88 protein-coding genes, 2 tRNA genes and 2 pseudogenes are annotated in these 95,331 nt (G+C 44.6%); 35 read left to right on the top strand and 57 right to left on the bottom strand.

Annotation, left to right across the window (positions count from 1 at the left end):
* Positions 1-123: pseudogene (locus tag BMZ28_RS13555) on the top strand (formate dehydrogenase accessory protein FdhE domain-containing protein); the annotation flags it as partial.
* Between the two features lie 253 nt (positions 124-376).
* On the opposite strand, the gene BMZ28_RS13560 reads toward BMZ28_RS13555, so the two are convergent.
* Positions 377-2,464, bottom strand: a complete 2,088-nt coding sequence (locus BMZ28_RS13560) for a GmrSD restriction endonuclease domain-containing protein (RefSeq protein WP_074823993.1) — start codon at positions 2,462-2,464, stop codon at positions 377-379.
* 313 nt (positions 2,465-2,777) lie between these two features.
* Here BMZ28_RS13560 and BMZ28_RS13565 point away from each other — a divergent pair, with 313 nt between their 5' ends.
* From BMZ28_RS13565 to BMZ28_RS13585, 5 genes are all read left to right on the top strand, one after another.
* The gene (locus BMZ28_RS13565) at positions 2,778-4,397 is read left to right on the top strand and encodes a type I restriction-modification system subunit M (RefSeq protein WP_074823996.1); all 1,620 of its coding nucleotides are present in this window, start codon (positions 2,778-2,780) and stop codon (positions 4,395-4,397) included.
* On the top strand, positions 4,387-5,769 hold the full coding sequence (locus BMZ28_RS13570) for a restriction endonuclease subunit S (protein ID WP_074823999.1): 1,383 nt from the start codon (positions 4,387-4,389) through the stop codon (positions 5,767-5,769). Before BMZ28_RS13565 ends, BMZ28_RS13570 begins: the two co-directional genes overlap by 11 nt.
* 111 nt (positions 5,770-5,880) lie before the next feature.
* Entirely contained in the window at positions 5,881-9,153 is a 3,273-nt protein-coding gene (locus tag BMZ28_RS13575) for a type I restriction endonuclease subunit R (RefSeq protein WP_074824002.1), read from the top strand.
* 463 nt (positions 9,154-9,616) lie between these two features.
* Positions 9,617-9,901 carry a damage-inducible protein J gene (locus BMZ28_RS13580; RefSeq protein ID WP_047782325.1) on the top strand — a complete coding sequence of 95 codons (285 nt, stop codon included), beginning with the start codon at positions 9,617-9,619 and terminating at the stop codon, positions 9,899-9,901.
* Entirely contained in the window at positions 9,898-10,197 is a 300-nt protein-coding gene (locus BMZ28_RS13585) for a type II toxin-antitoxin system RelE/ParE family toxin (protein WP_047782324.1), read from the top strand. Before BMZ28_RS13580 ends, BMZ28_RS13585 begins: the two co-directional genes overlap by 4 nt.
* Before the next feature lie 47 nt (positions 10,198-10,244).
* On the opposite strand, the gene fdhD is transcribed toward BMZ28_RS13585, so the two are convergent.
* Entirely contained in the window at positions 10,245-11,075 is an 831-nt protein-coding gene (gene fdhD / locus BMZ28_RS13590) for a formate dehydrogenase accessory sulfurtransferase FdhD (protein ID WP_074824005.1), read from the bottom strand.
* 356 nt (positions 11,076-11,431) lie between these two features.
* Here fdhD and fdnG point away from each other — a divergent pair, with 356 nt between their 5' ends.
* Genes fdnG through fdhE form a run of 4 tightly spaced genes read left to right on the top strand, consistent with a single transcriptional unit; the run spans position 11,432 to position 16,938 of the window.
* On the top strand, positions 11,432-14,485 hold the full coding sequence (fdnG, locus tag BMZ28_RS13600; protein WP_136655903.1) for a formate dehydrogenase-N subunit alpha: 3,054 nt from the start codon (positions 11,432-11,434) through the stop codon (positions 14,483-14,485).
* 12 nt (positions 14,486-14,497) lie between these two features.
* Complete coding sequence (gene fdxH / locus BMZ28_RS13605) at positions 14,498-15,397, top strand: formate dehydrogenase subunit beta (RefSeq protein WP_047782320.1); 900 nt, start codon at positions 14,498-14,500, stop codon at positions 15,395-15,397.
* Positions 15,384-16,028, top strand: coding sequence for a formate dehydrogenase-N subunit gamma (gene fdnI / locus BMZ28_RS13610; RefSeq protein WP_047782319.1), 645 nt, complete (start codon positions 15,384-15,386; stop codon positions 16,026-16,028). The genes fdxH and fdnI overlap by 14 nt, the downstream gene beginning before the upstream one ends.
* Complete coding sequence (gene fdhE, locus BMZ28_RS13615; RefSeq protein WP_074824007.1) at positions 16,021-16,938, top strand: formate dehydrogenase accessory protein FdhE; 918 nt, start codon at positions 16,021-16,023, stop codon at positions 16,936-16,938. The genes fdnI and fdhE overlap by 8 nt, the downstream gene beginning before the upstream one ends.
* Before the next feature lie 620 nt (positions 16,939-17,558).
* Here fdhE and BMZ28_RS13620 read toward each other — a convergent pair.
* From BMZ28_RS13620 to BMZ28_RS13630, 3 genes are all read right to left on the bottom strand, one after another.
* A complete protein-coding gene (locus BMZ28_RS13620) occupies positions 17,559-18,632 on the bottom strand; it encodes an ABC transporter ATP-binding protein (RefSeq protein WP_047782317.1) in 1,074 nt (357 codons plus the stop codon).
* On the bottom strand, positions 18,625-20,394 hold the full coding sequence (locus tag BMZ28_RS13625; RefSeq protein WP_047782316.1) for an ABC transporter permease: 1,770 nt from the start codon (positions 20,392-20,394) through the stop codon (positions 18,625-18,627). Before BMZ28_RS13625 ends, BMZ28_RS13620 begins: the two co-directional genes overlap by 8 nt.
* Positions 20,395-20,471: 77 nt before the next feature.
* Positions 20,472-21,545 carry an ABC transporter substrate-binding protein gene (locus tag BMZ28_RS13630; RefSeq protein ID WP_373994792.1) on the bottom strand — a complete coding sequence of 358 codons (1,074 nt, stop codon included), beginning with the start codon at positions 21,543-21,545 and terminating at the stop codon, positions 20,472-20,474.
* A 107-nt stretch (positions 21,546-21,652) separates the two neighbouring features.
* Between BMZ28_RS13630 and BMZ28_RS17520 the strand changes: the two genes are divergently transcribed.
* The gene (locus BMZ28_RS17520) at positions 21,653-21,802 is read left to right on the top strand and encodes a hypothetical protein (protein ID WP_169052214.1); all 150 of its coding nucleotides are present in this window, start codon (positions 21,653-21,655) and stop codon (positions 21,800-21,802) included.
* Here the strand turns inward: BMZ28_RS17520 and BMZ28_RS13635 are convergent.
* The 21 genes from BMZ28_RS13635 to BMZ28_RS13735 all read right to left on the bottom strand — a co-directional run bounded on the left by BMZ28_RS13635 (position 21,793) and on the right by BMZ28_RS13735 (position 42,209).
* Positions 21,793-22,362 (bottom strand): fimbrial protein, encoded by a 570-nt coding sequence (locus tag BMZ28_RS13635; protein ID WP_071845526.1) that lies wholly within the window; start codon positions 22,360-22,362, stop codon positions 21,793-21,795. The genes BMZ28_RS17520 and BMZ28_RS13635 overlap by 10 nt on opposite strands.
* 14 nt (positions 22,363-22,376) lie before the next feature.
* The gene (locus tag BMZ28_RS13640; protein WP_047782314.1) at positions 22,377-22,925 is read right to left on the bottom strand and encodes a fimbrial protein; all 549 of its coding nucleotides are present in this window, start codon (positions 22,923-22,925) and stop codon (positions 22,377-22,379) included.
* 13 nt (positions 22,926-22,938) lie between these two features.
* Positions 22,939-23,469 (bottom strand): fimbrial protein, encoded by a 531-nt coding sequence (locus BMZ28_RS13645; RefSeq protein WP_074824013.1) that lies wholly within the window; start codon positions 23,467-23,469, stop codon positions 22,939-22,941.
* A gap of 12 nt (positions 23,470-23,481) precedes the next feature.
* Positions 23,482-24,498, bottom strand: coding sequence for a hypothetical protein (locus BMZ28_RS13650; RefSeq protein WP_074824015.1), 1,017 nt, complete (start codon positions 24,496-24,498; stop codon positions 23,482-23,484).
* A 9-nt stretch (positions 24,499-24,507) separates the two neighbouring features.
* A complete protein-coding gene (locus BMZ28_RS13655) occupies positions 24,508-25,179 on the bottom strand; it encodes a fimbrial chaperone (protein WP_047782306.1) in 672 nt (223 codons plus the stop codon).
* Positions 25,172-27,559 carry a PefC/AfrB family outer membrane usher protein gene (gene pefC, locus BMZ28_RS13660; protein WP_074824134.1) on the bottom strand — a complete coding sequence of 796 codons (2,388 nt, stop codon included), beginning with the start codon at positions 27,557-27,559 and terminating at the stop codon, positions 25,172-25,174. Before pefC (BMZ28_RS13660) ends, BMZ28_RS13655 begins: the two co-directional genes overlap by 8 nt.
* A gap of 78 nt (positions 27,560-27,637) precedes the next feature.
* Positions 27,638-28,180 (bottom strand): fimbrial protein, encoded by a 543-nt coding sequence (locus tag BMZ28_RS13665; RefSeq protein ID WP_074824017.1) that lies wholly within the window; start codon positions 28,178-28,180, stop codon positions 27,638-27,640.
* 800 nt (positions 28,181-28,980) lie between these two features.
* Positions 28,981-29,526: a fimbrial protein gene (locus BMZ28_RS13670; RefSeq protein ID WP_074824136.1), complete on the bottom strand. Its 546-nt coding sequence runs from the start codon at positions 29,524-29,526 to the stop codon at positions 28,981-28,983.
* 14 nt (positions 29,527-29,540) lie between these two features.
* Positions 29,541-30,089, bottom strand: a complete 549-nt coding sequence (locus BMZ28_RS13675; protein WP_074824020.1) for a type 1 fimbrial protein — start codon at positions 30,087-30,089, stop codon at positions 29,541-29,543.
* Between the two features lie 13 nt (positions 30,090-30,102).
* Entirely contained in the window at positions 30,103-30,636 is a 534-nt protein-coding gene (locus tag BMZ28_RS13680) for a spore coat protein U domain-containing protein (RefSeq protein WP_074824023.1), read from the bottom strand.
* A gap of 17 nt (positions 30,637-30,653) precedes the next feature.
* On the bottom strand, positions 30,654-31,652 hold the full coding sequence (locus BMZ28_RS13685) for a fimbrial protein (protein ID WP_074824027.1): 999 nt from the start codon (positions 31,650-31,652) through the stop codon (positions 30,654-30,656).
* Between the two features lie 9 nt (positions 31,653-31,661).
* A complete protein-coding gene (locus BMZ28_RS13690) occupies positions 31,662-32,333 on the bottom strand; it encodes a fimbrial chaperone (RefSeq protein ID WP_074824033.1) in 672 nt (223 codons plus the stop codon).
* Positions 32,326-34,713, bottom strand: a complete 2,388-nt coding sequence (pefC, locus tag BMZ28_RS13695; protein ID WP_074824041.1) for a PefC/AfrB family outer membrane usher protein — start codon at positions 34,711-34,713, stop codon at positions 32,326-32,328. Before pefC (BMZ28_RS13695) ends, BMZ28_RS13690 begins: the two co-directional genes overlap by 8 nt.
* 73 nt (positions 34,714-34,786) lie before the next feature.
* Positions 34,787-35,305: a fimbrial protein gene (locus tag BMZ28_RS13700; protein ID WP_074824045.1), complete on the bottom strand. Its 519-nt coding sequence runs from the start codon at positions 35,303-35,305 to the stop codon at positions 34,787-34,789.
* Between the two features lie 602 nt (positions 35,306-35,907).
* Positions 35,908-36,441 (bottom strand): fimbrial protein, encoded by a 534-nt coding sequence (locus tag BMZ28_RS13705; protein ID WP_074824139.1) that lies wholly within the window; start codon positions 36,439-36,441, stop codon positions 35,908-35,910.
* 14 nt (positions 36,442-36,455) lie between these two features.
* Positions 36,456-37,004, bottom strand: a complete 549-nt coding sequence (locus BMZ28_RS13710) for a type 1 fimbrial protein (protein WP_074824049.1) — start codon at positions 37,002-37,004, stop codon at positions 36,456-36,458.
* Positions 37,005-37,017: 13 nt separating this feature from the next.
* Positions 37,018-37,551 carry a spore coat protein U domain-containing protein gene (locus BMZ28_RS13715; RefSeq protein ID WP_074824052.1) on the bottom strand — a complete coding sequence of 178 codons (534 nt, stop codon included), beginning with the start codon at positions 37,549-37,551 and terminating at the stop codon, positions 37,018-37,020.
* Between the two features lie 12 nt (positions 37,552-37,563).
* On the bottom strand, positions 37,564-38,577 hold the full coding sequence (locus tag BMZ28_RS13720; protein ID WP_074824054.1) for a fimbrial protein: 1,014 nt from the start codon (positions 38,575-38,577) through the stop codon (positions 37,564-37,566).
* Between the two features lie 10 nt (positions 38,578-38,587).
* A complete protein-coding gene (locus BMZ28_RS13725) occupies positions 38,588-39,259 on the bottom strand; it encodes a fimbrial chaperone (RefSeq protein ID WP_074824057.1) in 672 nt (223 codons plus the stop codon).
* Positions 39,252-41,627: a PefC/AfrB family outer membrane usher protein gene (gene pefC, locus BMZ28_RS13730; protein WP_074824061.1), complete on the bottom strand. Its 2,376-nt coding sequence runs from the start codon at positions 41,625-41,627 to the stop codon at positions 39,252-39,254. The genes BMZ28_RS13725 and pefC (BMZ28_RS13730) overlap by 8 nt, the downstream gene beginning before the upstream one ends.
* Positions 41,628-41,690: 63 nt before the next feature.
* Complete coding sequence (locus BMZ28_RS13735) at positions 41,691-42,209, bottom strand: fimbrial protein (RefSeq protein ID WP_074824064.1); 519 nt, start codon at positions 42,207-42,209, stop codon at positions 41,691-41,693.
* An 882-nt stretch (positions 42,210-43,091) separates the two neighbouring features.
* Here BMZ28_RS13735 and selA point away from each other — a divergent pair.
* Both selA and selB read left to right on the top strand, forming a co-directional pair.
* Positions 43,092-44,483, top strand: coding sequence for an L-seryl-tRNA(Sec) selenium transferase (gene selA, locus BMZ28_RS13740; RefSeq protein ID WP_074824067.1), 1,392 nt, complete (start codon positions 43,092-43,094; stop codon positions 44,481-44,483).
* Entirely contained in the window at positions 44,480-46,360 is a 1,881-nt protein-coding gene (selB, locus tag BMZ28_RS13745) for a selenocysteine-specific translation elongation factor (protein ID WP_074824070.1), read from the top strand. The genes selA and selB overlap by 4 nt, the downstream gene beginning before the upstream one ends.
* A 248-nt stretch (positions 46,361-46,608) precedes the next feature.
* Here the strand turns inward: selB and ykgO are convergent, their stop codons facing one another.
* The 3 genes and pseudogenes from ykgO to BMZ28_RS17530 form a co-directional block, all read right to left on the bottom strand.
* Positions 46,609-46,752 (bottom strand): type B 50S ribosomal protein L36, encoded by a 144-nt coding sequence (gene ykgO, locus BMZ28_RS13750; protein ID WP_047782296.1) that lies wholly within the window; start codon positions 46,750-46,752, stop codon positions 46,609-46,611.
* A 174-nt stretch (positions 46,753-46,926) separates the two neighbouring features.
* The gene (locus BMZ28_RS17525) at positions 46,927-47,250 is read right to left on the bottom strand and encodes a PsiF family protein (protein WP_047782820.1); all 324 of its coding nucleotides are present in this window, start codon (positions 47,248-47,250) and stop codon (positions 46,927-46,929) included.
* A pseudogene (locus BMZ28_RS17530) lies at positions 47,236-47,559 on the bottom strand (PsiF family protein); the annotation flags it as partial. The gene BMZ28_RS17525 and the pseudogene BMZ28_RS17530, both read right to left, overlap by 15 nt.
* A gap of 273 nt (positions 47,560-47,832) precedes the next feature.
* On the opposite strand from BMZ28_RS17530, the gene BMZ28_RS17535 reads away from it, so the two are divergent.
* The 4 genes from BMZ28_RS17535 to BMZ28_RS13775 all read left to right on the top strand — a co-directional run bounded on the left by BMZ28_RS17535 (position 47,833) and on the right by BMZ28_RS13775 (position 51,661).
* Positions 47,833-47,927: transfer RNA gene (locus tag BMZ28_RS17535), tRNA-Sec, on the top strand.
* A gap of 202 nt (positions 47,928-48,129) precedes the next feature.
* On the top strand, positions 48,130-48,648 hold the full coding sequence (locus BMZ28_RS13765; protein WP_047782295.1) for a sugar dehydrogenase complex small subunit: 519 nt from the start codon (positions 48,130-48,132) through the stop codon (positions 48,646-48,648).
* 26 nt (positions 48,649-48,674) lie between these two features.
* Positions 48,675-50,264 carry a GMC family oxidoreductase gene (locus BMZ28_RS13770; RefSeq protein WP_074824073.1) on the top strand — a complete coding sequence of 530 codons (1,590 nt, stop codon included), beginning with the start codon at positions 48,675-48,677 and terminating at the stop codon, positions 50,262-50,264.
* A gap of 2 nt (positions 50,265-50,266) precedes the next feature.
* A complete protein-coding gene (locus BMZ28_RS13775; protein WP_074824078.1) occupies positions 50,267-51,661 on the top strand; it encodes a c-type cytochrome in 1,395 nt (464 codons plus the stop codon).
* Positions 51,662-51,846: 185 nt separating this feature from the next.
* On the opposite strand, the gene BMZ28_RS13780 is transcribed toward BMZ28_RS13775, so the two are convergent.
* From BMZ28_RS13780 to BMZ28_RS13795, 4 genes are all read right to left on the bottom strand, one after another.
* The gene (locus tag BMZ28_RS13780) at positions 51,847-52,074 is read right to left on the bottom strand and encodes a sulfurtransferase TusA family protein (RefSeq protein ID WP_047782292.1); all 228 of its coding nucleotides are present in this window, start codon (positions 52,072-52,074) and stop codon (positions 51,847-51,849) included.
* Between the two features lie 4 nt (positions 52,075-52,078).
* Entirely contained in the window at positions 52,079-53,113 is a 1,035-nt protein-coding gene (locus BMZ28_RS13785; RefSeq protein ID WP_074824079.1) for a YeeE/YedE family protein, read from the bottom strand.
* Between the two features lie 504 nt (positions 53,114-53,617).
* Positions 53,618-54,037 carry a hypothetical protein gene (locus BMZ28_RS13790; protein WP_074824082.1) on the bottom strand — a complete coding sequence of 140 codons (420 nt, stop codon included), beginning with the start codon at positions 54,035-54,037 and terminating at the stop codon, positions 53,618-53,620.
* Between the two features lie 47 nt (positions 54,038-54,084).
* On the bottom strand, positions 54,085-54,759 hold the full coding sequence (locus BMZ28_RS13795) for an SMI1/KNR4 family protein (RefSeq protein ID WP_074824084.1): 675 nt from the start codon (positions 54,757-54,759) through the stop codon (positions 54,085-54,087).
* A 302-nt stretch (positions 54,760-55,061) separates the two neighbouring features.
* Here BMZ28_RS13795 and BMZ28_RS13800 point away from each other — a divergent pair, with 302 nt between their 5' ends.
* The 5 genes from BMZ28_RS13800 (at position 55,062) to BMZ28_RS13815 (ending at position 60,543) form a co-directional block, all read left to right on the top strand.
* Positions 55,062-55,895 carry an MBL fold metallo-hydrolase gene (locus tag BMZ28_RS13800; protein WP_047782289.1) on the top strand — a complete coding sequence of 278 codons (834 nt, stop codon included), beginning with the start codon at positions 55,062-55,064 and terminating at the stop codon, positions 55,893-55,895.
* Positions 55,896-55,940: 45 nt separating this feature from the next.
* Entirely contained in the window at positions 55,941-56,432 is a 492-nt protein-coding gene (locus tag BMZ28_RS13805; protein WP_074824087.1) for a GNAT family N-acetyltransferase, read from the top strand.
* 128 nt (positions 56,433-56,560) lie between these two features.
* The gene (locus BMZ28_RS17640) at positions 56,561-56,692 is read left to right on the top strand and encodes a hypothetical protein (protein ID WP_258554920.1); all 132 of its coding nucleotides are present in this window, start codon (positions 56,561-56,563) and stop codon (positions 56,690-56,692) included.
* A gap of 601 nt (positions 56,693-57,293) precedes the next feature.
* Positions 57,294-58,634, top strand: coding sequence for an anaerobic C4-dicarboxylate transporter (locus BMZ28_RS13810; RefSeq protein ID WP_074824090.1), 1,341 nt, complete (start codon positions 57,294-57,296; stop codon positions 58,632-58,634).
* Positions 58,635-58,923: 289 nt separating this feature from the next.
* Entirely contained in the window at positions 58,924-60,543 is a 1,620-nt protein-coding gene (locus BMZ28_RS13815) for a fumarate hydratase (RefSeq protein WP_047782286.1), read from the top strand.
* Between the two features lie 108 nt (positions 60,544-60,651).
* On the opposite strand, the gene slmA is transcribed toward BMZ28_RS13815, so the two are convergent.
* The 3 genes from slmA to coaBC all read right to left on the bottom strand — a co-directional run bounded on the left by slmA (position 60,652) and on the right by coaBC (position 62,996).
* Entirely contained in the window at positions 60,652-61,245 is a 594-nt protein-coding gene (gene slmA, locus BMZ28_RS13820) for a nucleoid occlusion factor SlmA (protein ID WP_047782285.1), read from the bottom strand.
* Positions 61,246-61,345: 100 nt separating this feature from the next.
* Positions 61,346-61,804 carry a dUTP diphosphatase gene (gene dut / locus BMZ28_RS13825; protein WP_047782284.1) on the bottom strand — a complete coding sequence of 153 codons (459 nt, stop codon included), beginning with the start codon at positions 61,802-61,804 and terminating at the stop codon, positions 61,346-61,348.
* Positions 61,788-62,996, bottom strand: coding sequence for a bifunctional phosphopantothenoylcysteine decarboxylase/phosphopantothenate--cysteine ligase CoaBC (coaBC, locus tag BMZ28_RS13830; RefSeq protein WP_074824093.1), 1,209 nt, complete (start codon positions 62,994-62,996; stop codon positions 61,788-61,790). The genes dut and coaBC overlap by 17 nt, the downstream gene beginning before the upstream one ends.
* A gap of 416 nt (positions 62,997-63,412) precedes the next feature.
* Here coaBC and radC point away from each other — a divergent pair, with 416 nt between their 5' ends.
* From radC to mutM, 4 genes are all read left to right on the top strand, one after another.
* A complete protein-coding gene (gene radC, locus BMZ28_RS13835; protein ID WP_074824096.1) occupies positions 63,413-64,096 on the top strand; it encodes a RadC family protein in 684 nt (227 codons plus the stop codon).
* Positions 64,097-64,337: 241 nt separating this feature from the next.
* The gene (gene rpmB, locus BMZ28_RS13840; protein WP_029093262.1) at positions 64,338-64,574 is read left to right on the top strand and encodes a 50S ribosomal protein L28; all 237 of its coding nucleotides are present in this window, start codon (positions 64,338-64,340) and stop codon (positions 64,572-64,574) included.
* An 11-nt stretch (positions 64,575-64,585) separates the two neighbouring features.
* Positions 64,586-64,753: a 50S ribosomal protein L33 gene (gene rpmG / locus BMZ28_RS13845; protein WP_029093261.1), complete on the top strand. Its 168-nt coding sequence runs from the start codon at positions 64,586-64,588 to the stop codon at positions 64,751-64,753.
* A gap of 164 nt (positions 64,754-64,917) precedes the next feature.
* Positions 64,918-65,727 carry a bifunctional DNA-formamidopyrimidine glycosylase/DNA-(apurinic or apyrimidinic site) lyase gene (gene mutM / locus BMZ28_RS13850; RefSeq protein WP_074824097.1) on the top strand — a complete coding sequence of 270 codons (810 nt, stop codon included), beginning with the start codon at positions 64,918-64,920 and terminating at the stop codon, positions 65,725-65,727.
* A 1-nt stretch (position 65,728) separates the two neighbouring features.
* On the opposite strand, the gene coaD is transcribed toward mutM, so the two are convergent.
* From coaD to BMZ28_RS13875, 5 genes are read right to left on the bottom strand one after another with little or no spacing between them, the layout of a single operon-like run.
* Positions 65,729-66,232 carry a pantetheine-phosphate adenylyltransferase gene (coaD, locus tag BMZ28_RS13855; RefSeq protein WP_047782280.1) on the bottom strand — a complete coding sequence of 168 codons (504 nt, stop codon included), beginning with the start codon at positions 66,230-66,232 and terminating at the stop codon, positions 65,729-65,731.
* Positions 66,229-67,005, bottom strand: coding sequence for a glycosyltransferase family 2 protein (locus BMZ28_RS13860; protein ID WP_074824100.1), 777 nt, complete (start codon positions 67,003-67,005; stop codon positions 66,229-66,231). The genes coaD and BMZ28_RS13860 overlap by 4 nt, the downstream gene beginning before the upstream one ends.
* Positions 67,006-67,008: 3 nt before the next feature.
* Entirely contained in the window at positions 67,009-68,286 is a 1,278-nt protein-coding gene (gene waaA, locus BMZ28_RS13865) for a lipid IV(A) 3-deoxy-D-manno-octulosonic acid transferase (RefSeq protein ID WP_074824103.1), read from the bottom strand.
* 54 nt (positions 68,287-68,340) lie between these two features.
* On the bottom strand, positions 68,341-69,438 hold the full coding sequence (locus BMZ28_RS13870; RefSeq protein ID WP_074824104.1) for a glycosyltransferase: 1,098 nt from the start codon (positions 69,436-69,438) through the stop codon (positions 68,341-68,343).
* Positions 69,439-70,569, bottom strand: coding sequence for a glycosyltransferase family 4 protein (locus BMZ28_RS13875; protein WP_047782276.1), 1,131 nt, complete (start codon positions 70,567-70,569; stop codon positions 69,439-69,441).
* A 199-nt stretch (positions 70,570-70,768) separates the two neighbouring features.
* On the opposite strand from BMZ28_RS13875, the gene BMZ28_RS13880 reads away from it, so the two are divergent.
* Positions 70,769-71,725: a polysaccharide deacetylase family protein gene (locus BMZ28_RS13880; protein ID WP_074824140.1), complete on the top strand. Its 957-nt coding sequence runs from the start codon at positions 70,769-70,771 to the stop codon at positions 71,723-71,725.
* A 61-nt stretch (positions 71,726-71,786) separates the two neighbouring features.
* Here the strand turns inward: BMZ28_RS13880 and BMZ28_RS13885 are convergent, their stop codons facing one another.
* The 10 genes from BMZ28_RS13885 to gpmM form a co-directional block, all read right to left on the bottom strand.
* Positions 71,787-73,019, bottom strand: a complete 1,233-nt coding sequence (locus tag BMZ28_RS13885; RefSeq protein ID WP_074824106.1) for an O-antigen ligase family protein — start codon at positions 73,017-73,019, stop codon at positions 71,787-71,789.
* A 38-nt stretch (positions 73,020-73,057) separates the two neighbouring features.
* Entirely contained in the window at positions 73,058-74,224 is a 1,167-nt protein-coding gene (locus BMZ28_RS13890; RefSeq protein ID WP_074824108.1) for a glycosyltransferase, read from the bottom strand.
* Positions 74,225-74,339: 115 nt separating this feature from the next.
* Positions 74,340-75,515: a glycosyltransferase gene (locus BMZ28_RS13895; RefSeq protein WP_074824111.1), complete on the bottom strand. Its 1,176-nt coding sequence runs from the start codon at positions 75,513-75,515 to the stop codon at positions 74,340-74,342.
* Positions 75,515-76,477 carry a lipopolysaccharide heptosyltransferase RfaC gene (gene rfaC, locus BMZ28_RS13900; protein WP_074824113.1) on the bottom strand — a complete coding sequence of 321 codons (963 nt, stop codon included), beginning with the start codon at positions 76,475-76,477 and terminating at the stop codon, positions 75,515-75,517. The genes BMZ28_RS13895 and rfaC overlap by 1 nt, the downstream gene beginning before the upstream one ends.
* Positions 76,477-77,526 carry an ADP-heptose--LPS heptosyltransferase RfaF gene (rfaF, locus tag BMZ28_RS13905; protein ID WP_074824116.1) on the bottom strand — a complete coding sequence of 350 codons (1,050 nt, stop codon included), beginning with the start codon at positions 77,524-77,526 and terminating at the stop codon, positions 76,477-76,479. The genes rfaC and rfaF overlap by 1 nt, the downstream gene beginning before the upstream one ends.
* Before the next feature lie 108 nt (positions 77,527-77,634).
* Positions 77,635-78,570, bottom strand: coding sequence for an ADP-glyceromanno-heptose 6-epimerase (gene rfaD, locus BMZ28_RS13910; RefSeq protein ID WP_074824144.1), 936 nt, complete (start codon positions 78,568-78,570; stop codon positions 77,635-77,637).
* A gap of 132 nt (positions 78,571-78,702) precedes the next feature.
* On the bottom strand, positions 78,703-79,467 hold the full coding sequence (locus BMZ28_RS13915) for a glycosyltransferase family 2 protein (RefSeq protein WP_074824117.1): 765 nt from the start codon (positions 79,465-79,467) through the stop codon (positions 78,703-78,705).
* Between the two features lie 93 nt (positions 79,468-79,560).
* Positions 79,561-80,544 (bottom strand): divergent polysaccharide deacetylase family protein, encoded by a 984-nt coding sequence (locus tag BMZ28_RS13920; RefSeq protein WP_373876099.1) that lies wholly within the window; start codon positions 80,542-80,544, stop codon positions 79,561-79,563.
* Between the two features lie 2 nt (positions 80,545-80,546).
* Entirely contained in the window at positions 80,547-81,878 is a 1,332-nt protein-coding gene (gene envC / locus BMZ28_RS13925) for a murein hydrolase activator EnvC (RefSeq protein ID WP_047782269.1), read from the bottom strand.
* A 9-nt stretch (positions 81,879-81,887) separates the two neighbouring features.
* A complete protein-coding gene (gpmM, locus tag BMZ28_RS13930) occupies positions 81,888-83,432 on the bottom strand; it encodes a 2,3-bisphosphoglycerate-independent phosphoglycerate mutase (RefSeq protein WP_074824120.1) in 1,545 nt (514 codons plus the stop codon).
* Positions 83,433-83,765: 333 nt separating this feature from the next.
* On the opposite strand from gpmM, the gene BMZ28_RS13935 reads away from it, so the two are divergent.
* From BMZ28_RS13935 to cysE, 4 genes are all read left to right on the top strand, one after another.
* Positions 83,766-84,197, top strand: a complete 432-nt coding sequence (locus BMZ28_RS13935; RefSeq protein ID WP_047782267.1) for a rhodanese-like domain-containing protein — start codon at positions 83,766-83,768, stop codon at positions 84,195-84,197.
* Positions 84,198-84,306: 109 nt separating this feature from the next.
* Entirely contained in the window at positions 84,307-84,783 is a 477-nt protein-coding gene (gene secB / locus BMZ28_RS13940; protein ID WP_047782266.1) for a protein-export chaperone SecB, read from the top strand.
* Positions 84,783-85,796: an NAD(P)H-dependent glycerol-3-phosphate dehydrogenase gene (gene gpsA / locus BMZ28_RS13945; RefSeq protein WP_074824121.1), complete on the top strand. Its 1,014-nt coding sequence runs from the start codon at positions 84,783-84,785 to the stop codon at positions 85,794-85,796. Before secB ends, gpsA begins: the two co-directional genes overlap by 1 nt.
* A gap of 58 nt (positions 85,797-85,854) precedes the next feature.
* The gene (gene cysE / locus BMZ28_RS13950) at positions 85,855-86,673 is read left to right on the top strand and encodes a serine O-acetyltransferase (protein WP_047782264.1); all 819 of its coding nucleotides are present in this window, start codon (positions 85,855-85,857) and stop codon (positions 86,671-86,673) included.
* A 53-nt stretch (positions 86,674-86,726) separates the two neighbouring features.
* Here cysE and trmL read toward each other — a convergent pair whose 3' ends face one another.
* The 3 genes from trmL to cpxR are packed head-to-tail and all read right to left on the bottom strand — an operon-like array spanning position 86,727 to position 89,327.
* Positions 86,727-87,200, bottom strand: coding sequence for a tRNA (uridine(34)/cytosine(34)/5-carboxymethylaminomethyluridine(34)-2'-O)-methyltransferase TrmL (trmL, locus tag BMZ28_RS13955; protein WP_074824123.1), 474 nt, complete (start codon positions 87,198-87,200; stop codon positions 86,727-86,729).
* 52 nt (positions 87,201-87,252) lie between these two features.
* Positions 87,253-88,632, bottom strand: a complete 1,380-nt coding sequence (gene cpxA, locus BMZ28_RS13960) for an envelope stress sensor histidine kinase CpxA (RefSeq protein ID WP_047782262.1) — start codon at positions 88,630-88,632, stop codon at positions 87,253-87,255.
* Entirely contained in the window at positions 88,629-89,327 is a 699-nt protein-coding gene (gene cpxR, locus BMZ28_RS13965) for an envelope stress response regulator transcription factor CpxR (RefSeq protein ID WP_047782261.1), read from the bottom strand. The genes cpxA and cpxR overlap by 4 nt, the downstream gene beginning before the upstream one ends.
* Before the next feature lie 146 nt (positions 89,328-89,473).
* Here cpxR and cpxP point away from each other — a divergent pair, with 146 nt between their 5' ends.
* The 3 genes from cpxP to pfkA all read left to right on the top strand — a co-directional run bounded on the left by cpxP (position 89,474) and on the right by pfkA (position 92,341).
* Positions 89,474-90,007 (top strand): cell-envelope stress modulator CpxP, encoded by a 534-nt coding sequence (gene cpxP / locus BMZ28_RS13970; protein WP_074824125.1) that lies wholly within the window; start codon positions 89,474-89,476, stop codon positions 90,005-90,007.
* A gap of 148 nt (positions 90,008-90,155) precedes the next feature.
* On the top strand, positions 90,156-91,034 hold the full coding sequence (gene fieF / locus BMZ28_RS13975; protein ID WP_047782259.1) for a CDF family cation-efflux transporter FieF: 879 nt from the start codon (positions 90,156-90,158) through the stop codon (positions 91,032-91,034).
* Between the two features lie 344 nt (positions 91,035-91,378).
* On the top strand, positions 91,379-92,341 hold the full coding sequence (gene pfkA, locus BMZ28_RS13980; RefSeq protein WP_047782258.1) for a 6-phosphofructokinase: 963 nt from the start codon (positions 91,379-91,381) through the stop codon (positions 92,339-92,341).
* Between the two features lie 73 nt (positions 92,342-92,414).
* Here the strand turns inward: pfkA and tpiA are convergent, their stop codons facing one another.
* From tpiA to fpr, 3 genes are all read right to left on the bottom strand, one after another.
* Positions 92,415-93,185 (bottom strand): triose-phosphate isomerase, encoded by a 771-nt coding sequence (gene tpiA, locus BMZ28_RS13985; RefSeq protein ID WP_074824127.1) that lies wholly within the window; start codon positions 93,183-93,185, stop codon positions 92,415-92,417.
* A 165-nt stretch (positions 93,186-93,350) separates the two neighbouring features.
* Positions 93,351-94,016 carry a DUF1454 family protein gene (locus tag BMZ28_RS13990; protein WP_232036575.1) on the bottom strand — a complete coding sequence of 222 codons (666 nt, stop codon included), beginning with the start codon at positions 94,014-94,016 and terminating at the stop codon, positions 93,351-93,353.
* Between the two features lie 160 nt (positions 94,017-94,176).
* Positions 94,177-94,923 carry a ferredoxin--NADP(+) reductase gene (gene fpr / locus BMZ28_RS13995; protein ID WP_074824131.1) on the bottom strand — a complete coding sequence of 249 codons (747 nt, stop codon included), beginning with the start codon at positions 94,921-94,923 and terminating at the stop codon, positions 94,177-94,179.
* A gap of 256 nt (positions 94,924-95,179) precedes the next feature.
* Between fpr and BMZ28_RS14000 the strand changes: the two genes are divergently transcribed.
* Positions 95,180-95,256 (top strand) — tRNA-Pro (locus BMZ28_RS14000).
* The last annotated feature ends 75 nt before the right edge of the window (positions 95,257-95,331 follow it).

Consider the following 95,331-nt stretch of genomic DNA (forward strand, 5'->3'; position numbering starts at 1 on the left):
AAAGATCAAAACGTTGAGCCGGTGGCGGACGATTTGGCCTCGCTGGTGCTGGATGCCAAGGTAGAAGAAGAAGGTTTTGCTCGCAGTGGAGTGAACCCGTTCTTGTTCCCTTCGGGGGAGTAGATTGTTGTTGTGATTAAATACTGGATATGAACGGTTTCGCTGTTAATAGTCCGGTGCTTAATTCAACAATTTAGCAGGCGGCGATCAGGGGGGCGTTAGGGCAAATGCTCCCTTGTCTCTCGCCATATCCTTGCAGCTCGTGCAGCCTTATTGCTAGCTTTGGCTAAATTCAGTGCTCCTTTAAGGTTAGATTAAGGATACCCGAACTTTGTAGTTGGCGCGGCTGGACGTCAGTTCCGCGCCTTTGGGAATATTAATTATCCATTTGCCGTTCGAAAGCCTGAGTCACTAACGCCATTACGTGCGGAAGATCTTCCAGATTTTCAAATCCAACCTCTACATCGCCATTACCCCAGCGGCCAAGGCTGGTGACGTCTTTGCATAATCCTTGTGGATCGTTTATTTCAGCAAAAGGAATATTCAGTGAAAGTCGTAGTCGTTTTGCCTGTGGTACTACATCCACAAAATTTACCTCGGCTTTATAGGCGATATACAGTTTGAGAAATACTTCGGTTACGCAGGGGTCAAGTGCCAAGACCGCTTTGCGGAACGCTTCAAATAAGGTATTCACACATTCTTTGGCTAAATAGGGATGATCGTCAAAACCATAAACAGCATTGGTTGTATTCTGTGGTTTATAAGCGTTAATCACCTCGATAGGAAGATGAGCGCTAGGCCAAATGTTACTGGCTCGTTCTGCCATCCTTTTCGCCCTAGCTAAAATTGTCGATTCATTCCAATTATCTAGCTCGACAAGCTCATTATTCAAAATGTAATGGCTGTACTTAAAACCTTTTTCAATATCACGTTTTTCGGCAAATGATTTATTACTGTATTCAGAGTTATAGCCGGTTAGAGTAAGGTTTCCCAATGTATTACGCCATGTCTCCCACACGCGTTGCCATTCATCGCCTAAAGCCTGTCGCCAAACTTGCGGAACTTTATCTGCATTATTATCGCACTGCGGCATGATATGTTCGATTGTCGCGCTATCAATCAACGTTGGTTCTTTATGGTTATGGTTTTCAAACTTCTTCAACCAATAACTTCGGCTTCTGAAGTTATATAAATCGCGAATTTGGATCTCACGTTTAAACTCCTCGTCATTAGGGAAGCGACGATACGAAGGTAGCAGCATAAGCGCCGCTTTAAAACTTTCCAGATAACGTTGTTTATTAAAGTTTTTGCTGAGTCCAGCAAACGTTTTGTTCATTGAGTTGGTTGGAATAGCACAGACCGCGCGGCGGAAGACATAGCTTTCCATTAAGCGTAGTGCCTCAATAAATTCGTCCAGTTGCAACACATCGTTTTGATAATCGTTATAAAGCTCTAATATCAGTGGATAGGCAACATCCATTCTTAACTCGCGGATATTTTGGAATGTTTCTTTTAGCGTCTTATTTTTCTCCGCACCTAAGGTAATGGCGCAGTAATAAATAGCATATTGATGGATATCGGCTACGGCAGACTCAACTGACTGACGGCTAAGGCGGAAATATTGTTTGAACGCCTCATAAACATCGTCAATTTTAGGAATGTCGCCGGTTTTCACCGTTAAATAATGACGCATAAAAGAGTCGAATTGCTCCGAATACGCCTCCTGTCCAAACAGCAGCTCCATTTTGCGCCAGTGATCGTTATACAACGTAGTTTGGTGCTCGTTCTCCAATCCCATCAGAATATAGTTACGGATAAGATCGGCCTGGCTGAGTTTTTTACCGGTGGAGTTCATGCTTTCGAAGATAAGCTGTGGATTATCATTATCGCGCTGTAAAGAAATATCGACCACAATCAGCTTGCTCAGTCCTTTGCAAACCGTTTCCAGTATGGTTTTATCTTTTAGTTTATCTTGGAAAAACTCGAAGTTTTCTTGCACACGCAGAGAATAACATTCTGGTTGCGCTTTACCGTCAATAATGGCACGCAGTGTTTCGTTATCGGTTTGCGATAGAATCAGTTTGTAACGCTTTTCACCGGATAATAATGGGTTGGTTAAATAAAAACCGCGTAGCTGTGCTTGATTAAACCCTTCAATAAATTCTTCTTCACCAACGGCTTCCGATAATGCGGCGATCAGCAGTGAAGCAGTTGTGATGCGTTGTTGCCCATCGATTATCAGCAAAGGGGATTGAGAGGTGACAGAATATAAACCGTGTTCGATATAAACCACCGAGCCGATAAAATGGCCGTGGTTATCTTCGTCCTGGCCGCAGCGAATAATATCTTCCCACAGCTGTTCGCACTCTCTAAGCCCCCAGGAATAAAGACGCTGATAGATAGGAATCACTAGTTGCGGAGCGGTTTGCAGAAAATTGAGTAGCTTGGCTTCTTTGGCTTTCATTCTGATAAATCCCTGTTAAATATCCTGAATAAGATTTTACTGGGATATAATCTACGCCAGTTATGGTGTTTTGGCGAAAGATGATAGTGAGAAGGTCTGGTGGATCACGGAAAATAACGGATTCAGTTTTTAGATGCGCAATGAATGACTGGTAGGAGTTACAGTGTCCATTTAGTCTGTACATAAGCGCACTTGTACCGAATGGGGCTACAATCAAGCGCAGACATCGCGTTGAATCATCCGATTAAGGGCAGCATTTCCACGCTATTGTCAGTACAATAGCCGCTTCAATTTGTATTTATTGGGAATAATCATGGCCAAAGCACCCGCTAACAAAAACAAAGCTAAAAAAGGTTTTGAGGAAACATTATGGGATACTGCAAACCAGCTTCGCGGTAGCGTTGAGTCTTCTGAGTACAAACATGTGGTGCTTAGTCTGGTATTCCTGAAATTTATCAGTGATAAGTTTGAAGCCCGTCGAAAGGAGATGTTGGACGAAGGACGAGAAGCCTTTGTGGAGATGGAAGAGTTCTACCAGCAAGACAATATTTTCTATCTGCCAGAAGAGGCACGCTGGTCGTTTATTAAGCAACGCGCTAAGCAAGATAATATTGCGGTGCTTATTGATACCGCCCTGTCCACCGTTGAAAAACGCAATCCTTCACTAAAAGGCGCGTTGCCGGATAACTATTTCAGCCGCCAGAATTTAGAAACCAAGAAACTGGCCTCGTTGATTGATACCATCGACAACATCGAAACGTTGGCGCATGGAACCGATGTTGATGCACTTTCCAAAGAAGATTTGGTGGGGCGGGTATATGAATATTTCCTCGGTAAATTTGCCGCGACCGAAGGTAAAGGCGGTGGTGAATTCTATACGCCAAAATGCGTGGTTACCCTGCTAACTGAAATGCTTGAACCTTTTCAGGGTAAAATTTACGACCCGTGCTGTGGTTCCGGTGGGATGTTTGTACAATCAGTAAAATTTGTGGAAAGCCATCAGGGCAAGAGCCTGGATATCGCTATTTATGGTCAGGAACTGACGGCCACCACCTATAAGCTGGCTAAGATGAACCTCGCCATTCGTGGGTTATCTGGCAACTTAGGCGAACGCCCAGCGGATACCTTCTTTAACGATCAGCATCCGGACCTGAAAGCTGACTATATTTTGGCAAACCCACCGTTTAACCTGAAAGACTGGCGTAACGAAGCTGAATTGACAGATGATCCACGTTTCTCCGGCTATCGCACGCCGCCAACCGGCAACGCCAACTACGGTTGGATTTTGCATATGATTTCTAAGCTGTCTACTAACGGCAGCGCTGGTTTCGTGTTGGCCAATGGCTCAATGAGCTCCAACACTAGCGGCGAAGGTGAGATTCGCGCACAGATGATCGAAAATGACCTAGTAGAGTGCATGATTGCCTTGCCAGGGCAGCTATTCTTCACGACGCAAATTCCGGTGTGCCTGTGGTTTGTCACCAAAAATAAAGATGTGGATGTGGCGAAGGGGTATCGCAATCGCCAAGGTGAAACATTGTTTATCGATGCTCGTAACCTTGGCACGATGATCAACCGTACTATTAAAGAGCTAACCGCAGAAGATATTGCCACCATCGCCGATACTTTCCATGCCTGGCGCAGTACGCCTGAAGAATTAGCGGGGCGCATTAAGCGTAGCGATAGCCAATTAGCAAAATATGAGGATATTGCTGGTTTCTGCAAAGTTGCCTCTATCGAAGACATGAAAGGCAATGATTATGTGCTTACCCCTGGGCGTTATGTTGGTGCGGCTGAGCTAGAAGATGATGGCATTCCTTTTGAAACCAAAATGCGTGAACTGTCGCAGACCTTATTGAATCAGATGAAGCAGGCTGAAGAACTGGATAAGGCGATTCGCCATAATTTGGAGGCGTTGGGTTATGGGGAATAAGTGGGATATAGTTAAATTAGATGAAATTGCAAAAAATGCATCTAGAGCTTTTAATTTCAAAAATAAAAATGGTGTTATTTTTATAAACACTGGTGATGTTCTTGACGGGAAGTTTCTCCATAAAAATATATCAAAAATTAATGAGTTACCTGGACAAGCAAAAAAAGCAATTAAGATAAATGATATTCTATTTTCTGAGATTCGTCCTGGTAATAGTAGATTTGCGTTGGTTAACTTTGAGAATACTCACAATTATGTTGTATCAACAAAGTTTATGATTTTAGAAGTTAATCAAGATGTTATGAATCTCGAGTTTTTTTATCTGCAGTTAACATGCAAGCAAACACTTTCTGATTTTCAACATATTGCTGAATCACGGTCAGGCACGTTCCCTCAAATAACCTTCGATTCAATTAGTCATTATCCCTTTTATTGTCCTGACAAAGTGGCTCAGGTAAAGATAAAAAATTTTTTAGGTTTGATAACAAAAAATTTGGAAACTTGTTATCAAATCAACCAAACCCTAGAACAAATATCCCAAACCCTATTTAAATCATGGTTTGTTGATTTTGATCCGGTGATTGATAATGCATTAGATGGAGGTAACACCATTCCTGAACCTTTTCAGGCACGGGCAGAATTACGTAAAAAAGTGCGTAATAGTGCAGATTTCAAGCCATTAGCGGCTGATGTTCGCGCGTTGTTTCCGGCCGAGTTTGAGGAGATTGAGCTGGGTTGGGTGCCGAAGGGGTGGCAACTATCCATGGCTGGTGATGAGTTTGTTATTAGAGGTGGTTCAACTCCAAGTACCGCAAATGCTGATTTTTGGGACAATGGAGAAATTCATTGGACATCACCAAAAGATCTTGCAGGAAATACCAGTAAGATACTTATTGATACTAGTAAAAAAATTACAACAGCAGGTTTGAATAAAATATCCTCAGGGTTATTACCTGAAAATACTGTGCTCATGTCTTCTCGCGCACCAATAGGTTATTTAGCATTGACCAAAATACCATTAGCTATTAATCAGGGCTACATAGCAATACCTTCGGCGAAATCACTTAGCTCGGAATATATTATCTATTGGCTAGAAAATATAATGGATGATATTAAAGGAATCGCTGGAGGAACTACATTTGCTGAAATTAGTAAATCAGCCTTCAAAACTATTAACTTGATAATTCCATCTCAAAAAGCAATCGAAGTGTTTACTCACATTGCTAAAGATAATTTTGATAAAATTGTTGAGAATTCAAAGCAAACCACTGTTCTGAAAAACCTCCGTGACACCCTACTCCCCAAACTCATCTCCGGTGAACTTTCGCTAGACGATATTCCTGAGCTCTATCAAGAAACTGAAACTATCTAACGTTTGCCCCTGTTATTTTAGGGGCTTTCTGGTAAGGTTTTCATATTACTGAAACGCTTAACAGAAACCAAGGGAGAGGGGGCGATTAAATCGTGCCCGGAGTGAAGCGTAATGAGCCTGAAATTTAACGAAGCTAAGTTAGAACGCGCCATTATTCAGCTGTTAGGGGAACAAGGTTACCCGCACGTTATTGGTGAAAATGTTAAGCGAATTAGCCAAGATCAGGTCCTGATTGAGGACGATCTGCGTCATTATCTTTATGCCCGCTATCATGCTGATGGCCTAACGTCGGATGAAACCGACCGTCTGATTCGCCAACTAACCGCTCTGCCCGCTTCCGATCTTTATGAAAGTAATAAGACCTTTTGTTTATGGCTTGCCAATGGTTTTCTGTTTAAGCGCGACGATCGCAGCCAGAAAGATCTCTATATTGAATTAGTCGACACTCGCCATTTGCCTGTGGCATTGAGTGCGTTATTCGACGGCGAAGACATGCCATTACAGCAGGCGGCGGAACCTGCCGCTCATTACCGGTCAGACTCCTTTAATCGCTACACCATTGTTAATCAACTGGAGATTAGCGGCAAAGACCAGCAGGTACGCATTCCCGACGCTATTATTTATATTAACGGCCTACCGTTGGTGGTGTTTGAATTTAAAAGTGCGATCCGTGAAGAAGCCACCACCGGAGACGCTTGGAAACAACTGTGTATTCGCTATCGCCGCGATATTCCCCAGCTATTTGTTTATAACTCTTTGTGCATCATTAGTGATGGCGCAAATAATTTGATGGGTAACCTATTTGCGCCTTATGAATATTTTTATTCATGGCGTAAAGTTACCGGTGATGAAAACCGAGAGCACAATGGAATATCTTCCCTGCACTCCATGATTCAGGGATTGTTTCACCCGGTGCGTTTGCTGGATGTGGTAAAAAACTTTATCTGTTTCCCAGATAAAGCTAAAAGAGAGGTTAAAGTTTGCTGTCGTTATCCACAATATTATGCGGCGCGCAAACTCTACTACAGCATTAAACGCGCGCGAAAACCTCAGGGTAACGGTAAAGGTGGTACTTACTTTGGCGCAACCGGCTGCGGTAAAAGCTATACCATGCAGTTTTTAACCCGTTTGTTGATGAAAAGCGTTGATTTCGCCAGCCCAACGATTGTACTGATTACTGATCGCACCGATCTCGACGATCAACTTTCGAGCCAGTTTTGTAATGCGACAGCATACATTGGCGATGATACGGTTGTTCCCGTAGAAAGCCGTGAAGATTTACGCAATCAACTGGCCGGGCGCAACAGTGGTGGCGTATTCCTTACCACTATCCACAAATTTACCGAAGATACCGAACTGCTTTCAACGCGTAATAATATCATCTGTATTTCTGACGAAGCGCATCGCAGTCAGGTTAATCTTGATCAGAAAGTCGTGGTAGATGAAAAAACCGGTACCGTGCGTAAAACCTACGGTTTTGCTAAATACCTGCACGATTCCCTCCCGCAGGCCACCTACGTTGGTTTCACCGGTACGCCAATTGACGCCACGCTGGACGTTTTCGGTGATGTGGCGGATAGCTATACCATGACTGAATCTGTTCAGGATGGCATCACCGTGCGTATCGTTTATGAAGGGCGTGCGGCAAAAGTTATTCTCGACAGTAGCAAACTCGATGAAATCGAAAAATACTATGAAGACTGCGAGGCGGCTGGTGCCAACGAATACCAGATTGATGAGAGTAAAAAAGCATCTGCCAATATGAACGCTGTTTTGGGCGACGAAGATCGATTGGAAGCGCTAGCGGAAGATTTTGCTAAACACTATGAAGAACGGGTGTCTGAAGGTTCAACGGTAAAAGGCAAGGCGATGTTTGTTTGTGCCAGTCGTGAAATTGCCTGGAATTTCTACCAGCAGTTAAAAGATTGTCGACCAGACTGGTTTGTGGTTAAGCAAGCACCGGATGGCGTGGTGCTTACGCCTGAAGAGCAAAAAGAGCTGCCACCTTCTGCAATGGTGAATATGGTGATGACGCGTGGCAAAGATGATGAAGCACAGCTTTATGATCTGCTTGGCAACAAAGAGTACCGTAAAGAGCTGGATAAACAGTTTAAAAATGCTAAATCGAACTTCAAAATCGCCATTGTGGTGGATATGTGGCTGACCGGTTTCGATGTACCTGAACTGGACGCCATTTACATCGATAAACCACTGCAAAAACATAGCCTGATTCAGACGATTTCGCGGGTAAACCGTAAGTTTGAAGGTAAAAGCAAAGGTCTGGCCGTGGACTATATCGGCATTAAAAAGCAGATGGGACTAGCTTTAGCGATGTATTCCAAGATTGACTCCAGCAATTTTGAAGATATTCAACAGTCTGTGGTTGAGGTGAGAAATCATCTCGAATTACTTGCTCACGTATTGCACCGTTTTGACAGCCGAGGCTATTTTAGTGGCGAGCCACAGGCGCAGCTTTCTTGCCTGAATCAGGCTGCTGAGTTTGTGCTGAGTACCCAAAAAACGGAAAAACGCTTTATGGCGTTAGTAAAAAGGCTAAAGGCCGCTTATGACATCTGTTGCGGCAGCGAGGAACTAAACCAGCAGGAACGCGACTATATTCACTTTTATCTCGCCGTCCGCTCAATTGTTTTCAAACTCACTAAAGGTGATGCACCAGACATCACGCAGATGAATAACCGTGTACGTGAAATGATCGCTGAAGCGTTGAAAGCTGATGGAGTAGAAGAGCTGTTTACGTTGGGTGAAAATAAAGCTGAGTCGATAGATATTTTCGATGAAGATTACTTAGCGCGTATCAATAAAATTAAATTACCTAATACCAAAATTCAGCTGCTGCAAAAATTGCTGGAAAAAGCGATTGGTGAGTTTAAAAAGGTAAATCAGCTACAGGGGATTAACTTCTCCCGACGTTTTCAGGCCGTGGTAGATCGCTATAACGAACGTCGTGAAGATGACATTCTCAATGGTGAAGAATTTGATACATTCAGTCAGGAAATGGTGGATATTATCTACGATATTAAGACTGAGATGGGGACTTATATCGATTTGGGCATTGATATTGAAGAGAAAGCGTTTTATGACATCTTGGTGCATATGCGTGATAAATATCAGTTCACCTACGAAGATGAGCAAATGTTAGCGCTGGCTAAGGAAATGAAAGAAGTCGTTGATAATAATGCCCAGTATCCAGACTGGAGTAAGCGCGACGATATCAAAGCCAAGTTGAAAGTCGATTTAATCCTGCTATTGCATAAATTCCGTTTCCCTCCGGTGGCAAACGATGATGTGTATATGGGCGTGTTGGCACAGGCAGAGAACTTTAAAATGAATTACTCAAGCGAAAGCTTATCCAGCATATATTGATAGACTCAGGAGTGGTAGGGGGGAGATTAGTCTTCCCCAATTCTTGCGACATTGATTCCATACCTGAATACAACTCCATGTAAATCACCCAAACTTATTTCATTGTCCAAAACTCAGGCAAATAATCATTTATTTCAGATGTAAAATGTCAACTGTGATCACGAGATAAAAGGATAACTATTGCTATCTCTGATTGATGACAATGTGATTCATAGTTAATCGACAGGAGAGATGGGCGTGGGGGGCGTAGTAGCTTTAGCTACCGGAGTGCCAGTATCGCGGCTAGGCCAGATGCACACCTAAACTCAAGACGAGCACCCTTCCGGCTGAGTACATAGTTTTTATGGCTGGAATACTCTCTGACGCTAATTAATCAGGTTGATAAAAGCCGTCATAAAACTGACATATGTACGCTAACAATCTATACTGACAACACAAATGACACCACAGAAGAGCGTGTATTATGAGCACAATTCATTTTCGTATAGATGAAGAAACCAAACGTTTGGCCATGAAAGCCGCAGAGCGTCATAAGCAGAGCCTGACAGAACTAATGCGCCAACGGGCAGAGGAGTTGGCGGCGGAAGAAAGAGCATATCAAAATAGCGCGAATGATGAATGGTTAGAACAACAGATAAATCAGGCATTCAGCCGCTACGATGAGGGGAAGGGGGAGTTTATCAGCAATGATGAGATGACTCGGCAGATGGATGATCTGAAAAAGCTGGCAGCGCAAGGTAAGCTATGATCAACGTGTTGTGGGAAAAACAGGCGCAGGCGGACAGGAAGAATATTTTTCTTTATTTGTACCGAGAAGCAGGACTGCCAGTAGCCAGCGCGACAGATGAGAAGTTTATGATGCTGGCAGGGTTATTGGAAGATAATCCACAAGCTGGCGTGGTGGTGGGAAAGTCTGGTAAGCAGCGTAAACTCACGGTTGCCCGTTTCCCCTTCATTATGGTGTATGTGGTAGAGCCTAACGAAGTTCGGATACTTCGAGTTTTGCACACCTCAAGAAAGATAGCGGGCCGATATCAGCAATAGCCACGGCAAACGTCATTGGCTTCATATGGATAAATGCCCACTAATCCCTATGCCCCAATAATCCGCTGCGCATGGGTATACACCGTCGCGCGACCCGGTTTACTAAACCCAACCAGCGTCAGATTACACTGCTCGGCCACCTGCACCGCCAGCGTGGTAGTGGCAGACACCGCAAACAGAATCTCTACGCCGCACATGGCTGCTTTTTGCACCATCTCATAGCTGGCACGGCTGGAGACTAGCACCGCTCCCTGTTGCCAACCTTGCTTAGCCCTAACTCCCAGCAGTTTATCCAGCGCAACGTGGCGGCCAACGTCTTCGCAGCCTCCCAGCATCTGTCCTTCAGGGGAAATCCAACCGGCAGCGTGAGTACAGCCGGTTAGTTGACCGACAGTTTGCACCTGATTAAGCTGCGGTAGCGCCCCATCTAATAGACGCAAATCGAATTGCTGGGTAAACGGTAATGGTTTTACCGGGCGCAGGACTTCACCCAACTGTTCAACCCCACATACGCCACAGCCGGTGCGTCCGGCCATCGCTCGTCGACGCTCTTTTAAACCGACAAATCGACGGGTCGCCAATTCGATTTCTACTTCAATACCGTTACAACCGTTATGAACGTCGATACCGTAAATTTCCTGCGGTGATTCAATAATGCCTTCCGCTAATGAGAAACCAATCGCAAATTCTTCTAATTCTTTTGGCGTCGCCATCATCACTACGTGGGCAATCCCGTTATAGCTCAGGGCAACCGGCACTTCCTCTGCGACCCAATCTTTTTCCGGAGTATTCAAAGCGTTGTGTCGGAGAACGGTAAGCTGTTGCACGCCGATCGCTGACTGACTGCTGCTATTTTGTAGGGAGACGTCTGTTTTCACGTATAGGCCTTTAAGCAATAGGGACTTGATGAATATTATTTTCGGGTTAACATTAGAGGTACAAATGAGACGAAAATAGCCAACAATAAGTTAATTTTTGTAACATTTAAGATATAGATCAACTTCTTAGCCATTCTATATCCGTACAATCACAATGTCTTTAATTTGACCACTGAAATATCTGACCTGTTGGGCGTAAGAAGTAGTGCGTTTTTATACGTTTCGATTTTTGGTTCTGTTTGCTGCTTAAGGTGAAAAGTAGCAAATAATAATTAAGCAAGTAAAGGCCTGGTGATCATCCGTACGCGTATTGATACAGAGCAATGTGACAGCAAATAAGAAAAAAGGAGAAAACCATGCAGGTCAGCAGAAGGCAGTTTTTTAAAATCTGCGCTGGCGGTATGGCAGGTACAACGGCAGCCGCGCTGGGATTTGCTCCCGCTATAGCGCTGGCGGAGACGCGTAGTTATAAACTGTTACGCGCTCAGGAAACCCGTAATACCTGTACCTACTGTTCGGTAGGATGTGGGCTGTTAATGTACAGCATGGGCGATGGTGCCAAAAATGCCAGAGCCAGTATTTTCCATATCGAAGGGGATCCGGATCATCCGGTAAACCGTGGCGCGCTTTGTCCTAAAGGGGCAGGGCTGATCGATTATGTGAATAGTGAAAGTCGTCTGAAATATCCGGAGTATCGTGCACCGGGTTCGGATAAATGGCAGAGAATCACTTGGGATGACGCTTTTAATCGCATCGCCAAACTGATGAAAGATGACCGCGATGCTAACTTCCAGAAAACCAATGAAAATGGCGTAACCGTCAACCGTTGGTTAACAAGTGGGTTACTCGCCGCTTCTGCTTCCAGTAATGAAAATGGTTTACTGACTCAAAAATTTTCGCGCGCGCTCGGTATGCTCGCGGTAGACAACCAAGCACGCGTTTGACACGGACCAACGGTAGCAAGTCTTGCTCCAACATTTGGTCGCGGTGCGATGACCAACCACTGGGTTGATATCAAAAACGCTAACTTAGTTGTGGTTATGGGCGGTAACGCAGCCGAAGCGCATCCGGTGGGATTCCGCTGGGCGATGGAAGCTAAAATCCATAATAACGCTAAGCTGATCGTTATCGATCCACGCTTTACCCGTACGGCTTCAGTTGCCGATTTTTATACGCCGATTCGTTCCGGTACTGATATTGCTTTCCTGTCAGGGGTTATTCTTTACCTGATGGAAAACAACAAGATCAATACTGAGTATGTTAACGCTTACACCAACGCTAATCTGCTGGTGCGCGAAGACTTCACTTTTGAAGACGGTTTATTTAGCGGTTATGACGCAGAGAAGCGTCAATATGATAAAACCACCTGGAACTATCAGGTTGGTGAAGACGGCTTTGCTAAACGCGATCCAACGCTAACGGATCCGCGTTGCGTATGGAACCTGCTGAAAAATCACGTCAGTCGTTATACCCCTGATGTGGTGAGCAATATCTGTGGTACGCCGAAGGATGACTTCCTGAAAGTATGCGAATTGATCGCAGAAACCAGTGCTGCCGATAAAACCGCCTCGTTCCTGTATGCCCTCGGCTGGACCCAACATACCGTTGGTGCTCAGAATATCCGTACTATGGCCATGATCCAGCTACTGCTGGGTAATATGGGTATGGCTGGCGGCGGCGTTAACGCCCTGCGTGGTCACTCCAATATTCAGGGACTGACCGACCTTGGTCTGCTGTCTCAGTCACTGCCGGGCTATCTGACTTTACCTTCAGAGAAACAGCCAAACCTGCAAACCTATCTGGATGCCAACACGCCGAAAAAAGCGCTGGCGGATCAGGTTAACTACTGGGGTAACTATCCTAAATTCTTTATCAGCATGATGAAGAGCTTCTACGGTGATAAAGCCCAGAAAGAGAATGATTGGGGTTATGACTGGTTACCGAAGTGGGATCAGGGCTACGACGTTCTGAAGTACTTTGAAATGATGGATCAGGGCAAAGTGAATGGCTATATCTGCCAGGGCTTTAACCCGGTTGCGTCATTCCCGGACAAAAATAAAGTTGTCCGTTCGCTCTCTAAACTGAAGTATTTGGTCACCATCGATCCGTTAAGCACCGAGACCGCCGAGTTCTGGCAGAATCACGGTAAACAGAATGATGTTGATCCATCGTCGATTCAAACCGAAGTGTTCCGTCTGCCTTGTACTTGTTTCGCAGAAGAAGATGGTTCTATCGTTAACTCCGGTCGCTGGCTACAGTGGCACTGGAAAGGCGGCGAGCCACCGGGAGAAGCGATAACCGACGGTGAAATTCTGGCCGGGTTGCTGTTTAAAATTCGTGAGCTGTATGCACAAGATGGCGATAAAGCCGTTGCCGTAGAGCCGCTGATGAATATGACCTGGGACTATCTGGAGCCAATGCGTCCGTCAGCGGAAGAAATGGCAAAAGAGTCCAACGGTCGTGCGCTGGTGGATATCACTGACGCGACCGGCAAAGTCATTCTGAAGAAGGGCCAACTGCTGGACAGCTTTGCTCAACTGAAAGATGACGGTACCACTTCCAGCGCCTGTTGGATCTTCAGTGGTAGCTGGACCGAAGCCGGTAACCAAATGGCTCGCCGTGATAACTCTGACCCGTCTGGGCTGGGGAATACGCTGGCGTGGGCATGGGCATGGCCGCTTAACCGCCGCATTCTGTATAACCGTGCGTCAGCCGATCCACAGGGTAAACCGTGGGATCCAAAACGTAAGTTGATTGAATGGGATGGCAGCAAGTGGACTGGTATCGATGTGCCTGACTTTGGTGCGGCTCCTCCGGGCAGCGATGTGAATCCGTTTATCATGCAAAACGAAGGTCTTGGCCGTCTGTTTGCTACCGATAAAATGGCGGAAGGTCCGTTCCCTGAACACTATGAACCGTTTGAAACACCAATCAGCACTAACCCGTTGCATAAGAATGTGATCTCTAACCCAGCGGCTCGGGTATTTAAATCCGATCTGGAAAATATGGGGGATGCGAAAGACTTCCCATATGTCGGGACCACTTACCGTTTAACCGAGCATTTCCACTTCTGGACGAAACACTCGGTGCTGAACGCGATTACCCAGCCGGAGCAGTTTATTGAAATCGGTGAAGGTTTAGCGCAGCAAAAAGGTATCCAGCATGGCGATACGGTGAAAGTGACCTCAAAGCGTGGCTATATTGAAGCTAAAGCGGTGGTAACTAAACGTATTCGTACTCTGCAAGTTAACGGACAGAACGTGGATACCATTGGTATTCCTATTCACTGGGGATTTGTCGGCGCGGCTCGTAAAGGCTATTTGGCCAATACGCTGACACCGTTTATCGGTGACGCCAATACCCAAACGCCAGAGTTCAAGGCGTTCCTGGTTAACGTGGAAAAGGTGTAACGGAGAGAAAATATGTCAATGCAATCTCAAGACATTATCAAGCGTTCCGCCACCAATGCGTTGACGCCACCGCCTCAGGTGCGTCATCACCAGGAAGAAGTGGCGAAGCTGATTGACGTGACCACCTGTATCGGCTGTAAAGCCTGTCAGGTGGCCTGTTCCGAGTGGAACGATATTCGTGATGAAATCGGTCATAACGTCGGGGTTTATGATAACCCGGCGGATCTGAGCGCCAAGTCATGGACCGTGATGCGTTATTCGGAAGTGGAAGAAAACGGTAAGCTGGAATGGCTGATCCGTAAAGATGGCTGTATGCATTGTAGCGACCCGGGCTGTTTGAAGGCGTGTCCTTCTGCCGGAGCGATTATTCAGTATGCTAACGGTATCGTCGATTTCCAGTCTGAACACTGTATCGGCTGTGGTTACTGTATCGCTGGCTGTCCGTTCGACGTTCCTCGTATGAATAAAGAGGATAACCGGGTGTACAAATGTACCCTGTGCGTTGACCGGGTCACCGTGGGTCAGGAACCTGCTTGTGTGAAAACTTGTCCAACCGGCGCCATTCATTTTGGCACGAAACAGGCCATGATTGAGTTGGCGGAAGAGCGTGTGGCAGAGCTGCATACTCGGGGCTATGACAATGCAGGGCTGTATAATCCGGCTGGCGTTGGCGGTACTCACGTAATGTACGTATTACACCACGCTGACCGTCCAGAGCTGTATAGCGGACTGCCGAAAGATCCGGTGATTAGCCCGGTTGTTGGTTTCTGGAAAGGCGTATTGAAACCACTGTCGGCTGCGGCATTTATCGCCAGCTTCGCCGGCCTGATCTATCACTATGTGGGCGTAGGCCCGAACAAAGTCGATGATGAAGACGACAATGACGAGGGAAATCATCATGAAGAAAAGTAAGATGATTAAACGCTACTCGTTCATTGACCGAGCGTGTCACTGGACCGTAGTGATTTGTTTCTTTCTGGTAGCGCTGTCGGGCATTGCTATGTTCTTCCCGACGCTGAGCTGGTTGACTCAGACTTTTGGTACACCACAAATGGGGCGCATTCTGCACCCGTTCTTTGGCGTGCTGATTTTCTGTGTGCTGGTGGTGATGTTCTGCCGATTTGTCAGTCATAACATCCCGAAGAGAGATGATATTGGCTGGTTTGTGCATATCGTGGAAGTACTGAAAGGCAATGAACATAAAGTGGCTGATGTGGGTAAATATAACCCGGGTCAGAAGGCGATGTTCTGGAGCATTATGAGTTTAATCCTCGTATTGCTGGTCAGCGGCGTGATTATTTGGCGTCCTTACTTTGCCGAATTCTTCCCGATATGGGCTATCCGTTTAGGTCTGATGATTCATGCCGTCGCGGCGATTGTGCTGATCCACGCCATCCTGATCCATATTTATATGGCATTCTGGGTGAAGGGATCGATTACCGGTATGGTTGAAGGTAAAGTTAGCCGTAAATGGGCTGCTAAGCATCACCCACGCTGGTACCGCGAAGTTGTCGCCGACGAGGAAAAGGAAAAGAATGAGTAGTATCCGCATCGTTTCCCCAGACGAAGTGGTAAAAACGGCGGGAGCTATCCCGCCGTTGTTATTTGCCAACTTAAAAAGTCTGTATTCCCGTCGTGCTGAGCGCTTGCGCCAGCTGGCGGAAGATCATCCGCTGGGTGATTATCTAAAGTTTGCCGCTACGGTGGTAGATGCCCAGAGTCATGCTCAGCACGATAACCCGCTGAAAATCGACTTAACCGACACCCTAAAAGCAGCCTCGGATGCCAGTCGTCCACCGCTGTCGGTAAAAACTTTTCCACGCAGCCAACACTGGCAAACTCTGCTGGCAGCCATTATTGCTGAACTGGAGCCGGAAGCGCCGGAGCATGTGTTACCGGTGTTGGAATCGCTGAAAAAGATGGGCTCTGCTGAGCTGGAAAGTCTGGCCAGCGACCTGTTGGCCGGTGAAATCGGTAAAGTCGGCAGCGATAAAGCGCCATTCCTGTGGGCCGCACTGTCAGTTTATTGGTCGCAAATGGCCACTCAAATACCGGGTAAAGCCCGTGCTGAATACGGTGAAGAGCGTCATAACTGTCCAGTGTGCGACAGCGCGCCGGTAGCCAGCTTAGTGCATATCGGCACTGATGCGGGTCTGCGTTATCTACACTGTAGCCTGTGCGAAAGCGAATGGCATATGGTGCGAGTGAAGTGCAGCAACTGTGAACAGACCGGCAAGCTGGATTACTGGTCGCTGGATACTGAACAGGCAGCCGTTAAAGCGGAAAGCTGCGGCGACTGCGGTAGCTACCTGAAGATTCTGTATCAGGATAAAGATCAAAACGTTGAGCCGGTGGCGGACGATTTGGCCTCGCTGGTGCTGGATGCCAAGGTAGAAGAAGAAGGTTTTGCTCGCAGTGGAGTGAATCCGTTTTTGTTCCCTTCGGGGGAATAGAAATCGTTGTTGTGAATTAATGCCGGTATTAAGTACTTCGACTGGTTTCGCTGCTAATAGTTTGGTGGTCAAATCAGCAACTGAGAAGGCAGTGAGCAAGGGGCGTTGAGGTGAACGCCCCCTGCACCTCCCGCGCCTTCGCAGCCGACTGTTGACCGACGCTACGCGACGGCAACCTCAGTTGGTTCGAAGGCTTAACGCACCGGCATGGATCTGCTCCCGGCGGAATGTTCCATCTTATTAGTGACTCCGTCAGAATATGACCGCAAATGTCTATTTTCCCTCCGTCATTCCGGTGAAAACCGGAACGCGCAGCCGCAGGCGTAGCAAACATTCGCATAGCGAATGGCCCGAAGGGGAGCGCAGCGAATCATCTAATGTTTTAGCTTAACGACAACGCTTGGCTTAAGAACGAGGTCCCCGCTTTCGCAGGGATGACGGTATAAATGCGGGAATGACAATATAAATAATCGTCAGAAATTCATGCTTATTTTTCTGGGGAACCTTCAATGTAAAGGGCGTTCGCCTAACGCCCTTTACTCGCCGCAAGCCCGACGGTTAAATAATATGTCGTATTTTTGGCGGCGAAATTTTCGCTTAACCTGATATTCAACCTCAACTCAAACTCGCGGAAATATCCAAACCTGATCGGCAGGCATAGATAACCGACAAAGGCCGTTATCGGGTTTAACGGTGCCGAATGCTCTTAATACCGGTGAATCATCATTGGATTCGCGGAACAGATATTCCCAGTGGCTACCGAGATACATGCTGGTGAGCAGCGGCAGTTCCAGATGGTTTTGCTCATTGTGATCGTCAACTTTGACCTGCTCTACGCGAATAACCGCAGTTACCTCCTGTCCGACCTGTAAGCCGTTAGCCGGTTTTCCCCATAGTTTCCAGTTAGCTCCCTGAATGCAGGCATGTTCACCCTGTAGTTCCGTGATGCGGCCATGCAGTCGGTTATTGCTGCCCATAAATTCGGCGGTAAACAGGCTGGTTGGCGCGGCATACATTTCTTGAGGTGTGCCCTGTTGTTCGATAACACCGTTATTCAACAGTAGAATGCGGTCGGAAATCGCCATGGCTTCACTTTGATCGTGTGTCACCATCAGGGCGGATAATCCCAGCTCAACAATCAGTCGGCGTAGAAATACTCGGGCTTCCTCACGCAGTTTGGCATCCAGATTCGATAGCGGTTCATCCAGCAGCAGAACCGGCGGGTTATATACCAGCCCACGGCCAATAGCCACCCGTTGCTGCTGGCCTCCTGACAGTTGATGAGGATAGCGCTCACCTAAATGCCCCAAACCCAACTGCTCAAGCACTGCCTGAACCCGGCTTTTGACTTCCGTTGATGAGACTTTACGCAGCTTAAGCGGATAGGCAATATTATCGAAGATGGTCATATGCGGCCAGAGTGCGTAGGACTGAAACACCAGCCCTAGATTGCGATCCTCAACCGGAATTTCTTTGTTGGTACTGCCGTCATACACCACGCGATCGCCGATGGTGATACGCCCTGCACAGGGGCCTTCCAGACCGGCAACCGCACGCAGTAGCGTGGTTTTTCCGCTGCCGGAAGGGCCTAATAGCGTAACAACCTCGCCCTTATGCAACTGCATAGACACCCCTTTGAGGACAGGGTTGGTGCCGTAGTTTAAATGCAGGTTCTCTACCGTTAGCTCAGTCATTTAGTTTTACTCCAAAGCGCAGGGCTATTCCCAGCCCGAACATCACCAAAACAATATTGATAAACGACAGGGCGGCGACAATATCAACCGCACCGGTTCCCCACAGGGAAACCAGCATCGAGCCAATGGTTTCCGTACCGGGAGAAAGTAAATAGACGCCAGTAGAATATTCCCGCTCAAAAATCAGGAACATCAACAGCCAGGAACCGATAAGTCCATAACGCGCCAAAGGAACGGTAATTTGCCGGGTAACCTGACTGCGCCGTGCACCGGTGCTGCGGGCGGCTTCTTCCAGTTCCGCCCCGACCTGTAATAAGGCTGAGGAGATCAGACGTAACCCATAGGCCAGCCACACCACGGTATAAGCCAACCAGACGCTGAAAATGGTATTTCGCGCGGCACGCATCCAGACAATCACGTTATCACGCATCCATTGGGCGCCGGGCAGCACTGACATATAACCGTCCGCCAGCGATTTATCCATCCACATCGGGGTAAACAGAAATACCCATAAGAACGCTAAACCAGCCAAAATTCCCGGTACCGCCCGTGGAATCAGTACGCTGTAGTCGAGAAAGCGGGTGACCCGATCTGGTTTGCGGTGCATCGCTAAACCAATAAAGGTGTAGCAAATCACTGCTAACGCTCCGCCAAAGATACCGATGGCAACCGAGTTAACAATCGCGCGAATCAGGTTTGGCTGGGAAAACACAGTGCGGAAGGTATCCAGAGAGAGCTGGTCAAACAGCGAAACGCCAACGCCCCAGTTGGAGACAAACGCCCGCAGTAAGATGCCAGTTAACGGGACAAAGATAGTGACGATCAGCCACAGAATTACCACTGCGGCGGATATCCAGCGCCATTTACCCAGCGGTAAGGCGTGCGACTGCGATGCTTTGCCTTTTACCGTGACAAAGCGGTTTGCGGTACGCATTAGACGGCGCTGTAGCATAATCAGTGGAATGGTAATGCTAATCAGAACAACCGCGACCACCGCCATCAGATGGTAGGAGGGAATACCCAGCTTATTGGTGAGTTTGTATAAATAGGTCGCCAGAACCAGATTACCCTCAGGATCGCCTAATACCAGCATCAGGCCAAACACTTCCAGACCGAGGAAAAACAGCAGCACCGTGGCATACAAAATCGCTGGCCTGACCATCGGCAGACTAACGGAGATCATGACGCGTAGTGGCGAAGCGCCGGAAATGCGCGCGGCTTCTTCAACGTCTGACCCCATATTGCGTAACGCAGAAGAGATATACAGATAAGCATGGGGGACGTGCGTTAGCCCGGCAATAATCACAATGCTGGTCATGGAATAGATATTCCACGGCACAAAGCCAATAATATCTTGTATCCACAGCGAGAAGAAGCCAACTGGTCCGGCGGCAACCACATAGCCGAAGCCTAATACCATTGGTGAAACAAACACCGGCACCAGTATCATTGGTTCTATCCAGCGGCGGCCGGGAAGATCGGTTCGGACAATCAGAAATGCCAGTATGCCGCCGAGAGGAATAACGATCACCACCAGGCCAATGGCCAGAATAAATCCGCTTTTTAGTGCCTTATAGAAATCGGGATCGTCAAAAACGAAGCGGTAGGCATCCAGTGAGAAAGTTTTATCTGCAACAAAGAAGGGAGCCGACAGAAAACTTTGGGTGACAATCAGTGCCAACGGGCCATAGATAAATAACGCCGTTAATAACACGACTGCACCGCGCGGTAAGCTCTGCCTGATTCTGCGCAATGAGTCCATAGCTAAACCCTGATTTATAATAATTAGAATGCTAACGGTAAAGGCGATTTGCCTTTACCGTTAAATAGGTTTTAACCTTACTTACCGGTAATAGAGCGCCATTTTTTCAGGAAGTCTAACCGTTTGTTTTGCTGTAAATATTCCAACAGGCTGTCATTGACCGGGATCGGCTTCAGCGCCGAGCCTAACCGCTGAGTAGTGCCTGCCACGTCGTTATCGCCGGTAATATCATCACGAATCGAGGTAATATTGGCCTGATTAGCTAAAATATCCTGACCTTTTTGCGACAGCATATAGTCCAGCCACAGCTTGGCAGCATTGGCATTCTTGGCCTGTTTACTGATAAAGGTGACGCGAGATAACACCAAGGTATAGTCGGTTGGATACGCAATGCCAAGAGAAGGATCTTTCATGGCGCGAGTTTTGGCGTAGGGTTCCAGTATGTTATAGCCAATCAGGTTTTCACCGGAAGAGACTCGCTCTAGCATGGTTCCGGTAGATGACTGCACCACCATTCCGGCGCTGGCGGTGTCTTTCAAATGATCGAAATAGTGCGGATCGTTTTTCATATCTTCAACGGCAAGCATAAAGCCCAGCGCTGACTTTTCAATATCGTAGGTGGTGACTTTATTTTTAAACCGATCCTGCTGCCCTTTAATCAGGGTGGCCAATGTTGCGTGAGAGGTTGGAATTTCCTCTGCTTTGATCAGCCGTTTATTGTAGATAAACACCAGCGGTTCATAGGTTGTGCCGTAGACGGTATCTTTCCAGACCGCCCAGCTCGGCAGTTTACCGGCTTCCGGTGATTTATACGGTAGGGCATAGTCGCTGGCTAGCTTTAGTCCGGTATCCATTGCAGAACTCCAGACCACGTCGCCGCTGCCGCTGGACGATGCTTGTTCACTGATATAACGGTTATACAGCTCGGTGCTGTTCATATCATTGTATTCAACGCTGATATCAGGATAAAGCGCCTGAAATCCTTTAATAAGTGGTGCTGCCGCGGCGGTATCCGTTGTGGAATACACCACGACTTTTCCTTCTTTATTGGCGGCATCAATCACTTTTTGGTAATCGGCAGGGTAGTTTGCCGGTGCGGTGGTAGAGGCAGAAAATGCAGAACCGATAGGTAGGGCTAGCATACTGACCATGAGTAAATTTAATTTTTTTGACATGCAGGTCTTCCCATTTTTTTATCAGGTTATAGATAAATAAGTATGGGTGGAACGTATCGAATGACAAGGGAGAGGATGGATAAATGTTGAGCAATTGTGATGAAACTCAAGGTATTGTTGCTTATTTGTTACTTGACCGGGATCGCCAGATAGGATTGGTCGACTTAGATAGCCGACCATTTTCCGATAGAAGGATGTTGAAGGCGGAGATAACGAAAGCGGACTACTTATAAAGCATATCGATGATAACGCTGCTTTGCATGATGCCTTTTTCAACGCTTTGTCCTTGAGCATAGGGTTTAGCGTAGAAACTAATATCAAACTGCTCGTTATTGGCGGTAAACCGGTGATTTTTTCCAGATAAATCAACTGGTGTACCGTCAGGCAAGGTTAAGAGAATGCCCACGCCGGATAAGTTGGTGTTCAGCTCGCCTCCGCTGCCATTATTTAACGTGCCTTGACGACCAGGTTTAAATTTAACGTCTATATTTTGAGGCTTCACTCCGCTTTCCCGGCAGTCTACGATAAACTGAGTCTTAACCGCCGGTTGTTTTCCTTCCAGTAATGTTGTTTCATGCATCACACCTAAATCGACAACTTTATCAAACCCTTCGCCATTGTTGATTTTACAGGTAATGTTGACCACCTCTAATGAAATACTCAGTTTGGTATCCGGTAACGTTTCATACGCATATGTATCCGTATCTGCATTTGTATCCATAGCCGCAGTCGAAAACGGAAAATATAAGCCGAACCAGACGATAATCAGATAGCCGTATATGCTCTTATTCATGGAGTGTTCCGCCATCATATATACTTAATTTTTATTATTACGTGAGTATCAGCATTACCGAGGGTAACGGATGAACTGCCTATCGGTAATACCACCGGTTTAATCTTAAACTTCATTTTCATCAGCGCTGCTTCGGGTTTATCAATTCGCAGTTCTTGATTCATGGGAATACCGCTGCCGGTGGTGCCAACTTTATTATCAGCCCATGTCATCAAATAGCCGAGGGAGGTATTTTTTGAGGCAATATATCCCGTTGAGCCCATAGTTAAATGCGGGTTAGCCGGTTCAAATTTGAGAACAACACGCTGTGGTTTAATGGTGCCGGAGCAATCAAGAGATAGGGTCGACTCCCCTTCAACTTCTCCGGATAATATCGTTTTGGTATCAATCGGGCCAAAATTAACCTCATCAACGGTAGCGGGCAGGCAGGTCGCGATAGTCACGTTGAGGCTAAACTGAGACTGAACATCACTGCCTTCCATTGATGATGATAAGGTTGTCGCTCTGCCGTGTTGCATGGCAGAGAATATCAGTAGCCCGGAAAGTAAAACATGCTTGAGCATAGCGGCCCCTACACTAATTGAAGGTGAGTATAATATTCAATGCGGTATTGGCTGCGCCAGGGGAGACAATTTCACCTAATGCAACCGGCTTTACTTTGATGGGAATAGAAAAACTGGCCGCCGTGGGTTTATTTGTTGGTGTCATCGCTTCCCCACCAACGGAGACTACCGAAGCTGTCGGTTTTACGGTATTGTCACCCCACTTTAATTGATAGCCCACCGTGCTGTTTGCTTTGGTTTTAATAATTCCTTTGACCGTATCAACACCATCTGGAGCAGTAAATTTAATGGTATAGTTTGCCAACGTAGAGTCACAGGCAATATCCAGTGACAGGGTTTTATCTACAATCTCCCCCTTTTTAATGTCACCGGCAGACTGATCGCCGAAGGCAATATCATTTACCTCAGCGCTGCAAGAGGTTTTAACTACCATGGTTAAATTAGAGGTGACGGTTCCACCGTTAACATTCGACGCAAAGTGGGTGGCACCAGCGTGAAAAGACAAAGAAAGTCCAAGGCTTATCACTAATAGTTTCTTTAGCATAAATAACTCCCGTTAATTGAGTGTGACTTTGATGATAAGGGCGGTATTGGCATTGCCCGGAATCGGCGAGGCTGATAACAACACCGGTTTCACCAAAATGGGCACGGTAAAATTCTGGCCTTTGGGTAGGGTGGCTGGCGAGATCTGAGAATCATTGACAGTAACGGCACTATCTTTATCTGTAACCGTGTCATCCCCCCACTTAAACTGATAGCCAATGGAGGTATTATCTTTCACTTTGATAATGCCGTTAGCCGCATTATTAACGCCATCTTTGCCGGAAAAGCTTAAGGTGTAAGCGGGTAATACGCCATTGCAGGTAAAATCAATATTGATGGATTTATCGGCGATAGTACCTGACTTGAGTGCGCCTACTGTTTGAGTACCAAAACTCACATCATTAACGGCAACACTGCAGGATACTTTATTGATTAATACTATTTTATCGGGGGCTGTAAAGGCCACATGTTCGGACATGAGCGTACGAGTATCGCCCCCAATTTGGGAGTAAAAGCTTCCTCGTTCTATCATAAAGATAGGGTTAACTGTTGTTTTCCCCAGTGGCGGTTTTGTTTCCAGATATGTGATACCGGAATGATTGTCTCCTCCTGGGCCGCCCATCGGATACAGTCGTCCATCACCGCTGGTTTTGCGATCAGCCAGTAACATCCAAGCCGTATCGCCACAAGAATTTCCCGAAACGAATTTTAAATATTTATACGAAGAATATTTCTTTGTTGTAGTTAGAGTGCACTGACCGTACCCGCCAGAGGGTGGGGTTCCTTTATAGTAATTAACAATACTGATATATTGTCCAGTGGCGCTTGCATTACGAGTACAACTCCCCCCATATGAGACAATAGTTGTCGGAACACTGAAGGAATAGAGCTGATCGCCAACTTTTTTATCGGTAACGTCTATTGATGCCGGGATGTCATATTTCAGCATCAAACCAGTACATCTGGCTCCCCAAGCATCAACGGATAACAAGAGCGATAATAAGCTAATAATATAAAGTGATTTTTTCATCAATATTCCTCACTGAATATCAAAAGTACGTTGGGCGCCATAGTCATCAATGGCTTCAATGGAGACTTTGCCGGATAACGCACGGGGTAAAGTCACTTCGCTAAACGGGGCCAGCAGACTGATTTGTTGTTCTGTTTTCTTATCTAATTTCAACGGGGTGCCGTTGATGGCGATTTTGGTAATAGCAAAATAATAAGGGGTTGGGTTTTTTAATACCGAGCCACGATAAGTCAGGTTTTTCTCGGCCTCTTCACGAGCCGCCGCCAATGCTTTTGGACGATAGATCAGTTTTACCTGAGTATTGAGCGCTACGGCTAACACGTTGCTTTCATCAGTACTGGCTACCGGCGGAATTTCTTGTACGTTTAACCAAAATAATGATTCTTTATCTTTTGGCAAAATATCATTCACATACAGCAGACGAATAAGTTGTTTCTCTCCACCGCTGACTTTAAATAAATTTGGCGCTGGAATGAAAAAAACGTTATTGAGATCGTTTAGATTCTCAATCCAAATTTGTCCGCCGTAGGTTTTGTCACTATTGTTGGTAATTTCAATAGCGATATTCTTTCTGCCTTCATCATAAATAAACCGGGTGCCATTGAGGGTAAATGCCGACAAGGCATTAAAGCTCATGAATGAAGACACCAGTAGGATGAAAATCGATATCACCTTATTCATTACATTTAATCTCCATAATTTTATTCTCATTTGATTTAATATTGCTGATATTTAAAGCGCACACTTCTCCATTAGGGGACGTCACGGTGATTTTTTCTAATTTATCCACTAAATTAAGTAGTAACACGCCACCGTTAGAGACAAAGCCGACATAAGCGTTGTTCTCGGTTCTGGCCGAACTACCGGCAGGAACAAATTCGCCATTGGCCTTTTTCAGTCGTAAAATAAAACGGTGAATGGCTGAATATTTAAATTCACGATAAACAATGGATTTATCGGTGGGTACGAAATGATGGACGGTATCCAATAGCTCAATATTATCCGGTACCTCTTCGGTATCGATTTTTAGGTTATTCACCATATAAGGGGAAACCCCGATAATGGTATTCCCTTTACTATTAGTGGGTGCTGAACCATTGAATTTCACATTTTCAAGATTGTCGATATTGGCGATAGCGACGGTGTCTCGTCTGACATTGCTGAGTAACACGCCGGTTTGTTTGGTGGCAAATAGGCTACCTGACGCACTTACAGAGCCTGAGGTCTGATGTTTACTTTGCGAAATAGCAAGGCCGGTATTGATAATGTTCTGGTCGATACCTAAATAGGCAGAGTTGCTCCAGTCATCTTTGTCTTTATTGGTGTTAACACTGTAATTTAAGTTGTCATTAATACTGCCGGAAAGACCTGAGTTAAAGCTGGCTTTATTATTGCGATTATAATTAACCGAGTTAGTCCAAAAATGATTCTTATCGAAAATACTAAACGGGATATTTAATCCGATTGAGACCATATAATTATCGCGTTGATAATCACCGAGCTTCTGATAATCGCCAGAAATCGAGAAGTCCATGCCTTTTATTGCGGTGTTATAGGATAGGCTGGCACCCATTTCATTTTTTACACGGTTACGATAAGTTTGTATCCAACCGGACAGACTGACGAAGCTACTGTCAAAACTGTGGGAGATAATGGTTTCGTAGCGCTCTTTCTGGTTACTTCGATGGTAGAAGGCATTGGGATTAAAATCAGCAAAATCGACGTAATCTTTACCGGTGTAGCGGTAAGCTAAAAATTGTAGGTTGGTATTATTGGTCAATGAATTAGCATATTGAGCAACGTGGCTAAAGCCGGTTTGTTTAAAATTCTTTGATGTAGGGGTCTGTTTTTGGAACTTGCTGATGGCGGCGTGCGTATACAGGGAGATAGCGCCGAATTGCCCCAGATCTTTACTGATGCCTAATGCGGCACTTTGGTAATCCTGATGTAAAACCCATGCTGAATGAACGGTAAATTTTTTGAAGCCATAATCCACTGCACCCAGTTGGAATAAGTGACTGTCACGCTTTCCGTCAATCTCTCTTTTTCCTACCACCAGATTATAGTTAAATTCATTGGCGCGCAGTAAAGAAGATAGGGTAGCGACCGGATAGCGACGAACCGACTTTGTACCGTTATCTTCTTCAACTGTGACGGTGAGCTCGCCGTTGCTCACTGGTGCAATATTGTTGAGCTGATAGGCACCCGCTGGCACCACCTGTGAGCTGAGAATATAGCCGTTTTGCGAGATGGTAATGGTGGCATTGGAATTGACCACCCCTGAAATCACTGGGGCATAACCGCGGGTTTCCCAAGGGCGCATACTGCTGTCAGAGCGTAGTGCTATACCGTAAAACATAAAGTTGGGCAGGGTTGTGGTGGACGTTAGCGTCTTGCCGGCGACAAAATTTCCCCGAATCGGCCGGATAGCGGTCGATATCGTGGCTTCTGAGGTATCAAAGCCTGAGTCTCTTGAATAGTTGCTGCGTGCGTGGGTGACCCAGCGCCCCATATTGATATAGGAATCGATATCGCCATACACCTGAGCCTGAGAAGAATTGGTTTTAGAGACATAGCCGGAATAATTGAGTTTAGCCCCCGGAATACCGTAGTCCCAGGATTGCTGCTGGTTTAATTCATCCAGTGCAATTTGAGGGACGCTGAAAGTTAGTGTCTGTTTGCCGTGATTAAAAATAACCTTTGCCCCAGGATAGGCACCAATATTATAACAGTTGCGAATAGGGTCGAAATAATCACCGAATAACTTATAGTTAATCGGCAAATGTAATCCGCTCATCCACTCTTTATTTAAGCAAAGGGTTTCTTTATCACTGGATGAAATAATGAGTTCTTTTTTTCCAAGAGCATGGCGGTTAAATATTACCTCGATAATATAATGACCAGCAGGATATTGAATGTTGTCATCAAAAATATCGATGGCCTGTGCCGGTATTTCTCCACGCAGGAAGTTGGTATTCAAGGCTGGATGGGCAGAAAATGATGTTATTAATAAAGATAATATGGCAACGTTAAATAATTTAAAGTAATTGATATTATCCATATCTGTATCCATATCCATATCCATAAGAGGGCCGAAAGGCCCTTAATCCAAAAGAGTAAAAATATTAAGAGTAAAATATTATATGTATGAAATCGAATAAGTCGCCGTGGCGAGAACGGAACCTTTAGTGACGGTTTCGCCTTCTGTGGCGACCATTTGTGCTTTAAAATTCATATTACGGATAGCGTTAGTGCCATCACCAAAATCTATAGTTTGCTGCTTGATAGTCACGTCTTGATTTGGTGTTGTGGAGTTAATGGCGGTCAACAGAATAGATACGCCCTTTGCAGTTCCGTTCATATTTTTCAGCCCTGAATTAGTCAGGCCAGCACTCTGCCAGCCCACTTGAGCACTGGTTTGGTTCAGGCATTCTTCCGTACGAGGCACTAAGCTGAAGTTAACTGCTATACCCTTTGTGGCGGTTGGTTTCATGCTTTTTAAGTCGACAGTATCGTTCCTTAATCCATCAACTTCAACATCAATAATACAGGTTTCGGAAGTAACGGTACCACTGAATAGGACTTGACCAGTATTGGTATCACTGCCAGTCTCCTCAGCATCGGCTAATGCATATCCGCTGAATAATGAACTAATAATAATTGCAGGTAATAGTTTTTTCATGTAATAACTCTCCATAGTAAAATAAATATACAAGTCAGGTTGATGATCGGTTAAAAAATAATAATGACTGCTTATATGTTGCTTTGGTTTATAACCTTATCAATATCACCTAAAGTGGCTTAAGGCTTTATAGATAGACGATATAAATTAAACTCAAGTTAAAGGTATAGGGGTGATAATAAAAAGATGTTCTACCGTTAATGAATATCGATTATGATGAATATTACCGTCGGTAATTATTAAGTATTCTGTCCATAGAATAATTTCCTGCTTTCAATCGTGGGATTGTTTTATTTAAATCTGAATGTCTTTCGTGTTTTTCTATTATTAATGAATAAGTACAGGCATGGGAAATCGTTTTAAACGATCGAATCTTTATGTTTGATTTGCAATATCTATCAATTGATCTTTATTGATCGTTATATCCTATTATTGTTCGATATGTTAATAATAAGAATCCTATTAATTCCAGCTGGCTTAATTAATTCATCAGCTGATATCACGGTTATGGCGGTTATTTTTTGGGGGCATAGGTCAGCATTAAAAATAAAATATCACCACGGTGAGTGCATCAAATATGTTAGTTGAATGAGTGGTTCAACATTCATTATATGGCGCTGTGATACCGTGCTCGGTGTGACTTAATTTGTTAGATAGGGATTTTTTGTGAATACGATCGGGAGTGGGTGGTGGAGTTGTTGCATAAGTGATAACAGCGGGTAGGGAGGAAAATTGGTCGACTTAGATAGCCGACCATTTTCCGCTAGAAGGATGTTGAAGGCGGAGATAACGAAAGCGGACTACTTATAAAGCATATCGATGATAACGCTGCTTTTCATGATGCCTTTTTCAACGCTTTGTCCTTGAGCATAGGGTTTAGCGTAGAAACTAATATCAAACTGATTGTTATTAGCGGTAAACCGCTTGTTTTTTCCAGATAAATCAACCGGTGTGCCGTCTGGCCATGATAAATTAATGCCTACGCCGGATAAGTTGGTTTGCAACTCGCCTCCGGTACCATTATTTAATGCGCCTTGGCTACCGGGTTTAAGTTTAACGTCTATATTTTTAGGCATCACGCCGCTTTTTCGGCAATCCACAATAAATTGCGCTTTAACCGCCGGCTGTTTTCCTGCCAGTAATGTCTTTTCATTGATCACTTTAAAATCGACAATTTTATCCAACCCTTCGCCGTCATTGATGTCACAGGTAATGTTAACCACCTCTAATGAAATACTCAGTTTGGTATCCGGTAATGTTTCATATGCATCCGTATCCGCAGCCACAAACGGAGAATACCAGCCGAACCAAGCGATAATCAGATAGCCGTAAATGTTCTTATTCATAGCCTGTTCCGCCATCATATGTACTTGATTTTTATTATCACATGGGTGTTGGCATTGCCGAGGGTAACGGACTGACTGCCTATCGGTAATGCCACCGGTTTAATCTTAAACTTCATTTTCATCAGCGTCGCTTCAGGTTTATCCACCCACAATTCTTGGTTCATTGGAATGCCGCTGCCAATGGTGCCAACTTTATTATCAGCCCATGTCATCAAATAGCCGAGGGAGGTATTTTTTGAGGCAATATATCCCGTTGAGCCCATGGTTAAATGCGGGTTGGCCGGTTCAAACTTGAGAGAAACACGCTGTGGTTTAATGGTGCCTGAACAGTCAAGGGATAAGGTCGACTCCCCTTCAACCTCTCCGGATAATATCGTTTTGGCATCGACTGAGCCAAAGGTCACATTATCAACGGTGGCGGGCAGGCAAGTGGCGATGGTAACGTTGAGACTAAATTGGGACTGAACATCACCACCGGTTACTGAAAAGGTCGGTGATGTTGCCTCACCGTACGATGAGGCAGAAAAGATCAGCAGCCCATAAAGCAAAACATGCTTGAGCATAGCGGCTCCTAAACTAATTGAAGGTTAGTTTAATATTTACTGAGGTATTCGCGGCGCCGGGTGAAACAACGGTACCTAATGCGACGGGCTTGACTTTAATTGGAATGGAAAAGCTGGCCGCAGTAGGTTTCTTCGCCGGTGCAATCGCTGCTCCGCCAACGGTGACCACCGAGTCTTTTGCTTTCACGGTATCGTCGCCCCACTTTAATTGATAACCCACGGTGCTGTTCGCTTTGGTCTTAATGATGCCTTTAGCTGCATCGCTTATACCGTCGGCCGCCGTAAAGCTAACGGTATAGTTTGCCATCGTGGTATCACAGGCAATATCCAGTGACATGTTTTTATCTGCCACCGTCCCAGCTTTAATCGCGCCTGCTGCCTGATCGCCGAATGCTACATTACCCACCGTAGCACTACAGGAGGCTTTCACCATCATAGTTAAATTAGAGGTGACGGTTCCACCCGTGACATTCGACGTAAAGCTGGTGGCGCCAGCGTGAAAAGACAAAGATAGTCCAATCGTTATCAATGATAATTTCTTTAACATAAGTAATTCCTTTTAATTTAATTGAGTTTGACGTTAATGGTGAGTGCGGTATTGGCACTGCCTGGAGTCGGTGAGGTTGATAACAACACCGGCTTTACCAAAATAGGTACGGTAAAATTATTGGCGGTGGGTTTGGTATTCGGCGTGATCGCAGCACCATTGATGGTAACTGCACTATTAGTGGGTTTCACCACCCCATTACCCCACTTAAACTGATAGCCAATTGAAGCGTTATCTTTGACCTTAATAATGCCGTTAGCGGCATTATTAACACCGTCCTTGCCGGCAAAGCTTAAGGTATAGGTCGGCAAGCGGTTATTGCAGGTAAAGGCAATATTGATGGTTTTATCCGCGATAGTGTTTGTTTTAAGCGCCGTTGCCGTTTGATTACCAAAACTCACATCATTGACGGATACGCCACAGGACACCTTATTGATTAAGACAATTGAGGTGGGTGCGGTAAATGACACCGACTCTTTCATTAACGTTGGTCGGCTTTCACCAATTCGTGAGTAAAAATTTCTTTTTAGCATAAACGTCGGGTTAACCGTGGTTTTTCCCGGCGGTGGTTTTTTGGCCAGATACATAACCCCGGAGTCAGTGCTACCGCCCGGACCTGCAAAATTAGTGTATCCACTACCGCTGGTTTTATAGTCTGCCAGTAATAACCAGGAGGTATTGCCACAGCTGCCTGTTGAGGTGAATTTTAGATAGCCATCAGTAGACGTCTTATCTACTTTACCGCGTGGACATGTGCCGCCCGATGTTGCACCATATTGATCAACCAGATAGATAAATTGACCGTTGGTATTTGCCCCACGCAAGCATTGCCCTGAAAACGAAATAATATTGGTAGGCGCACCAAAGGAATAAAGCTGAGCGCCGACCGCTTTATTGGTAACGTCTATTGATGCCGGAATGTTATATTTCACCACCAAATTACGACATCTGGCTCCCCATGCATCAACGGATAACAAGAGCGATAATAAGCTAATAATATAAAGTGATTTTTTCATCAATATTCCTCACTGAATATCAAAAGTACGTCGGCCACCGTAATCATCAATAGCTTCAATCGAGACCTTGCCGGATAACGCTCGCGGTAATTTCACTTCGCTAAATGGGGCCAGCAAACTGATCTGTTGTTCTGTATTTTTATCTAACTTTAACGGGGTGCCATTGATGGCGATTTGCGTGATAGCAAAATAATAAGGCGTCGGGTTTTTTAATACTGAGCCACGATAAGTCAGGTTTTTCTCGGCCTCTTCACGGGCGGCAGCCAAGGCTTTCGGACGATAGATCAGTTTTACCTGCGTATTGAGCGCCACCGCTAACACGTTACTTTCATCAGCACTGGCTACCGGTGGAATTTCTTGTACGTTTAACCAAAATACGGATTCTTTGTCTTTTGGCAAAATATCATTGACGTACAGCAGGCGAATAAGTTGTTTCTCTCCACCGCTGACTTTAAATAAATTTGGTGCCGGGACGAAGAAAACGTTATTGAGATCGCTCGGATTTTCAACCCAAACTTGGCCTCCGTAGGTTTTGTCACTATTGTTGGTAATTTCAATAGAGATATTCTTTCTGCCTTCATCATAAATAAACCGGGTGCCATTGAGGGTAAATGCAGAAAATGCATTAAAGCTCACCAATGATGAGGCCAGTAGGATAAAAATCGATATCGCCTTATTCATTACATCTAATCTCCATAATTTTATTCTCATTTGATTTAATATTGTCGATATTTAAAGTACATAGCTCTCCATCAGGGGATGTCACGGTGATTTTTTCCAATTTATCCACTAAATTAAGTAGTAACACGCCACCGTTAGAGACAAAGCCGACATAAGCATTGTTAGCGGTTCTGGCCGAACTACCGGCAGGAACAAATTCTCCATTGGCCTTTTTCAGACGTAAAATAAAACGGTGAATGGCTGAATATTTAAAGTCGCGATAAACAATGGATTTATCGGTAGGCACGAAGCTATAGACGGTATCCAGTAATTCAATATTATCCGGCACCTCTTCGGTATCGATTTTTAGGTTATTCACCATATAAGGTGCGACACCCATAATGGTGTTGCCCCTGCTATTGGTGGGTGGCGAATCATTAAATTTGATATTTTCCAGATTGTCGATATTCGCTATTGCAACGGTATCGCGTCTGACGCTACTGAATAATAATCCGGTTTGTTTGGTGGCGATCAGGCTACCTGACGCATTCAATGAGCCTGAGGTCTGATGCTTACTTTTCGAAATAGCAAAACCGGTATTGATAAGGTGCTGGTCGATCCCTAAATAGGCAGAATTGCTCCAGTCATCTTTATCTTTATTGGTGTTAACGCTGTAGTTTAATTGGTCATTAATATTGCCGGACACGCCCGAGTTAAAGCTGGCTTTATTGGTGCGGCTATAATTAACCGAGTTAGTCCAAAACTGGTTCTTATCAAAAATACTAAACGGGATATTTAATCCGATCGACACCATATAATTATCACGTTGATAATCATTGAGCTTCTGATAGTCGCCAGAAATCGATAAATCCACCCCTTTGAAGGCGGTGTTATAGGAGAGGCTGGCGCCCATTTCATTTCTGACGCTGTTACGATAAGTTTGTATCCAGCCGGACAGGCTGACGAAGCTATTGTCAAAGTTTTGAGATAATGTTGTTTCGTACCGTTCTTTACGGTTGCTCCGATAATAAAGCGCGTTAGGATTATAATCGGCGAAATCGACATAATCTTTACCGGTATAGCGATAAGCTAACAGTTGCAGGTTGGTATTATCAGTCAATGAATTAGCGTATTGAGCAACGTGACTAAAACCGGTCTGCTTAAAATTCTTTGATGTGGGGGTCTGTTTCTGAAACTTGCTGATAGCGGCATGCGTATACAGGGAGATGGCGCCGTATTTCCCCAGATCTTTACTTAGGCCTAAGGCGGCACTTTGGTAATTTTGATGTAAAATCCAGGCTGAATGAACGGTAACGTTTTTAAATCCATAATCCACTGCACCCAGTTGGAATAAGTGATTGTCACGCTTTCCGTCAATCTCTTTTTTCCCTACCACCAGATTATAATTAAATTCATTGGCGCGCAGTAAAGAAGAGAGCGTGGCGACCGGATAGCGACGTACGGATTTTGCCCCATTATCTTCTTCAACCGTGACGGTCAGATCGCCGTTACTAACCGGTGCAATATTGTTGAGCTGATAGGCACCCGCCGGTACCACCTGCGAGCTGAGAATATAGCCGTTTTGCGAGATGGTAATTTTGGCGTTGGAATTGACCACCCCTGAAATGATCGGGGCATAGCCGCGCATTTCCCAAGGGCGCATGCTGCTTTCAGAACGTAGCGCCATACCATAAAACATAAAATTGGGCAGGGTTGTGGTAGAGGTTAATGCCTTACCCGCGACAAAGTTCCCCTGAAGCGGTCTGATGGCGGTCGATACCGTCGCTTCTGAAGTTTCAAAACCCGAGTCTCTTGAATAGCTGCTGCGCACATAGGTTACCCAGCGCCCCATATTGATATAGGAATCGATATCGCCATACACCTGAGCTTGAGCTGAGTTGGTTTTGGAGACATAGCCGGAATAATTGAGTTTAGCCCCCGGAATACCGTAGTCCCAGGATTGCTGCTGGTTGGATTCATCCAACGCTATTTGAGGGACACTGAAAGTTAATGTTTGTTTAGCGTGATTAAAGATAACCTTTGCGCCGGGATAGGCACCAATATTATAACAGTTGCGAATAGGGTCGAAATAATCACCGAATGATTTATAGTCAACCGGTAAATGCAATTCAGTCATCCAATCTTTATTCAGACAAAGGGTTTCTTTATCACTGGATGAAATAATGAGTTCTTTTCTGCCAAGAGCATGACGGTTAAATACTACTTCGATAATATAATGACCGGCGGGATATTTTACATTGTCATCAAATATGTCGATGGCTTGTGTAGGGATTTCCCCACGTAAGAAGTCGGTATTTAGCTCTGAATGAGCACAGAATGACGTTACTAATAAGGATAATATGGAAGCCCTAAATAATTTAAAGTAATTGATATTATCCATATCTGTATCCATATCCCTAAGAGGGCCACGAAGGCCCTTAATCCAAAAGAGTAAAAATATTAAGAGAAATATATTACTTGTATGCAACCGCATAAGTTGCTGTCGAGATAACCGTACCTTCAGTAACGGTTTGGCCAGAGGTGGCGACCATTTGTGCTTTAAATTCCATATTGCCGATAGCGTTAGTGCCATCACCAAACTCTATATTTTGGTTATTGTAAGTCACGGTTTGATTTGGTGTTTTAGAGTTAACAGCAGTTAACAGAATAGATACGCCACCTGCCGTTCCTTTCATATTCGCCAACCCGGAGTTAGTAAAGCCAGCACTCTGCCAACCCACAGTACCACTGGTTTTTTTCAGGCATTCTTCAGTACGAGGCACTAAGCTGAATTCAACTTCTTCACCCTTTTTGTCGGTTGGTTTCATGCTTTTTAAGTTGATAGTGGATTTAACCAGTCCATCGATTTCGGTATCAATATCACAGGTCTCGGAAGTGACGGCACCAATGAATTGGACTTCGCCAGTATTCGCTGACGCATATCCACTGAATAATGATCCGCTAATAATAATGCCAAGTAATAGTTTATTCATGTAATAATTCTCCATAATAAAGTAAATATAAAAATTAGATTGATGATTAGTTTAAAAAACTAATATCAGGTGCTACATATCGTTCAGATTTATAACCTTACTAATATCACTGAAAGGGCTAAAAGCCTTATGATAGGCGATATAGGTTAAACTTAATTAAAAGGGTGTAGGGGTAATAGTAAAAGGGTGTTCTACTGCTAATGAATATAGGCTATTATGAATAATACCATCGGTATTTATTAGGCATTCTTTCCATAGAATAATTTCCTGTTTTCTAGCGTGGGTGTTGTTTTATTTAAATCTAAATATCTTTCGTGTTTTTCTATTATTAATTAATAAGTACAGGCATGGGAAATCGTTTTAATCGATCGAATCTTTATTTTTGATTTGTAATAACTATCGATTGATATCTATCGATCGTTATATTCTATTGTTGTTCGTGGTGGGAATAATAAGAGGGATATTAATTACATATGATATTAATTCATTAATTCTTTAAATCTATTTCAATCATTTTTATGGTCGTGATGGATAATCAGCTACGGCCACTTTCTGGTTAAAGAATATAGCCGGTACTATATAAATTAATGGCTATTATGTTGCTATTTATAAAGTAAGTTGATAATAACGCTACTTTTCATTGATCCTTTTTCAACGCTTTGTGCCTGAGCATAGGGTTTGGCAAAAAAACTAATATCAAACTGATTATTATTAGCGGTAAATTGCTTGTTTTTTCCGGATAAATCAACCTGTGTGCCGTCTGGCCAAGTTAATTGAATTCCCACGCCGAATAAGTTGGTTTTTAACTCCCCTCCAGTACCATTATTTAATGCACCTTGACTGCCTGGTTTAAATGTCACGTCTATATTTTTAGGTATCACTCCACTTTTTTGGCAGTCGACAATAAACTGTGTTTTAACCGCAGGCTGTTTTCCTGCCAGTAATGTGCTTTCATTGATTACTTTAAAATCGACAGTTTTATTAAACCCTTCGCCATTATTGACGTCACAGGTAATGTTGACCACGTCTAATGAAATGCTCAGCGTGGTATCCGGTAATGCTTCATCCGCGGCTGAAAACGGGGAATATAGCCCGAGCAAAGCAATTATGAGATAGCCGTAAATGTTGTTATTCATGGGATGTTCCGCCATCAAATATATTTAATCTTTATTACCACATGGGTATTGGCATTGCCGAGGTCAACGGACTGACTGCCTATTGGTAGTGCCACCGGTTTAATCTTAAACTTCATTTTCATCAGTGCAGCTTCAGGCTTTTGCAGCCAAAGTTCTTGATTCATTGGAATGCCGCTGCCGGTGGTACCGATTTGATCGTCTTCCCATGTCATCAAGTAGCCGAGGGTGGTATTTTTTGAGGCAATATAGCCCATTGAACCCATGGTTAAATGCCGGTTAGCCGGTTCAAATTGCAGAGAAACACGCTGTGGTTTAACGGTGCCGGAGCAATCAAGGGATAAGGTTGAATAGCCCTCAGCTTCACCGGATAAGATCGTTTGCGCATTGACGGGGCCAAAGTTGACATTATCAACGGTGGCGGGCAGGCAGGTGGCGATGGTAACGTTGAGACTAAACTGGGACTGAACATCACCGCTCGCCATGGAAAATGGGTGTGATGCCGCCCCACCATATGGTGAGGCAGACAAGGTCAGCAGTCCGGAAAGCAAAACATGCTTGAGCATAACGGTTCCTAAACTAATTGAAGGTTAGTTTAATATTCAAGGCGGTATTCGCTGCGCCAGGAGAAACAATGGTACCCAATGCGACAGGCTTCACTTTGATGGGAATAGAAAAGCTCTCCGTTGTAGGTTTTTTCGTCGGTGAAATCGCAACCCCATCAATGGTGACAACTGAATTAGCCGCTTTTACCGTATCATCGCCCCACTTTAATTGATAACCCACGGTGCTGTTTGCTTTGGTACTAATGATGCCATTGGTGGCATTGTTTACGCCGTCGGCCGCCGTAAAGCTAACGGTATAATTTGCCAGCGTGGTATCGCAGGCAATATCCAGTGACATCGTTTTATCAACTACCGTACCTTTCTTAATATCACCGGCAGACTGATCGCCGAATGCAATATCATTCACCTCAGCACTGCAAGACGCTTTAACCACCATACTTAAATTAGAGGTGACGGTTCCACCTGTGACATTCGAGGTAAAGCTGGTTGCGCCAGCGTGCAAAGACAAAGTAAGTCCAATCGTTATCCATGATAATTTCTTTAACATAACTAATTCCTGTTAATTCAGTTTGACGTTAATCGTGAGTGCGGTATTGGCATTACCTGGAATAGGGGATGCTGATAACAGAACCGGTTTCACCAAAATAGGGACGGTAAAATTATTGGTTGTGGGTTTGGTATTTGGCGCAATCGCGGTGTTATTGATAGTCACGGCGCTGTTAACCGGCTTCACTGTGGCATTCCCCCACTTAAACTGATAGCCAATGGAGGTATTATCTTTGACCTTAATAATGCCGTTAGCCGCATTATTAACGCCATCTTTGCCGGAAAAGCTTAAGGTGTAAGCGGGTAATACGCCGTTGCAGGTAAAGGCAATATTGATGTTTTTATCAGCGATGGTGTTTGATTTAAGCGCACTTGCTGTTTGATTACCAAAACTCACATCATTGACGGACACGCTGCAGGACACGTTATTGATTAAGACAATTGAGGTGGGGGCGGTAAAAGCCACCGACTCTTTCGTTAACGTTGCCTGGTTTTCGCCAATTCGTGAGTAGAAGTTTCTTTTTAGCATAAACGTTGGGTTAACTATGGTTCTTCCCGGTGGTGTTTTTTTTGCCAGATACAGGACGCCTGAGTCGGTGCTACCGCCAGGCCCCTTAAAATTAGTGTATCCGCTGCCGCTGGTTTGATAATCCGCCAGTAATAGCCAAGAGGTATCACCGCAACTGCCTGTTGAGGTGAATCTTAAATAGCCATCGGTAGACGTCTTATTTACCGTACCACGTGCACACAGGCCGGTAGAGGCTCCGCGATACTGATCGACCAGATAGATAAAGTTACCCGTGGTATTACCTGCACCACTGGTAGCGCGTAAACACTGTCCTGAAAACGACATTGGGCCCTGAGGAACGCCAAAAGAATAAAGCTGATCGCCAGCTTTTTTATTGGTAATGTCTATTGATGTCGGGATGTTATAGTTCACCACCAAATTACGACATCTCGCCCCCCATGCATCAATGGATAACAATAGCGATAACAAGGTCATAATATAGAGCGATTTTTTTACCATTGGTGTGCCCTTACTGAATATCAAAAGTGCGTCGAGCGCCATAATCATCAATGGCTTCAATGGAGACTTTGCCGGATAATGCACGCGGTAACGTCACTTCGCTAAACGGGGCAAGCAGGCTAATGTCTTGTTCTGTTTTTTTATCTAACTTTACTGGGTTGCCATTGAGGGCAATTTGCGTGATAGCAAAATAATAAGGGGTCGGATTTTTTAATACTGAACCACGAAGCTTCAGGTTTTTCTCGGCATCTTCACGGGCGGCAGCCAAGGCTTTCGGACGATAGATTAGCTTCACCTGAGTATTTAACGCCACCGCCAGCACGTTGCTTTCATCAGCACTGGCTACCGGCGGAATTTCTTGCACGTTTAGCCAAAATAATGACTCTTTATCTTTTGGCAAAATATCATTCACGTACAGCAGACGAATGATTTGCTTCTCTCCACCGCTGACTTTAAATAAATTCGGTGCCGGGACGAAGAAAACGTTATCGAGATCGTTCAGATTATCAACCCAAACTTGGCCGCCGTAGGTTTTTTCACTACTGTTGGCGATCTCTATTGATATATTTTTTCTACCTTCATCATAAATAAACCGGGTGCCGTTTAGCGTAAATGCAGATGATGCATTAAAGCTCACTAATGACGACACCAGTAGGATAAAAATCGATATCACTTTATTCATTGCATTTAATCTCCATCATTTTATTCTCATTTGATTTAACGTTGCTGATATTTAAAATGCACTGCTCTCCATTAGGGGATGTCACAGTGATTTTTTCTAATTTGCTTAATAGATTAAGTAATAAAACCCCGCCGTTAGAGACAAAGCCCACATAGGCGTTTTTATCGGTTCTCGCTGAACTACCGGCTGGAACAAACTCCCCATTCGCCTTTTTCAAACGCAAAATAAAACGATGAATAGTGGAATACTTAAATTCGCGATAAACAATGGCTTTATCAGTGGGAACGAAGCTATAGACGGTATCTAATAATTCAATATTATCCGGCACTTCTTCGGTATCGATTTTTAGGTTATTCACCATATAAGGGGAGATCCCCATAATGGTGTTGCCCCTGCTATTGGTAGGAGGGGAATCGTTGAATTTAATATTCTCAAGATTACCGATATTGGCTATCGCAACAGTATCGCGTCTGACGCTACTTAAGAGTAATCCGGTTTCTTTGGTGACAAGGATGCTACCTGACGCGTTCATCGAGCCCGAGGTTTGATGCTGCCCTTGAGAAATAGCAAAGCCAGTATTGATAAGATCTTGATTGATACCTAAATAGGCAGAATTGCTCCAGTCATCTTTGTCTTTATTGGTGTTAACACTGTAATTTAAGTGATCATTAATATTGCCGGACACGCCCGAGTTAAAACTAGCTTTATTCATGCGGTTATAATTAACCGAGTTAGTCCAAAAGTTATTCTTATCAAAAATACTAAACGGAATATTTAATCCGATTGAGATCATGTAATTATCTTTATGGTAATCATTAAGCTTCTGATAGTCGCCAGAAATCGATAAATCCATGCCTTTGAGGGCGGTGTTATAGGAGAGGCTGGCTCCCATTTCATTTTTTACATGGTTACGATAAGTTTGTATCCAGGTTGATAGGTTGACGAAGCTACTGTCAAAATTTTGGGATAAAATCGTTTCGTACCGTTCTTTACGGTTGCTTCGGTAGTAAAGGGCATTAGGATTAAAATCAGCAAAATCGACATAATCTTTACCGGTATAGCGGTAAGCCAACAGTTGCAGGTTGGTGTTATCGGTCAATGAATTAGCATATTGAGCAACATGGCTAATCCCCGACTGTTTAAAGTTCGATGACGTAGACGTCTGTTTCTGGAACTTGCTGATAGCGTAATTGGTATGAAAAGAGATGGCGCCAAATTGCCCCAGATCTTTACTGATGCCTAATGCGGCACTTTGATAATTTTGATGTAAGATCCATGCCGAATGAGCAGTAACGCTTTTGAAGCCATAATCGACGGCACCCAATTGAAACAAGCTATTTTCACGCTTTCCGTCAATCTCTCTTTTTCCCACTACAAAGTTATAATTTAATTCATTGGCGCGTAGTAAAGAAGGTAAGGTCGCGACCGGATAGCGACGCACCGATTTTGTGCCGTTATCTTCTTCAACCGTGACCGTAAGATCGCCGTTGCTCACCGGTGAAATATTGTTGAGCTGATAAGCGCCCGCTGGCACCACTTGAGAGCTGAGAATATAGCCGTTCTGCGAGATGGTAATTTTAGCGTTGGAATTGACCACCCCTGAAATCACCGGGGCATAGCCGCGCATTTCCCAAGGGCGCATACTGCTCTCAGAGCGTAGTGCAATACCGTAAAACATAAAATTGGGTAATGTTGTGGTGGAGGTTAATGTCTTACCAGCCACAAAATTCCCTTGGATCGGCCGAATAGCGGTCGATACCGTGGCTTCTGAGGTATCAAAACTCGAGTCTTTTGAATAATTGCTGCGTACATAGGTCACCCAGCGCCCCATATTAATATAGGAATCGATATCGCCATAGACTTGGGTCTGAGCTGAACTGGTTTTAGAAACATAGCCGGAATAATTGAGTTTGGCTCCCGGAATACCATAGTCCCAGGATTGCTGCTGGTTTGATTCATCCAGCGCGATCTGAGGAACACTGAAGGTTAATATTTGTTTGGCATTATTAAAAATAACCTTTGAACCTGGATAATTACCTATATTGTAACAATTTCGTAATGGGTCAAAATAATTACCAAATTCTTTATAGTTAATCGGTAAATGTAATTCATTCATCCATTCTGTATTCAAGCAAAGCGTTTCTTTATCACTAGATTGAATAATTAATTCTTTTCTTCCAAGGGAGCGGCGATTAAATACCACTTCGACAATATAATGTCCGGCAGGATATTTAACACTTTCATCAAATATATCGATGGCCTGTGATTGCATTCCTCCACGCAAGAAGTCAGTATTCAATGCGGAATAAGCACAGAACGACGTCATAAATAAGGATAATATGGAAATTTTAAATAATTTAAAGTGCATTGATATTATCCATTATCCCTAAGAGGGCCTCGAAGGCCCTTAATCCAAAAGAGGAAAAATATATTATTTATATGCAACCGCATAAGTAGCGCTTGAGATCACTGTACCCTCAGTCAGTGTTTGGCCAGATGTCGCAACCATTTGCGCTTTAAATTCCATATTGCCGATAGCTTTAGCGCCATCACCAAACTCCACATTTTGGCTATTATAAGTCACGGTTTGGTTTGGTGTTTTGGAGTTAACAGCGGTTAACAGAATAGATACGCCGCCTGCAGTTCCTTTCATATTTGCCAGCCCAGAATTAGTAAAGCCAGCACTCTGCCAGCCCACGGTACCACTGGTTTTCTTCAGGCATTCTTCGGAACGAGGTACTAAACTGAAAGCAACTTCTTTACCTTTTGTGTCGCTGGTAGTCATAGTACCCAGATCGATGGTGGATTTAACCAGTCCACCGATTTCGGTATCAATATCACAGGTCTCGGAAGTGACAGAACCAATGAATTGGACTTCGCCAGTATTCGCTAATGCATATCCGCTGAATAATGAACCGCTAATAATAACGCCTAGTAATAGTTTGTTCACGTAATAAATCTCCATGATAAAATAAATCTAACAGTTAGATTGATGCTCAGTTTTAAAAAAACTGATGGTCTTGCTTACATTTCGTGCCGCTTTATAGCCTTATCAATATCACTTAAAGCTGCTTAAAGCCTTATGGATAAATGATATAGGATAAAGTTAGTTAAAGAGTGTTTTGGGATTTTTTTAAAAAGGTGTTTTGCCGTTAATGAATGTCAATTAAAATGACATGTAGATATCTGTATATCTACTCATCAGGCATTCTTTCCATAGAATCATTCCCTGTTCTTCTGGCGTGGGGCTTATTTTGTTTAAAACAAAATATCTGTTTTGCAAATGCGTTTTTGTATTATTAATAATATACACACGTATTGGAAATCGTTTTAATCGATCGAAACTATCATTTTAATCACTTTAACCTATCAATTGGTTGTTATCGATCGATGCATCCTATATTTGTTATTAATTGAAATAATAACAATTGAATTAATAACTGTTGGTCTTAATTTGTTTGTTGTTTAAACCTTTTCTATAACCGTTATTTCCTGGGCACTGGAGTAGAATTGAAAATAGGATATCAACACGGCGAGCAGCAAAATGTTGATTAAATGAGTTGGTTAACGTTAATCATTTGGCGATGTTGTTTGGTGAGCGAGAGAGATGAGCTCGGCGATCTCATCGATATCTGTATTTTGGTCGCTGCATTAAGTGGGAATAACTTAGGTCAGATTACGGATAAACATATATTGGCCGCTTTAAATTGAGCCTTAATTACGTTTTTTTACCCTATTGGTTGATGTTAGTTGTGTACTGGTACACCTTGTACTTCACGTTATGGCAAGGAGCCGATATATTAGCGTCATTGATTTTTAATCGGTTGCCACTATGAATAACCAAACTCAGTCCTTATACAGTCAGATTCCTGCTGTTGACCGCTTACTTAACCTGCCTGAAATGGATGGGTTACTGTGTGAATACGGCCAGCATTTGGTTGCAGAGTCGCTGCGCAATTTACAGCAGCAGGCGCGACAGGAGATTGGTCAACACAATCGATTACCTGCATGGTGTCAGGATTGGGCTACCGCGGTGAAAAATGACCTGTCACAAAGACAGCGTTCTGGCTTACAGCCGGTCTTTAATCTCAGCGGTACGGTATTACACACCAATTTAGGGCGCGCCTTACTGGCTGAAGCTGCCATCGAGCAGGTGGCCAGCGTGATGAGAAACGCGGTCACGCTGGAATATGACTTAGACGGTGCCGGGCGTGGCCACCGGGATAATGTTATTTCTGACTTGCTATGTGAATTAACCGGTGCAGAAGCCGCCTGTATTGTTAATAACAATGCGGCAGCGGTAATGCTGATGTTGGCTGCGGTAGCGGCGGGCAAAGAAGTGGTGGTTTCTCGCGGTGAGCTGGTTGAGATTGGCGGAGCTTTCCGCGTGCCGGATGTGATGCGTCAGGCCGGGTGTCAATTGGTTGAAGTCGGTACGACTAATCGAACGCATTTAGCCGACTATCGGGATGCGGTCAGTGAACAAACTGGTTTATTGATGAAAGTACATACCAGTAATTATCATATTGAGGGTTTTACCGCTGCCGTTAATGAAGAAACTTTAGTGACGTTGGGGCGGGAGTTAGGTGTGCCGGTGGCGACCGACTTAGGTAGTGGTTCTCTGATCGATCTACAACAATACGGACTGCCAGCGGAACCGATGCCACAAAACCTGATTGCCTCAGGGGTCGACTTGGTGACGTTTTCCGGCGATAAGCTATTGGGTGGTCCACAAGCGGGGATTATTCTGGGTTCTAAATATTGGATTGAGAAAATTCAACGTCACCCACTAAAACGTGCGTTGCGTGCTGGCAAGCTGACATTGGCCGCATTAGAAGCCACATTGCGCCTTTATCAACAGCCGGATCGATTAGCCGCTTCTCTGCCTACGCTACGGCTGCTTAGCCGGGATAAATCAGAAATGCAGGTCATGGCAAGCCAACTGATTACCCCATTGCAGCAGCGATACGGTGAACAATTTGCGGTGTCGATAGAGCCATGTTTATCTCAAATTGGCAGTGGTTCGCTACCGGTTGATCGTTTACCAAGCTATGCACTGACGTTTGCACCAATGGATGGCCGTGGCCGGACGTTAGAGGCACTGGCGGAAAAATGGCGCGGCCTAGCCAAGCCTGTAATTGGTCGAATTCAGGATGGAAAGCTGTGGCTGGATTTACGCTGTCTTGAAGATCAGGATGCATTGCTGGAGGGGTTGTTAGCATGATTATTGCTACCGCCGGCCACGTCGATCACGGAAAATCTACCTTATTACAAGCGTTAACCGGGGCGGAAAGTACCGATCGCCTACCGGAGGAAAAACGCCGGGGTATGACCATTGATTTGGGTTACGTTTATCTGCCGTTATCTGACGAACAAGTTTTAGGATTTATTGATGTCCCCGGCCATGAAAAGTTTTTAGCGAATATGTTGGCAGGGGTCGACGGTGTACAACATGCTCTGCTGGTTGTGGCTTGTGATGATGGCATCATGGCGCAGACCCGCGAACATTTGGCGATTTTACGCCTGATCGGTATTCCAGCGATCACCGTTGCCCTGACTAAAGCGGATAGAGTAACACCGGAACGCGTAACCAGCGTCAGGAAGCAAATTCTCGATGAACTGGATGCCCAAGGTTGGCACGATTGTCCAATCTTTAGCACTGCGGCACCGGAAGGTACCGGTATTCCTGAGTTGCGAGAGCATTTGATTACTCTGTACCACAACCGCACTGAAGATGCCCAATCAGCACTGCACCGTTTTCGTTTGGCGGTTGACCGGGCTTTTACCATAAAAGGCAGCGGGTTAGTGGTGACCGGAACCGCATTCAGCGGTCAGGTAAAGGTGGGTGATACTTTATGGATGACCGGCGCTAATCGTCCGGTTAGGGTCAGAAGCATTCATGCACAAAACCAACCTGCCGAGCAAGCGGGAGCCGGTGAGCGTATTGCCTTGAATATTACCGGTGATATCAGTAAGCAGGAAGTCAGCCGCGGTGATTGGTTACTGCAACAGGAGCCTCTCGACAACAGCGATCGGGTACTGGCAATACTGCATTGTGATAAGCCGCTACGCCACTGGCAATCGGTTCATCTACACCATTCGGTTAATCACATTACCGGCCGGGTTTCCATGCTACAGGATGGTGCGGTGAGTATCGGTAGCGATATTTTGGTTGAGCTGGTGCTGGATGAACCTTTATTACTGGCGGAAAATGACCGAATTATTGTGCGCGATATTAGTGCACGTGAGACGCTGGGCGGAGCCAGAGTATTACGACTACAGCCCCCGCGCCGCGGTAAACGCCAGGCGGAATATCTGCATAAGCTGCATCAGTTGAGTGAAATGCCTGATGATGCTCAGGTGCTTAAACTCAGACTGACAGAAGGAAGTTTATCCCTTAGTGAATTTGGTTGGGCACGTCAGCTAACCGATGGTGGTATTCAATCGCTACTGGCCCAATCTGATTGTACTGTGGTGGGGGATACCGCGCTGGAGCGGGAAAAGGTGGAAGATTTTCAGCAGCAGTTGATTGATATTTTGCATGACTTCCACCAACAGCATCTCGACCAACTTGGCGTTGGACGCGCGCGGTTACGCCGCATGGCGCTGCCGACGGAGCCAGAAGCGCTGGTATTTGCCCTGATTGATAACTTATTAGCCCATGGCCGCTTGAGCAATAGCCGTGGCTGGCTACATTTGCCGGAATTTAGCTTGGCCTTTAGCGCTGATGAGCAGGTTGCTTGGCAACAGTTAGAGCCGAAGTTTGGTGATGAGCCATTCTGGGTACGAGATTTGGCCGAAGAGCTGGCGTTGGATGAGCAGCAGGTTAGAGCTGTACTGCGTAAAGCGGCTCAATTGGGGCATGTTACTGCGGTAGTTCGCGATCGCTACTATTTAAGCAGCCGTATTCGTCAGTTTGCTGATTTGATTCGCACCATGCACGCCACTCAGGGAAGCACTTGTGCCGCAGACTTCCGCGATAGATTAGGCGTTGGGCGTAAGCTGGCTATTCAGGTGCTGGAGTTTTTTGACCGCAGCGGGTTTACCCGTCGGCGGGGTAATGAGCATTTGTTGAGGGATCAGGGACTCTTTATGGATTAACCTGTTCCAGATGAAACACCCGGTTAGCTGTTTTAGTGACGATTTTTCCTGTCACGTGGGGATAAAAAGTTAGTGATTACTAACATAAAAGATGATTGATAATCTGTTTCTATGCTGATTCAAGGCATTAGCGGAATGATGGGCAAGATAGAATATGGCTGAAATCAGTTAACGGAAGATACCAGCCACCTAAATAAGTTAGTAAGCACTCACAAGGAAAGTGCTTACTTAGCAGGAAAGTTAATTATTTAGCCTTTTTTGCTTTTTCCTCCCTGCACGGCTTTAAAGCGCGGGTTGGATTTACAAATCACATAGATTCTTCCACGGCGGCGAACAATTTTACAGTCAGGATGACGCTGTTTGGCGGAACGGAGCGAGCTTAATACCTGCATAATAGTCCTTAAAATGATATGTTATAATATAACAATTATAAGTATGCATGTATTTCCTAAAGGGTGCAACCATAGGGATTGTCGGGAATTGGGTGAAGCACGCGGATCTTTATTTCAGTCAAAACAAAGGGCACCTTTTAGGTACCCTTTATTCGAATATTTAGCGTGGTTAAATCAGGCTGCTTTTTTCAGACAGGTATCCATAAAGGTTTTACGATCATTACCTTTCAGGGCTTTGTCGCCTGCTTCTTTATTACATTCGGCCATTTTTTGTTGCTGCGGTGTCACCGCTTTTTCATTTGCGGCGGGTTTACCGGTCAGGCAGGTACTCATAAAGGTTTTACGGTCTTCGCCTTTCAGGTTCTTAGTGCCGGCTTCTTTATTACAGTCAGCCATTTTTTGCTGCTGAGGTGTAGCTGTAGCTACAGCAGCACCTGTGGTTGCAGCCGCTGCCGCTTTTTCAGTCGTGGCGGGTTTACTGGTCAGGCAGGTGCTCATAAAGGTTTTACGGTCGTCGCCTTTCAGGTTCTTCGTGCCGGCTTCTTTATTACAGTCGGCCATTTTTTGCTGTTGTGGAGTCACTTTCTTTTCATCGATAGTTGATCCAGCTTTCAGGCAGGTGCTCATAAAGGTTTTGCGTTCATCGCCTTTAAGGTTCTTATCCGCTGCGGCTTTATTACAGTTAGTCATTTTTTCACGCTGGGCAAGCTGGGCTGCTGATGGTTCTTTGGCCGAGGTATCTGCGGCCATAGCGCCAGAAATAAAGCACAGGCTCAGCAACACAGGTAAGACAGAAAACATACGCATGGACGATTTCCTTAAATAAATAGGGGTAGTAATAAGCATAGTCCAATGGGAATAAAGTTGCCGTGGTGGCAAGAATAATATGCTGCTGTGAAGGTAAAGGGTGGGACGCCTTTGGTTTTCTGCGTTAGTTTGGCTTTTGGTTCAGATATTATGTCTTTGATTGGCATAAAATGAATGCTGGTAAAACCGCCGACGGGTGATAAAAATTAACGGTACCATCCCCTTCATTTAACGGTATAATCACCGCGTTTCTTTATCTGTACCCTTCAGAATGGAAGGTCATCGTCCCCGGTGGGGCGGCTGGACTTCAAATCCAGATGGGGCCGCCAGCGGTCCCTGGCAGGTTCGACTCCTGTGACTTTCCGCCAATTTGGTTCTTCCTGGTTGTTTTAAAGTCTATTAATTCCTTATATATCCCGCTTCACAGCCCATTTGGTTATGGTGAGGTATTTTGCAGTCTATTAAAAAGAAAGCATAAAATGCTATGCCTAAGTCACATTTATAACATTTTATTTACAATCTTATCGTTAAGTGTGATAGTCGATCTACTTTCTTAAACAGGCACTCATCATGTTATCCAGAAGGAATCTTTTGATATCTGGTGCGGCCCTGACCGGATTCGCCGTACTCAGATCCGCACTATCTTGGGCCTCAGAGCCTAACGAAAGCAGTGATAGCGCTATTTTCTTTAAGCTCTCTCTGTTATTAACCAGCAGAAAACACCTCAGCCCGGTCGTGGCACAACGTGCGTTGCACGGTCTGGTCACCGAGGATGCTCAATTTCTACAAAATATGCGGCAGCTTTCAACGGCGATGACGCACGAAAATATCACTTCAGCTGACCAACTTTACGGTCATCCGCTAATGAACGGTTCCTTTGGTGACACGGCTAAAAAGATTCTTTCAGCTTGGTATCTTGGCTATACCGGTACGCCAGTGCCCTTACGAGCGTCCGATAGTACTCGATTTGTTACTTATACCGACGCATTAGCCTACGCGCCAACTCTTGATGCTACCGTCATCCCAACCTACTCTCGCGGACGTACCAACTACTGGGTACAACCACCGGTGACCATAAAAAACGATTAACACCCGTTTAAGATGTGAGCAATGCCATGAACAACCAATATGACGCCGATGTGATTGTCATCGGTTCAGGTGCGCTCGGCAGTAATGCCGCAACCGTCCTTGCCAACAAGGGTAAATCGGTGATTATTCTCGAAGCCGGAGAAAAGATCCCTCGCTGGAAAATTGTTGAAAACTTCAGAAATTCATCGAAAAAAAGTAACTATAACTCGCCATACCCCAATGAACCTTGGGCTCGTCATTCTTATGATGAGCAGTACATTGAAAATACCGGTCCGTTTGATTTCCGCCCCGGTATGCTGAAATTGGTGGGTGGCACCACTTGGCACTGGGCTGCCGCCTGTTGGCGCTCTTTACCGAATGATATGAAGCTGAAGTCGCTGTATGGCGTGGGGCGAGACTGGCCGATGGAATACAGTGAACTTGAGCCGTATTACCAGAAAGCGGAGGAGGCATTAGGCGTCTGCGGTAGTGATACTGACGATCAGAGTGGACAGGGAGGCGGTGCTTTTCCTCCTCGTTCCAAACCTTACCCGATGGAGCCGGAGGGGGAAACTTATCTATTTCAGCGCTTAAAAAGCCGTCTGAGTCCGGTGGGCTATCACTTTATCCATGAACCGAACGGGCGTGCTACCCGGGCTTATGACAGTCGGCCTGCCTGTAGCGGTAATAATAACTGTATGCCGGTGTGCCCAATTGGTTCGATGTACAGTGACGATGTGCATGCCCAGCATGCGGAAGATGCCGGTGCGATGCTGATGACAGACTCTACTGCCTGGAAATTAGAAAAGGGCACTGACGACAAAATTGTTGCTGTGCATGTGCGTAGTTCTAAAGGTCTTGAGACTCGGCTAACGGCAAAATATTTTATTGTGGCTGCCCACGGGCTGGAAACGCCAAAACTGCTGTTGCTGTCGGATGTGGCCAACAGTTCCGATCAGGTTGGCCGCAACCTGATGGATCATACCGGAATGGGGTTACAGTTTCTCGCTGATGAACCGCTATGGCCGGGACGCGGAGCCGTCCAGCAGGGTGGAATATTTAACAATCGGGACGGCGATTTTCGTCGAAATCGTGCCGCGATTAAACACGCCATTTCTAACAATGTACCCAACATGACTGTTGCCAGCCGCCTGATAGCAAAGGGTGTTGTTGGCGCCGAGTTAGACAAGCAGATCCGCCATCAGGCATCGCGTTGGGTTGATATATCGTCGGTGTTTGAAATTCTACCTCAGGCGACGAATACCGTACGCCCGAGCACGACGCGTAAAGACGCATTGGGTATTCCAATGCTGACCGTCCACTATGAAGTGGATGATTACGTTAAGGCCGCTAAGTCGGTGGTTGATGCTGATTACCAACAATTCGTCAGCTTGATGGGCGGTACGGTGATTGAAGATAACACCGGCTGGCAGAATCGTGATCACATTATGGGAACCGTCATTATGGGGACTAGCCCGAAAGATTCGGTCGTGAATCATGAATGTCGTTGTTGGGATCATAGCAATTTATTTCTGGCGACCACCGGTGTCATTCCCGCTTCTGGCGTGGTTAATCCAACGTTGACCGGTGTTGCATTGAGCATTCGTGCGGCTGAAATCATCATTCGTGAGATTTGAATATGAAGATTGATTGCAAACGTTTAACCGTTGTCACGGTGCTGATAGGGCTTTTTGTCTCTTTCCCGTTGCTGGCGGTAGAATCTGAAGCTAATAACGCGTTGATTGAACGGGGTAAATATATTGCTATTGCTGCCGACTGCGCAGCTTGCCATCGTCAAGCGGTTGAAAACGGAGTGCCGTTTGCCGGAGGCTATGCTATTGCGTCGCCGATGGGGAACATTATTGCCAGCAATATTACCCCATCCCGACAGTTTGGTATTGGTAACTATACCGAGATACAGTTTGCTGATGCGGTGCGTAGAGGTCTGGCGCAAGACGGTAGAAACCTTTATCCAGCAATGCCTTATACGGCCTATTATGGCATCAGTGATCAGGATATCCATGCACTTTACGCGTACTTTATGCAGGGCGTAAAACCGGCAGATATAGCGCCAACGGCGGTTACTGATCTGGGGTTTCCTTTCAATATTAGACAGGTCATGCTGGGCTGGAACCTGCTGTATCGAAACGAAAAACAGCTTGAAAAACAGGCAGGTATTTCTGAGCAATTATACCGGGGGCAGTATTTAGTTGAGGTACTGGGGCATTGCAGTACGTGCCATACGCCGCGCAATATGATGATGGCAGAGAAGAGTAGCCTGTACTTGTCGGGTAGCCCCCTCGGTGGTTGGTATGCGCCAAATATTACCTCGGATAGCAGCGGTATTGCTGGCTGGAGTCAGCGCGATTTGGTGACCTATTTGCAAACTGGTCATCTGGCGAATAAAGCTCAGGCGGCAGGTCCGATGGCCGAAGCGGTTGAGAAAAGTTTTCGCTTTATGACGGATGAAGATCTGAACGCCATGGCCGCATGGATTAAACAGGTACCTGCCGTTTCTACCCCAGTAGCCACTAAATCGCCGCGGTCGTTAGCAACCGATATTAACAACGTTATTATTGGTCAAGGTAATCAGGCTTCGCTGGTGGATATTTCACAAACCGACGGAGCTACGCTGTATGAAAGCGCCTGTGCCAGCTGTCATGGTCGGCAGGGACAAGGGACTGCCGATAATTTTTATCCATCATTAACCCACAATAGCGCTGTTTCCGGCCCAGGCCCACAGAATCTGGTCATGACCATTGTAATGGGCATTCAGCGCAAAGGCAGTGACGGTGAAGTCAGTATGCCGGCTTTTGGTCAACAGATGAATAATGAGCAGATTGCTTCACTCAGCAACTATGTACGTAATCAGTTTGCCAATATTGACGATAGGCTAACGGCAGAAAACGTACAGATGTTACGCAACGGCGGTGAGTTACCGTTTATCGTGCTCTATCTGAATTGGCTAATGGGGGCCGGTGCTGTGATAGTGCTGCTGATCCTGTTTGGCTTAATGCGGTTGAGGAAACGATAAGCCTTATCGTGGGAAAGTCTCGCCTCAATGTTTTATGCTGAAAAAAGGGCAAGTACTCAATTTACCGTGTACTCAAAAAAAGCTGTATCGGTAATAAACACGATACAGCTTATTAAATCCAATCAGTTTTTAGTATTAGCATCAGATATAAGTCATGCTGATATCTGGTTTATTCCGGTAAATTTTTACCCTTTCTGGATACTAATTTGCCATTGAGCATCGCCAGTTTGTTTAAAGCTGGTGACTTGATGACCATCTTCAACCGCCCAGCGGGGTAAGTTTTCTGTTGCTTGAGCGCAGTCATACTCAATAACCAGCGTATCGCCGCTATTGAGTTCAGCAATGTGTTTTTTCGCTTCAATTAAAGGAAAAGGGCAAAGTTTTCCAGTGGTATCTAATGTTAATGTTTTCATTTTTTTATGCCTTTTGTTGTTTAACTAATTGATTAGGAATAATAATGGTGAAATAACTCACCAACCAACTTCCTAAAAGAATGCAGGGAATAAACAGCCAACCTTGCCAGGAAAACCAAGCGGTATTTACTACGGTATTACCTAACATACAGCCACCAGCCAGTCCGCTACCGATTCCCATAAACAACCCACCCGCCAGACTTTTTGCCAGCGTTGGCCATCCTGGAGAACGTAGTCTTAACTCCTGACTGCCCCATGCAGCCACTAAAGCTCCGACAAAAATCCCCATTAATAAATATCCTGCCCAGCCAAAGAATCCGGTTTTACCTTCCGTTAGCAATGAGAAGAGTTGTGCACTGGGCCCGCTGATCCCTAATCCGCCAACTCGGCCAGACATCAAACTTGATGGCCAGGCTAATAAAGCAATAACGGCAATAAAAATCGCGGTAATAAAAGGGTGCCACCTCGCTTCAAATAACCAATGTGCGAGACCTTGTTTACGCGGTTCCGGCTGTGGAATGGAATACGGCTTTCTTTTTAAATGGCGATAAACTAAAAAGACCGTGATGAAGGTTAAGAATAGGACGGCAACCCAGGGAGAAATGTTCAAGGTTTGGGTCAGCGAAGCATCAGGTAACGATGGGGCATTAATAGGAGCAAATAGCTGCTTACCGCTTGGCTGGCGGATATACCAGCTGGAAACGACAAAGCCTACCACTGCAATCATACTTCCCGCTAAGCCTTCAGCAGCACGATAATAAGCGCCGGTAGAGCATGAACCGGCCAAACCCATTCCTATGCCAAACGTGACGCCACCAACCAATGTTGCCAGCCAGTGAAAATCGCCGGAAGGTAATTTTGCCCAATCTAGCGCGATGAAAGCGAACAGCCCTATGCTTTGCAGAGTAATAATAATCAGAATGGCAATCGTCATTCGACTATCGCGGAATAGGTAGAGATCGCGTAGCCCACCGGCCATGCAGAAACGGCCACGCTGCATGATAAAACCGAGAAGAAAGCCCAAAAACAGACCTGTCATAGGGGGAAACTCCTGTCGTTATAGGTATTACTATAGATAAATGGTAAAAATACGGGCGGAAGTGTACTGCTTTTTAAGAGAAGGGAGTTAATGACATTCTACAAAATGGGATAAAAATATCATATTTAAACAGTGGGCAAATCTTTCCAAATCAACCACCGCCGGAAGATCATCAGTATTCAGCTACAGACAGCGGTAGGCTGGTTTCTCCATTGCTCGCGTTATTTCATTGATATAAATTAGTGGGTGAGGCCAATCAGACTCCCTTCAAACTCACAGATAAGCCAAAAGAACATCAATAACGCTACACCGATAGTCATAAAGACTAATTTATCATTCATCGCTACACATCCTTGTTATGCTATTTACTGACAGAACCAGATTCCCTGATGAGGAATAGCATAATCATTGGTAGATCTTTCACAACCCATTTGATTGTTTATTTTTACGGCATCTCTCCGTTACGGGCTACTGTATTCTTCATCGCTTGAGAACGAGCATGGCTTATGGCATGCACTCAATGACGTCTGGTTTTTGGTAATTGATAATTTTGATCAGTTTAGCCACGTCAAAATCATCATTTTGCTGTTGGTTGACGTGATAGTCTGAGACTTCCACTGTGAGCTTGCCGCTGTACCCACATCCTTTTTCTGGTGCTTGGTTGGGAATATCCAATGCCTTACGCGCTTGTTCATAGTCACTGAAGCAGAACCAAAGCTGGCGTTCATCATTTTTGCTACGCGGAATCTGCTTACCTGTCTGAGCATCCGGTGACATGCAAATATTTTTACCGATCATCTCCATACTCATTTCGTCAGTGTAAAAGCTATATTCACCGGATAGCGTCATCGTATTTGCAGCAGCGCTACTAAAGCTGATGAAACAGGTTGAGAGGGCAAGCAGCCCTACTTTCAGGCTTGGCATTGTGACTCCCGTTAATGTTGAGTGTGGCAATGTCATGACGACTGTATTTAAATGCACTGTTTTTCCGCCCAACGGCAGAATGGGTCTTCGCTATTGGTGTCACCGATTTCAGCCGGATATTTTACTATTTCCAGAGCCGTATTCGGGATCGTAACGTCAAATGTGCTTGTTACCCATTGTTGATAAGCCTTATTGGGGTATATGTATATGCCGCTGGCGGATTCCGGACTGTTGGGTGGATAAGGATATTCCTCATTCCAGCAAAGTTCGTCGTAGCCAATGGCCATCAGGCGCAGAAAATCGACCATGTTGTCCGCTAAAACACAGCTGAGTATTGAGCCTGAGCCGGAACCCATATGCACAATTTTAAGTTGGTCTTCATCATCCAGCCATAATGCTGCTTCGGAACCTTCGGCTCCAGTTCTGGCAAAGACGAACAGGCGCTCGGAAATCTGTGGATCGTTTTCTTTTCTGCCAAACCAATATTTTAGTCCATCATTTGCGGTTGCGGAGAATTGAATGATGGTACCGCCGTGCCGTTCTTCATCGGTCCAGCTTTGTTCCAGTTTGTCTTGCGGATACAGAAAGCCAATACGCTGTTTATCATCGAGATCTTGATAGTGGCCTTGCTGTTCAATCCATTCATAGAGCATAGCCAGTTCATCTGGGATCCAGAGTTTAGTGGGTAAAATAGCGTTAAGTTGATCGAATAGTTTTCCCATGATGTGCTCACTCGTTCAGTTTGAGTTGAAGGTAACTTTTGATGTTATAACAGGAAATCAGCGATGAAATCAGCGGGGCACATCACAACAGGAAAAACAATCAGCAATGGGGCGCTAAATTATCGAAAGCGTTGGCGATATTCACTAGGAGATACCTGAGCTGTGGGGTTTTTTGTTGCTTTAATCACCTGATATTGCTTGTGATTAGTGGGCATAGTTTTTATATTGCTTCAATAACGCTGTTTGATAAGACGGATGTCGCTTTCTATCGGTGGGTAAGCGAGTAACCAATAAGGAATGCTATGAAGTTAACAGTCTTGCTGGATAATAATACCCTGATCGATCGCTATTTGATTGGTGAGCCGGGTGTGTGCTACCACATTGATATTGATGGCCGGCAGGTTTTGTTAGATACCGGTTACTCTAATGTGTTTATGCAAAATGCCGATATTTTAGGCATCGACTTAAAGCAGGTGGATACTATTATTTTGTCCCATGGGCATAACGATCATACCTGGGGATTGGGTCATTTAATGCAATATTTCGATCGTACCGATCGGCCAACGGATAAGCGCATTCAACTCGTTGCCCATCCTGATGCTTTTGCGCCGAAGTTCTACGGCGATAAAATTATTGGCGCAAACTATCCGCAGGACTGCTATAGCAATTATCTGGATAAGGTCGAAACTAAGGAACCTTACTACATTACCGATAACTTGCTGTTTCTGGGTGAAATAAAACGTACCAACGACTTTGAGGCACAGCGTCCGGTTGGCCAGACCAAAGATTGCTGTGGCAATTTGGTGAGTGACTATGTACTGGATGATAGTGCCTTGGTGTATACCGGCCCGGATGGTCTGGTGGTGATTTCCGGATGCTCCCATTCTGGTATCTGTAACATTGTGGACTATGCAATTAGCGTAACCGGCGATAAACGTGTGTCAGCGGTGATAGGCGGTTTCCATTTACAGAACGCCAGTAACACCTTGATGGCTCGTACCGCTGAACATTTAGGACGTATACAGCCAGAGAGTTTGTATCCTTGCCACTGTACCGATCTTAACGCCAAAATCGCACTGGCTCAGAGCACCAATGTGAACGAGGTCGGCGTAGGAAAAGTATTAGAGTTTGCCTAAAGTCGGTTTGAAAAAGTTGGTAATAAACGAAAGGACGATGTCATTGTGGAATCGATAAAAATAAGAACGGCATTGCCGCAAGATGTTGCTCGATGCTATGAGATTGAAACAACTGCCTATGAAGGTGATGAAGCCGCGACCGAAGCGAAAATTGCCAAGCGCATTGAAGTCTATCCTGAAGGATTTTTGCTGTTGGAAACGGTAGAAGGCATTACCGGTTTTATCAACAGCGGCTGTGCTTATGATGTTGTTATGTCTGATGAAGAGTTTAAAGAGCTAATTGGTCACGACTCTGACGCACCGAATGTGGTGATTATGTCAGTAGTTGTTGATCCGGATTTTCAGGGAAAGGGCTATTCTGCCGTTTTAATGAAGGCATTTATTCAGCATATGCAGGAATTGGGTAAGAAAACCATTCATCTAATGTGCAAACAGCGTCATATTGGGCTGTATGAAAAATTTGGTTTTGTTTACGTTAAACAGTCTGAATCCGATCACGGTGGCATGTCGTGGCACGAGATGGTCATGGATATTTAATGGGGAATCATCAGCTTTCGAATGGCACTCTCCAAATGTTTGTGTGGCGCACTGGTGGACATCAAAGGGTGTTTTTTGCTGCTGAAGAGTGCGCTATAATCATTGTTCGATGATGGGGAGAGTAATGTATGAGTGATGATATTTTTGATTTTGATATTGATGCCGAGTTAGAACAGGCTGAGAAGAAAGCCCAGCAAAAAGCCAGCGAAATTCCTGATGCTGTTCAGGATGAAGGCGACTGTGAAGGCTGTAAAATCTGATTTTATCTGTTTGTAGATAGCCACCTTAGGGTGGTTATCTTGATCTCGATATACCTGAGATGGTAAATAATATATCTATTATCCCGCCGCTGGCATAATTCTGCTGAACTTCTGCAATATTTACTCTTCCACTTTATTTCAATTCATTATTACTTGAGTATAAAAATACTGCTTAATCAATATTGTTATTTATTGGTTAATAAAGTTGATATTTTTTATATTTTACATTGATTAATGTTTACATAATATTAACCGTGTTAGCCTTCATAACTAAGCGGTTATTCCTCTTTCTTATCTTCATTTATTTATGTTTCCCATTATTGGAATATTAATTGATAAAAATTATATCTGTATCAAGAAATAGAGAAAATAATACCGATATAGTCAAATTTCCCAATGAATTAGATCTAAGAATAAATAGATGGCTACATTTTGAGATGGTCGTTTAGTTTTTTGATTTCATATAGTTAATATGCATAACAGAAATTATTTATTAATAACGTGAGGAAAGTCACTGATATTTAAAAATAATAAAATCATTCAATTTTAAATAACTATTTAATTTTTATTTGAATATTCATTCGTATGTTCGGGGGTATACATGGATTTTGCTATACAACTTATCATCATATTGATCTGCCTTTTTTATGGGGCGCGTAAAGGCGGTATTGCACTTGGTTTATTAGGCGGTATCGGATTAGTTATTCTGGTGTTTGTCTTTCATCTTCAGCCGGGTAAACCACCTGTTGATGTCATGTTGGTTATTATTGCCGTTGTTGCTGCCTCCGCGACTTTGCAGGCTTCAGGCGGCTTAGATGTGATGTTGCAGATCGCTGAAAAGCTACTGCGTAAGAATCCCAAGTATGTTTCTATTGTTGCGCCATTCGTAACCTGTACGCTAACCATTCTCTGCGGTACCGGTCACGTGGTATATACCATTTTGCCGATTATTTATGACGTGGCGATTAAAAATAATATTCGCCCTGAACGACCTATGGCGGCTAGTTCGGTAGGGGCCCAAATGGGGATTATTGCCAGTCCAGTTTCCGTGGCAGTGGTTTCGCTGGTGGCGATGTTGGGCAACTTTACCTTTAACGGTAAGCATCTTGAGTTTTTGGATTTACTGGCCATCACTATCCCTTCAACGCTGATAGGTGTATTAGCCATTGGTATTTTCAGTTGGTTTCGGGGTAAAGACCTGGATAAAGATGAAGATTTCCAGAAATTTATCTCAGTACCGGAAAATAAACACTATGTGTACGGTGATACGGCAACGTTGTTAGATAAAAAGCTGCCGATGAACAACTGGGTAGCAATGTGGATCTTCCTGGCTTCTATCGCCGTTGTTGCATTGTTGGGAGCATTCTCTAACTTACGCCCTGAGTTCGGCGGCAAGCCTCTGTCGATGGTGTTAGTGATTCAGATGTTTATGCTGTTATCGGGCGCACTGATTATTATCATTACTAAGACCAATCCCGCTTCGATTTCCAAGAACGAGGTGTTTCGTTCCGGGATGATCGCGATTGTTGCGGTATATGGCATCGCATGGATGGCGGAAACGATGTTCGGTGCCCATATGACCGAAATTAAAGCGGTATTGGGTGACTTGGTTAAAGAGTTCCCGTGGGCTTATGCCATTGTGCTACTGCTGGTGTCGAAGTTTGTTAACTCTCAGGCTGCTGCGTTGGCGGCGATTGTTCCGGTTGCTTTGGCCATTGGGGTTGATCCTGCCTATATCGTGGCATCCGCACCTGCGTGTTATGGCTACTATATTCTGCCAACTTATCCGAGCGATCTGGCGGCTATCCAGTTTGACCGTTCAGGTACAACCAGCATTGGCCGTTTTGTGATTAACCACAGCTTTATTCTGCCGGGATTAATTGGGGTTGGCGTTTCCTGCGTATTTGGCTGGATATTTGCGGCGGCATACGGTTTCTTATAACTGTCAGATAAACGTGCGCCATGATGATATCGCGCACGTTATCAAAACTCTTCTCAGGGGATTTATTCTTGAGATGCTGATGTCCTTTTTGTTCATTAAAGCCATAATGAAATTAAATAAAACTTAAGCTAAATCAGATAAATAAAAATCATTCTATTTAATAGTCAGAATCCGGCTATAAACTATTGTATTCAAAGTTTCCTTACTTTATGGTGTCGGCGTCGCTCAAGCATCAGCCACGATATTCTCGTGATGATTTTTTTAAAAACTTATAAAAGGCTGGAAGCACATGTCAACGATCGAATTTAAATATCAGGCGTCTTTTCCACTGGGAGAAGACAAAACAGAATATTACTTGCTGACCAAAGACCACGTTTCCGTCAGTGAATTTGAAGGAAACGAGATTGTTAAAGTTGAGCCTGAAGCACTAACGTTATTAGCTCAACATGCCCTGCACGATACCTCTTTTCTTCTACGCCCTGACCATCAGGCTCAGGTCGCCCAAATTCTTGATGACCCCGAAGCCAGCGAAAATGATAAATATGTTGCCCTGACTTTCCTGCGTAATGCCGAGATTTCCGCCAAAGGTATTTTACCTTTCTGTCAGGATACCGGTACCGCGATTATTATGGGTAAAAAAGGCCAGAATATCTGGACTGGCGGCGACGATGAGGAAGCCCTGTCGCGCGGTGTGTTCAATACTTATGTTGAAAATAACCTGCGCTATTCACAGAACGCGCCACTGAATATGTACGATGAAGTGAATACCGGTTGTAACCTGCCGGCTCAGATCGATATTTATGGTACTCAGGGCTCTGAATATAAATTCCTGTGTATTGTTAAAGGCGGTGGTTCAGCCAATAAAACCATGTTGTATCAGGAAACCAAAGCGCTGCTAACGCCAGAGAAGCTGGAAAAATACCTGATTGAAAAAATGAAGAGTTTGGGAACGGCGGCATGTCCTCCATATCATGTTGCTTTTGTTATTGGTGGAACCTCAGCGGAAACTAACCTGAAGGTGGTTAAGCTGGCTTCGGCCAAGTATTACGATGAGTTGCCAACCACTGGTAATGAAGGCGGTCAGGCATTCCGCGATCTGGAGTTAGAAGCTAAGCTGCTAAAAGCAGCACATAACTTAGGTATTGGTGCCCAGTTTGGCGGTAAATATTTTGCCCATGATATTCGAGTTATTCGTTTGCCTCGTCACGGTGCTTCCTGTCCGGTAGGGATGGGGGTTTCTTGCTCTGCTGACCGCAATATCAAGGCGAAAATCAATAAAGAGGGTATCTGGATTGAAAAGCTGGAAGATAATCCGGGTAAATATATTCCTGATGAATTAAGACAGGCTGGGGAAGGGGAAGGCGTTAAGATTAACCTGAACCGTCCAATGTCGGAGATTTTGGCCGATTTGTCCCAATATCCGGTTTCTACCCGCGTTTCGCTGAGTGGTACGATTATCGTTGCCCGTGATATTGCTCACGCCAGACTGCAGGCGATGTTGGACAAAGGCGAAGATTTGCCGCAATACATTAAAGACCATCCGATTTACTATGCGGGGCCAGCGAAGAAGCCTGAGGGTTATGCTTCAGGCTCATTAGGGCCAACAACCGCGGGTCGTATGGATTCATATGTTGATGCTTTCCAGTCCCGTGGCGGTAGTTTAGTGATGTTATCTAAAGGTAACCGCAGTCAACAGGTAACGGATGCCTGTAAAAAGCATGGTGGTTTCTATTTGGGGAGTATTGGCGGTCCGGCGGCTATTCTGGCTCAAAACAGCATTAAGCGCTTGGAATGTATCGCTTACCCTGAGTTGGATATGGAAGCTATCTGGAAAATTGAGGTTGAAGATTTCCCAGCCTTTATTCTGGTGGACGATAAAGGTAATGACTTCTTCCAGAAATTTAAATAGTACGAAGCCTGTTTTTCCTGAAGTTTGACGGCTGCGTCCGTTTAATAAAACTAAAGCCCGTGGATTGAATATCCAACGGGCTTTATTGTCACTGGCTAAGGATTGGCCTTATTGCAGCTGTAGGGCCAGCATTGGCCAGCGCAGGTCGAACTCTTCCGTTGGGCGATAACGGAACTCCGAACGAACAAAGCGTGACATCATTCCTTCACAAAACGCTAAGAGCTGACTGGCAATTAACCCTTCATCATAGGCGAATGATTGACCTTCTCGCAGCTTGCGCTCCCGTAATACCTGACGCAGTTGGGTTTCTATTCTTTCAAATAGTTGGTTTATCCGCCCTTGAAGCCGGTCTTGCTCAAACATCAATGCGTGTCCGGTCATGATGCGGGTCAATCCTGGATTCTTCTCTGCAAAGCCCAGCACTAAGAGGATGATTAAACGAATACGGTTATAGGTATCCTTTTCATCTTGTAGGATTAAGTTAATACGACTGTTCAGACTGTCTTCGATAAACTCAATCAAACTATCAAACATACGCATTTTACTAGGAAAATGGCGATACAGCGCCGCCTCCGAAACACCGACGGTGGCAGCTAGTTTAGCCGTGGTAATACGTTGGCTACCGTCGCTTGATTCAAGCATCTGGGCTAACGCTTGCAGTATGTCTTCCCTGCGATTTTTCTTGGTTACTTTTTCTACCATGTCTTGTGACATCCTAATAAGGAGTGAAATTTGCTCCACTCCCAAGATAGCCAGAACAATACTGACTGATACTATTTTATTATTACATGCAGACGGAACGTTACTGACGGCCAGAGTGACCAAAGCCACCTTCGCCACGCTCACTACTTTCAAAATCTTCAACGATATTAAATTCAGCCTGTACCACAGGAACAAGAACCAGTTGAGCAATACGTTCACCTGGCTCGATGACAAACGCGGTTTGTCCCCGGTTCCAAACGGATACCATCAGTTGCCCCTGATAATCAGAGTCAATCAGGCCAACCAGATTACCCAGCACAATGCCATGCTTATGGCCAAGGCCTGAGCGTGGAAGAATGATAGCTGCCAGAGATGGATCGGCAATATGAATGGCCAGGCCGGTTGGCAGTAATTGGGTTTCACCCGGGTTTAATGTTAATGCTGTATCCAGGCATGCGCGCAGATCCAAGCCGGCGGAGCCGACAGTGGCATAAGCTGGCAGAGGGAATGTGCTGCCGATGCGAGCATCCAGAATTTTTACGTCAATTTTTTTCATCATAGCGTTTGGCAATTTCGTCCATTAGTTTTTGACCAAGCAAAGATTTGTTGCTCAAGGGCAGACTTATCTCGCCGTTTGACCAGTAGAGGTGTAATGCGTTGATATCGCTGTTAAAGCCTTGGCCTGACAACGAGACATCATTAGCACAGATAAGGTCAAGATTTTTACGGGCTAGTTTTAGCCGCGCATATTCTTCCACATTCTGTGTTTCCGCTGCAAATCCTACAACAAAAGGTCGGTTTTCAGTCATGGCTGCCACTTCGGCAACAATGTCGGGGTTTTTTACCATTTTCAGCAGGATATCATCACCCTGTTTTTTGATTTTTTCAGCAGCAATATGTTCGGCGCGATAATCAGCAACGGCAGCACAGGCAATGAAAATATGTTGTGAGGCGGCTCGTTGCATAACGGCATCACGCATTTCCAGAGCGCTGATAACATCAACCCGAGTTACATTAAACGGTGTGTCTAAATCAACCGGGCCACTGATTAACGTCACGGTCGCCCCACGTTCAGCCGCGGCTTTTGCGATGGCGTATCCCATTTTGCCTGAGCTGTGATTACTGATAAAACGTACTGGATCAAGCGCTTCTTTGGTTGGGCCAGCGGTCAGCAATATGTTGATTCCCTGTAGGTCCTGATGCGGTGAGAAAAAATCAACGCAGTGTTGAACGATACAGAGTGGGTCGAGCATTCTACCCGGGCCGATATCGCCACAGGCTTGAGAACCGCTATCAGGGCCCCATATATGCACGCCACGGGAGGCCAGCGTTTTTAGATTATGCTGTGTTGCGGCGGCTTTGTACATTTGTTGATTCATCGCAGGAATTGCGACCACCGGTGCGCTAGTGGCAAGACAAATGGTACTGAGCAAGTCATTGGCCATACCTGCAGCAATACGAGCCAGCAGATCGGCGGTGGCTGGCGCCATGATTACGATATCTGCCCACTTACCTAATTCGATGTGTCCCATAGATGCTTCAGCTGCGGGATCGAGTAAATCATCTGAAACCGGATAACCGGAAACTGCCTGTAATGTCAGTGGGGTAATAAAGGCTTGTGCCGCATGAGTCATGACAACGCGAACGTCTGCCCCCTGATCTCGCAGGCGGCGTACAATTTCCGGGCATTTATAGGCAGCAATGCCACCGCTGATACCCAGAACAATTTTTTTACCGTTTAACATCGTCATGATTACTGCCCTATAGGATTAACAGAGATGCATTACCCTGATGATTGAAAGCACGTCGCCGATTTTATCATAACTCTGACAAAGGCGGTCCCTCTGTTGAAAAGGGATATAACAGGTTACAGAGAGTACGTTTCTGAAATATGAACATAAAACAGTATTGATTTACTGATTATATATACAGTGATTGTAAGATGCTACAGCAAAAAATCATAAATTGCCCGGCTGATTTTAGGTCATTGAACGATATTTCTCCCTAAATTTTGCCAGATAGAATCATGTTATGCGTAGTGCGTTGCAATAAATTGATGAAAGAGCCTATTTAACCAATTATTTTTGCGCAGTGTTTTTGATTAAGACATTTTTAACCTCGAATATTCGCTCTGGTGCTGTCAGGGTTCACTCCAGCGGAGGAAACAATGACAAAAGAAATGAAAATATTATGGGGGGACAACGGTGCTCCAAGAGAGAAACTGTTAAAAAATGGGGCGATAACCCTTTCTGATAGTGAGCTATTGGCCATTTTTTTACGAACTGGGCTACCCGGTGTTCACGTCTTAGATTTTGCTGGCCAGCTTATTAAAGAGTTTGGTTCTCTTTATGGCCTGATGTCTGCGGACTATGTGAGCTTTTGCAATACCCGAGGCCTTGGATTAGCTAAATATGCTCAGTTGCAGGCTGCTGTTGAGCTTTCTCGTCGCTTTTTAGGTCATCAATTAGCTCAGGAGTGTTCAATCAGTAATCCTTTGTTAACGCGTGAATATTTACAAGGATTACTGGCTCAGCGCGATCGGGAAGTTTTTGTGGTGATGTTTCTGGATAATCAGAATCGTGTGATTTATCATAAAGAAATGTTCACCGGTACGTTTAACAGCGTAGAAGTCCACCCCAGAGAAATTGTGCGTGAGGCGCTGAAGTCAAATTCGGCCGCGGTGATATTAGCGCATAATCATCCTTCTGGGGTTGCGGAACCTAGCCTTGCCGATCGTCACGTGACCGAAAAAGTGCGTGAAGCCTGTTCGTTACTGGATATCAGGCTGCTCGATCATATTGTGATTGGCCGCGGGGAGTCGGTTTCATTTGCCGAGCGTGGGTGGATTTAGTATATTTTTTTTCGATCTTAGGGGATCTTTGTCGGTTCAGTACTTGAGCCCTACCGGCTAAGGGCGTATACTACGCCACCTTTGAGGATCACGGATGTGGTATACGAGCCTATCTCAGCAGGTTCCGACCTGACTCAACGTCTCATCTCGGCTGAATTTGCTGAGATTGGCTCTAAAGCCTGACGAGGCAGCCAACATCCTAACGAAGCTCGAGCTGATTTGATTTTTGGAGAATTTTGACATGTCACGAGTCTGCCAAGTTACCGGCAAGCGCCCTGTGAGTGGTAACAACCGCTCTCACGCAATGAATGCGACTAAACGTCGTTTTCTGCCTAACTTACACTCCCATCGTTTTTGGATTGAGAGTGAAAAGCGTTTTGTAACTTTACGTGTATCTGCTAAAGGTATGCGTGTAATTGATAAGAAGGGTATCGATGCGGTGTTAGCCGATCTTCGTGCCCGCGGTGAGAAGTTTTAAGGAACTGAACCATGGCTAAAGGTATTCGCGAGAAGATCAAGCTGGTTTCTTCAGCTGGTACAGGTCACTACTATACCACCACGAAGAACAAGCGTACTAAGCCGGAAAAATTGGAACTGAAGAAATTCGATCCAGTTGTCCGTCAACACGTTTTATACAAAGAAGCTAAAATTAAATAATTTTAATTTCATTGTATTTACGCTATATCAAAACCCGACTTTGGTCGGGTTTTTTATTGCCTGTCGTTTATTGATTGCCAGTGGAGAAAATCATCATCTTTATGCGGCAGAATCTTATGTGTATGATTAACTTTTGCTATTTTGTCTAAAAAAGGATGTGACCGATGCCAGAATTGCCGGAAATAGAGACGAGTCGCCGAGGTATTGAGCCTTATATGGTCGGTCATAATATTGTCAGAACTATCGTTCGTCAGCCTAAGCTGCGCTGGCCGGTTTCCCGACAAATTATTGAGTTAGAAAATGCATCCGTCTTAAGCGTTCAGCGTCGGGCTAAATATTTATTAATTGAACTATCCAGCGGCTGGATTATTGGTCACTTGGGAATGTCGGGCAGCGTCAGGATTTTGCCGAAATTTAGCGAACCAGAAAAGCATGATCATGTGGATTTTCTCTTATCCAACGGTAAGGTTTTACGTTATACCGATCCACGTCGATTTGGTTCTTGGTTATGGGAATACGACCTGTCTCTCAGCAGCGTGCTGAAGAATTTGGGCCCTGAACCATTGGGTGATGATTTCGATGGAGCTTATCTATTTAATAAATCGCGTAATAAAAAGACCTTGATCAAGCCTTGGCTAATGGATAATAAGCTCGTGGTGGGGGTAGGTAATATCTATGCCAGCGAGTCGCTGTTTGAGGCAAGGATACTACCACATCGCTTGGCTGGATCATTAACCGAGAGTGAAGCTGAGTTACTGGTAGCAACCATTAAGCGAGTATTACAGCGCTCGATCGAGCAGGGTGGTACGACACTAAAAGATTTTCTGCAGGCTGATGGAAAACCCGGTTATTTTGCCCAGGAACTCCAGGTTTATGGCCGTAGCGGTGAACCTTGCCGAGTATGTGGCACATTAATTGAAAGCACCAAACATGCACAGAGAACGACTTTTTTTTGCCGCTACTGCCAACATTAAATCAGGCTTGATTAAGCTTTTTACTCAGCGCTTCAGCCACCACCGGCGGTAAGAATGAGCTAACGTCACCGCCGTGGCGAGCGACTTCTTTCACCAATGATGATGAAACGAATGACCATTTCTCAGAGGGCATCAGAAAGATGCTTTCTAAATCGGCCATCAGGTGCCGGTTCATACTGGCGAGTTGAAGCTCATATTCAAAATCTGAAATAGCGCGTAATCCACGAATAAGAACATTGGCTTTTTGCTGCTGGGCAAAGTGAGCCATTAGTTCGCTAAACCCAACAACTTCCACGCTGGGTAAATGAGCGGTAACGGTTTTGGCCAGTTCAACCCGTTCTTCTAATGAAAACAGCGTATTCTTACTTGGGCTGCGGGCGATAGCGATAACTAAATGGTCAAACATGTGCACACTGCGGGTAATAATATCCAAGTGTCCATTGGTCATAGGATCAAAGGTTCCAGGATAAATTGCCTTGGTGAAGTCAGCTCTGCGAATGGTCATTTATTCCCTTTCTCCTGTTGGCTAATCGCCCAGAGTGCAGCGTATTTATTAAAGGTGTATTGGGCATTGATGCAGGCTAAAAGAAAACCGTGTTTACCGTCCAGAAATCCTCGGCGTATTAGCCAGGTTTTCAAAAATGCACCCAAACCATGATTAATGGCGGATATCATTGATGATTTCTTGCCCCGTTGGAAACTCTGACGAGCCCAGCTTTCCGCATAGTTGAATTGTTTCCTTTGGAAAACAAAGTAATCGCGGCAGGTTAAATGCAGTAGATCGCCATCGAGTTTAGTGACTTGGGCATTACCATAGTCAACGGATTCATGAACCAGATTATCGTTATAGCGATAAAGGCTATTTTGATATAGTCGGATAACCCGATCAGGATACCAGCCACTGTACCGCATAAAGCGCCCAAGAAAGTAATTACGGCGAGCACAGCTATATACTTGATTTGGCTGTATTTCACTATGGATAACTTGTTCAATCGCGGTACGTAATTCTGGGGTAATACGTTCATCGGCATCTATCATAAAGATGTAGTCGCCGCTGGCATAGCTTTGGGCTATTTGACGCTGCTTACCGTATCCCTGCCATTCGGTATGAGTAAAAACGTTGGCATTGTATTTCTGCGCAATTTGTATGGTGCGATCGTGGCTTCCACCATCAAGCAGAATGATTTCATCTGCCCATTGAACGGATTGCAGGCAATCGCCGATAAGGTCGGCTTCATTTTTAGCAATGATCACTACAGAAAGGCGTTTTCTATCCACGAGTTAATGGCTCCGGGCAGGTAAATAAGGTTCGAGTAGCGTCAATAGCTTCTCCAGTGCACCCTGATTGTGTAGCAGAACATTAACCGCCTGTTGACCACGGTAGCTACGATACGCTTCATCTGCCAATAAACTTTCAATTTTTTCAGCCAGCGAGCTTGCATTATCGACGGTGATTAATCCATCAGCCTGTTCCAGCTTGCTACAAATATCTTTGAAGTTAAATGTATGAGGCCCCATCAGAACGGGTATTGCATGGGCTGCTGGTTCCAGTGGGTTATGCCCGCCGCGTTCTACCAGACTTCCACCAACGAAAGCCAGATCGGCAATGCCATACAGCAACATCAGTTCTCCCATAGTATTGCCAATGACAACTTGAGTATGTTGTGTTGGGACTTCTCCACTGCTACGGGTGATGTAGCTCATTCCCGCCTGAGTGGTCAGCTGTTGAGCCGTTGGGAATCGTTCAGGATGACGAGGTACCAGAATTAACAGCAGATCGGGAAAATGCTGAAGTAGTTTTGCATGTGTTTCGAGGATAATACTTTCCTCTCCGTCGTGAGTACTGGCGGCGATCCAGACTGGACGGTGCGGTGCCCATTGGCGTCGAAGGCTTAGGGCCCGAGCCGAGAGCTCAGGGGTAACGGAAATATCAAATTTCAGGCTGCCGGTTATGGTTAAGTGGGAGCGCTTGAGCCCCAACTGAATAAATCGTTCTCCATCTTCCTGATTTTGTGCTGCGATAAGGGTAATTTTTTGCAGCATAGTGCGTATGGTATTGCCAAGTTTACTGTAACCGTTGGCCGAGCGTTCGGACAGTCGGGCATTGGCGATAACCAGAGGAACATGACGCTTATTCAGTTGATGGATAAGGTTTGGCCAGAGTTCGGTTTCCATGATGATAACCAGCTTAGGCTGGACTTGATTCAGAAATCGGTTAACGGACCCAGGTAGATCGTAGGGTAGGTAGACGTGGTGTACATCATCACCAAATGCGGATAATACGCGCTCAGAACCGGTTGGGGTCATCGTTGTAACGGTGATGGGGAGTGTGGGGTAGCGATACCGCAGAGCTCTAACCAGCGGTATCGCGGTGAGCGTTTCTCCCACTGAAACAGAGTGCAGCATAATGCCATGCGGCTCGACTTTTCCACGGCAAAAACCATATCTCTCAGCCCAGCGTTTTCTGTATGCCGGTGCTTTACGACCTCGTAAAAACAGACGTAACCAGATCAGAGGTTGTAGTAAATAAAGTAGGAATGAATAAATCAACCGCAGCATATAGTGTCCACAATGACCGGATGTCACGCTACATCCGGTAATATTCTAAACAGATTAATTGTTCGCGAGCGCGAGGTACTTTTGACTCGTCGGAATAATACCATAGTCCAGCAGTGGTTTTTCTTCTATTATTGGTGGATTATTTGTCACCAAAACGATCTTTTCGGCCAGAGAATCTTCGTTCATCTCGGCAAGCCCAATAGCTAGATTACCCGTAAGTATGGTGGATGGCCCTCCCGGACAGTTAGTACTGACAACCGGCGTGCCACAAATCAGAGCTTCAACCAAGACATTACCAAAACCTTCGCTATCGGAGCTCAAAATAAGGGTTTTAGCATGTTTGATATAGGGATAAGGGTTTGAGCAGAATCCGATAAACTTTACCTTTTCCGCAATACCTAATTCTTCCGCCAGAGATTTTAGCTTTTCGGTATAGGCTTCACTGCCTTTACCTACCAGCACTAATGGATAGTTTAACCCGGTTTTAGCGTAGGCCTTCAGTAATCGGTCATGGCGTTTATTCGGATGCAGACGACCAACGTGGATAAGGTAATCACTGAACGGTAATTCACAAGGTTCGGCGGCAAGTTTAAGAATGGCTTCAATATCAAAGGGATTGCTGATTTGAGTGGTTTTTCGCGCACTGATATTAAAGTGTTGAATTAAATCATCAACGGCAGCCTGTGATACACCGACAATATTTTTATTCTGGTAAACATGTGCAATTTTTTGTCGTTTAAGCCAGCGGCTGAAGCCTTGCTTATTGCCAAGATAGGAAGCAGAAAAGATACCGTGAATACTGAACCAGACTTTTGACCATTGAAGACTGCGGCACTGGCTGACGATGCGATCTGTTTTATGCAGATTGGAAATCACCAGATCAAATGCCCCACCGTCTTGTTGAGCGCGAACAATTTCGCGATCGAGTTGCTTTGCCCGACGTTGAATTTCAGTTATTTTCCGCCAGAAAACCCGAGTGTTATCCGGTAAAATTTGATAATCAACGCCTTTGGGAATCGGGTAATCACAAACGTCCCGCAAGGAAAAAAGGCTAACACGATGGCCTAATGACGTCATACCCTCAGCCAGTGTCAAAACAACCTTCTCTGCCCCGCCTCCTGGTAATCCGTCAATTACAAATAGAATTCTCATTTAAATACTCATCAGACGTTGATAAAGAGTGACTAACTGTTGGGAAAGTCGAGTGGCATCCTGAGGTTTGACTCTTTCTCTGGCAACCTGTCCCATCGAAGAACCTAAGGCCTGCTGAGGTAACTCATTAATTGCTACGGTCAATGCGTTGGTATTCAACGCATCACAAACAAAGCCACTTATTCCCTGCTCAATAAATTCAGCGCCGCCGCAGGTATGGCTGGTAATCACTGGCAAACCGCAGGCCATCGCTTCAAGAATGACATTGGGGAAGGGGTCATAGAGCGTTGGTAAGAGTAAGCCATCAGCTGCCTGATAATAGGGCAGTACATTGTTTTGTACACCGAGAAAATGAACGCGGTTTTGACAACCTAAACCCATAGCCAGATTTTTATAACGTTTTTCGTCTTTGTCTTTGCCGATCACCATTAAGTGGCGAGAAGTTGGCGCTAAGGCTTTGATAGCTGACGCTAATCCTTTACGTTCAAAACCTGATCCAACATAAATAAGGCAGGATGCATCATGGGCGATATTAAGCTGGGCTCTGATTTGTTGACGGATTTGTTCATTGCCCGGCATAAACCGTTGGCTATCAATGGCATTATAAATCACATTGATTTTAGATTCAGGAACGCCAAAATCTTCCATGATTTCCCGTTTTATCATTTCAGCATTACAGATAACGGCTCGCAGTTCCGGAGCACCATACATCTCTCGTTCAGCGTTCATCACATAACGGTGATATCTGTCGTTAAACAGCAACTTTTGACGCCAGACTGGCAGAATACGCGCTCGCTGTAATAGCCAACGACGATGGACACCGTCCCCTGCGCGGTAAATATCGCAGCCGGGAATGCGTTCATGACTTTGTACCAAATCAAATTTTTCTTGCTGCCAGATTTGCCTTGCTGCATGGGCAAAGCCTTTTTCTCGGCTGATGCGCCCCCATTTTGTAGGGTTGCAGGGGAAAATATGCCAATCAGGATCTTGCTCTCCCTGCCATTCACGGGTAATCACGTTTAGTGAAAGGTTGTGACCTTTCAATGCTTCCAGTGCGCGGGAGATAAAGCGTTCAGCACCGCCATCCGGGCGGTATTTTTGCCGAACAATAGCAAGACGAATTGGATTCATAACCGGGTATTCCTTGAGAAAGTAGCCTGCGGCCAGCAATTAACTCCATTATAACCATAATGAGGCGGTTTTAGGTGTAGTAACGGCGATAAACTGCACCTTAAGCCAATCAATTGCTACAGACTTAATTTGCACCTGTGGGCGAGTATGAGTAGCATGAGGCAGTTTATTATATTAGCGAGAAGATGAGCGTTTTATGGTGCAGAAGCCGGCTTTCCTTATTTCCATTGACACCGAGGGTGATAACCTTTGGGTAAATACCAAAGAGATCTCTACACAGAATGCTAATTTTCTTGGGCGATTTCAGCGACTGTGTGAGAAATATGGTTTTAAGCCTACTTACCTGACTAACTATGAGATGGCCATGTCGCCTGGCTATGTCTCTTTTGCCAAAGAGGTGATTGCAGATAATCAGGGCGAAGTTGGCATGCATTTGCACGCATGGAATAGCCCTCCACTTCATCCACTGACTGATGATGACGATCGCTATAAGCCTTATCTGATTGAGTACCCGGTTGATATGATGCGGGAAAAAATAATCGTTATGACAGACTTATTGGAAAGCACTTTTGGCGTAAAGATGGTGAGCCATCGGGCTGGGCGCTGGGCGTTTAATGAACAATATGCCCAGTTGCTACATGAGTTTGGCTATTTGGTTGACTGTTCTGTTACACCTTATGTTGACTGGAGCGGTGTTAAAGGCGATCCGAAAGGGAAAGGCGGAACGAACTATAGTCATTTTCCTGATGCGGCTTATTTTATGGATCTTAATGATATCTCGAAAGTGGGTACTTCCAGTTTGCTACAGATACCAATGAGTACCCGATTGAAATATGGCTCGCTACATAATTCATTTAAACAGTTCTACGATAGATTACGGGGTAAAAAACGCCCACCGTCTACTCGTTGGTTACGTCCGAAAGGTAATAATGTGGAAGAGATGAAGTTTGTTGCTCAGCAATGTCTTGATGAAGGCAAAAATTATGTTGAGTTTATGCTTCATTCTTCAGAGTTTATGCCGGGTGGAAGTCCAACGTTTAAAGATGATGCGTCTATTGAACAACTTTATCGCGATCTTGAAGAGTTATTTGAGTGGCTAAGCCAACGTACTCAAGGGATGACGATGGGGGAGTTTTATCGGACTAATTTGGAGTAGTGTTTGTTGAAGAGCCTTATTTTTTAATGTAAATAAGGCTCTTCAGTAGAAAATAATATAATTACTCTTCTATTTTTTCTTTTCTATTCAGAAGGAGGGCTGAAAGTATCATTAGGCTAAACAGAATAGACATTTCCCGACTGACAAAGATAACTTCAGTTAATCCATATGCTATTAAACATAATATAACTGAAAGTAGCATTGGATTCTTTTCCCTGAACGATTTTACTAACATTGAAATATAAAAGAAGATAACAATAATTGCTCCTAATATTCCTTGTAATGATAGAGTGTCAACGATTTCATTATGAAGATGTATATTAGCAAATATTAGAGCGGCTCTATCTTTGTTTTCTTTTTCTGTATATGACTTCATTTGGCTATAACGTTGTTCTAGTGAGGCACCCATAGGACTTTGGTAAAAAGAATACATCCCCGCATTCCACATAGAGAAACGGGCACCTAAAGATGAACCTTCATTTCCTCTACTATTTTCATATATTGCTATTTCATTATTTGTAGTATTAATTTTCTCTATTATTTCAGTTTTAAAAAATAGACCGACAGCTATAGTTATCATTATGGAAGATAGAGATAATATCAATCTTACTTTTCGACCACTGGCATAAAAAACTAATATAAGAAACAATATGGGATGGAAGATTATAGCTGTGCGAGTACCTGTCTGGATTATAATAAAAAATGAAATAAGGAATATAATAGATAAAATAATATATGATATGGTTTTTTTTGCTGATATCAAACAATAGCTAATTAGTAGTAATGTTATACATGAATACATATAAGCCGCCCCTGTTGCTTGGGTATTTAATTCTACTCTAGGAAGGCCTATTTTTATTTGATAAATAGCGAAAATGGTACTAAAAATAAATGAAAGAATTACAGAAAAAACAATTATTTTCTTATTGAGATTTGTGTTTCTTAAGTTTGCTAATAAATATGCGATAATAATGGAGCAGAAAATAATTCTTTTACCTGCTTGTATATAATTGGTATTTAAATTTATATCTGGGGCATTATTATAGAAATAGTAGAACCAAATTATTTTACTTAATCCAAGAATTAACAATGGGATAGGGAGTATTTTGACGAATTTTTTATAGTTTTTTTTATCAATCAACACGCCAAACACGCTAATATAGCAAGCAACGAAAAATGATACTCTGGCTATCTTTACATCAATTAGTGTAATTGATATTGACAACATAATAAGGAAAAAACATAGATTTAATAAGTAATTATTAATTTTTTCCATACTCATATTTATTTTCATATTTACACTAGTTCTCATTATTTTTAATCTGATGGTTTTTATAAGAAAGATAATAACTTTTCTTTCAAGGTAATATTAAATTTTTTATAGTCACATTCATTCTGAATATATTGCTGTGCATTATAGCTATATGTTGAGTACTTTTCCTTATTGATGATTTTTTCTATACCATCAGCATAATCAATATAGGAAGGTACTTTTAGCTCAACCAGCTTATCTTCTAAAGGACTGTATCCTTGATGAGTGTAGTTAACTTTCAGACCGGTTAACTCACTGTACTCATCAAGGGTCATTGTTGGCATATAACCAAGGCCTGAATATTCATGTTTGATTACTTCAGGCTGACCATCAATCATCGGAAATATCACTGGAATACCGTTATAAAGGGCTTCCATACAGGATAAACCAAACGCCTCAGTAATTGGACTGCTAATATAGAAATCTATATTTTGATAGAAGTCGGAGAGATCTTTTTGGAACCCTAAAAATATCACTTTATCTACCAGATTTAGTTTTTTTACCAGTTTTTTTAGGCTTTCTTCTTGTGAACCGTGTCCGGCGATATAAAGCTTGGTATCGATTCCTCGATTATTAAGCTCCATAGTGGTGAGGATCGAGACGCCAACGGCCTTAATCGGCTCCAGCCGCGATGCAGTGCCTAATGTAATCTGTTTGGCAGAGATATCTTTGGGTATTTTTATTTTATGGGGATGAGGAATATTATTTGAAACTGTTTCAATCGGGCACTTCAAATTAAATTTAAGCTGCAGCATTCTTTGGGATGCAAAGGATGCAGAAATACAACCATCAACCATAGAAAAAAAGTTTAAGGTTTTAGCATTTTTAGTAAAATACCATGAGTTACCATGATCGTAATAAATGATCTTACCGCAGGACGGTTTTTTGTCCCAGTTTGGAATAAGATCCCAGATAATAATCAAGTCTGGATTCTCTTTTTCTATAGCGCGTCTTAACAGATATTTACGAATAAAGGATAGATGCTTCAGCGTGTTATTTTGAAACACCCGATAAGGAAAAATAATTTTTTCCTTGGGTAAATGTCCTGTAAGTTGATGACTAATCTCATTATTTATATTGAGTATTTTGTCCTCATCCCCATCATGCATATTACTGTTAATAAACTGAATTAACATTCGTTCGGTACCAGCTAATCCATCTAAATTGATGATATGTAAGCGTTTCATTTCAGATCCGACGAATTGGTAATGAAAGAGTTATCTATAGCCGAGTATCTCATGTTAGTACTATGGACTATAGCGGTTAGTACTATGCTGCTTGGGAAAAATGATAGGTTCATATTTATTTCCTGTTCAGAATAGTTGATAAGGCCGTATTTAATTCAGTCTTAAACCTTTCATACTGAAAGGTTTTACTAACGTATTCCAAGGCATTTTCCCGATAGTTTTGGTAATCATGATTTACGATTTTTTCAACTGCGTTAGCGCATTCAATATGGGATAAAACCAAAGCATCAGCTAAACAGTCATTTATTGGGTCGTAAATTTTATGGGGGAAATCGACGTTAATTCCGGTTTCATTTAAATGTTGTAAAGGATTAATATTGGGAACAATGCCAATTCCACAATATTGGTCTTTTATCACTTCGGGTTGGCCGTCAATCATGGGGAAAATAACCGGAACGCCATAATAAAGAGCCTCCATACAGGATAGTCCAAATGGCTCGGTAATTGGGGTACTCATATAAATATTAATATCGTTAAAAAATTCGGATAAATCCTGACGAAATCCCTGAAACTCAATATAATTTTCTAAGCCTAGTTTGGCTACCAGTTCTTCCAGCGCACTTCTGCTGGGTCCCTTTCCTGCAATATAAAACTTAACGTTCTGGCCGCGTTTAACCAGTTCATCGATCATTAGTATTGCAACGCTGACGCCTTTGAGACCAACCAGTCGTGAGGCTGTACCAATTTTGATGCAATCGCCAATGGCTTTTGGTGATTTATCAATATTCTTCGGTGTTATGATCCGGTCTACAACCACTTCGATTGGGCAAGGCAGGTTAAATCTTAATTGTAGGACGCGTTTGGATGCATGAGATGCTGATAAACAACCGTCTAGCATGGCGAAAAAACGTAGGGTTTTTTCATTATGTTTGTAGCGCCATGAGCAGCCGTGATCGTAGTAGATGATTTTACCTTTTGATGGCTTGCCTGGTAGGCTAGGAACCAGATCCCAGACAATAACTAAATCAGCGTTAGCCTGTTCTATCTTTTTTTTCAGGATATATTTTCTGATAAACGATGGGTACTTCAGTTTTGGTCCAGTAAAACCGGAGCAAACGCGGTTGGCAAAGTTGATATTTCTATTTTTTAGTTGGGTAAAAATTTCTTCGCCAATATGATGTCCGATACAAAGAATCTCATCATTCTTTGCCTCTTCGCTGTTGATATACTCGAGGAACAGACGCTCAACGCCGCCAAGCTTGCCTAAGTTAATTACGTGTAGCGTCTTCATTATATAAACCTTTCTAGTTCATCCTTGACTGATGAAGCTTGTACGGACAATAAATTTTTGTCATTAGCGCATATCTGAACCTGATTCTCGCCATATCCACCAATGAGTCCTGGATCAGTCGGACCATATAGCGTGATATTTGGACGATCTAAGGCTGCAGTGAGATGGCTTAATCCGGTATCTACCGAGACGACAGCTTTTGCTTCGGCGAGGACTTTTGCCACATCATTGAGGGATAGTTTAGGCAAAACCTCAACATGTTGAAAGCCTTTAGCTAAACGAATTGCTCTTTCGTGTTCATGAGGAGCGCCCCAGGGGAGTTTGATTGTTAAGCCAGTATTTGCCAATTGTGAGATTAGCTCACGCCAGTGTTGCTCTGGCCAATGTTTTTCATCACGGGTTGTGGCATGTAAAAAAACCACATATGAGGCGTTATCTTTAGAATGCGTGTTAAGAAAATGGCGGGCAATTGCATAATCGCCTTTTTGCTCAGGTTTAGGATAGCCAAGGCTAAGTGCAAATAATTCTCTGGTGCGTTCCACAGCATGTTGGTTTTTGGGGATGCTATGTTTTACATCATAGAACCAGCTGGCTAGGGGCTCTCTGGCGCAGTGGCGATCCTGACCATGTTTGATGCCATTTGCTTTACGGGTAATCAGGAAAGCACTTTTGATTAGACCTTGTGCATCGATCACGGCATCGTAATGGCGCTCCTGCAATTGGGCAATAAAAGCGGCTCTCTCTTTACGAGTCTCGGTATGGAACCAAGATTTTCTCCAGCGGCGGATCGCTACGGGTATGACCCGATCGACGGCGCTATGCCAGCCGGGTATTTGTGAGAAACCTTCTTCGACTACCCAGTCAAACTGAATATCCGGAAAGCATTTTTGGGCATCGGTCAGGGAAGGTAGCGTATGTAATACATCCCCCATTGAGGATGTTTTAACAATCAATACCCGCATTATTTGATTCCTTTACTGGCCAACAGAAGATTGAGTTCATTCAAAACACGCTCAGGTTGAATATCGATTAAGCTTTGGTGATAACCTTGCTGAGCGTCGCCTTTACGGACTTTATGGTAACCAGTGATCAAACGAATGACTTTGGCATCGTTAGACAGCGGTGGTGTAAAGTCAGGGCTGCTGGGACCATATAAAGCGATTAAGGGTTTATTCAATGCTGCGGCAATATGCATCAGACCTGAGTCATTGCTGATAACGGCGGCGCAGCTGGCAATAAGAATGACAGCTTGTTCCAGCTCAGTACTACCCGCTAAGTTATGACAATATGCCTGCATTTCTGTTGGCAGAGTGTGGGTGATGTCATCCCCGGCCTGACGATCTTTGGCTGAGCCAAACAGGGCAATTTGATATCCTTGTTCAATCAGATTCTTGGCTAACTCGGCATAGTGGTAGTGCGGCCAGCGTTTGGCTGGGCCAAATTCAGCACCGGGACAGAATCCAATCGTTAAGCGGTCTGAGTTTAAGTTAAAACGGTGGGTTGTTTCAGTAATCTCGCTTTGTGTCACGCTTAATTGAGGCCAAAGGATCGGCTGTGGGATATCCAGTGCACTCTGGATTTTTTGCTTATCATAGGCCAGAGCCACATAGCGTTGAACCATCAACGGAAATGCTGACTTATCTAAAACGCGTAAATCATTCAGTAAACCGTAGCGCATTTCCCCGCGCCAGCCGGTACGTTTTGGTATATTGGCAAAGAAAGGTACCAAAGCTGATTTAAACGAATTAGGTAATACAATGCCATGTTGGTATTTTTCAGCCCGCAGTTGTTTTCCCAACTGGTAACGTTGGCCAATAGCCAGACTGCCATGGCCCAAAGGCATGGGTAGTGCTTGATTGACTTCGGGCATTCTGGCTAACAGAGGGCGACACCAAGCCGGAGCCATAACGTCTATTTCTACCGCCGGATTTTCCGCCTTTAATGTACGATAAAGGCTTTGTGACATCATCATATCACCAACCCAAGATGGTCCGATAATTAACGTTTTCATGCTCGTTTTGCTCCGGTTGTTCGGCCGTAATACCTTCTTCATGTGGTTAAAATAAAAGCCCGGGTTTTTTACCCAGGGCTTTCAAGGCGTTCAGACTTGGACTGAGCGCTATGCTCGATCTTTGTTTAACCAAGCCATATATTCTGCAACTCCTTCAGCAACCGTTTTGAATGGCAAATCGTAGCCAGTGGCTTTTAACTTAGTCAGGTCTGCCTGAGTATAGGATTGATAACGACCCTTCAGGTGTTCGGGGAATGGAATATATTCTACATGTCCCGTTTTATGGAAGGCTAATACCGCATCAGCAACGGCCTGGAAGGATTCTGCACGGCCTGTTCCACAGTTAAAAATTCCGGAGGTGCCATGCTTCCAGAACCACAGGTTCATATCGGCGACATCGCCAACGTAGATAAAGTCTCGTTTAAATCCTTCACTGCCAGAGAACAGCTTTGGATTTTCACCTTTGTTGATTTGGTTATTGAGATGGAAAGCGACGCTGGCCATACTGCCCTTATGATTTTCACCTGGGCCATACACGTTAAAATAACGGAATCCGCAAATTTGAGATTCAGCCTGTGGCAATATCTGGCGAACATATTGATCAAACAGGAATTTTGAGTAGCCATAAACGTTTAGTGGCTGTTCAAACTGACGTTCTTCAATAAAGTTATCGCTGCGGCCACCGTAGGTCGCGGCAGATGAGGCATAGAGGAATGGGATTTGACGATCCAGACAATAATGTAGGACATCTTTTGAGTACTGATAGTTATTGTCCATCATATATTTTCCATCCCACTCGGTAGTGGCAGAGCAGGCACCCTGATGGAATACTGCGTCAATATCACCCAGATCGTCACCAGCCAGAATATGGGCGATAAAGTCTTCTTTATCAATATAATCAGCAATTTCTAAATCCACCAGATTGGCGAATTTTGTTCCATCTTTTAGGTTATCAACAACTAAAATATCCTGATATCCGGTTTTGTTTAATGCTCTAATAATGTTGCTGCCGATAAGTCCTGCGCCGCCAGTTACAATAATCATGGGTTCACCATTTTTCCAATATGAATATTTATCTGATGCCGCCAAAGGTAACATCGTCAATGTGATAGTTGTACCTTGCCATTAGATTACCACAAGGCTGAATCTGGTTAATTGTCCGGAAACATCGGAGAATTATTTTTTGGGGCTGGCGTCGTTCTGGTACCAGGCTTTTAGGTATTTCATAAAGCTGTAAGCAACGGCATAGGTTCCTGTAACAACACCCACTTTTCCATCTTTCCAGCCATTTTTAAAGATATACCACTTCCAGAAAGAACCGAATGCGCTGAACATGCCGCGAGCCAGAGAGGGCTTCACGTGCTTGTATTTAACCAGTCGGGTAGTGTAACCATTGAGTTTGTTAAACACTTCGTGAATAGAAAAGAAGGTATCGTGTTTAACAAAACCCGCAATCACTGCCGTATTGCTGTAGCCTTCCGCGGCATCATCAACCGGTTGGTTATTGAAGCCAACACATTCCCGGTTAAATAATCTGACGGGGTAGTCAGGTGAAGTTACCGGATAGATATTATGCACTTCTTGTCCGAGTACAAACCAGTGGCGAGAAATACGAAAAGCCATATGGGGGTCCGGCATGGCTCCGGATTTGATTTTTTTGATCTCTTCTACCGTTTTTGGGTCGAGTATTTCATCACTGTCCATGCAGAGAACCCACTGGTTGCTTACCTGTGAGATCGCATAGTTCATTTGCTCGCCGTGGGTGGTGTAGGCGCGATATACCGGTTTAATGCCAAATTCCTGACATATTTCAAGGGTTTCATCACTGCTTCCTGAATCTACAATAATCAATTCATCGGCAATTTCTGCTAGCGGTGTGAGAACATCTTTTAATAACCGCGCTGAATTAAATGTTAGTACACATACTGATAAAGGAAACATAACCTGACCACCATTGGACTCGAAGTGATAAATAGTAACGTAGCCACTATTTTTGTTCAATTAACCATGACTTATTGCGTTATATCTATCTCATTACGGCTGTTTGGCATTGACCGGGGTCGACGCTGTTTGTGATGAAATGCTGCAGTAAGTCAGATATGAATAGCCTGACCAGATAGCAGGAGATGAGCCCAAGGTATATTTTAAGGTTTTATAGGCTGCTTGAGGGTTTATTTTATTCATGGATTCGAGGGAAGGGCAGCGAGAGGCTAGATTAATATGGAACGCGGTCGATTTTTTTTCTGTATCCGGTTCAAGTGGATTGCGTGGTGGGTAGGACACATGTGGTGCGTCAGGTAACAATGCACTCACTGGCACTAAAACAACATCCGGAGGTAGTTGGGGGAGCATTTGTTGTAGAACATGAATCGTACTGGGATGAGGGTGGCCAATGGCAATCGCTGAACCATTTTTTTGTGCCATTTTTACCGCAAGATTAAATTGCTTGCGTACGGCCGCTTCGTTTTGATCGTCATCCAGAAAAACCTTTCGTTTTACTACTTGAACTGAAGTACCTGCTGCTGCTTGAGTTGATTTACTGCTGCCAATGGTCATACTATCTAAAAAGTAGAGTTGATAATGGCTAAGGGTTTTCATAACCAATTGCATCGCTGCCAGATCTGATGTCATGGCGCTACCCATATGATTATTCATGCCTTTGGCATGAGGAACGTTATGTATGGCTTGAGCGATAATGCGACGGATCTCTTCCTGACCCATTGTCGGTTGCAGCGTGTCACGCTCCAAGGGTTGTTTGCTGAGTGGAGCCATCGGCATATGGATCAATATTTCATGTCCCTGCTGATAGGCTTTCAGAGCCATTTCTCGGGAAAGTGGGGCGTTGGGTAAGACAGCAACCGAAATAGCCGCTGGCATTTGCAGGACCTGCTCTTCATTATGCTTACGATAACCAAAGTCATCAATAACGATGGCTAGCCGAGCTGGCGCCGCAGTAACGCTGGCGCTAAAGCAAGTCAGACCGCATAGAATAATGGATAAGCGTTTTAAATAGGTCACTACTATTTTCCAAGCCATGGTTGTGGATTAACTGCTTGACCTTGACGGCGAATTTCAAAGTACAGGGATGGCTCACCCTGACCTCCACTGGTGCCAACTAACGCGATTGGCTGGCCTGCTTTTACCTGACTGCCAACGCTGACCAGTGCGCTTTGATTATAGCCATACAGGCTCATATCGCTTTTACCATGCTCAACGACGACAACCAGACCATAACCTTGTAGCCAGTCGGCTAGGAGAACGCGACCATCGGCAATGGCATGCACTTCGCTGCCCTCTGTTGCGTTAATAACCATACCTTTCCAGCGTAGTTCACCTTGAAGAGCTTCACCGAAGCGGTGACTGATGGCGCCTCTGACTGGCCATATTGCTTGTCCTGCTGGGCGACCAAGCCCACCGGTACGTGCCATCAGGGAGCGTTCTTCTTCGGTAGGTTTATATACTGAGCCTGATTTCTTAGCTTGTTGCTGTTTAGCTAACAATTTTTCGGCTTCACGCTGCTCGCGTGCCGCTCTGGCTTTGGCCTCACGCTCAGCTTTGGCGATTTGATCTCTCAGTCGGGTTTCGTTTTTCTTGAGTTCAGCCAATTTTTGCTGATCGGCCTGAATGGAGATATCCAACTCTCCGAGCGTTTTTTTGCGCGCTTGACGAGCCGACTCTAATTTTTCCTGAGAATTTTTTTGTTGGCCCAACAGGTTTTTTTGTTCAGTTTGTTTTTGCTGTAGCTTATTTTTCTCAAGGGCAAGATCTGTTTGGGTTTCTTGTAACTGATTAATCGTTTTTTGACGGGACTCATTGAGATAGCCATAGTAGGCGAGAATTCTTTCGCTACGCTGACTTTCTTCTCCCTGTAAAATTAACTGTAACTCAGAGCTCTTACCTAATCGAAATGCGGCTTCTAGCTGTTGAGCTAAATAATCCTGTTGCGTATTTTGCTGTTTCTGTAGCCGCTTAATATTGCCGTTAATGGAACCTATCTCACCACTGATTGTGGTTAAGGCGCCCTGTGTTTGACGCAGTGCCAGGCTAGATTGTGCAATGGTTTTTTCTTGCTCTTGTAGCTGAGCTTGCAATGTTTCCCGTTGCTTCTGTTGTTGCTTAACATTTTTTTCTTTTTCAGCAATATCTTGCAGCACGGTGTTGAGTTGCTGTTTGTTATCATCTGAATGGGCTGGATAAGAATAGAGAAAAGTGCTGGCACAGAGTATGCCAGCACAAATCAGAGACAGGCCAAAACGATGGGTCGATATAGTTTGCGCAGAGTACTGCTTTGGTATCCGCACGATCGACCCCCTAATGGCTTGTGGATAGTGAAAAAACTTTTTTCCCTTCATAGAAGGGGATTATTCCACGATGAATAGTGGCTTACCAGTCATCTCTTTTGGAATTTCCATTCCCATCAGGCTTAGCATGGTAGGTGCCAAGTCAGATAACTTACCACCTTCAACGACCTGAGCTTGTTTACCGACGTAAATTAACGGCACTGGTAAACTGGTATGGGCTGTATGGGCCTGACCCGTTGCCGGATCGCGCATTTGTTCTGCATTACCATGGTCAGCAGTTACCAGTAATTGACCGCCGACTTTTTCTACTGCCTCAACCACTTTGCCTACGCAGGCATCCAGCGTTTCAACGGCTTTAATCGCTGCTTCATATACGCCAGTATGACCAACCATATCACCATTTGGATAGTTACAGATGATGGCGTCATACTTACCGCTTTCGATAGCCGTAACCAGTTTTTCAGTCAGTTCAGCTGAACTCATTTCAGGCTGGAGATCGTAAGTTGCTACTTTAGGTGAATTGATCAGAATACGTTCTTCGCCAGTAAACGGATCTTCTACACCACCATTATAGAAGAAAGTGACGTGTGCATATTTTTCGGTTTCGGAAATACGCAATTGAGTTTTGTCATGTTTCATCAACCATTCGCCAAAAGTATTGCTAAGTGACTCTGGTGGATAAGCACAGACAGCTTTAATATCGGCGGCATATTCGGTCAACATCACGAACTCGCTGAATTTAATCACACGATTACGTTTAAATCCGTCAAAATCAGGGTTAATAAACGTACGAGTAATCTGACGGGCCCGATCGGCGCGGAAGTTCATGAAAATTAATGCATCACCATCTTGCATTGCAGCAGAAGGCTCACCCGCTTTTTGAATCACGGTTGGCTTAACGAATTCATCATTTTCATCGCGAGCGTAGGCGTTCTGTAATCCAGATACGGCATCTGCTGTGGTGAATTCACCTTTAGCATCGGTAAGTAAGTCGTAAGCAAGCTGTACACGATCCCAGCGATTGTCGCGATCCATGGCATAGTAACGGCCAATGATGGAGGCGATACGACCAGTACCTAACTGGGCAAACTTATCAGTGAATCGTTTCAGTGTTGATTCCGCACTACGGGGCGGGGTGTCACGACCATCTAAAAACGCATGAAGATAAATTGCTTTGGCTCCGCGTTTATTTGCCAGGTCAATCATCGCAAGAATATGGTCTTCGTGACTGTGAACGCCACCTGGTGACATCAGGCCCATAATATGAACTGCTTTACCAGTAGCCACAGCCTTATCAACGGCAGCGGTTAACACTGTATTTGTGAAGAAGTCACCGTCTTTAATTTCTTTATCCAGACGAGTTAAATCCTGATAGACAATACGTCCTGCTCCAAGGTTAACGTGGCCTACTTCAGAGTTCCCCATTTGACCATCAGGTAAACCAACATCCAAGCCGGAAGCGGCAATTAAGGTATGCGGATAATTTTTCCAGAGATTGTCCATAACCGGCTTTTGGGCGTTGATAATGGCGTTATCCTGTTGTTCTTCTCGATAACCATAACCATCAAGGATGACCAGAACCATGGGTTTTTTTGTGCTCGACATTCAATAACCTCGTAAATAACATTGAAATCTGCTGTATTTATACCTGACGCCGTTTTTATACCACATTGCAAAATTAGAGGTAACGATAGGTGCTATAGGTATCATTGCTGTGCCCGATTTTACTACAATCAGAAAAAATAAGCGTAAAAATCAGACATTGATACATGTTTTTGCTATTTTTCAATATATACAAACCCAAACTCTTGATAAAATTTTAGAGACATGCCGTATTTTCTGCACTGTTGTCAGTATTTGGGCTGTAATTGACACTGGGCGCAGGTATACTCCTTAACCTTAATTATTAATCCCAAACAGCGGGAGTTGTTATCCTCCATGGAACAAGCAATGCAATTTGTCAGTAACCATCCGGTACTTAGTTTTGCCTGGGTTGGCCTATTGATCGCCGTGATTTTTACTACATTGAAAGCAGCGACATCTAAAATTAAAGACATCAGTAATTCGGATTTAACCCGACTGATTAACTCTGAGGATGCTGTTGTTGTTGATACCCGCACCATTGATGAATTCCGTAAAGGGCACATTGTTGGGGCGATCAACTTAACGCCAACAGACATCAAAAATGGCACGCTTGCCGTTTTAGATAAACATAAAGATCGTCCGGTTGTCGTACTCTGCGCTAACGGCACCAGCTCAAAAGAGCCGGCGGAAGTGCTAATCAAGGAAGGTTTTGCTCAGGTTTACACGTTGAAAAACGGTTTGTCAGGTTGGAGCGGTGAGAATCTGCCGTTGGTTCGCGGTAAGTAATTATCCGTGGGATGGCCGCCTGTTGGCGTTTTCCTGTTTTTATCATGATTCCCGATTTTTGCGTTATTACAGCATTACAAAGGACATTTAACTTAAAGGTAATTTTCATATGTCAGAACAAAGCAACTCAGAAATGGCTTTTCAGATCCAACGTATTTATACCAAAGACGTTTCATTTGAAGCGCCGGGCGCGCCAGTTATTTTCCAGAAAGAATGGGAACCAGAAGTTAAGCTGGATTTAGATACGGCTTCCAGCCAACTGGCTGATGGCGTCTATGAGGTTGTTCTTCGCGTTACCGTAACGTCTATGCTGGGTGAAGACACCGCATTTTTGTGTGAAGTACAACAGGCCGGTATTTTTAACGTTACTGGTCTTGATGAGTCTCAAATGGCGCATTGCCTGGGTGCATACTGCCCGAATATTTTATTCCCTTATGCTCGTGAGTGCGTAACTAGCTTGGTTTCTCGTGGAACGTTTCCTCAATTAAACTTGGCTCCGGTTAACTTTGATGCCTTGTTTATGAACTATCTGCAACAACAGGCTGAAGCTGAACAAGGTGCTGTAGCACCACGTCAGGATGCTTAATGAGTCAGGTCGATATGACTGTGATCGGTGCCGGTTCATACGGCACCGCGTTAGCCATTACGTTAGCTCGTAATGGCCACTCTGTTGTGTTGTGGGGGCACGATCCGCAACATATTGCCCTGTTACAGCAAGACAGAAAAAATCAGGCCTTTCTTCCGGATGTTTCCTTCCCGGATAATTTACAGCTAGAAACCGATCTACAGCGGGCGATCAGCGCCAGCCGCGATATTCTGGTTGTGGTTCCCAGTCATGTGTTTGGTGATGTACTTCGTCAGATTAAGCCCTTTTTACAGGCTAACGCGCGTATCGTTTGGGCAACCAAAGGATTAGAAGCAGAAACCGGGCGGTTATTGGCTGACGTGGCCAGAGAAGCTTTAGGTAATGATATTCCACTCGCTGTTATTTCTGGGCCGACTTTTGCTAAAGAGCTGGCGGCAGGGCTACCTACGGCGATTGCGGTAGCGTCATCAGATCCAACATTTACTGCCGATCTCCAAAAATTGCTGCACTGTGGTAAGAGCTTTCGGGTTTACAGTAATCCTGATTTTATTGGTGTCCAATTGGGTGGTGCGGTTAAAAACGTCATTGCTATTGGTGCTGGTATGTCTGACGGTATTGGTTTCGGCGCTAATGCCCGAACTGCCCTGATTACCCGAGGTCTGGCAGAGATGAGTCGTCTGGGTGCCGCATTAGGCGCTGAAGCCGCGACATTTATGGGAATGGCTGGATTAGGGGACTTAGTGTTGACCTGTACCGACAACCAATCACGAAATCGTCGCTTTGGTATCATGTTGGGTGAAGGAAAAAGTGTTGAGGAAGCGCAATCTCTGATAGGTCAGGTGGTTGAAGGCTACCGTAATACGAAAGAAGTCTGGATACTGGCTCAACGCTGCGGTGTTGAGATGCCGATTACTGAACAAATTTATCAGGTGTTGTACGGTGGTAAGGATGCTCGGGAGGCTGCGATTGCGCTGCTCAGTCGGACCAGTAAGGAAGAGAAAATTACAGTTTAGTAGGCCATCACTGCTCAATTAATTGGTTTGTATTTGAGGTGTAATCAGGAGCCGGGAAATGTCATCAGAGTCAATGCAAGTTTGGAATGAAATTAAAACTGAGGCGCGTAAGTTAGTTGATTGCGAACCCATCCTTGCCAGTTTTTTCCATTCAACGCTTTTGAATCATGAGTTTCTGGGCAACGCCTTAAGCTATATCTTGGCCAATAAGCTGGCTAGCGCAACGATGCCAGCGATTTCTGTTCGAGAAATTATTGAGGCAGCGATTCAGTCTGATAATAATATTATTGAATCAGCCGCACGGGATATTCTGGCGGTTCGTCAGCGGGACCCCGCCGTTGATAAGTATTCAACTCCTCTTCTCTACCTTAAAGGCTTCCATGCGCTACAGGCCTACCGTATTGGGCACTGGCTCTGGCAGCAAAATCGCAAGGCTTTGGCACTCTATCTGCAAAATCAGGTTTCGGTAGTATTCGGTGTTGATATCCACCCTGCTGCGCGCATTGGCTACGGGATTATGTTGGACCACGCCACGGGGATTGTGATTGGCGAAACGGCGGTAGTGGAGAATGATGTTTCTATTCTGCAGTCGGTAACGCTCGGTGGTACCGGTAAAGAAGGCGGCGATCGTCATCCAAAGATTCGTGAAGGGGTGATGATTGGTGCTGGCGCTAAAATTCTCGGCAATATCGAAGTTGGTCGGGGAGCAAAAATTGGTGCTGGTTCTGTTGTTTTACAGGCGGTTCCGCCATATACCACCGTTGCCGGCGTTCCTGCCCGGATCGTGGGCCGTTCTGGTTGCGATAAACCTTCTATGGAAATGGATCAGAGCTTTAACGGCATCAAAGGCGATCTTGATTTGACCTCCGGCGATTAACGTTTTTATATCGTTGTATATCAGGTTAACTAGCCGGAGATTTTTGGTGATTGTTATTCGCGGTGTACCGCGCCCTGATAGCCTAACTGCCGCCATGCTTCATATACCACGACGGAAGCCGCATTGGATAAATTCATACTGCGGCTGTCTGACTGCATTGGAATGCGGATCTTTTGTTCTTTAGGCAGGCTATCAAGAATCTCCATCGGTAATCCTCGGGTTTCCGGACCAAACAACAGATAATCTCCTGGTTGATATAAGACCTCACTATGGGCCGGCGTACCTTTCGTGGTTAGCGCAAACAGTCGGCCAGGATTTTCATTGTCCAGAAAAGCCTGATAGTTCTTATGACGTTTAATAGATGTGAATTCATGATAGTCCAGCCCGGCTCGACGTAGGCGCTTATCATCCCAGGTAAAACCAAGTGGTTCTATTAGATGCAGCTGGAATCCGGTATTTGCACATAAGCGAATAATATTCCCGGTATTTGGTGGAATTTCTGGTTCGAATAAAACGATATTTAACATGCGCCCCCCAATTAGAGAGGCGCAGAATAACAGATATTAAACTCGGCTAGAACTAGCGAAGATAAAGAGGAAGCCAAATTGTCAGGCGCAACCCACCAAGTGGACTTTTTTCCGCCTTGGCCCAGCCACCGTGCTGACTGATCGCCGATTCGACAATTGCTAATCCCAAACCGGAACCACCAGAGTTACGATCACGTGCTTCATCCGTTCTATAGAAGGGGCGGAAGATTTGTTCTCGATCTTCTTCTGCAACGCCGGGACCATCATCATCAACGTGAATAACGATCCCCTGATTATCACAGCTGAAGGTAACGACAATATGTTTATCTGAATAGCGGAAGGCATTACGGATGATATTTTCCAACGCACTGTCTAATGCCGTTCGGTTACCAAAAATTGGCCATGGTCCAGGTGGGACAGCGATTTCCAGCTTCTTATCCGTATGTTCTGCTTCGAATTTTGCATTATCGAGGACATCAGCCCACAGCTCATTCGCCATCAGACGTTCTCTGGATATCTCACTTTTGTATTGATTACGGGATAATGCCAGTAAGTGGTTAATCATGTTATCCAACCTCTGGGCTTCAGTTTCTATCCTAAGCAGCTCTTTTGATTCCCCGTGGCGGCGGCGCATTAATGCCGTGGCCAGCTGTAATCGGGTCAGTGGGGTGCGTAGTTCATGGGAAATATCCGAAATTAGCCTTTGTTGGGCTTTAACCATACGATCGAGTCCATTGACCATTTGGTTAAAGCTTGCCCCCGCTGCACGAAATTCCAGAGGGCCAAATTCAAGTTCCGGAGACTCTCGAAGATTTCCTCTGGCGACTTCATCTGCGGCCTGTTTTAATTTACGGGCTGGTTTCGCCAGACTCCAGGCGAGCCAAAGTAACAACGGTATACTGATCACCATGGTTACGGCCAGTAATAGTAGCGGACGGTCAAAGAGCAGATTGATAAAGTCAGACTGGGGACTATTGGCTGGGCGAATTAAATAAAGCTGATAGTGTTCTTCACGGTCGCGTACGGAGAATGGCCCTATCATCTCCTGTAGACCATATTTTTTCTTCATTGGATAATCGGCGTTATCTGCCTGACCAATAAAGTTGCGAACCATCTGCATCTCGTTGCGCTTTAATACACCAACAATACGGCCTTCACTGGTTACCAATAGCATACGCTGACCAGGAGGAGACCATTTTTCAATAGATTGCAGGAGCCTGCGCCACCACATCAAATCGCTGTTAGGCGTACTGGCTAATTCTGCTTCGACATGCTGCTCTAACATGGTGCCTTGACGGCGCTCGCTATCCATAACTTGCGATAACTGGCGCGAGTCGAGTTTAGGCACCATCAATACCACCATTACAACCAGCGTTAATGTTAGCCAGAATATAGCAAATATGCGGGTGGTCAGGCTGTTAAACGTTATCATGTGACAGTAACCATCAGATAGCCGCGTCCACGCAGGGTTTTAAACCATGGCAGCCCATCGTGGCGCTCTGGTAATTTGCGTCTAAGGTTGGAAATGTGCATGTCAATGGCGCGATCGAATGGCGTTAAGCGTTTCCCCAATACTTCCTGACTTAAGTATTCACGGGAAACCACTTGACCTAAACGCTGTGCCAGTAGATAGAGCAAGGTAAATTCTGTTCCAGTCAGATCAAGGGTTTGTCCATCAAAGCTGGCTTCCTGACGACCTGGGTTTAGGCGCAGTTTATCAACCTGTAGCGTATTGGAGCTGACTTCAGGTTCTTGCTGCTGCTCGCTCCAGTTAGAGCGCCGTAAAATTGCGCGAATACGTGCGATTAATTCACGGTCGTTGAATGGCTTAGGTAGGTAATCATCGGCACCTAGCTCAAGGCCTAATACCCTATCTAATTCGCTACCGCGTGCAGTGAGCATAATGACAGGCGTTTGATAATTCTGGCGTAGTTCTTTTAACGTATCGATACCGTTTTTCTTTGGCATCATGATGTCCAATAGCAGCAGATCAACGCTGTTATCCATCATATTGATTGCTTGTTCGCCATCATAAGCAACAATAACGTCAAACCCTTCCAGTTCCAGTAACTCTTCCAATAATGATGTGATTTCACGATCGTCATCAACAAGCAAAATTTTACTCATAATGTTTCCTCCAGAAGCAAAATTACTCGAATAGATGGCGCTATTCCATGACTTTACACACATTTACACGTGCTGACGGTAGTTTTCATCCACTCGATTAAACTTCTATTCATCGGTTCAATACGGTGAAGTTTGCGGAGATAGCGATGCATAAAGTTAACATTCTAATTATGGCATCAATGTTGGCACTGAGTACATCAACTGTGTTAGCCGCAGATGGAAAAAATGTTGAACCAGAGAATTGTTCGGAAACTGGCGCGTGTTTAGGTTCGGTTTCTACTACCAATAGTAGCGAAGCAGTAAAAGCTCAGATCATGCACCAACATAGTTTGTTTGATGGACTTAATTTAACGGTTAAACAACGTCAACAAATGCGCGATCTGATTCGGCAGAATTATCATGATGCCATGCCAAAGATGTATATGGATAACATGGAAGCGATGCATAATTTAGTTATCGCTGACCACTTTGATGAGAATGCCGCTCGGGCACAGGCTGAATTTATTGCTAAAGCTCAGGTTGAACGGCAGGTTGCTTTAGCCAAGGTACATCACCAGTTTTATAGCCTGTTAACGCCAGAGCAGAGAATAGTATTTAATCGAAACCATTCTGAACGAATGGAAAAGATGCAGCAGCATTTGGACCAAATGCGAAAGTATGAAGAGTTAGATCCCCAGTAGTGTATGTAGTTGTATGTAGTATCCTATGATGTATGTTTTTCCTTGCCTTAGACACCATCCATGTCTTCCCCGCCATTGACGGCGGGGTTTTTTTTATCTAAAAAAGCTATACTAGCAAGTTCATCAAATACGGTTTTGAGGTTTAAGGGTGAGCGATCAGTACGGACGATTAGTCAAAACAGCGGCGTTATGTGCAACAACAGTGGCAACAGCGTTGTTGATCATAAAGGTAGTTGCCTGGTGGTTAACGGGGTCTGTCAGCTTGCTGGCCGCTTTAGTGGATTCACTGGTTGATATCGCCGCTTCATTAACCAACTTATTGGTGGTGCGTTATGCGCTGCAACCGGCGGATCATCAGCATACTTTCGGTCATGGTAAAGCCGAGTCGCTGGCGGCATTAGCGCAGAGTATGTTTATTAGTGGCTCCGCGATTTTTTTATTCTTAACTGGGTTTCAGCATCTGGTGAATCCGCAACCCCTTAAAGCTGCAGGCGTCGGTATTGGTGTGACAATTGTTTCATTAATTACCACGCTTTGTCTGGTCGCTTTTCAGCGTTGGGTGGTCAGGAAGACACAAAGTCAGGCCGTTCGGGCTGATATGCTCCACTATCAATCAGATATCTTTATGAATGGCGCTATTCTGGCTGCGTTAGGCTTTAGTCTGTATGGCTTCCTGCATGCGGATGCTATTTTTGCGTTGGCAATTGGCTGTTATATTTTGTATAGCGCATTACGCATGGCTTATGATGCAGTACAAACGTTACTCGATCGGGCTTTACCAGATGAGGAACGTCAGGAAATTATGAATATTGCACTGTCATGGCCGGGGATTCAGGGGGCTCATGATTTGCGTACCCGACAGTCTGGACCAACCCGCTTTATTCAACTACATGTAGAAATGGATGACAATTTACCGCTGATTGAAGCACATAAAATTGCCGATAACGTTGAGCAGGATATACTGAGACGTTTTCCGAATTCTGAGGTGATCATTCACCAAGATCCGTGTTCTGTGGTGATTTCCTGATTTATCGCATGATACCGGATAGCAGTTTTTTTACCCTGTAGGTATTTATTTTGGGGCGAGAAAAAAATAATTCTCTCAGCTATATAAATTATTACCGTTTTTAACTTAAACTGAATCAATTCAGCCAATAGCATTTGTTATACTGAGTAGTCGAAGCTAAATGTCATTAGCCTGAATGTAGTCAATCGGATTAAAAGCCCGGGGATTACCCTACAAAATAAGCCCGGTGCATTTAATTGATACCAAGGGTCAGCTTTCAGACCCACAAGGTTTTATCGCCATGTATAACCATGGCATGTCGTGAAACGATATCTACAATAACATCTGTTAGTTTAGAGGTGGTCATGATCAAAAGAATCGGCGTTTTAACGAGTGGTGGTGATGCACCGGGTATGAATGCAGCCATTCGTGGAGTGGTGCGAGCGGCACTCTCTCAGGGATTGGAAGTTTTTGGTATTTACGATGGTTATCAAGGGCTGTGTGAAGATCGGATGGAGCAGTTGGATCGCTATAGCGTATCCGATGTGATTAACCGTGGTGGTACTTTTCTAGGCTCTGTGCGTTATCCAGAATTTAGAGATCCTGCAGCGCGTGAGAAGGCTATCGAAAACCTAAAGCGCAGAAATATTGATGCATTAGTGGTTATCGGTGGTGATGGTTCTTACATGGGGGCAAAGCTGTTAACTGAGCGTGGTTTCCCATGTATCGGCTTACCCGGTACCATTGATAATGACGTTGCGGGTACGGATTATACCATTGGTTTCTTTACGGCTCTGGATACCGTGGTGGAAGCGATTGACCGTTTGCGCGATACCTCTTCATCTCACCAGCGTATTTCCATTGTAGAGGTGATGGGGCGTCACTGTGGCGATCTCACTCTGGCAGCAGCTATTGCTGGTGGTTGCGAGTTTATTGTCCTGCCTGAAATAGAATTTAACCGTGATGATTTAGTTGCCGAGATTATGGCAGGTATTAGTAAAGGCAAAAAGCATGCGATTGTTGCCATTACGGAACATATCTGTGATATCAACGAGTTGGCGAAGTATATTCAGCAGAAAACTCACCGCGATACTCGAGCAACCGTATTAGGGCATATTCAGCGGGGCGGCTCTCCGGTTGCCTATGACCGTATTCTTGCTTCTCGTATGGGTGCTTATGCTATTGACCTGCTGTTACAGGGTTATGGTGGTCGTTGCGTCGGTATTCAGAATGAGAAGATGGTACATCACGATATTATTGATGCCATTGAAAATATGAAGCGTCCGTTTAAAGGTGACTGGCTGAAAACGGCAAAAGAATTATTCTGATAATGCTGTCAGACAATCAGATATAAAAAATCCCCGGAAGGTTATTCCGGGGATTTTTTTATTTAAAGCTAAATTATTTGGCTTTTTTCGCTTTAGCTGCGGCTTTAACGATAATGGCGAAAGCGTCAGCTTTTAATGATGCTCCGCCAACCAAAGCCCCGTCAATATCTGGCTGAGAGAATAGCTCAGCAGCATTGCTGTCATTGACTGAACCGCCGTATTGAATAATGATTTTGGCTGCGACGTCAGCATCATGCTTAGCAATATGATCGCGGATAAATTTGTGAACTGCTTGAGCTTGAGCTGGGGTTGCTGATTTTCCAGTACCAATAGCCCAAACGGGTTCATAGGCAATCACGGAACCTTTCAGTGCAGGGGCTCCCATCGTTTTTAGCACTGCATCTAACTGTCTGGCACAAACGGCTTGGGTTTGGCCTGCTTCGTTTTCCGCTTCAGTTTCACCAATACATAATACTGGAATTAAACCTGCCTCTTTCAGAACGGCAAATTTTTCGGCAATCAGTTCATCGCTTTCTTTATGATAAGTACGGCGCTCTGAGTGGCCGATGATAACGTATTTGGCGCCGATATCTTTTAACATATTAGCGGATGTTTCGCCGGTAAATGCGCCAGAAAGATTAATATCAACGTTTTGTGCACCGAGTGCGATATGGCTGTCGGAAATAGCCTGTTTGGCTTGATCCAGATAAATAAACGGTGGTGCAATTGCTACATCACAGCCATCTACATTGCTTAATTCATGACGTAGGCCAGCGATAAGCTCGTTGACCATATGTTTGCTACCGTTGAGTTTCCAGTTGCCCATAACTAATGGATGACGCATGTTTTTTCTCCAATCAGATTATACGGTAATGACTTTAATTACAGTGGGTTAGCTACTTACGATATCGCGTAAATTGCTGCGACGATATTCATATCTTGCCATAGTATAGAGTGACTTGATGTATAAGATTTCGTTTTTATCAGTCATTCGCTCGTTGTCGACGATTTATTTATCAGATAGCGACAGCTTAATCGGTTCAATAGCGAATGTTATACCTTTTTCATTGTGATCGGCTATAACAAAGCGCAGTGTACCTTCCTTTTGCTGATAGAAGGGGCTCCCTTTACCTTTCTCGAGTAGTTCATTTGCTTTGTTCTGACACTTTTCCAATGTTGAAGTCGGTTCAAATAAACTAATAAAAGCAGCCATGTAGTTAGCTAATACAGCCCGATCGGCTTTTTCCGCTTTTGCTATATTTTCAGGTTTTTCTGGTTTTTCCTCTGAGGGTGGCGGCGGTAAATAGGTTAATTGTAGGCTTCTAATAGTCCGCTGACTCTTATCGATGGCGACAGAAGAATAGAGTGTATTATTGATGCGACTGGCAGCTCGGATGAGTGGTGACTTTACTTCCAGGGTCTTGATGGTTTTGTATTCTGCCAGAACCATATGTGGGTAAGTGGTATTAAATTTCTCTCTAAATTGAGCGACCGTCAGGTTGAACGTTGGTGCATCTTCTCTTAAATAAGGGGCGACAACCGTTTCTGAATGTTTCGCTGAGGATGATTCGCTGGATGATGCATTAGGCTCAACAGCAAATGCAGTGTTGCTTAACATTAAGGTCAAGAGAGTAGCGCTAAAGATGCCTGCTTTTGTCAACGTATCATGTCCCACTTGAGAATCATCCTGATGTGCTGTGATAGAGAGGAATTAATATATGATTAAAACCTGTTGAACATAGCTTGTCAAAAGCGCCTTATCGAGCCGATACCGTTACTCAAATAAATGCAGCAACGGTGCGGCGTCTAAATAAAATAGCCGGTTAATGAAATGATTACCAGTATTGCTCCGTGGTGATATGACCTGGTTTTCTGCGCAGGTGTTTTGACATTCCGCGCTGTTGTTTTAGTAACTGCTGAGTATCTTTGGCCATTTGTGGATTACCACACAACATTACATGACTATTTTCTGGATTAATGGTTAATCCTACGCTGGATTCCAGTTCACCGCTTTCAATTAACGCCGGGATGCGGCCATGCAGGGAATCAGTCGTTTTTTCTCTACTAACAATGGTCTGGATACGCAATTTTCCAGCATAGCGTTTTTCCAACTCACGCATGAGCGGTAGGTAATTCAAATCTTGGTTATAACGCACGGCGTGAACCAGAACGATATGATTAAAACGCTCCAGATCCTGACCTAATTGTAGAATCGACAAAAATGGCCCGATGGCCGTTCCGGTAGACAGCATCCATAAGGTATCTGCAACAGGTACTTCTTCCAGCACGAAGAAACCGGCTGCGTCTTGGGTCACCAGAATGTCATCTCCGACCTTCAACTGATGTAGCTTAGGACTGAGTTTACCTTCGGGTACTTTGACAAGATAGAATTCTAATTCTGAACTATCAGGAGAATTAACGTAGGAGTAAGCCCGCTGAACACGTTCACCATCAACATCTAAAGCTAATTTGGCAAATTGGCCCGCAGTAAACGATCGTACCGGAGCTTGTATAATCAGGCTGAATAAACCATCTGTCCAATTATCTACTCGTGTAACCTTACCCGAAACCCAGTCAGCCATGAATGCTATCCTCTTAATTTACTGATTTTATAAATTTTTTAGCTTTTTAACTATATTAGGAAGCGCGAGTTAAAAAGTATTAAACAGAATATCACTTATTTTCTGCGGCATTGAACCATTTATGGATGAGATGCTATTTGTTTCCCAAAATACCTTCGTTTCATGAAAACTCGCTGCATTTATCTGCGGTTAGTTGAACAATATAGGAAAGAGATTGACGTTATGCAAAAGCGGCAGTAATATGCGGCCCACTCAACGGCGAGTAGCGCAGCTTGGTAGCGCAACTGGTTTGGGACCAGTGGGTCGGAGGTTCGAATCCTCTCTCGCCGACCAATTTCAAGAAAACCTGCTTTAATAGCGGGTTTTTTTACGTCTGTTGTTTATTGAGGATGAGAAGCTCCGTGAGGA

It is taken from the genome of Pragia fontium DSM 5563 = ATCC 49100, from assembly GCF_900112475.1.
GTDB lineage: Bacteria > Pseudomonadota > Gammaproteobacteria > Enterobacterales > Enterobacteriaceae > Pragia > Pragia fontium.

Bases quoted from the DNA above. Each gene is read 5' to 3' on its own strand.
- BMZ28_RS13560 (WP_074823993.1), bottom strand. From the start codon at position 2,464: ATGAAAGCCAAAGAAGCCAAGCTACTCAATTTTCTGCAAACCGCTCCG.
- BMZ28_RS13565 (WP_074823996.1), top strand. From the start codon at position 2,778: ATGGCCAAAGCACCCGCTAACAAAAACAAAGCTAAAAAAGGTTTTGAG.
- BMZ28_RS13570 (WP_074823999.1), top strand. From the start codon at position 4,387: ATGGGGAATAAGTGGGATATAGTTAAATTAGATGAAATTGCAAAAAAT.
- BMZ28_RS13575 (WP_074824002.1), top strand. From the start codon at position 5,881: ATGAGCCTGAAATTTAACGAAGCTAAGTTAGAACGCGCCATTATTCAG.
- BMZ28_RS13580 (WP_047782325.1), top strand. From the start codon at position 9,617: ATGAGCACAATTCATTTTCGTATAGATGAAGAAACCAAACGTTTGGCC.
- BMZ28_RS13585 (WP_047782324.1), top strand. From the start codon at position 9,898: ATGATCAACGTGTTGTGGGAAAAACAGGCGCAGGCGGACAGGAAGAAT.
- fdxH (WP_047782320.1), top strand. From the start codon at position 14,498: ATGTCAATGCAATCTCAAGACATTATCAAGCGTTCCGCCACCAATGCG.
- fdnI (WP_047782319.1), top strand. From the start codon at position 15,384: ATGAAGAAAAGTAAGATGATTAAACGCTACTCGTTCATTGACCGAGCG.
- fdhE (WP_074824007.1), top strand. From the start codon at position 16,021: ATGAGTAGTATCCGCATCGTTTCCCCAGACGAAGTGGTAAAAACGGCG.
- BMZ28_RS13620 (WP_047782317.1), bottom strand. From the start codon at position 18,632: ATGACTGAGCTAACGGTAGAGAACCTGCATTTAAACTACGGCACCAAC.
- BMZ28_RS13625 (WP_047782316.1), bottom strand. From the start codon at position 20,394: ATGGACTCATTGCGCAGAATCAGGCAGAGCTTACCGCGCGGTGCAGTC.
- BMZ28_RS13630 (WP_373994792.1), bottom strand. From the start codon at position 21,545: ATGGTCAGTATGCTAGCCCTACCTATCGGTTCTGCATTTTCTGCCTCT.
- BMZ28_RS17520 (WP_169052214.1), top strand. From the start codon at position 21,653: ATGTTGAGCAATTGTGATGAAACTCAAGGTATTGTTGCTTATTTGTTA.
- BMZ28_RS13635 (WP_071845526.1), bottom strand. From the start codon at position 22,362: ATGAATAAGAGCATATACGGCTATCTGATTATCGTCTGGTTCGGCTTA.
- BMZ28_RS13640 (WP_047782314.1), bottom strand. From the start codon at position 22,925: ATGCTCAAGCATGTTTTACTTTCCGGGCTACTGATATTCTCTGCCATG.
- BMZ28_RS13645 (WP_074824013.1), bottom strand. From the start codon at position 23,469: ATGCTAAAGAAACTATTAGTGATAAGCCTTGGACTTTCTTTGTCTTTT.
- BMZ28_RS13650 (WP_074824015.1), bottom strand. From the start codon at position 24,498: ATGAAAAAATCACTTTATATTATTAGCTTATTATCGCTCTTGTTATCC.
- BMZ28_RS13655 (WP_047782306.1), bottom strand. From the start codon at position 25,179: ATGAATAAGGTGATATCGATTTTCATCCTACTGGTGTCTTCATTCATG.
- pefC (WP_074824134.1), bottom strand. From the start codon at position 27,559: ATGGATAATATCAATTACTTTAAATTATTTAACGTTGCCATATTATCT.
- BMZ28_RS13665 (WP_074824017.1), bottom strand. From the start codon at position 28,180: ATGAAAAAACTATTACCTGCAATTATTATTAGTTCATTATTCAGCGGA.
- BMZ28_RS13670 (WP_074824136.1), bottom strand. From the start codon at position 29,526: ATGAATAAGAACATTTACGGCTATCTGATTATCGCTTGGTTCGGCTGG.
- BMZ28_RS13675 (WP_074824020.1), bottom strand. From the start codon at position 30,089: ATGCTCAAGCATGTTTTGCTTTATGGGCTGCTGATCTTTTCTGCCTCA.
- BMZ28_RS13680 (WP_074824023.1), bottom strand. From the start codon at position 30,636: ATGTTAAAGAAATTATCATTGATAACGATTGGACTATCTTTGTCTTTT.
- BMZ28_RS13685 (WP_074824027.1), bottom strand. From the start codon at position 31,652: ATGAAAAAATCACTTTATATTATTAGCTTATTATCGCTCTTGTTATCC.
- BMZ28_RS13690 (WP_074824033.1), bottom strand. From the start codon at position 32,333: ATGAATAAGGCGATATCGATTTTTATCCTACTGGCCTCATCATTGGTG.
- pefC (WP_074824041.1), bottom strand. From the start codon at position 34,713: ATGGATAATATCAATTACTTTAAATTATTTAGGGCTTCCATATTATCC.
- BMZ28_RS13700 (WP_074824045.1), bottom strand. From the start codon at position 35,305: ATGAATAAACTATTACTTGGCATTATTATTAGCGGATCATTATTCAGT.
- BMZ28_RS13705 (WP_074824139.1), bottom strand. From the start codon at position 36,441: ATGAATAACAACATTTACGGCTATCTCATAATTGCTTTGCTCGGGCTA.
- BMZ28_RS13710 (WP_074824049.1), bottom strand. From the start codon at position 37,004: ATGCTCAAGCATGTTTTGCTTTCCGGACTGCTGACCTTGTCTGCCTCA.
- BMZ28_RS13715 (WP_074824052.1), bottom strand. From the start codon at position 37,551: ATGTTAAAGAAATTATCATGGATAACGATTGGACTTACTTTGTCTTTG.
- BMZ28_RS13720 (WP_074824054.1), bottom strand. From the start codon at position 38,577: ATGGTAAAAAAATCGCTCTATATTATGACCTTGTTATCGCTATTGTTA.
- BMZ28_RS13725 (WP_074824057.1), bottom strand. From the start codon at position 39,259: ATGAATAAAGTGATATCGATTTTTATCCTACTGGTGTCGTCATTAGTG.
- pefC (WP_074824061.1), bottom strand. From the start codon at position 41,627: ATGCACTTTAAATTATTTAAAATTTCCATATTATCCTTATTTATGACG.
- selA (WP_074824067.1), top strand. From the start codon at position 43,092: ATGAATAACCAAACTCAGTCCTTATACAGTCAGATTCCTGCTGTTGAC.
- selB (WP_074824070.1), top strand. From the start codon at position 44,480: ATGATTATTGCTACCGCCGGCCACGTCGATCACGGAAAATCTACCTTA.
- ykgO (WP_047782296.1), bottom strand. From the start codon at position 46,752: ATGCAGGTATTAAGCTCGCTCCGTTCCGCCAAACAGCGTCATCCTGAC.
- BMZ28_RS17525 (WP_047782820.1), bottom strand. From the start codon at position 47,250: ATGAGCACCTGCCTGACCAGTAAACCCGCCACGACTGAAAAAGCGGCA.
- BMZ28_RS13765 (WP_047782295.1), top strand. From the start codon at position 48,130: ATGTTATCCAGAAGGAATCTTTTGATATCTGGTGCGGCCCTGACCGGA.
- BMZ28_RS13770 (WP_074824073.1), top strand. From the start codon at position 48,675: ATGAACAACCAATATGACGCCGATGTGATTGTCATCGGTTCAGGTGCG.
- BMZ28_RS13775 (WP_074824078.1), top strand. From the start codon at position 50,267: ATGAAGATTGATTGCAAACGTTTAACCGTTGTCACGGTGCTGATAGGG.
- BMZ28_RS13780 (WP_047782292.1), bottom strand. From the start codon at position 52,074: ATGAAAACATTAACATTAGATACCACTGGAAAACTTTGCCCTTTTCCT.
- BMZ28_RS13785 (WP_074824079.1), bottom strand. From the start codon at position 53,113: ATGACAGGTCTGTTTTTGGGCTTTCTTCTCGGTTTTATCATGCAGCGT.
- BMZ28_RS13790 (WP_074824082.1), bottom strand. From the start codon at position 54,037: ATGCCAAGCCTGAAAGTAGGGCTGCTTGCCCTCTCAACCTGTTTCATC.
- BMZ28_RS13795 (WP_074824084.1), bottom strand. From the start codon at position 54,759: ATGGGAAAACTATTCGATCAACTTAACGCTATTTTACCCACTAAACTC.
- BMZ28_RS13800 (WP_047782289.1), top strand. From the start codon at position 55,062: ATGAAGTTAACAGTCTTGCTGGATAATAATACCCTGATCGATCGCTAT.
- BMZ28_RS17640 (WP_258554920.1), top strand. From the start codon at position 56,561: ATGAGTGATGATATTTTTGATTTTGATATTGATGCCGAGTTAGAACAG.
- BMZ28_RS13810 (WP_074824090.1), top strand. From the start codon at position 57,294: ATGGATTTTGCTATACAACTTATCATCATATTGATCTGCCTTTTTTAT.
- BMZ28_RS13815 (WP_047782286.1), top strand. From the start codon at position 58,924: ATGTCAACGATCGAATTTAAATATCAGGCGTCTTTTCCACTGGGAGAA.
- slmA (WP_047782285.1), bottom strand. From the start codon at position 61,245: ATGGTAGAAAAAGTAACCAAGAAAAATCGCAGGGAAGACATACTGCAA.
- dut (WP_047782284.1), bottom strand. From the start codon at position 61,804: ATGATGAAAAAAATTGACGTAAAAATTCTGGATGCTCGCATCGGCAGC.
- coaBC (WP_074824093.1), bottom strand. From the start codon at position 62,996: ATGACGATGTTAAACGGTAAAAAAATTGTTCTGGGTATCAGCGGTGGC.
- radC (WP_074824096.1), top strand. From the start codon at position 63,413: ATGACAAAAGAAATGAAAATATTATGGGGGGACAACGGTGCTCCAAGA.
- rpmB (WP_029093262.1), top strand. From the start codon at position 64,338: ATGTCACGAGTCTGCCAAGTTACCGGCAAGCGCCCTGTGAGTGGTAAC.
- rpmG (WP_029093261.1), top strand. From the start codon at position 64,586: ATGGCTAAAGGTATTCGCGAGAAGATCAAGCTGGTTTCTTCAGCTGGT.
- mutM (WP_074824097.1), top strand. From the start codon at position 64,918: ATGCCAGAATTGCCGGAAATAGAGACGAGTCGCCGAGGTATTGAGCCT.
- coaD (WP_047782280.1), bottom strand. From the start codon at position 66,232: ATGACCATTCGCAGAGCTGACTTCACCAAGGCAATTTATCCTGGAACC.
- waaA (WP_074824103.1), bottom strand. From the start codon at position 68,286: ATGCTGCGGTTGATTTATTCATTCCTACTTTATTTACTACAACCTCTG.
- BMZ28_RS13870 (WP_074824104.1), bottom strand. From the start codon at position 69,438: ATGAGAATTCTATTTGTAATTGACGGATTACCAGGAGGCGGGGCAGAG.
- BMZ28_RS13875 (WP_047782276.1), bottom strand. From the start codon at position 70,569: ATGAATCCAATTCGTCTTGCTATTGTTCGGCAAAAATACCGCCCGGAT.
- BMZ28_RS13885 (WP_074824106.1), bottom strand. From the start codon at position 73,019: ATGAAAATAAATATGAGTATGGAAAAAATTAATAATTACTTATTAAAT.
- BMZ28_RS13890 (WP_074824108.1), bottom strand. From the start codon at position 74,224: ATGAAACGCTTACATATCATCAATTTAGATGGATTAGCTGGTACCGAA.
- BMZ28_RS13895 (WP_074824111.1), bottom strand. From the start codon at position 75,515: ATGAAGACGCTACACGTAATTAACTTAGGCAAGCTTGGCGGCGTTGAG.
- rfaC (WP_074824113.1), bottom strand. From the start codon at position 76,477: ATGCGGGTATTGATTGTTAAAACATCCTCAATGGGGGATGTATTACAT.
- rfaF (WP_074824116.1), bottom strand. From the start codon at position 77,526: ATGAAAACGTTAATTATCGGACCATCTTGGGTTGGTGATATGATGATG.
- rfaD (WP_074824144.1), bottom strand. From the start codon at position 78,570: ATGATTATTGTAACTGGCGGCGCAGGACTTATCGGCAGCAACATTATT.
- BMZ28_RS13915 (WP_074824117.1), bottom strand. From the start codon at position 79,467: ATGTTTCCTTTATCAGTATGTGTACTAACATTTAATTCAGCGCGGTTA.
- envC (WP_047782269.1), bottom strand. From the start codon at position 81,878: ATGAAGGGAAAAAAGTTTTTTCACTATCCACAAGCCATTAGGGGGTCG.
- gpmM (WP_074824120.1), bottom strand. From the start codon at position 83,432: ATGTCGAGCACAAAAAAACCCATGGTTCTGGTCATCCTTGATGGTTAT.
- BMZ28_RS13935 (WP_047782267.1), top strand. From the start codon at position 83,766: ATGGAACAAGCAATGCAATTTGTCAGTAACCATCCGGTACTTAGTTTT.
- secB (WP_047782266.1), top strand. From the start codon at position 84,307: ATGTCAGAACAAAGCAACTCAGAAATGGCTTTTCAGATCCAACGTATT.
- gpsA (WP_074824121.1), top strand. From the start codon at position 84,783: ATGAGTCAGGTCGATATGACTGTGATCGGTGCCGGTTCATACGGCACC.
- cysE (WP_047782264.1), top strand. From the start codon at position 85,855: ATGTCATCAGAGTCAATGCAAGTTTGGAATGAAATTAAAACTGAGGCG.
- trmL (WP_074824123.1), bottom strand. From the start codon at position 87,200: ATGTTAAATATCGTTTTATTCGAACCAGAAATTCCACCAAATACCGGG.
- cpxA (WP_047782262.1), bottom strand. From the start codon at position 88,632: ATGATAACGTTTAACAGCCTGACCACCCGCATATTTGCTATATTCTGG.
- cpxR (WP_047782261.1), bottom strand. From the start codon at position 89,327: ATGAGTAAAATTTTGCTTGTTGATGACGATCGTGAAATCACATCATTA.
- cpxP (WP_074824125.1), top strand. From the start codon at position 89,474: ATGCATAAAGTTAACATTCTAATTATGGCATCAATGTTGGCACTGAGT.
- pfkA (WP_047782258.1), top strand. From the start codon at position 91,379: ATGATCAAAAGAATCGGCGTTTTAACGAGTGGTGGTGATGCACCGGGT.
- tpiA (WP_074824127.1), bottom strand. From the start codon at position 93,185: ATGCGTCATCCATTAGTTATGGGCAACTGGAAACTCAACGGTAGCAAA.
- fpr (WP_074824131.1), bottom strand. From the start codon at position 94,923: ATGGCTGACTGGGTTTCGGGTAAGGTTACACGAGTAGATAATTGGACA.